Annotated in this window: 85 protein-coding genes, 1 tRNA gene and 1 pseudogene (1 of these 87 cut by a window edge); 61 read left to right on the forward strand and 26 right to left on the reverse strand. The window is 67.6% G+C overall.

Annotated elements, in window-relative coordinates:
- On the forward strand, positions 1 to 131 hold the 3' portion of the coding sequence (locus XM50_RS10285; protein ID WP_046409327.1) for a Smr/MutS family protein. 367 nt of this gene lie to the left of the window's left edge; the window shows 131 of its 498 coding nt (coding positions 368-498); its start codon lies beyond the left edge, outside the window; the stop codon is at positions 129 to 131.
- A 6-nt stretch (positions 132 to 137) separates the two neighbouring features.
- Here XM50_RS10285 and XM50_RS10290 read toward each other — a convergent pair whose 3' ends face one another.
- The gene (locus tag XM50_RS10290) at positions 138 to 2,306 is read right to left on the reverse strand and encodes a primosomal protein N' (protein WP_046409238.1); all 2,169 of its coding nucleotides are present in this window, start codon (positions 2,304 to 2,306) and stop codon (positions 138 to 140) included.
- Between the two features lie 58 nt (positions 2,307 to 2,364).
- Between XM50_RS10290 and XM50_RS10295 the strand changes: the two genes are divergently transcribed.
- The 4 genes from XM50_RS10295 to XM50_RS10310 all read left to right on the forward strand — a co-directional run bounded on the left by XM50_RS10295 (position 2,365) and on the right by XM50_RS10310 (position 7,920).
- Complete coding sequence (locus tag XM50_RS10295) at positions 2,365 to 3,249, forward strand: tyrosine-type recombinase/integrase (RefSeq protein WP_046409239.1); 885 nt, start codon at positions 2,365 to 2,367, stop codon at positions 3,247 to 3,249.
- A gap of 508 nt (positions 3,250 to 3,757) precedes the next feature.
- On the forward strand, positions 3,758 to 5,077 hold the full coding sequence (locus tag XM50_RS10300; RefSeq protein ID WP_082102968.1) for an EAL domain-containing protein: 1,320 nt from the start codon (positions 3,758 to 3,760) through the stop codon (positions 5,075 to 5,077).
- On the forward strand, positions 5,077 to 7,479 hold the full coding sequence (locus tag XM50_RS10305) for an ATP-binding response regulator (protein WP_046409329.1): 2,403 nt from the start codon (positions 5,077 to 5,079) through the stop codon (positions 7,477 to 7,479). Before XM50_RS10300 ends, XM50_RS10305 begins: the two co-directional genes overlap by 1 nt.
- 54 nt (positions 7,480 to 7,533) lie before the next feature.
- Positions 7,534 to 7,920 (forward strand): response regulator, encoded by a 387-nt coding sequence (locus tag XM50_RS10310; protein WP_046409240.1) that lies wholly within the window; start codon positions 7,534 to 7,536, stop codon positions 7,918 to 7,920.
- 20 nt (positions 7,921 to 7,940) lie between these two features.
- Here the strand turns inward: XM50_RS10310 and XM50_RS10315 are convergent, their stop codons facing one another.
- Positions 7,941 to 8,879: a D-2-hydroxyacid dehydrogenase gene (locus XM50_RS10315; RefSeq protein ID WP_046409241.1), complete on the reverse strand. Its 939-nt coding sequence runs from the start codon at positions 8,877 to 8,879 to the stop codon at positions 7,941 to 7,943.
- Positions 8,880 to 8,926: 47 nt separating this feature from the next.
- Here XM50_RS10315 and XM50_RS10320 point away from each other — a divergent pair, with 47 nt between their 5' ends.
- Positions 8,927 to 9,889 (forward strand): M48 family metallopeptidase, encoded by a 963-nt coding sequence (locus XM50_RS10320; protein WP_231621932.1) that lies wholly within the window; start codon positions 8,927 to 8,929, stop codon positions 9,887 to 9,889.
- 12 nt (positions 9,890 to 9,901) lie between these two features.
- Here XM50_RS10320 and cysS read toward each other — a convergent pair whose 3' ends face one another.
- Positions 9,902 to 11,332, reverse strand: a complete 1,431-nt coding sequence (cysS, locus tag XM50_RS10325) for a cysteine--tRNA ligase (protein ID WP_046409242.1) — start codon at positions 11,330 to 11,332, stop codon at positions 9,902 to 9,904.
- 197 nt (positions 11,333 to 11,529) lie between these two features.
- Here cysS and rpsU point away from each other — a divergent pair, with 197 nt between their 5' ends.
- Positions 11,530 to 11,736 (forward strand): 30S ribosomal protein S21, encoded by a 207-nt coding sequence (gene rpsU, locus XM50_RS10330; RefSeq protein ID WP_007404630.1) that lies wholly within the window; start codon positions 11,530 to 11,532, stop codon positions 11,734 to 11,736.
- Positions 11,737 to 11,850: 114 nt separating this feature from the next.
- Positions 11,851 to 12,423, forward strand: a complete 573-nt coding sequence (locus XM50_RS10335) for an FKBP-type peptidyl-prolyl cis-trans isomerase (RefSeq protein ID WP_046409243.1) — start codon at positions 11,851 to 11,853, stop codon at positions 12,421 to 12,423.
- Between the two features lie 280 nt (positions 12,424 to 12,703).
- On the opposite strand, the gene XM50_RS10340 is transcribed toward XM50_RS10335, so the two are convergent.
- Together XM50_RS10340 and XM50_RS10345 are read right to left on the reverse strand one after the other, a co-directional pair.
- Positions 12,704 to 13,000, reverse strand: a complete 297-nt coding sequence (locus XM50_RS10340) for an EthD family reductase (RefSeq protein ID WP_046409244.1) — start codon at positions 12,998 to 13,000, stop codon at positions 12,704 to 12,706.
- 61 nt (positions 13,001 to 13,061) lie between these two features.
- Positions 13,062 to 14,492, reverse strand: a complete 1,431-nt coding sequence (locus tag XM50_RS10345; protein ID WP_046409245.1) for an aldehyde dehydrogenase family protein — start codon at positions 14,490 to 14,492, stop codon at positions 13,062 to 13,064.
- Positions 14,493 to 14,704: 212 nt separating this feature from the next.
- Between XM50_RS10345 and XM50_RS10350 the strand changes: the two genes are divergently transcribed.
- Entirely contained in the window at positions 14,705 to 15,640 is a 936-nt protein-coding gene (locus tag XM50_RS10350) for a right-handed parallel beta-helix repeat-containing protein (RefSeq protein ID WP_046409246.1), read from the forward strand.
- A gap of 52 nt (positions 15,641 to 15,692) precedes the next feature.
- Here XM50_RS10350 and XM50_RS10355 read toward each other — a convergent pair whose 3' ends face one another.
- The gene (locus XM50_RS10355) at positions 15,693 to 17,345 is read right to left on the reverse strand and encodes an alkaline phosphatase family protein (RefSeq protein ID WP_082102983.1); all 1,653 of its coding nucleotides are present in this window, start codon (positions 17,343 to 17,345) and stop codon (positions 15,693 to 15,695) included.
- 89 nt (positions 17,346 to 17,434) lie between these two features.
- On the opposite strand from XM50_RS10355, the gene XM50_RS10360 reads away from it, so the two are divergent.
- The 5 genes from XM50_RS10360 (at position 17,435) to XM50_RS10380 (ending at position 23,397) form a co-directional block, all read left to right on the forward strand.
- Positions 17,435 to 19,420 (forward strand): protein-disulfide reductase DsbD family protein, encoded by a 1,986-nt coding sequence (locus XM50_RS10360; protein ID WP_443024655.1) that lies wholly within the window; start codon positions 17,435 to 17,437, stop codon positions 19,418 to 19,420.
- A gap of 11 nt (positions 19,421 to 19,431) precedes the next feature.
- Complete coding sequence (locus tag XM50_RS10365) at positions 19,432 to 20,031, forward strand: redoxin domain-containing protein (protein ID WP_231621933.1); 600 nt, start codon at positions 19,432 to 19,434, stop codon at positions 20,029 to 20,031.
- A gap of 120 nt (positions 20,032 to 20,151) precedes the next feature.
- Entirely contained in the window at positions 20,152 to 21,627 is a 1,476-nt protein-coding gene (locus XM50_RS10370; RefSeq protein WP_046409250.1) for a circularly permuted type 2 ATP-grasp protein, read from the forward strand.
- 37 nt (positions 21,628 to 21,664) lie between these two features.
- A complete protein-coding gene (locus XM50_RS10375; RefSeq protein WP_046409251.1) occupies positions 21,665 to 22,600 on the forward strand; it encodes an alpha-E domain-containing protein in 936 nt (311 codons plus the stop codon).
- On the forward strand, positions 22,600 to 23,397 hold the full coding sequence (locus tag XM50_RS10380; protein ID WP_046409252.1) for a transglutaminase family protein: 798 nt from the start codon (positions 22,600 to 22,602) through the stop codon (positions 23,395 to 23,397). Before XM50_RS10375 ends, XM50_RS10380 begins: the two co-directional genes overlap by 1 nt.
- 13 nt (positions 23,398 to 23,410) lie before the next feature.
- Here XM50_RS10380 and XM50_RS10385 read toward each other — a convergent pair whose 3' ends face one another.
- Positions 23,411 to 24,178: an arginyltransferase gene (locus XM50_RS10385; protein WP_046409253.1), complete on the reverse strand. Its 768-nt coding sequence runs from the start codon at positions 24,176 to 24,178 to the stop codon at positions 23,411 to 23,413.
- A gap of 181 nt (positions 24,179 to 24,359) precedes the next feature.
- Positions 24,360 to 25,604: a threonine ammonia-lyase gene (locus XM50_RS10390; RefSeq protein ID WP_046409254.1), complete on the reverse strand. Its 1,245-nt coding sequence runs from the start codon at positions 25,602 to 25,604 to the stop codon at positions 24,360 to 24,362.
- A 177-nt stretch (positions 25,605 to 25,781) separates the two neighbouring features.
- Here XM50_RS10390 and XM50_RS10395 point away from each other — a divergent pair, with 177 nt between their 5' ends.
- Together XM50_RS10395 and XM50_RS10400 are read left to right on the forward strand one after the other, a co-directional pair.
- Entirely contained in the window at positions 25,782 to 26,621 is an 840-nt protein-coding gene (locus tag XM50_RS10395; RefSeq protein ID WP_046409255.1) for an NAD(P)-dependent oxidoreductase, read from the forward strand.
- Positions 26,618 to 28,324 carry an amidohydrolase gene (locus XM50_RS10400; RefSeq protein ID WP_046409256.1) on the forward strand — a complete coding sequence of 569 codons (1,707 nt, stop codon included), beginning with the start codon at positions 26,618 to 26,620 and terminating at the stop codon, positions 28,322 to 28,324. Before XM50_RS10395 ends, XM50_RS10400 begins: the two co-directional genes overlap by 4 nt.
- Positions 28,325 to 28,385: 61 nt before the next feature.
- On the opposite strand, the gene XM50_RS10405 is transcribed toward XM50_RS10400, so the two are convergent.
- Positions 28,386 to 28,724, reverse strand: a complete 339-nt coding sequence (locus XM50_RS10405) for a hypothetical protein (RefSeq protein ID WP_052742537.1) — start codon at positions 28,722 to 28,724, stop codon at positions 28,386 to 28,388.
- A gap of 126 nt (positions 28,725 to 28,850) precedes the next feature.
- Between XM50_RS10405 and uvrC the strand changes: the two genes are divergently transcribed.
- Complete coding sequence (gene uvrC / locus XM50_RS10410; RefSeq protein WP_046409257.1) at positions 28,851 to 30,770, forward strand: excinuclease ABC subunit UvrC; 1,920 nt, start codon at positions 28,851 to 28,853, stop codon at positions 30,768 to 30,770.
- A gap of 54 nt (positions 30,771 to 30,824) precedes the next feature.
- Positions 30,825 to 31,016, forward strand: a complete 192-nt coding sequence (locus tag XM50_RS10415) for a hypothetical protein (protein ID WP_046409258.1) — start codon at positions 30,825 to 30,827, stop codon at positions 31,014 to 31,016.
- A 19-nt stretch (positions 31,017 to 31,035) separates the two neighbouring features.
- Here the strand turns inward: XM50_RS10415 and radC are convergent, their stop codons facing one another.
- Positions 31,036 to 31,728 carry a RadC family protein gene (gene radC / locus XM50_RS10420; RefSeq protein WP_046409259.1) on the reverse strand — a complete coding sequence of 231 codons (693 nt, stop codon included), beginning with the start codon at positions 31,726 to 31,728 and terminating at the stop codon, positions 31,036 to 31,038.
- Positions 31,729 to 31,926: 198 nt separating this feature from the next.
- On the opposite strand from radC, the gene XM50_RS10425 reads away from it, so the two are divergent.
- From XM50_RS10425 to XM50_RS10460, 8 genes are all read left to right on the forward strand, one after another.
- Positions 31,927 to 35,046, forward strand: a complete 3,120-nt coding sequence (locus XM50_RS10425; protein WP_082102970.1) for an intermembrane phospholipid transport protein YdbH family protein — start codon at positions 31,927 to 31,929, stop codon at positions 35,044 to 35,046.
- On the forward strand, positions 35,043 to 35,264 hold the full coding sequence (locus tag XM50_RS10430; protein ID WP_046409260.1) for a YnbE family lipoprotein: 222 nt from the start codon (positions 35,043 to 35,045) through the stop codon (positions 35,262 to 35,264). Before XM50_RS10425 ends, XM50_RS10430 begins: the two co-directional genes overlap by 4 nt.
- 1 nt (position 35,265) lies before the next feature.
- Positions 35,266 to 35,646: a YdbL family protein gene (locus tag XM50_RS10435; RefSeq protein ID WP_046409261.1), complete on the forward strand. Its 381-nt coding sequence runs from the start codon at positions 35,266 to 35,268 to the stop codon at positions 35,644 to 35,646.
- Between the two features lie 168 nt (positions 35,647 to 35,814).
- Positions 35,815 to 36,132, forward strand: coding sequence for an AtpZ/AtpI family protein (locus XM50_RS10440; protein WP_046409262.1), 318 nt, complete (start codon positions 35,815 to 35,817; stop codon positions 36,130 to 36,132).
- Positions 36,133 to 36,164: 32 nt separating this feature from the next.
- On the forward strand, positions 36,165 to 36,953 hold the full coding sequence (locus XM50_RS10445) for a F0F1 ATP synthase subunit A (protein ID WP_046409263.1): 789 nt from the start codon (positions 36,165 to 36,167) through the stop codon (positions 36,951 to 36,953).
- Between the two features lie 51 nt (positions 36,954 to 37,004).
- Positions 37,005 to 37,232 (forward strand): F0F1 ATP synthase subunit C, encoded by a 228-nt coding sequence (locus XM50_RS10450; protein ID WP_046409264.1) that lies wholly within the window; start codon positions 37,005 to 37,007, stop codon positions 37,230 to 37,232.
- Between the two features lie 56 nt (positions 37,233 to 37,288).
- Positions 37,289 to 37,783 (forward strand): F0F1 ATP synthase subunit B family protein, encoded by a 495-nt coding sequence (locus tag XM50_RS10455; RefSeq protein WP_046409265.1) that lies wholly within the window; start codon positions 37,289 to 37,291, stop codon positions 37,781 to 37,783.
- A complete protein-coding gene (locus XM50_RS10460; protein WP_046409266.1) occupies positions 37,776 to 38,426 on the forward strand; it encodes a F0F1 ATP synthase subunit B family protein in 651 nt (216 codons plus the stop codon). The genes XM50_RS10455 and XM50_RS10460 overlap by 8 nt, the downstream gene beginning before the upstream one ends.
- Before the next feature lie 68 nt (positions 38,427 to 38,494).
- Here the strand turns inward: XM50_RS10460 and XM50_RS10465 are convergent, their stop codons facing one another.
- Complete coding sequence (locus tag XM50_RS10465) at positions 38,495 to 39,544, reverse strand: AI-2E family transporter (protein ID WP_046409267.1); 1,050 nt, start codon at positions 39,542 to 39,544, stop codon at positions 38,495 to 38,497.
- Between the two features lie 164 nt (positions 39,545 to 39,708).
- Here XM50_RS10465 and XM50_RS10470 point away from each other — a divergent pair, with 164 nt between their 5' ends.
- Together XM50_RS10470 and XM50_RS10475 are read left to right on the forward strand one after the other, a co-directional pair.
- Positions 39,709 to 40,368, forward strand: coding sequence for a TIGR02117 family protein (locus XM50_RS10470; RefSeq protein ID WP_046409333.1), 660 nt, complete (start codon positions 39,709 to 39,711; stop codon positions 40,366 to 40,368).
- Between the two features lie 68 nt (positions 40,369 to 40,436).
- Positions 40,437 to 41,741 carry a sugar MFS transporter gene (locus XM50_RS10475; RefSeq protein WP_046409268.1) on the forward strand — a complete coding sequence of 435 codons (1,305 nt, stop codon included), beginning with the start codon at positions 40,437 to 40,439 and terminating at the stop codon, positions 41,739 to 41,741.
- A gap of 139 nt (positions 41,742 to 41,880) precedes the next feature.
- Here XM50_RS10475 and XM50_RS10480 read toward each other — a convergent pair whose 3' ends face one another.
- The 4 genes from XM50_RS10480 to yajC all read right to left on the reverse strand — a co-directional run bounded on the left by XM50_RS10480 (position 41,881) and on the right by yajC (position 45,333).
- Complete coding sequence (locus tag XM50_RS10480; protein ID WP_231621934.1) at positions 41,881 to 42,267, reverse strand: Mth938-like domain-containing protein; 387 nt, start codon at positions 42,265 to 42,267, stop codon at positions 41,881 to 41,883.
- Positions 42,268 to 42,274: 7 nt separating this feature from the next.
- Complete coding sequence (gene secF / locus XM50_RS10485) at positions 42,275 to 43,258, reverse strand: protein translocase subunit SecF (protein ID WP_046409270.1); 984 nt, start codon at positions 43,256 to 43,258, stop codon at positions 42,275 to 42,277.
- A 117-nt stretch (positions 43,259 to 43,375) separates the two neighbouring features.
- Positions 43,376 to 44,980 carry a protein translocase subunit SecD gene (gene secD / locus XM50_RS10490; protein WP_046409271.1) on the reverse strand — a complete coding sequence of 535 codons (1,605 nt, stop codon included), beginning with the start codon at positions 44,978 to 44,980 and terminating at the stop codon, positions 43,376 to 43,378.
- A 14-nt stretch (positions 44,981 to 44,994) separates the two neighbouring features.
- Positions 44,995 to 45,333, reverse strand: coding sequence for a preprotein translocase subunit YajC (gene yajC, locus XM50_RS10495; RefSeq protein WP_046409272.1), 339 nt, complete (start codon positions 45,331 to 45,333; stop codon positions 44,995 to 44,997).
- Between the two features lie 139 nt (positions 45,334 to 45,472).
- Here yajC and XM50_RS10500 point away from each other — a divergent pair, with 139 nt between their 5' ends.
- The 3 genes from XM50_RS10500 (at position 45,473) to XM50_RS10510 (ending at position 48,138) form a co-directional block, all read left to right on the forward strand.
- Positions 45,473 to 45,778, forward strand: a complete 306-nt coding sequence (locus tag XM50_RS10500; RefSeq protein ID WP_046409273.1) for a putative quinol monooxygenase — start codon at positions 45,473 to 45,475, stop codon at positions 45,776 to 45,778.
- Between the two features lie 49 nt (positions 45,779 to 45,827).
- Positions 45,828 to 45,904, forward strand: a tRNA-Pro gene (locus XM50_RS10505).
- Positions 45,905 to 46,215: 311 nt separating this feature from the next.
- Positions 46,216 to 48,138: a DUF3857 domain-containing protein gene (locus tag XM50_RS10510; protein WP_231621935.1), complete on the forward strand. Its 1,923-nt coding sequence runs from the start codon at positions 46,216 to 46,218 to the stop codon at positions 48,136 to 48,138.
- A 138-nt stretch (positions 48,139 to 48,276) separates the two neighbouring features.
- On the opposite strand, the gene XM50_RS10515 is transcribed toward XM50_RS10510, so the two are convergent.
- The 6 genes from XM50_RS10515 to XM50_RS10540 form a co-directional block, all read right to left on the reverse strand.
- Positions 48,277 to 48,522, reverse strand: coding sequence for a DUF6894 family protein (locus XM50_RS10515; protein ID WP_443024654.1), 246 nt, complete (start codon positions 48,520 to 48,522; stop codon positions 48,277 to 48,279).
- 149 nt (positions 48,523 to 48,671) lie between these two features.
- The gene (gene moaB, locus XM50_RS10520) at positions 48,672 to 49,199 is read right to left on the reverse strand and encodes a molybdenum cofactor biosynthesis protein B (protein ID WP_046409336.1); all 528 of its coding nucleotides are present in this window, start codon (positions 49,197 to 49,199) and stop codon (positions 48,672 to 48,674) included.
- Between the two features lie 44 nt (positions 49,200 to 49,243).
- Entirely contained in the window at positions 49,244 to 49,942 is a 699-nt protein-coding gene (locus tag XM50_RS10525; protein ID WP_046409274.1) for an enoyl-CoA hydratase/isomerase family protein, read from the reverse strand.
- Positions 49,939 to 50,808, reverse strand: a complete 870-nt coding sequence (locus tag XM50_RS10530) for a 4-(cytidine 5'-diphospho)-2-C-methyl-D-erythritol kinase (RefSeq protein WP_197075503.1) — start codon at positions 50,806 to 50,808, stop codon at positions 49,939 to 49,941. Before XM50_RS10530 ends, XM50_RS10525 begins: the two co-directional genes overlap by 4 nt.
- On the reverse strand, positions 50,805 to 52,406 hold the full coding sequence (locus XM50_RS10535; RefSeq protein WP_231621936.1) for a tetratricopeptide repeat protein: 1,602 nt from the start codon (positions 52,404 to 52,406) through the stop codon (positions 50,805 to 50,807). Before XM50_RS10535 ends, XM50_RS10530 begins: the two co-directional genes overlap by 4 nt.
- A complete protein-coding gene (locus tag XM50_RS10540; RefSeq protein ID WP_046409339.1) occupies positions 52,381 to 54,039 on the reverse strand; it encodes an electron transfer flavoprotein-ubiquinone oxidoreductase in 1,659 nt (552 codons plus the stop codon). Before XM50_RS10540 ends, XM50_RS10535 begins: the two co-directional genes overlap by 26 nt.
- Before the next feature lie 124 nt (positions 54,040 to 54,163).
- Here XM50_RS10540 and XM50_RS10545 point away from each other — a divergent pair, with 124 nt between their 5' ends.
- The 6 genes from XM50_RS10545 (at position 54,164) to XM50_RS10570 (ending at position 60,279) form a co-directional block, all read left to right on the forward strand.
- Complete coding sequence (locus XM50_RS10545) at positions 54,164 to 54,904, forward strand: uracil-DNA glycosylase (protein ID WP_046409275.1); 741 nt, start codon at positions 54,164 to 54,166, stop codon at positions 54,902 to 54,904.
- On the forward strand, positions 54,904 to 56,700 hold the full coding sequence (locus XM50_RS10550; RefSeq protein ID WP_046409276.1) for a lytic transglycosylase domain-containing protein: 1,797 nt from the start codon (positions 54,904 to 54,906) through the stop codon (positions 56,698 to 56,700). Before XM50_RS10545 ends, XM50_RS10550 begins: the two co-directional genes overlap by 1 nt.
- A gap of 152 nt (positions 56,701 to 56,852) precedes the next feature.
- Positions 56,853 to 57,926 (forward strand): recombinase RecA, encoded by a 1,074-nt coding sequence (gene recA, locus XM50_RS10555; RefSeq protein ID WP_046409277.1) that lies wholly within the window; start codon positions 56,853 to 56,855, stop codon positions 57,924 to 57,926.
- A 194-nt stretch (positions 57,927 to 58,120) separates the two neighbouring features.
- Positions 58,121 to 58,969, forward strand: coding sequence for a class I SAM-dependent methyltransferase (locus XM50_RS10560; protein ID WP_046409278.1), 849 nt, complete (start codon positions 58,121 to 58,123; stop codon positions 58,967 to 58,969).
- Positions 58,966 to 59,598, forward strand: a complete 633-nt coding sequence (locus tag XM50_RS10565; RefSeq protein WP_046409279.1) for a glutathione S-transferase family protein — start codon at positions 58,966 to 58,968, stop codon at positions 59,596 to 59,598. Before XM50_RS10560 ends, XM50_RS10565 begins: the two co-directional genes overlap by 4 nt.
- A 6-nt stretch (positions 59,599 to 59,604) precedes the next feature.
- Complete coding sequence (locus XM50_RS10570; RefSeq protein ID WP_052742539.1) at positions 59,605 to 60,279, forward strand: hypothetical protein; 675 nt, start codon at positions 59,605 to 59,607, stop codon at positions 60,277 to 60,279.
- Positions 60,280 to 60,346: 67 nt separating this feature from the next.
- Here XM50_RS10570 and XM50_RS10575 read toward each other — a convergent pair whose 3' ends face one another.
- Positions 60,347 to 61,696 (reverse strand): dicarboxylate/amino acid:cation symporter, encoded by a 1,350-nt coding sequence (locus XM50_RS10575; protein ID WP_046409280.1) that lies wholly within the window; start codon positions 61,694 to 61,696, stop codon positions 60,347 to 60,349.
- 213 nt (positions 61,697 to 61,909) lie between these two features.
- On the reverse strand, positions 61,910 to 62,233 hold the full coding sequence (locus XM50_RS10580) for a YnfA family protein (RefSeq protein WP_046409281.1): 324 nt from the start codon (positions 62,231 to 62,233) through the stop codon (positions 61,910 to 61,912).
- A 105-nt stretch (positions 62,234 to 62,338) separates the two neighbouring features.
- On the opposite strand from XM50_RS10580, the gene alaS reads away from it, so the two are divergent.
- Positions 62,339 to 65,002, forward strand: coding sequence for an alanine--tRNA ligase (gene alaS / locus XM50_RS10585; protein WP_046409282.1), 2,664 nt, complete (start codon positions 62,339 to 62,341; stop codon positions 65,000 to 65,002).
- Between the two features lie 100 nt (positions 65,003 to 65,102).
- On the opposite strand, the gene XM50_RS20100 is transcribed toward alaS, so the two are convergent.
- Positions 65,103 to 65,651, reverse strand: coding sequence for a hypothetical protein (locus XM50_RS20100; protein ID WP_052742540.1), 549 nt, complete (start codon positions 65,649 to 65,651; stop codon positions 65,103 to 65,105).
- A 161-nt stretch (positions 65,652 to 65,812) separates the two neighbouring features.
- Between XM50_RS20100 and XM50_RS10595 the strand changes: the two are divergent.
- A pseudogene (locus XM50_RS10595) lies at positions 65,813 to 66,523 on the forward strand (glutathione S-transferase N-terminal domain-containing protein).
- Here the strand turns inward: XM50_RS10595 and XM50_RS10600 are convergent.
- Positions 66,520 to 67,047 carry a DNA-deoxyinosine glycosylase gene (locus XM50_RS10600; protein ID WP_046409283.1) on the reverse strand — a complete coding sequence of 176 codons (528 nt, stop codon included), beginning with the start codon at positions 67,045 to 67,047 and terminating at the stop codon, positions 66,520 to 66,522. The pseudogene XM50_RS10595 and the gene XM50_RS10600 overlap by 4 nt on opposite strands.
- Positions 67,048 to 67,149: 102 nt before the next feature.
- Between XM50_RS10600 and XM50_RS10605 the strand changes: the two genes are divergently transcribed.
- The 21 genes from XM50_RS10605 to XM50_RS10700 all read left to right on the forward strand — a co-directional run bounded on the left by XM50_RS10605 (position 67,150) and on the right by XM50_RS10700 (position 90,948).
- Positions 67,150 to 68,130: a cysteine synthase A gene (locus XM50_RS10605; protein ID WP_046409284.1), complete on the forward strand. Its 981-nt coding sequence runs from the start codon at positions 67,150 to 67,152 to the stop codon at positions 68,128 to 68,130.
- A 50-nt stretch (positions 68,131 to 68,180) separates the two neighbouring features.
- Positions 68,181 to 68,471: a hypothetical protein gene (locus XM50_RS10610; protein ID WP_046409285.1), complete on the forward strand. Its 291-nt coding sequence runs from the start codon at positions 68,181 to 68,183 to the stop codon at positions 68,469 to 68,471.
- A gap of 309 nt (positions 68,472 to 68,780) precedes the next feature.
- A complete protein-coding gene (locus XM50_RS10615) occupies positions 68,781 to 69,284 on the forward strand; it encodes a division/cell wall cluster transcriptional repressor MraZ (protein WP_046409342.1) in 504 nt (167 codons plus the stop codon).
- Positions 69,281 to 70,273, forward strand: a complete 993-nt coding sequence (gene rsmH, locus XM50_RS10620) for a 16S rRNA (cytosine(1402)-N(4))-methyltransferase RsmH (RefSeq protein WP_082102974.1) — start codon at positions 69,281 to 69,283, stop codon at positions 70,271 to 70,273. The genes XM50_RS10615 and rsmH overlap by 4 nt, the downstream gene beginning before the upstream one ends.
- Positions 70,270 to 70,950, forward strand: a complete 681-nt coding sequence (locus tag XM50_RS10625) for a hypothetical protein (protein ID WP_046409286.1) — start codon at positions 70,270 to 70,272, stop codon at positions 70,948 to 70,950. The genes rsmH and XM50_RS10625 overlap by 4 nt, the downstream gene beginning before the upstream one ends.
- The gene (locus XM50_RS10630; RefSeq protein WP_417158929.1) at positions 70,947 to 72,671 is read left to right on the forward strand and encodes a peptidoglycan D,D-transpeptidase FtsI family protein; all 1,725 of its coding nucleotides are present in this window, start codon (positions 70,947 to 70,949) and stop codon (positions 72,669 to 72,671) included. Before XM50_RS10625 ends, XM50_RS10630 begins: the two co-directional genes overlap by 4 nt.
- A complete protein-coding gene (locus XM50_RS10635) occupies positions 72,668 to 74,089 on the forward strand; it encodes a UDP-N-acetylmuramoyl-L-alanyl-D-glutamate--2,6-diaminopimelate ligase (protein ID WP_046409287.1) in 1,422 nt (473 codons plus the stop codon). Before XM50_RS10630 ends, XM50_RS10635 begins: the two co-directional genes overlap by 4 nt.
- Complete coding sequence (locus XM50_RS20990; protein WP_269430567.1) at positions 74,079 to 74,207, forward strand: hypothetical protein; 129 nt, start codon at positions 74,079 to 74,081, stop codon at positions 74,205 to 74,207. Before XM50_RS10635 ends, XM50_RS20990 begins: the two co-directional genes overlap by 11 nt.
- 77 nt (positions 74,208 to 74,284) lie before the next feature.
- On the forward strand, positions 74,285 to 75,658 hold the full coding sequence (locus XM50_RS10640) for a UDP-N-acetylmuramoyl-tripeptide--D-alanyl-D-alanine ligase (protein WP_046409288.1): 1,374 nt from the start codon (positions 74,285 to 74,287) through the stop codon (positions 75,656 to 75,658).
- On the forward strand, positions 75,658 to 76,728 hold the full coding sequence (mraY, locus tag XM50_RS10645; protein ID WP_046409289.1) for a phospho-N-acetylmuramoyl-pentapeptide-transferase: 1,071 nt from the start codon (positions 75,658 to 75,660) through the stop codon (positions 76,726 to 76,728). The genes XM50_RS10640 and mraY overlap by 1 nt, the downstream gene beginning before the upstream one ends.
- Positions 76,725 to 78,029 carry a UDP-N-acetylmuramoyl-L-alanine--D-glutamate ligase gene (gene murD, locus XM50_RS10650; protein WP_046409290.1) on the forward strand — a complete coding sequence of 435 codons (1,305 nt, stop codon included), beginning with the start codon at positions 76,725 to 76,727 and terminating at the stop codon, positions 78,027 to 78,029. The genes mraY and murD overlap by 4 nt, the downstream gene beginning before the upstream one ends.
- Positions 78,026 to 79,252 (forward strand): peptidoglycan glycosyltransferase FtsW, encoded by a 1,227-nt coding sequence (locus XM50_RS10655; protein ID WP_046409291.1) that lies wholly within the window; start codon positions 78,026 to 78,028, stop codon positions 79,250 to 79,252. The genes murD and XM50_RS10655 overlap by 4 nt, the downstream gene beginning before the upstream one ends.
- On the forward strand, positions 79,249 to 80,394 hold the full coding sequence (gene murG / locus XM50_RS10660) for an undecaprenyldiphospho-muramoylpentapeptide beta-N-acetylglucosaminyltransferase (protein WP_046409292.1): 1,146 nt from the start codon (positions 79,249 to 79,251) through the stop codon (positions 80,392 to 80,394). Before XM50_RS10655 ends, murG begins: the two co-directional genes overlap by 4 nt.
- The gene (gene murC, locus XM50_RS10665) at positions 80,391 to 81,809 is read left to right on the forward strand and encodes a UDP-N-acetylmuramate--L-alanine ligase (RefSeq protein WP_046409293.1); all 1,419 of its coding nucleotides are present in this window, start codon (positions 80,391 to 80,393) and stop codon (positions 81,807 to 81,809) included. The genes murG and murC overlap by 4 nt, the downstream gene beginning before the upstream one ends.
- A 5-nt stretch (positions 81,810 to 81,814) precedes the next feature.
- Positions 81,815 to 82,744 carry a UDP-N-acetylmuramate dehydrogenase gene (murB, locus tag XM50_RS10670; RefSeq protein ID WP_046409345.1) on the forward strand — a complete coding sequence of 310 codons (930 nt, stop codon included), beginning with the start codon at positions 81,815 to 81,817 and terminating at the stop codon, positions 82,742 to 82,744.
- Positions 82,711 to 83,706, forward strand: a complete 996-nt coding sequence (locus XM50_RS10675) for a D-alanine--D-alanine ligase (RefSeq protein ID WP_197075507.1) — start codon at positions 82,711 to 82,713, stop codon at positions 83,704 to 83,706. The genes murB and XM50_RS10675 overlap by 34 nt, the downstream gene beginning before the upstream one ends.
- Entirely contained in the window at positions 83,703 to 84,632 is a 930-nt protein-coding gene (locus XM50_RS10680; RefSeq protein ID WP_046409294.1) for a cell division protein FtsQ/DivIB, read from the forward strand. Before XM50_RS10675 ends, XM50_RS10680 begins: the two co-directional genes overlap by 4 nt.
- A gap of 51 nt (positions 84,633 to 84,683) precedes the next feature.
- The gene (ftsA, locus tag XM50_RS10685; RefSeq protein ID WP_046409295.1) at positions 84,684 to 85,943 is read left to right on the forward strand and encodes a cell division protein FtsA; all 1,260 of its coding nucleotides are present in this window, start codon (positions 84,684 to 84,686) and stop codon (positions 85,941 to 85,943) included.
- A gap of 108 nt (positions 85,944 to 86,051) precedes the next feature.
- The gene (gene ftsZ, locus XM50_RS10690) at positions 86,052 to 87,578 is read left to right on the forward strand and encodes a cell division protein FtsZ (protein WP_046409296.1); all 1,527 of its coding nucleotides are present in this window, start codon (positions 86,052 to 86,054) and stop codon (positions 87,576 to 87,578) included.
- Between the two features lie 113 nt (positions 87,579 to 87,691).
- Positions 87,692 to 89,773, forward strand: coding sequence for a tetratricopeptide repeat protein (locus tag XM50_RS10695; RefSeq protein WP_046409297.1), 2,082 nt, complete (start codon positions 87,692 to 87,694; stop codon positions 89,771 to 89,773).
- A complete protein-coding gene (locus XM50_RS10700) occupies positions 89,770 to 90,948 on the forward strand; it encodes a deoxyguanosinetriphosphate triphosphohydrolase (protein WP_046409298.1) in 1,179 nt (392 codons plus the stop codon). The genes XM50_RS10695 and XM50_RS10700 overlap by 4 nt, the downstream gene beginning before the upstream one ends.
- 7 nt (positions 90,949 to 90,955) lie before the next feature.
- Here XM50_RS10700 and XM50_RS10705 read toward each other — a convergent pair whose 3' ends face one another.
- Positions 90,956 to 91,822, reverse strand: coding sequence for an ABC transporter permease (locus XM50_RS10705; protein ID WP_046409299.1), 867 nt, complete (start codon positions 91,820 to 91,822; stop codon positions 90,956 to 90,958).
- Between the two features lie 69 nt (positions 91,823 to 91,891).
- Here XM50_RS10705 and XM50_RS10710 point away from each other — a divergent pair.
- Positions 91,892 to 92,146: GcrA family cell cycle regulator (locus tag XM50_RS10710; protein ID WP_046409300.1), on the forward strand; the 255-nt coding region annotated here is incomplete at its 3' end.

Below are 92,146 nucleotides of genomic sequence, written 5' to 3' on the forward strand. Positions count from 1 at the left end.
TTCGCGCTGCGATCGGCGACTGGCTGGCCGGCTCCCGCCACGCCTCCGCCATCGCCGCGGTTCGCAACGCGCACCCTCGTCATGGCGGGCAGGGCGCGCTCTACATCGTCCTACGCCGCCCTCGCACCTGACGGCGGCTAGAGGAAACTGTACGGGTCGACGTCCACTGCCACCCGCACCTTGATGGGCCAGTCGAGTGCCCCCAGCCAGTCGCGAATCACGTCCTGCACGTCCAGCGTGCGCTTGGCATGCACCAGCAGCCGGAACCGATGCCGCCCGCGCAGCATCGCAAGCGGGGCGGGGGCTGGGCCATAGACATGCATCCCCTCCACCTTCGGCGCGCTCCGCCCGATCAGCCGGGCCGTTTCCTGCGCCGCGGCGCTATCCTCGCTCGACACGATGATCGCCGCATAGCGCCCGAACGGCGGCGCCCCGGCATCCTGCCGCGCCTCCACCTCCGCGGCGTAAAAGGCATCCGCATCCCCGGTGATCAGCGCCTGCATCACCTGCGCCCCAGGCGAATGAGTCTGGATAAACACGCGGCCCGGCTTCTCGCCACGCCCGGCCCGGCCCGACACCTGCCGGATCTGCTGAAATGTCCGCTCCGCCGCGCGCAGATCGCCGCCCTCCAGCCCCAGATCCGCGTCGATCACGCCGACCAGCGTCAGGTTGGGGAAGTGATAGCCCTTGGTCACCAATTGCGTGCCGACCACGATGTCGATCGCGCCCGCCTCCATCCGCGCGACGAACTCGGCGGCCTTAGCCGGTGACCAGATCGTGTCGGACGTGACGATCGCCACTCGTGCGTCCGGAAACAGCGCCGTCGCCTCATCAGCGATCCGTTCCACCCCGGGCCCACACGCAACCAGGCTGTCCTCTTCCCCACATTCCGGGCAGGCGCGCGGGATCGGTTCGACATGGCCGCAATGGTGGCACGCGAGCCGCCGCGTCAGGCGATGCTCCACCATCCAGGCGGTGCAGTTCGGGCATTGGAAGCGATGCCCGCAATGCCGGCAGAGCGTCAGCGGCGCATAGCCGCGGCGATTGAGGAACAGCAGTGACTGCTCGCCCCGCTCCAACGTTTCCTCGATCGCCTTTACCAGGGGCGGCGCGATCCAGCGGCCACGATCCGGCTTGTGCTCCAGCAGGTCGATCGCCTCGATCGCCGGCATGGTCGCCGCACCAAACCGTCCCGGCAACTTCACCTCGGCATAATTGCCTAGCGTCACTTGCTGCCGCGTCTCGATCGCCGGTGTGGCGGAGGCGAGGATCACCGGGCATTGCTCGAACTTGCCGCGCATCACCGCCACATCGCGCGCGTGATAATGAACGCCATCTTCCTGTTTGAAGCTCGTCTCATGAGCTTCGTCGACGACGATCAGCCCCAGATCGGCATAGGGCAGGAACAAGGCCGATCGCGCGCCCACGGTAACCCGGGCTTCGCCGCTGGCGATGGCGCGCCACGCGCGCCGCCGCTGCGTCGATCGCAAGCCGGAGTGCCAGGGGACTGGCTCGCAGCCGAAGCGGTCGTGGAACCGCCGAAGGAACGGCTCGGTCAGCGCAATCTCGGGCAACAGCACCAGCACCTGACGCCCCCGGCGCAGCGCCTCGGCGACCGCCTCGAAATAAACCTCCGTCTTGCCCGATCCGGTTACACCATCGAGCAATGTGGGACGAAACGTTCCGGCCGCCACATCGCCGACGAGCGAATCAGCGGCCGCACGCTGGTTCTCGGACAGGACGGGGGCAGCAAAATCGGGGGCCGGCACCGGAAAGGGGCTGTCGATATCAACCTCGACACTCTCGATCGCCCCCAGCTTCACCAGCCCGCGAATCACCCCGTCCGATACATCGGCTATGGTCGCGAGTTCGCGGATCAGGCCCTGACGATCCCCGATCCGCTCCAGCGCCTGCTCGCGCTGCGGGGTCATCCGCTCTGGCCGGTGTCCTGTCGCGCGATATTCCGTCGCCAGCCGCGATCCCTCCAGCGCGGACGTTGAGGAAAGCGCCATGCGCAGCACAGACGCTGGCGGCGCGAGATAATAATCCGCCGTCCATTCGATCAGCCGGCGGAGCGCCGGGCGTAGTGGTGGCGCGTCGGCAACGGCCAGCAGGTTGCGCAGGCGATTGTCGCCCACCTCCGCATCGGACGGCATCCGCTCCGGCTCCCACACCACCCCGACCAGCTGCCGGGGCCCGAGCGGCGCGACGACAATCGACCCTGGCTCGACCGACATGCCATGCGGCACTCGGTAATCCAGCGGGCCAAGGGCAGCATTGAGGAGGAGGACGCGGGCACGGGACATCGGCCTGCGCATATGGGGCGCAGGCGACTCGGAGGAAAGCAGGTGATACGGTTTTGCGGTGGAAGACCTGCCCGCCAGCTTCGCCGAGCATCTGATTCGGGACAGACGCCGTTCGATCCACACGGTCCGGGCGTATCGCGCCACGGCACAGCGCCTGGTGGACTTCCTGCAGGATCATCTCGGCATGCCGGTCGGTCGCGCGGAACTCGCCGGCCTGACGCCCGCGGACCTTCGCGCTTTCCTCGCGCGGCGCCGGGGCGAGGGGCTTTCCAACGCCTCGGCGGCGCGCGAATTGTCGGCGGCGCGGGCTTTCCTGGAATGGGGCAGCGGCGCCAGCGGCGTCCCGATGCTCAGGGGCCCTGGAGTACGCAAGGGCGTGCCGCGCGCCGTCGCGCCGCACGAGGCAGTCGCGCTTGCGGAAGAAGTGGCGGAGGCCGCGGCAGAGCCATGGATCGGCCAGCGCGACTGGGCTTTGCTGCTCCTGCTCTACGGTGCGGGGCTGCGAATCGGGGAGGCGCTGGGGCTCACGGGCGCCGTCCTGCCGCTGGGAGAGACGATCCGCGTCACCGGGAAACGCGACAGGCAACGCATCGTGCCGTTGATTCCTCCGGTCCGCAGCGCGCTCGATGCCTATCTGGCCGCCGTCCCTTGGCCAATCGACCGTGAATCGCCCCTGTTCCGCGGGCAACGGGGCGGGCCGCTGTCGGCAGGCGTAGTCCGTGCAAAGGTTAGGGCTGCGCGTGGCGCCCTGGGCTTGCCACACCGAACGACGCCGCACGCGCTGCGGCATTCCTTCGCGACTCACTTGCTCGGCCGGGGTGCGGATCTGCGCGCGCTCCAGGAATTGCTTGGTCACGCCAGCCTGAGTTCGACTCAGATCTATACCGCGGTCGATGCGGCGCACCTTCTCGACGTCTACCGACACGCTCATCCGCGCGGCTGAGGCACGCCCGAGAGCGATCCCTGCGGCGTTGCCTGGCGCGTCTTCTTTTCATGTCGTCTGGCGGTGCGCCGTTCTTCTGCCCGAGGGCGACTGACGCACCGGCCGAACCAGGCCGGTCACCTGCACAAGACAGGAAAAAGCCCCCATCGCTGACGATGAGGGCTCCCTGTTCCATTAGCGCAAGACGCTAATCTTAACATGTGTTGGTCCGCAAATGCGAACCAGTCCGGCTGTTGATCGGAAAAATACTGCCTAGCCGCAGTTCTGCCGATCAACCTGACCGAACGAAACCCTTACCAGGGCTTGATTTCGGTGCCGTAGATCAGCGCGATGATGAAAGCGAGCATGTTGAACTCCCTAGTTTTTTAGCACCTTTGACGGTGCATGCTGTGATTTAACGATTTGTTTACCATATCACAAGCGCATTCATTCGGCCCATCTTGATCGTCCCGACTTTGGACGGTTATTAAAGGTATGTTTAGGCATGGTGCGCTAGCTGCGGCACGGTATGGCTGGCCCCGGCTCACAACCCGAAGTCCCCGCGTCGCGAGAGCAGGCGCTGGCAACGCTTTCCGCTTTGGCGGCGCAACGTCCCGCCTGGCGGTTTCTGGTCCTCGCGGAGATTGCCAATTTCGCGCGTGTCAGACGGCATCTTGGCTGCGCGCGCGCCGATCTCCTGATCACCGATGTCCAATCCCGCATTGAGGCTGCGCTGCCTGATCTGCGCCTCCTCGTGACCGGCAGAACCAGCATCGAGATTGCGTTCGAGGGTGGTCGAGCGGCGGATCTAGATGAGACGTTGGATCGCCTGCGCGATCTGTGTGAGCCGATGTTCGATCTGGACGGCGAAATGTATCAGGTCGATGTCGTGTTCGGCGCAGCGGCTGGCCGCGTGCCGCAAACCGATGAACTCAGGCTGGTCGAGGAGGCAGAGGCGGCGCTGGTCGAGGCCCGGTCGGCACACTCGCCGGTGCGGCATGATCTGGTGGGCCCGGAAGCGCGTGACATTCGCCGCGTGGCGGATGAACTGCGCACGGCAATTGCCGAGGATCAGCTGCTGCTCGCCTATCAGCCGAAGATCCACGTTCGGCGGCAGGAGATCAGTAGCGCCGAAGCACTTGTACGCTGGCACCATCCCGAGCGCGGCCTCGTGCTGCCGGGCGACTTCATCGGCGCGGCAGAGGACGGCGAGGTCATCGACCTACTGACGCTGTGGACCATTCGCCGCGCGATCGACGATCAGCGCACGCTGCTCGCTGCCGGGCATGACCTGCGCATCTTCATCAATATCTCGGGTCAGCTGCTTGCCGATCAGGCCTTCGTCGATGCCACCTGCCGGCTCGTTGCCGAGGCGGACGCCAAGCTCGGGTTCGAGGTGACGGAAACCTCTGTCATCCGCGATCCCGAATCGGCGATCGCCAACCTGCAACGCTTCGCCGACATTGGCATCATCGTCGCAATCGACGATTACGGCGCCGGCCTGTCGAGCTTGGCGTATCTGAAGCAGCTGCCGGCTCGGGAGCTGAAGATCGACAAGCTCTTCGTCACGCAGCTGACCAGCTCGAACCGCGATCCCCTCATCGTGCGCTCGACGATCGACCTGGCGCATGCCCTGGAGATGGAGGTCGTCGCCGAAGGCGTGGAAACGCATGCGGCTCTCGCCTTACTGACCGTCATGGGGTGTGACATGGTGCAGGGATTCCTCATCAGTCGCCCGGTCGCGCTGCCGGCGCTGATGGCCTTCCTTGAGGAGGACCAGCACCATCATGTCTCGCGAGATAGCCGCGCTTCATTCAACGGGTTGGCGACGGCGTGGAAGCGCGGGTGATGACGCGGGGCTTCCTGGCCCGCATTGTCGCAAGCATCCTCCCGCTGCTTCTCGCGGGAACTGCGCTTGCAGCGTCGACGCGCGACGCGCGATTTGACGTCATGATCGCGGGGATCAAGGCGGAGATACTGACGGATCCCGCGAGTGCCGTCGATCAAGCGTCTGCCGCATTGGATTACGCCCGGCGGGCCAAGTCGCCGCACATGGAGGCGACTACGCGATGGCTGCGCGGGGAGGCGAGGAGCCGTATCGTCCAACACCAGGCTGCGGAGCAGGACCTTGCAGCCGCCCGCGTCCTCGTTGAGCGCACTGCGCCGAGATCACAGTTGAATGCCGACATTCTCCTCTCAGAGGGCGGTGTTCTGTATGCGACGGGCAAATTGGCTCGTGCGCTCGACGATCTGCGCCGAGCGCACGACATGTTCCGCGAATTGGGCGACACGCGCGGGCGCGCAAAAGCGCTGATCATGCTCGCCGTCGTTCACTCGATTGGCAAAGACCATGCGACGGCGTTGCGCTATTTCGATCAAGCGTTGGAGGTTTACCGCGGCGACCCAGGCTTGTTGGTGTCGATCCATAATGGTCGCGGCCTTGCTCTCAAGGATCTCGGCCGGTTGGCCCAGGCCGAGGCGGAATTCGGAAAAGCTCTGCACTACGCAGCGCAGATGAAGAGCAAGCTGGTATATGCTCAAGCCCTGACAAATATTGCTGATGTCCGGCTTGATCGTGGCAAGACCGTGAGCGCGGATGACGCCATCGATGAAGGTCTGGCCTTAACGCGCCAACCTGGAGCATCCTCCTATCATCCCAGCTTTGTCGTTCTTGCGGCAGATGCGGCAATACGGCGTGGTGCGGTCGGTACCGCCGAGCGGCTGATCTCGCAGCGCTTCGCCGGGACGGATCTCACCGCCACGCTGTCTCCTGACCGTCAGGCACATGATGTTGCGTACAAAATCTACTCAAAGGCGGGCCGCAGCGATCTCGCCCTCCAGCATCTGGCCGCGCTGAAGCGGCTCGATGATCTCGCAACCGAGACCGCGCGCTCCAACAGTGCCGCAATCGCCGCGGCGCGGTTCGACTTCGCCAATCAGGAACTGCGCATCGCCCAGTTGAAAGCGGCCGATCTCCAGAAGACCGTCGCGTTCGAACGCGCACGCACGCAGACGCAACAATGGATCACGCTTGGGGTGGGCGCAACGACGCTCCTGATCATCGGCCTGCTGGCATTCGGCCTGATCACCATCCGGCGCAGCCGTAACGCGCTCGCGCGAACCAATATCGCGCTCGGCAAGGCACTCACGGCGAAGACCGAGTTCCTCGCGACCACCAGCCACGAGATCCGTACCCCGCTCAACGGCATCCTCGGCATGACGCAGGTGATGCTCGCCGACGAGCGGCTGGATGCGCCAACGCGCGATCGGCTGTCGGTCGTTCAGGGCGCCGGCATCACGATGCGGGCGTTGGTCGACGACATCCTCGACGTCGCCAAGATCGAAACCGGCAAGATGACGCTGGAGGAAGCGCCGACCGACATCCGGCGCGTGCTGGAGGAGGCGGGCCAATTGTGGGTCGGCCCCGCGCGCGACAAGAAGCTGACGTTTGACCTCGCCATTGCCGATGCGCCGCAATGGGCGCTGGTCGACGGCATGCGCTTGCGCCAGATCATCTTCAACCTGCTTTCCAATGCGGTGAAGTTCACGCCCGCCGGCTCGGTGCGGGTCGAGGCCGCGGTGCACGGCGATCGGTGGCGGCTGACCGTGGCCGATACCGGCATTGGTATCGCCCCTGACAAGCACGAGATCATCTTCGAACCGTTTCGACAGGCCGATACGGGCACGACGCGCCAGTTCGGCGGCACGGGGCTGGGCCTGTCGATCTGCCGCAACCTGTCGCGCGCGATGGGGGGCGACGTCACCGTCTCGAGCGAAGAGGGCAAGGGAGCGACCTTCACGCTCGAGTTGCCGTATCAACCCGCGGCGCCCGCGGAGGAGGCTTCACCGCAGCCGGCAGGCGAGGGTGTGCTGGTGATCGACCGCAATCCCATCACGCGCGCGATGTTCAAGGCGCTGCTCGAGCCGCGCGGCGGCGCCGTCGCCTTTGCAGCCAGTGCCAGCGAAGCAATCGAAATACTGTGCGACCGCCAGCCCGCCGTCGTGCTGATCGATCACGCAACGCTTCAAGCTGTGGAGAATGCAGCGGCTGCGGTGGAGGAGATCGCAGCAGCCGCCCCGCACGCCAGGATCTCGTTGCTCGGCCCAGCGATGGCCGAGGAAGAGCAGTCCGCACTTGCCGAATCAGGCGTGTCGCAGTTCATCGTAAAGCCCATCGCCAAGGATAACTTGGTTAACGCCCTTTTCGGAGCCGAACAGAACGCAACTGGACTTGTCTCCGAGGCGGCTTGAGACGATAATAGTATCGGCAATGGAACAATCAGACTGCCTCCTCGGCAAACGCCCATGAACGTCCTTTTCATCGAGGACGACAGGATGAATCGTCGGGTCGTCCGCGACATGCTTCACGTGGCGGGTGCCGACATGATCGAGGCGGAAAGCGCAGAAGAGGGGCTCCGGCTGCTCGATGGGCAGGATTTCGACATGCTCCTCGTCGATCTGCGCATGCCAGGCATGGATGGTATCACCGCAATTCGTCACATTCGCGCGCGCCCGGATCAGAAGGGCCGGGTGCCGATCATCGTGGTGACGGCCGATACCGCGGTCGACCTGCGCGAACGCTGTCTCGCGGCGGGCGCTGATGATGTGATCTTCAAGCCCGTCGCGATGGACAATTTGTTCGATGCCATGGGTCGGGTGCTGGCCGCCGACGAGGGCGGCCTGATCGGCTGATCGCGGACCTTCGCCGCGGCTCAATAGCCGCGGTCGAGATCGGCGACATTCTCCATCGGCTGTCCCGCACGGAAAGCGGCCAGGTTGCGCAGGAACAAAGAGGCTGCGCGCTGGAACATCTTGGTCTGGCTGCGGCCCGACAGATGCATCGAGATCATGCAATTGGGCGCGGTCCACAGCGGATGATCCGCGGGCAGTGGCTCCGGGTTTGTCGGGTCGAGGAAGGCGCCGCCGATCGACCCGCTCGACAATGCTGACAGCAGCGCGTCGTCATCGATCATGTCGCCGCGAGCGATGTTGATCAGCCATGCACCGCGCTTCATCGACGCGAGCTCCGCCGCCCCGATCATCGCCTTCGTCTCACTGGTCGACGGCGCGGCCAGGATCACCCAGTCGTAATCGCCCAGCTGCGCGCGCCATGCGTCCGGGGTCAGCGTCCCGTCGCTGCCGGACCGGGTGACACCCGTCACCTCAACGCCGAACGCCGCCAGCCGCTCGCCGATCAAGCGGCCAATCGCGCCATAGCCGATGATGATCGCCTTGGTGTCGGCAAGCTCGATCTTGCCCGGCGAGTCGCGCAGCCACTCGGCGCGATCCTGGGCGCGCACCACTTCGTCGAAGCGCTTGGCCGCGGCCAACACGCCCAACACGGCATATTCCGCCACCGCAATGGCATTGATCCCGACGCCATTGGTCAACGTCGCCTCGCGTTCGCGCAGCGTGTCGAGCGGAAAGGCATCCAGTCCGGCATAGATCGTCGTCACCCAGCGCAGCGCCGGCCCCGCGGCGCGCAGCGTTTCCTCGGTCAGCCGCGTCGGCTGCATGTCCACCCAGGCAATCTCCGCGTCGCCGATCATCTCCTTGGCGTCGGCGGGGCTGGACCACCATGCCACCTCCAGATCGTGCGGGAGCTGCGATTCCAGCAGCGGACGGGCGAGCGCGGGGAGAACAGCCTTCATGGACAAGGGTGATAGCGCGTGATCCAGGGGTCGCCTATCATCAACGCGTGATTGCCTTACTCATCGCCACCGCCGCCCCGATGCCCGCTCCGGCCGCGGGGCTCGACGCCGCCAGCCTTCAAGCACTGCGCGCGATCGATCTTCGCCTCGCCACCATCGCGCACCGCCTGGTCACTGCCAACGCGCCCTTGTGCCAGGATCAGGCGCCGGCGACCGGCATGGTGGTTCATGCGATCAACCAATATGATCGCGATACCCAGCCTGCCGCACGGCAGGTGTTCGGCTTCTCCGCCCCGATCGCCGTAGAGGGCGTGGTGCCTGGCTCGGCCGCGGCGGCGGCGGGCGTCTCCGCTGATGATGGCCTGCTGTCGATCGGCCCGCGCGCGCTGACCGCGTCCACTGCGCCGCCCTCCAGCGTTGATCGCGATTTGGCGCTCTCGCTTCTGGAAGGGGCCGCGTCGCCTGTTCGCGTTACGGTAACGCGCGGCGGCGGCGAGGCACGGGACATCGCGATCAACGCGCCCGCCGGCTGTCGCAGCCGGTTCGAGGTTCTGCTCGGCCCCGCGATGACGGCGCAGGCGGATGGCAAGGTCGTGCAGATCGGCGTCCGCTTCTTTGAGCGCTATCGCGATGACGAGGTCGCCGTGATCGTCGCGCATGAACTGGCTCACAACATCCTGCGCCACCGCGTCCGGCTGGAGGCGGCGGGCGTAAAGGGCGGCCTGCTAGGCGAGATCGGCCGCAACGCCAGCCTCGGGCAGGCGGCGGAGCTTGAGGCCGATCAACTGGGCGTCGTCCTGCTCTACAATGCCGGCTATGATTCGGCGTCCGCCGCGCGCTTCTGGCAGCAGCGCGGTGGCGACATCGATGGTGGGCTGTTCCGCAGCCGCACCCATCCGGCAACGAAGCGGCGCGTCGCCGCGATCGACACCGCGGCCGCGTCACTCACAGAGCAACAGCGCCCCGTCATCCCGCCGATCCTCGCACGGCGTGACCAGCCGATGAAGTAATGGGCCGGCCGCTCAGGCGGCCGGCACGCGCCAGTCCCAGCCCAGCAGGTCGCCGTCCATCACCTCGACGCCGGCGGCCGCAAGCTCGTCGCGGATCGCGTCGGACGCGGCAAAGTCCTTCGCGGCCCGCGCTGCCTTGCGCTCCTCAAGCCGTGCCTCGATCACCTCCGCCGAGATCGTCGCCGTGGACGGTCGGACGCGAAGGTCCTCGCGCCGCAGCGTATCGAGCGGCAGGCCCAGCACATTGACAAAGTCACCCATCGCGGCCAGCCGGTCGCCGGCCGACACCTTCTTGTCTCCCAGCAACGCGTCGAGCACGGGCAGCACGCGCGGCGTCGCCAGATCGTCGGAGATCGCGGCGTCAAGCTGCGAGCGATACTCGGCAGCAGAGCCCTTGGACGGGCCGTCCGCGCGCGACCGCAAACCTTCGATCGCCTGCACCATCCGCTTCAATCGCACCTGTGCCGCGGCCAGATTCTCCCACGAGAACTCCAGCTCGCTGCGATAATGCGCCTGCAGGCACAGCATCCGGTACGACAGCGGATGGTAGCCACGGTCCACGAGCGCTTGCAGCGTCAGGAACTCTCCCGACGACTTGCTCATCTTGCCCGCGCGCTCGACCAGGAAGTTGTTGTGCATCCAGAAGGCGGCGCCCGTGTCGGCGCAGTCGCAATGCGCCTGGTTCTGCGCGATCTCGTTGGGATGGTGGATCTCGCGATGGTCGATCCCGCCGGTATGGATGTCGAACGATTCGCCAAGATACTTCTGGCTCATCACCGAACATTCCAGATGCCAGCCCGGCGCGCCGCGACCCCACGGCGAATCCCATTCCATCTGGCGGTTCTCGCCCGGCGCGGAGGTGCGCCAGATCGCGAAATCCTGCGCATGGCGCTTGCCGTCGACCGGATCGATCCGGCTTTCTCCCGCATCGTCCTTCAATCGCGCAAGACGGCCATAATCCGGCACCGTCGTCACATCGAAGTACAGCCCGCTTTCCAGACGGTAGCAATGCTTCGGCTCGATCGCGGCGGCGAAATCGATCATCTCCGCGATGTGATCGGTCGCCAGCGGCAGGTGAGTCGGGCTGCGGATGTTGAGATCCGCCAGGTTGCGCTTGAACGCGTCGGTATAATGGCGCGCGATGGCCCAGATGTCCTGACCCGCCCGTCGGGCGGCCGCTTCCATCTTGTCGTCACCGGCATCGGCATCCGACGTCAGATGGCCGACATCGGTGATGTTGATGACATGGGTCAGGTCGTAACCCTTCCACGTCAGCGTTCGCGACAGCGTGTCGGTGAACACATAGGCGCGCAGATTGCCGATATGCGCGTAATTGTAGACGGTCGGGCCGCAGGAATAGACTCGCACCCCGCGCTGCGGATCAAGCGGTTCGAAAATGCGCAGGGAGCGCGACAGGCTGTCGTACAGCGATAACGGCGTCATGCCCGCGCTCTACCCGCGTGATCGGCGGCCGAAAAGGGCGGGTCTGGCGCTGTGATGTAATCGCCACAGACCAGCGGGTTGCACGGGTGGCGGGCTGGTGGTAGACGCAGCGGGTTCACGGCGCAGGCGATGCTTGGTGCCGCCGTTTCCGTTTGACGGAATCGGGCTGTTTCAGATCTCGGAGAAGTGTCGGTTTTATGCAGATCATCGTTCGCGACAACAACGTCGACCAGGCCCTGCGTGCGCTCAAGAAGAAGCTGCAGCGTGAAGGCGTGTACCGCGAGATGAAGTTGCGCCGCCACTATGAGAAGCCGTCGGAAAAGCGCGCTCGCGAGCGTGCCGCTGCGGTCCGTCGTGCGCGCAAGCTGGAGCGCAAGCGCGCCGAGCGTGACGGCGCCCGGTAAGAACCGGCTTTCTCGAGTCGGCTCGCCGCCAACAGTGCTGGCCGACTCGATCAAACATATCTGATGTTGCCACCCGGGGGCGGTACACCGCGTCCGGCCTTTACGGGGATCGCCATGTCGACCGTTACCGCTGTTCCGATCGCTCCGGTGAAGCGCAGCTATGTCGTCTGGTTGATCGTGGGCATCATCGCCGCGGTCATGGCCGCGGCCGCGCTGGCGGTGCAGGGGGATGATTTCCTTACCCGCAACGCCCGTGCCAAGGGCGTTGTGACGACGCCGTCCGGCCTTCAGTATCAGGTGATCGAGCCGGGTTCGGGGGCGAAGCCGACCGACACCGACGTTGCGCTGGTGATGTATGAGGGGAAGCTCCTCGACGGCACCACTTTCGACAAGTCGCAGCAGCCGACTCCCTTTCCCGTCACCGGCGTCGTTCCGGGGTTTTCCGAAGGCCTGAAGCTGATGCCGAAGGGGGCGAAGTACCGCTTCTGGATCAAGCCTGAGCTTGGCTATGGCGCTGAGACCAAGGGGCCGATCCCGGGCAATTCCACGCTCGTGTTCGATGTCGAGCTGCTCGATTTCCTGCCTGAGGCGGTGATCCGCCAGCTTCAGCAGCAGCAGATGGGCGGCGCGGCCGGCATGCCGGGTGCTGCGATGCCGGGTGCCGAGGCTCCGCCCCAGGGTCGCTGATCCTCGCACGAACCTGAATGATTTCGCACCGTCGTCGCTCCTAGCGGCGGCGGTGTTTTCTTATGTGCCACACGGCCTTGGACGCGAACGGGCTCTTGACCGAGACAGCCGTGGTCGCGGCCGATCAGTCGCGCGGCGTTGCGCCTATGCGGAGGGAGTGGCCCGGCTCACAGGTCTAAGGGGCACTGCAGTGGCAGCGATCGTCGCGCCCGCATTCGCAGATAATCAGCATCGACTGGACGCCCCCAGCCGGCGCCTTGCCGACCGGGGGCTCCGGCGCTCAGAGCGCCCGGCCAACCATGATGGTGGGCGTGATGTCGGTGAAGTTGGGCACGTCGGCCTGAAGCTCGCCGATGCGCGGATTGGCCATCGCCTGGCCCATGCTTTCGGGCGAGGCGAAATGGAAATGCGCGATCAGCGCAAAGGGCGCAGCCCCGCCGCCCGGCGCCTGGCCTTCGATCAGCTCGACGCGCTCGGGCTGCCAGATCTCCTTGGCGAGCTCGGCGTGCTTGGCCTTGTAATAGCTCGCGTCAAACTTCGCCCCGTCGTGATTCGGGTACAGAACACTGACGATCATTTTCCTCTCCCCTCAAGAAAACGGGCGCCCCCTTGTTGGGGACGCCCGCGATTGTTTTTGATCAGGCGGCGTTTTCGCCGATGATGGTCTTCACTTCCATGAAGTCTGTCAGGCCCCATTTGCCGCCCTCGCGGCCGTTGCCCGAGGATTTGTAGCCGCCAAAGGGCGTCGCGCCGTTCGGTCCCCAGGCGTTGATGGTGACAAGGCCCGCGCGCAGCTTGCCGGCGATCTTGGACGCCTCGGCGGGATCGCCGGAGATGGTCGCCGACAGGCCGTAATCGGTGTCGTTGGCCATCTCGACCGCCTGCTCGCTGTCCTCATAGGTGGTGATCGTCGCGACCGGGCCGAACGTTTCCTCGCGATAGATGCGCATGTCGGGGGTCACATCGGCGAGGACGGTCGGCTTCACATAATAGCCGGCGTTGCGGCCATCGGGACGACCCACGCCGCCGGTGACGAGACGTGCGCCTTCGTCGAGCGCCGACTGGATCAGGTCCTGGATCTTCTCGAACTGGGCCTTGTTGACGACCGGACCGATGTGCGCGCCCTGCTTGTCGGGGCTGTCGACCTGGGTCGCCTCCATGATCGCCTTCACGACTTCTTCGGCCTCGTTCACCTGGCTCTTGTGGACCAGGAGGCGGGTGGGGGCGATGCAGCTCTGGCCGGTGTTGGCGATGACGCCCGCGAGCGTCGGCGGCAGGACTTCGCCCAGCTTCGCGCCTTCCAGCACCACGTTCGGTGCCTTGCCGCCCAGTTCCTGGTGGACGCGCTTGACCGTCGCGGCGGCCGCGGTCGCGACGGCAACGCCGGCGCGGGTCGAGCCGGTGAAGCTCACCATGTCGACGTCCTTGTGCGCCGAAAGCGCCGCGCCGACCGTCGGGCCGTCACCATTGACCAGGTTGAACACGCCCGCCGGCACGCCAGCCTCTTCCAGAATCTCGGCCAAGATCATGGCGTTGGTAGGGGCTTCTTCCGACGGCTTCAGAACCATCGTGTTGCCCGCTGCCAGCGCCGGGGCGACCTTGGCGCAGATCTGGTTCAGCGGCCAGTTCCACGGCGTGATCATCGCCACGACGCCGATCGGCTCATGGACGACGCGCGCGCCCTTGGCGGCCTGTTCGGAGAAGCTGAATTCCTTCAGCGCGGCGAGCGTGCCCATGAAATGGCCAAGGCCAGCGGGTGCCTGTGCCATGTTGGCGAAGGAGATCGGCGCACCCATTTCGCGGCTCGTCGCAGCGGCCAGGTCGGGGATGCGTGCCTTGTAGCCGGCGATGATCCGCTCGAGCAGCGCGATGCGGTCCTCGACCGTCGACTGCGACCAGGTCTTGAACGCCTTCTTCGCGGCGGCCACTGCCTTGTTGACGTCCGCCTCGCTGCCCAGCGTGATTTCGGTGGTGGGCTGCTCGGTCGCGGGATCGATCACTTCGTGGCGCTTGCCGCCTTCGCTGTCGACCCAGGCGCCGTCGATATAATGTTTCAGATAGCTCTGCATGATGCCTCTCCGTCTCTTGAAATCGGCGTTTCCCTTCATGTGTGGGGCGCGATTAAGTCAGTTGCAACAGGAAACGCGACACGTTGCGGCCGTGCCGCGACGGGACAAGGGGGGTGGCCGTCATGGGCTGCGCCGCCCGCCCCGCGCCACTATCGCACCGGGAGCCTGCCCGCCGCGCAGCCCGACGCGGTGACCGACAAAGGGACCCGACCATGCGCACCGCTTCCGCCCTCCTTGCGCTTCTCCTCGCGGCCCCGGTGGCCAGCCAGCAGCGCGCGGCGCCGTTCACGGTGGCGGACACGGGGGAGGGCTATGACACGTTGGACGATGCGCTTCAGGCCAATCGCGGGCGCCACTTCACCGTCCTGATCGCCCCCGGCACCTACCGCGAATGTGCGATCCAGCAGGCCGGACGCGTCACGTTCAAGGCGGTGCAGCCCGGCACCGCGATCTTCGAGGGCGCGTGTGAGGGGAAAGCGGCGCTGGTGCTGCGCGGCAACGGATCGACCGTCGACGGCCTCGTCTTCCGCGGCATCCGCGTGCCGGACGGCAATGGCGCGGGCATTCGCATCGAGATTGGCGACCTGGTGGTGCGCAACTCGATGTTCCTCGACAGCCAGGAGGGCATTCTCGGTGCGACCGACGATCCGGCGAGCGTCACGATCGACCGCTCGACCTTCTCGGGCCTTGGTCAATGCCATGAGACGGAGGATTGCGCCCATTCGATCTATCTCGCCAACCGCGGCAGCGTGACGATCACCAATTCGCGGTTCGAGCGGGGGGAGGGCGGCCATTATGTGAAGCTGCGCGCCCCGCGTGTGCGCATCGTGGACAACAGCTTCGACGACAGCGCCGGCAACCGCACCAATTACATGATCGATCTGCCGGAGGGCGGCACCGGGGAGATCGCGCGCAACACCTTCGTGCAGGGACCACGTAAGGAAAACTGGGGCGGCATGATCGTGGTTTCGGCCGAACAGCGCAAATACAGCGCGGCCGGCCTTTCGATCCACGACAATGTCGCCAGCCTCGCGCCCGGGCAGCAGAAAAGCCCCGCCTTTGTCGCCAATGTCAGCGGTGACCGGCTGGCGATCGGCACCAATCAGCTGGGTGCCGGCGTGCGCGCCTATGAGGTGCGCCAGCCCTGATCGGGGCGAAGAACGCCGGCTGCCACCCTGACAGCCGGCGCTCCGCCGTCGATTAGCGGCAGGTGTCGCCCGCCCCGCTGTCCAGATCGAGGCAGCGGCCATCCAGTCCCTTCACCGGCAGGTTGATCGTCGCGGCCAGCGTCGGGACGATGTCCACCGTTTCGATCGACTGCGGCTGTTCAAAGCCGGCCATCCCCTTGCGCCAGAACAGGATCGGCACGCGGCGGTCGTAATCCCACGGGCTGCCATGCGTGGCGACATAGCCCGGACCCGGCTTCGCAATTCCGCTGACGCGGGGCTTCAGCATGATCAGCAGGTCGCCCGAGCGTTCGGGATCGTAGGAGGCGTGCGCGCGCTGCTCCAGCGTCCAGGCTTCGGGCGGCAGGTCCGGGATCGTCGCCGCGGCAATCTGCTCGCGGGTCAGAACGGTGGCGACCTGCGGGAAGGCGCTGATCCGCTTCACCGCCTCGGCGAGCACCGCCTTGCGGCGGTTCGCCGGTACCGTGTTGGAGACATAGACGTCACCTTCCGAACCCAGCAGAACCGGTCCGGCGATACGCAGCTGCTTGCCGATTTCGGCGCCGATGTCGCGCACCGACAGTGCGGGGGTGACTCGCGTCTCACCCGGCATGCCGCGCTGCTGCTGCCGCTCGGTCGCGTCATGGCCGCCATGGTCGGCGGTCAGCACCACCTGATAGTCGATCCCCCAGGAATCGAGCGCGGCGAAGAAGCCGCCCAGCGTCTTGTCGAGCTCCGCCATCTGCAGGCACATCTCGCCGCCGCCCGGGCCATAGCCGTGGCCGACATAATCGGTCGCCGACGCGCCGATCGAGATGATGTCAGGCGCGTCGCCCTGGCCCAGCTTCATGTCCTGGATCAGCCCGGCGGCGATCGCGAACACCGCCCCGTCAAGCGCGGGGGAGCCGCGGAACGCGCGCAAGTCCCCGGCCGCGCGGGCAAAGCGCCCGTCGCCGATCGTCTGGCCGCCAACCGTGATCGGGTGCATCAGCGGCCGGCAGAAGGCGGGAACGGGAAGCGGCTCCTGCGGCTGCGCGATCAGACGGGCGACTGCCTCGCGCCCGCGCTGCACCGCTGGCGGGACGGGACGCTGGTCATAGGAAACGAAATCCTTGCCGTCCCAAAACCATAGTTCGTCCACCTTGTGGCCGCCCATCATGATCGCGGCGCGATCCTTGCCCGCGACCGAGACGACACGGCTCGCGGGGTTCGCCGCCTTCATCATCTCGCCCAGCGTCGGCACCTTCAGGTGAAGATCCGCGACCTTGTAGTTGCGGTGGTCGGTCCCTGGGATCCGCTCATCCTCGGAGCAATAGACTTCCTTGTCCTCGCGCGGCGCGTCCTGGTTGATCCAGTTGTTGGCGATGATGCCGGTGCGGCCCGGCCGCATCCCGGTCAGGATCGTCGAATGGCCGGGGCACGTCTCCGTCGCGGCGTGGCTCTGATAACCCGCGGGGAACACCGCGCCCTGCAACAGCCGCGCAAAGCCGTCGGTGAAGCGGTTGCGATATTGCGCGAACAGATTGGCGGAGAACTGGTCCACCGAAATCGCGACGATCAGCTTGGGCGGGGTACGCGGGGTAACCGCATTGGCGGGCGCGGGCGGCTGGGCGGATTCGAGAACCGCCTCCTGCGCGGCAGCCGGAAGCGCGATGGAGGCAAGAAGCGCGGCGAGAAGAGCTTTCATCATGAACCTTGGTGCTTGGCGACGAGGCGGGGTATGTGCCGGGCATGACGGCGAGGCAAGCTTGGGTAGCGACCCTGTTTTTCATGGTCATGACGGTGCTGGCGACTGTCGCGCCGGCGCAGACCCGTCATGTGGCGATCACCCTGGTGCCCGAGACGGCGCGCCCGGCCGCAGGCAACACCGTGACGCTCGCGTTCGATTCGCGGCCCGAGCCGGAATGGCACGGCTATTGGCGCAATCCGGGCGACGCCGGGATCGAGACTCAGCTCGACTGGAAACTGCCCGACGGCGTGAGCGCGGGCGAGCTGCGCTATCCGGTACCCGAGCGGCTGATCGTCGGCGGGCTGATGAACTATGTCTATGAGGCGCCCTTTGCCCAGCTGGTCGACCTGAAGATCCCCACCGGCCTGCCCGCCGGCACCCGCCTGCCAGTGTCGGTGAAGGCGGACTATCTGGTCTGCACCAAGGAGATCTGCGTTCCGGAAAGCCAGACGCTGTCGACCGAACTCGTCGTCGGCGACGGCGCGGTTGATCCCGCAACCCGCGCGCGCTTCGACCAATGGCGGCAGAAGCTGCCCCGGTCCCTGGGCTCGACCGCGACATGGCAGGCAGCCGATGGCCAGTTCCGCCTCGCCGTGCCGTTCCCGGCCGATGCGTCCATTCGCGACGCCTATTTCTACCCGCTCGCCGGTGGCGCGATCGATTACGCCGCGCCGCAGAGCGTGACGCGCGATGGCGACCAGCTCGTCGTCGCGACAAAGGCCGCATCGACCCCTGCGACTGGCGCGATCGAGGGCGTGCTGGCGACCGGCGACGGGCAGGGTTTTGCGATCAGCGCCAACCCCGGCACCGTCGCTGCGCCGGCGCCCGTGGCAGCGACCGGCGCGCTGATGCCGGCGCTGCTCGCCTTTGCCGGCGCATTGCTCGGCGGCCTGCTGCTCAACATCATGCCCTGCGTCTTCCCGATCCTCAGCCTGAAGGCGCTGGGGCTCGCGCGTTCGGGTGAGACGGAGAGCGCGGCGCGGCGTGAGGCGCTGGCCTATACCGCCGGTGTCGTGCTGGTCTGCCTAGCGCTGGGCGGCGTGCTGCTCGCCTTGCGCGCTGGCGGCGCCAGTGTCGGCTGGGCGTTCCAGTTGCAGGATCCGCGGGTCATCGGCGTGCTCTTGCTGCTGGTGATGGGGATCGCGCTCAACCTGGCGGGGCTGTTCGAGCTGCCGACGCCGCGCTTCGCCAGCCGGTCGGGCACCGGCGGCGCCTTTGCCACCGGCGCGCTCGCGGCGTTCGTGGCGACCCCGTGCACCGGGCCGTTCATGGGCGCGGCGCTGGGGGCTGCGCTGGTCCTCCCGCCGCTTGCCGCCATGTTGGTGTTCGCCGGGCTGGGGCTCGGCATCGCGCTGCCGTTCCTCGCGATCGGGTTCGTGCCGGCGCTGCGCCGCCGCTTGCCGAAGCCCGGTCCGTGGATGGCGCGGCTGCGGCGCATCCTGTCGGTGCCGATGTTCCTCACCGCGCTGGCGCTCGCCTGGGTGCTCGGGCGTCAGGCGGGCGTCGACGGGATGACGATCGGGCTCGGCGCCACCTTGCTCGCCGCCTTCGGCCTGTGGTGGTCCGGCCGCCGCCAGGCCGCGGGCCGCGAGCGTGTGTGGTGGCCGGCAGTGCCGGCGCTTGCGCTGGCGATGGCCGGCGTGCTGCTGGTCCGTGCAGCGCCGCCCGCTGCCGCGGTCGCCTCTGCCACCGATGAGCCCTTCACCGAGGAGCGACTCGCCGCGTTGCGTGCCGAGGGGCGGCCAGTGTTCGCCTATTTCACCGCTGACTGGTGCGTGACGTGCAAGGTGAATGAGAAAACCGCGATCGAGACCGACGCCGCGCGCCAGGCCTTTGCCGATGGCAATGTCGCGGTGCTGGTGGGCGACTGGACCGACGGCGATCCCGCGCTCGGCCGCTTCATCGAGGCGCACAACCGCGCCGGCGTGCCGCTCTATCTCTGGTATCCGAAGGGCGCCGATCGTCCGCAGGTCTTGCCGCAATTGCTGACCAGCGGCATGCTGGCGGCATTGCCGGGGGGCACGAAGAGTTGAGGAGAGCGATGATGCGCCTGCTTCCTTTTGCGATCGTGGCCCTGGCCGCGATGCCCGCTGCCGCCGAACAGACGACCGGCCAGCCCGCCGGCAACTTCCGCCTCATGGACGCCGATGGAAAGGCTGTGACGCTGTCGCAGTTCAAGGGGCGGCCCGTGGTGCTCGAATGGAACAACCCCGGCTGCCCGTTCGTGCAGAAACATTATGACAGCGGCAACATGCAGGCCGCGCAGGCAAAGGCGAAGGCGATGGGCGCCGCATGGCTCACCATCAATTCCGGCGCGCCCGGCAAGCAGGGCCATATGAACGGTCAGCAGGCGAAGGCGTTCCTCGCCGCGCAAAAGGCGCAGCCGACTGCCTATCTGCTCGATCCGCAGGGCCGCGTCGGCAAGGGTTATGGCGCCAAGACCACCCCGCACATGTATCTGATCGATGCCTTCGGGAAGCTCGTCTACCAGGGCGGGATCGACGACAAGCCGACGGCGGACAAGGCCGACATCCCCGGCGCCCGCAACCACCTGCTCGCCGCGCTGGGCGAGGTGAAGGCCGGCAAGGCGGTGTCCGTGCCCGAGGCGCGCCCCTATGGCTGTTCGGTGAAATACGCCGACTGAGCACGACGGAACGCCGCCACAATGGCGGCGTTTTCGTATGCGGCTGTCGCCGCGCTCTTGTGCGGCGCAACATTATAGCACAGCATGCACCCGAAACGATCCTGGAGCGTTATCGGTCGAATGGGGACTCGGGCATTCGACGAAATCATGGGGCTGGGTGCGCAAACGCGCCCGGAAATGGACAATCTCGTCCGGTGGCTGGACGAAACGCCGTCCGACGAATTGCGCCGGCGGCAGGAGGCGGCCGAAACCACGTTTCGCCAGCTCGGCATCACCTTTGCGGTCTATGGCGATAGCGACGCGAGCGAGCGGATCATCCCGTTCGACATCGTGCCGCGCGTCTTTCTTGCGGACGAATGGGCGCGCCTGTCGCAGGGGCTGGTCCAGCGGGTGGAGGCGATCAACGCCTTCCTCGACGATATCTATGGCGCGCAGGAGATATTGAAGGCCGGCGTGCTGCCGGAGGAACTGATCTTCCTCAACCCGCAGTTCCGCCCCGAGATCTTCGGCATCCGCCCGCCGCACGGGATCTGGGCGCATATCTGCGGGATCGACCTGGTGCGTACCGGCGCCGACGAATTCTACGTGCTGGAGGACAATGCCCGCACGCCATCGGGCGTCAGCTACATGCTGGAAAATCGCGAGGCGATGGTCCGGCTCTGCCCCGAACTGTTCGAGCAGTTCCGCGTCGCCGCGGTCGACAGCTACCCCGATCGCCTGCTGGAAACGATGCGCTCGGTCGCGCCGCGCGGCTGCGCGCAGAACCCGACCTGCGTCGTGCTGACGCCCGGCCACTTCAACTCCGCTTATTACGAACACAGCTTCCTCGCCGATTCGATGGGGATCGAGCTGGTCGAGGCGGCGGACCTCGTGGTCGATGACGACATGGTCTACATGCGGACCATCGCTGGCCGCGTGAAGGTGGACGTGATCTACCGCCGCGTCGACGACGACTTCCTCGATCCTTTGGTATTCCGTCCCGATTCGCTGCTCGGCGTCCCCGGCCTCATCGCCGCTTATGCCGCCGGCAACGTCGCGATCATCAACGCGCCGGGCAACGGCATCGCCGACGACAAGGCGATCTACAGCTACATGCCCGAAATCGTCCGCTTCTATTCGGGCGCCGAGGCGAAGCTGCCCAATGTCGAAACCTGGCGCTGCCGCGAACCGGAGGCGCTTCGCTACACGCTCGACCACCTCGACGAACTGGTGGTGAAGCTGGTCGATGGCTCGGGCGGCTACGGCATGCTCGTCGGTCCGACGGCCAGCAAGGAGGAGATCGCCACCTTCCGCGCCGTGCTGGAAAAGGAGCCGCACCGTTACATCGCGCAGCCGACGCTCGCGCTTTCGACAGTGCCCACGTTGGTCGATCAGGGCGTCGCACCGCGCCACGTCGATTTCCGCCCCTTCGTGCTGACCGGCTCGAAGGGCGTTCAGGTGGTCCCCGGCGGCCTCACCCGCGTCGCGCTTCGCGAAGGATCGCTGGTCGTCAATTCGTCGCAGGGCGGCGGCACCAAGGATTCGTTCGTGCTGCTCGACGATCAGTGGCGCCAGTCGCAGACGATGGGCACGATGACGCAGGAGCAGAGCCTGTGAGCCCCGCGATGCGCCGCTCCGTTTGGGGGGATGCGCGATGCTGAGCCGTACCGCCAGCTCGCTCTACTGGCTGGGCCGCTACATCGAACGTGCGGATTTCATCGCCCGGCTGGTCGAAGCGACGATCCGCCTCGATGTCCTGTCCGCGCGCCCGGCGGGGGAGGCGGCGTGGCTCTCCGCGCTGACCGTCACTGATACGGAGGCTGCGTTCAAGGCGACCGGCGCCAGCCTGACGCGCGAGGCCGTCTCGCGCTTCCTCACCAGCGATACGTCGCACCCCGGCTCGCTCGTGCGCAGCCTCGACATGGCGCGGATGAATGCCCGCGCGGTGCGCACCGCGCTGACGCGAGAGGCCTGGTCCGCGATCAACGGCGCCTGGCTGGTGTTCGACAAGCGCGTCAGCCGGCTCGATCCCGATCGTGCGCTGGCGCTGGTCGATGCGGTGAAGGCGGAGACTCGCGGGTTCGAGGGCGCGCTGCACCGCATGCTGCGCAACCAGACGACGTTGTTCATCCGGCTGGGCCAGGCGACGGAGCGGGTGGACAACACCGCGCGCCTGCTGGACGTCAAATACCATATCCTCCTTCCCGAAGGGCAGGAGGTCGGCGGCGCGGTCGATCGCGATCAATGGACCACCATCCTGCAGACGGTGTCGGCCGTCACCGCCTTCCGCTGGCTCTACAATGACGGGCTGCAGCCAGCGAACGTGATCGACCTGCTGCTCTCGCGCGTTGAACTGCCGCGCAGCATTGCCGGCGCGATCGAGGAGGTGACCGACGTGCTGACTCAGCTTGCCAAGCGCACCGGCACCAATGGCGAGGCCGATCGCATGGCCCGCACCCGCCATGCGCGGGTCAGCAAGACGCGCACCAGCGACGTCATCGTGTCCGGCCTGCACCAGCATCTCGAGGCGCTGATCGCCGAGAATGATCAACTTCACGCGGCGATCGGCCGCCAGTTCAAGTTCGCCTGATGCGCCTGTCGATCGATCACCGCACCTTTTACGCCTTCACCGCGCCGCAGGGCCGTATCGTGCAATTGCTGCGGCTCACCCCCTCCGACCTGCACGACCAGACGGTCGCCTCCTGGCATATCGCGGTCGATTGCGATGCCCGCATGACGCACCATCGCGACGGCTTCGGCAATGCCACCACCATGCTCTATTGCGAAGGGCCGCTCGACCAACTCGAACTGACCGTCACGGGGGAGGTGGTGACCAGCCCGTCGGCCGGCGTATTGCATGGAGCGCATGAGCTGCTGCCACCGCGCTTCTTCCTGCGCACGACGCCGACCACCGCGGCCGACGCGGAGATTGCCGATTTCGCCACGCGTGCTGCCGACGGAACCGACATTCCCGCGCTGCACCGGCTGAACCATGCGGTGCGTGATCGCTTCGCCGACGATTGCGGCCGGCCGGAGGCTGGCCTTGCCGTCACCGACGCATTCGCGCGCGACGCGCTGACCGCGCGCGACATGGCGCAGGTGTTCATCGCCGCGGCTCGCGCGATCGGCGTGCCCGCACGCTACGTCTCGGGGTATTGTGATCTTGCCGGCGATCACCGCCCCACGCCGCATGGCTGGGCGGAGGCATGGCAGGACGGCTTGGGCTGGGTCGGCTTCGATCCCTGGCTCGGCCAGTCGCCGGAGGAGCATCACGTCCGCGTCGCCGTCGCGCTTGATGCGGCGCAGGCGGCACCGGTGGCGGGATCACGCCTCGGCGATGGGCGCGAGGCGCTGGAGGTCGACGTGACGGTGCAGGGCGCGGACTAAGCGCCCGAAAACGTCAGGCGATCTGCTCGGCCGACGCTGCTTCACCTTCATCCTCCATCAGCGCCCAGCCGCGCGGGCCCAGCGCCTCGAGCGGCTGGTAGCGCGTCTTGTACGCCATCCGCTCCGCGCCCTTCACCCAATAGCCAAGATACACATAGGGCAGCCCCGCACGCGCCGCGCGCAGGATGTGGTCGAGGATGATGAGATTGCCGAGCCCCGGACGTGTCGGCAGGTCGGGGTCGAAGAAGCTGTAGATCATCGACAGCCCATCGGCCTGCTGGTCGGTCAGGCACGCGCCGATCAGCCGCCCCGGCCGCCCGTCGCGCGCCGGCTCGCGATATTCGACGATGACGGTGTTGACCGGCGAATGCTCGACCATGTCGGCATAATCCTGCTCGTCCATCCCGGCCATGCCGCCCGTCGGATGGCGATGCGTCAGGTAGCGCGACAGCAACTGGAACTGCTCGTCCGTCGCCCATGGCTTGCACGCCGCCACGTCAAGGTCGGCGCTGCGGCGGATCAGCTTGCGCTGGCTGGCATTGGCGACGAACTCGGTCGTGCGCACCCGTACCGACACGCAGGCGCTGCACCCGGCGCAGGAGGGGCGATAGGCGACCGACTGACTGCGACGAAACCCGATCCGCCCCAGCGCATCGTTCAGCTCCGCCGCGTTCGGCCCCGACAATTCGGTGAACACCTTCCGCTCCTCGCGCCCGGGCAGATACGGGCACGGCGCAGGGCTGGTGACGAAGAAACGCGGAAAACGGAAAGAGGCGGTCACCGCTGACGGAACTCCAGTCGAACGCGGCCCTCGCGCGCGTGCCGTGATCGATATGAAGAGACGCCGCCCCCGTGAGAAGCCGGCGCGCCGCCGTTTTGCCGCGGATGGGTGAAGCAATTGCTACCGGCGCGGCGAAATGCCCCAATGTGGGGCAGAATATCGCGCGCCGTCGGTGGTTTGCTCAGGCAAGCTCGATCAGGCTGACCTGATATTTCGCCACGTCCAGCGCGGCGAGCAGCCGGTCGAGATGCGCGCGGTCGCGCGTCTCGCATTCCACGTCGAGGCTCAGGCCCTTCGCCGGCAGGTTGGTGAAGATGCGCTGGTGCGACAGCTCCAGGATGTTGACCCGCTCCTGGTCGAAGATGCGGGCGACATTGTAGAGCGCGCCCGGCTGGTCCTGCAGCCGGATGCGCAGCCGCGCCAGCCGGCCGGAGCGGGCGAGGTCGCGCAGCAGGACGTTGGCCAGCAGCCGGGTGTCGATATTGCCGCCGCACAGCACGATGCCGACCGACTTGCCGGCAAAGCGATCCTTGTTCGCCAGCACCGCGGCTAGGCCCGCCGCCCCGGCGCCCTCGACCACCGTCTTTTCGATCTGCAGCAGCAGGCTGACCGATTCCTCCAGGCTGCGTTCGGACACCAGCAGGATGTCGTCGACCAGCGCCTCGACCATCTTCGCCGTGACGCCGCCAGGCTGCTTCACCGCAATGCCCTCGGCCAGCGTGTCGCCGGCGCAGGGCAGGTCGGTGTGGCGCAGCTTGTTGTACATCGACGGGAACAGCTCGGCCTGCACGCCGATCACCTCGATCGGATGGTCAGCCGCGCGCGCCACCGTTGCCATGCCGGAAATCAGCCCGCCGCCGCCGATCGGCACTACCAAAGTGTCGAGCGTCGGGATCTCCTCCAGCATCTCGATCGCCACCGTGCCCTGGCCGGCGATGACTCGCGCATCGTCGAACGGATGGACGAAAGTATAGCCGCGCTCCGCCTCCAGCACGCGGGCATGGGCATAGGCCTCGTCAAAGGTCACGCCGTGCAGCACCACCGTCGCGCCATGACCTTCGGTCTGGACGATCTTCACGATCGGCGTGGTCGTCGGCATGACGATCGTCGCGGGCACGCCCAGCCGGTTGGCGTGATAGGCCAGCCCCTGCGCATGGTTGCCGGCCGATGCGGCGATGACGCCGCGCGCCTTGGCATCGTCGTCCAGCAGCAGCAGCGTGTTTAGCGCGCCGCGCTCCTTGTACGCCGCGGTGAACTGCAAATTCTCGAACTTCAAGTAGATCGTCGCGCCGGCCAGCGCCGACAGCGTCTTGCTGATCAGCGTCGGCGTTCGAACGATGGAATCGCGAATTCGGCTATGGGCGGCGCGCACGTCCGCCATGCTGACGGGAAGGGTTTCGGTCGTCGGGTGCACCGCAGTCGCCATACGCATAGGTCCTACCAGCCGTTCGCCCCGGCATGTCGAAAAAGCTGTCGTTTCTTCGGAGAAGAAGGGCAGGGGCTTCGACATGCTCGGCCCGAACGGGATCATCGATCCTGGTTCGCAAAGGTCGCCAGTAGGAGCATCTGGCGCGCGGTGCAAACAGGCCCTATCCCGCCGGGCATGAGGATCGCTTTCATCGGCACCGGCGTCATGGGTGCACCCATGGCCGGGCATCTGGCGCGCGCCGGCCATCAGGTCACCGTCTATAACAGGACACGGGCAAAGGCGGAGGCGACCGGACTTACCGTCGCCGATACGCCCGCGGCTGCGGCGGCAGGCGCCGAGGCGGTGATCACCTGCGTCGGCAACGACGATGATCTCGCCGCCGTCACTTTGGGCACCGATGGCGCGTTCGGTGCGATGGCCGACGATGCGCTGTTCATCGACCATACCACCGTCTCGGCGGACATCGCGCGGCGGCTCGCAGCGGCGCGGCCGCTTAGCGTCGATGCGCCGGTATCGGGCGGCCAGGCAGGCGCAGAAAAGGGCCAATTGTCGATCATGTGCGGCGCCAGCGAGGCCGCCTTTCTCCGCGCCCGCCCCGTGATGGAGGCCTATGCGGCCCGGATCGTCCATGTCGGCGCGCCGGGTGCCGGCCAGCAGACGAAGATGGTCAACCAGATCTGCATCGCCGGCGTCGTTCAGGGCCTGTCTGAGGCGCTTCGCTTCGCTCAGGCCAGCGACCTCGATCTAGACAAGGTGTTCGAGGCGATCTCCGGCGGCGCGGCGCAAAGCTGGCAGATGGTGAACCGCTGGCCGACCATGGCTCGCGACGAATTCGACTTTGGTTTCGCGGTCGACTGGATGCGCAAGGATCTTGGCCTTGCGCTGGATGAGGCGAAGCGGAACGGGGCGGTGCTGCCGGTGGCGGCGCTCGTGGATCAATTCTACGCCGAGGTACAGAAAATGGGTGGTGGCAGGCAGGATACGAGTGCGCTGGTGCGGAGGTTGCCGCGATGAAGCGCGCTCTTCTCCTGCTCGCAACGGCCGTGATGGCGGTCCCGGCGAGCGCCGATGGCATCGTCGACAACGTCAACGGAATCGCGCCCACCGCCGACGGCAAGGTCGTCCGCTTCAAGGCGCTGCTGATCGACCAGCAGGGCCGTGTCACCCGCTTGGTCCCGCCGGGCGAGCAGCCGCCCAAGCTCAGCCGTCGCGAGCTGAAGAAGAACGCCGGCAAGCCGCTCTACGACTGGCGCATCGACATGGGCGGCAAGACGGTGCTGCCCGGCTTCATCGACGCGCACGGCCACGTCATGGGGCTCGGCTTCGGCGCGCTCTCGCTCGACCTGTCGGGCGCGCGTTCGCTGGATGAGGCGAAGGCGATGGTCGCCGCTTATGCGCGCGCCAACCCCAATCGCAAGTGGATCACCGGTCGCGGCTGGAACCAGGAAGCATGGGGCCTCGGCCGCTTCCCGACCGCCGCTGATCTCGATTCGGTGGTCGGCGACCGCGCCGTCTGGCTGGAGCGCGCCGACGGCCACGCCGGCTGGGCCAACACTGCGGCGATGCGGGAGGCAAATGTCACCGCGGCGACGGCGTCTCCTGCCGGCGGCCGCATCGAGAAGAGCGGCAATGCGCCGTCCGGCGTCTTCGTCGACGCGGCGATGCAGCTGATCGAGCGCGCGGTGCCCAAGCCTCTGCCCAAGGAGCGCGACGCCGCCTTCCTCGAGGCGCAGCAGGCGCTTCTCGCCAATGGCATCACCGCCGTCGCCGACATGGGCACAACGGTCGATGACTGGCTCAGCTATCGCCGCATGGCTGATATCGGCGCGATGCGCGTGCGCGTCATGAGCTATGCCGCCGGTGTCGATACCGCGAGCCAGATTGGCGGCAAGGGGCCGACGCCGTGGCTGTACGACGATCGCCTGCGCCTTGGCGGGGTGAAGATCTACCTCGACGGCGCGCTCGGGTCGCGCGGCGCGGCGCTGAAGGCGCCTTATGCCGATGCGGCGGGAGAGAAGGGGCTGAGCTTCCTGTCCGACACGCAGCTGCAGAACCAGATGAGCCGCGCCGCGATGGATAATTTCCAGCTCGCGGTGCACGCGATCGGCGACAAGGCCAATTCGCAGGTGCTCGACGCCATCCAGGTGCTGAACGCCACCTATGGCGGCGATCGTCGCTGGCGGATCGAACATGCCCAGATCGTCGATCCCAACGATCTCAAGAGCTTTGGCAAATATGGCACGATCGCCTCGATGCAGCCGACTCACCAGACCGGCGACCGCACCATGGCGGAGGCGCGGCTCGGCCCCAACCGGCTGAACGGCGCCTATGCCTGGAAATCGGTGCTCGACAATGGCGGCAAGCTGGCGTTCGGCTCCGACTTCCCGGTCGAGAAGCCCGATCCCTGGGCCGGCTGGGCCGCCGCCTTCACGCGGCAGGACGCCAATGGCCAGCCGCCCGGCGGCTGGCACCCGGAGGAAGCGGTCACGCGCGAACAGGCGTGGTGGGCGTTCACCGGCGGCGCGGCCTATGCCGGCTTCGCGGAAAAGAACTTCGGCAACCTCGCCCCCGGCCAGAAGGCCGACTTCATCGTCGTGGACCGCGATCCGCTGTCGGTCGACGCCATGGGCCTGCGCAACATCAAGGTCGAACAGACCTGGGTCGGCGGGGAGAAGGTGTTTGATCGCGCCAAGGGCGTGAAGGCACCTGCCCAGTAAGGGCCTGCTGAAACCGGGCCGATGACGCTGCCGGCAGCGTCATCGGCCTGTTCGGCCAGCGTTACGATTCGCTGCGCACGTCGCCGCGATTGGCGGCAAAGCCGGGCGCGGGGCCGGTAGCCGGGCGCAGCGCTTCACGCTCCGATGCCGGCACCGGCGCCGTCGGGTCAGGGCGGAAATGGTCCGGCGCGCGCTCGTTCGGGCCCGGATGATGGTCCCCCTCCAGGTCCGGCGCACGATGTCCGTCCTTTGGCGCGAAGAAGCGGTCGAACAGGCCGAAATGGATCGCGCTGGCGAGCCCCGTGGCGATCGCGCCGATCGCGGTGGCGGCGCCGATCGCGACGTTGCGCTGATGATGATCGGCCTTGAAGCGGCCGTTGCTCTCGCGTTTCTGGGTCATGCGCGCTCAACACCTGTGCCAAGCCGCGCGTTCCCCGCCTCGCGGCGCACCCAGCCGCTTCGCACCCAGCCGCTTCGTCGCTTCATGGTTCAAAAACCGGCCGCTCGGCCCTAGATCGCGAGAACGATGCAAGGTTCCTACGGCCCGCCTGACCGGTTCAACGAAGAGAAAGCGACATTCGCGATCCGCGGCAGCGACCAGCCCGATCTGGAGGCTGGCGTGGCGGCGATCCGCAATGTCGTTCAGACGCTGCCGTTGCGGCCCGGTGTGTACCGGATGCAGGATGCGCGCGGCGACGTGCTGTACGTCGGCAAGGCGCGCGCGCTGAAGAACCGCGTCAGCAACTATACGCAGATCAACAACCTGTCGAAGCGGCTCCAGCGAATGGTGTCGCAGACCCGGTCGATGACGATCGTCACGACCAACAACGAGGCAGAGGCGCTGCTGCTCGAGGCGCAGCTGATCAAGCGGTATCGCCCGCCGTACAACGTGCTGCTGCGCGACGATAAGAGCTTTCCGTTCATCCTGCTGCGCGCCGATCATGAATTTCCGCGCATTCAGAAACATCGTGGCGCCCGCCGCGCGAAGGGCGATTATTACGGTCCTTTCGCCAGCGCCGGCAGCGTCAACAACACGCTGAACGCGTTGCAGAAACTGTTCCTGCTCAGAAGCTGCACCGACGGCTTCTTCAAGACGCGCGACCGGCCCTGCCTGCTGTACCAGATCAAGCGCTGCTCGGCGCCGTGCGTCGGCCGGATCGACAAGGCCGGCTATGACGAGCTGGTCGCCGATTCGAAGAAATTCCTCGCCGGCAAGACCACCGACGTCCAGGCGAAGCTTGGCGCGCAGATGGAAGCCGCCGCCGCGGCGATGGATTTCGAGCTCGCCGCAGTGCTCCGCGACCGGCTGCGCGCACTGACCTTCATCCAGGGCTCGCAATTCATCAACGCCGAAGGGGTGGGCGACGCGGACATCTTCGCGCTCGCCAGCCATGAAGGCGTGATCGGCATCCAGGCCTTCTTCATCCGCGGCGGCCAGAATTGGGGCCACCGCAGCTTCTTCCCCGCGCACACCGCGGATGTGACCGAGGAAGAGGTGATGACCCTGTTCCTCATGCAATTTTATGAGGAGGTGCCGCCGGCAAAGGCAGTGCTGGTCGATCGCGCGTTGCCGGAGGCGGAATTGCTGGCCGAGGCGCTGACGACGCAGGCCGGGCGCAAGGTGTCGATCGAGGTGCCGCAGCGGGGCACGCGCAAGCGGCTGATGGAACAGGCCTGCCGCAACGCCAAGGAAGCGCTGGAGCGCCGGCTGGCCGAAAGCACGACGCAGGCGAAGCTCAACCGTGAGGTCGCGGACCTGTTCGGCCTCGCCGAGCCGCCGCAGCGGATCGAGGTGTATGACAACAGCCACATTCAGGGCACCAATGCCGTCGGCGCGATGGTCGTCGCGGGGCCGGAGGGCTTCCGCAAGGGCCAGTATCGCAAGTTCAACATCAAGCAGGCGGCGACCGACGACGATTTCGCGATGATGCGCGAAGTGCTGACCCGCCGCTTCGCCCGCGCGATCGAGGAGGATCCCGATCGGGACGGGGACAATTGGCCCGATCTGGTGCTGCTCGACGGCGGCCGGGGACAGCTGAACGCGGCCAAGGCGGTGCTGGAGGATCTCGGCATCGAGGACGTGTGTCTCGTCGGCGTCGCCAAGGGCCCGCACCACGGCCGCGAGGGGCGCGAGGTGTTCCATCTGATGGACGGGCGCGAACTGACGCTGCCGGTCAATTCGCCGGTGCTGTTCTACCTTCAGCGGCTACGCGACGAGGTGCACCGCTTCGTCATCGGCGCGCATCGCGACAAACGCGCCAAGGCGATGGGGGCGAGCCCGCTGGACGAAGTCCCCGGCATCGGCCCGGCGCGCAAGAAGGCGCTGCTGATGCACTTCGGCACCGCGCGCGCGGTGCGCAATGCCAGCCTCGCCGATCTGCAGAAGGCGCCCGGTGTCAGCGCCGGCGTCGCGCAGCAGGTGTACGACTTCTACCACGCGAAGTGAGCAAAGCGGAACGGCCACGCCTTCTTCGCCGTTGATGCGGCGAAGGAGACCCTCATGTCCAATCCCCCGCTCAATCCCGCGCAGACCGATCCGCTGGCGCAAACCGACGCCGACGGCAATCCGCTCGACGAAGATGCGAAGCTCGACATTGCGCTGGAAGGGTCGATGATCACCTCGGAGCCGCCGCAAATGTCCGAGCCGAAGACCGCGGCGGAGGAAAAGGCCGAAAAGAACGCCGGCCACTGATTGCCGTCTGCGCCGCCGGTTACATCAGTCCCTTGGCACGCAGGCTCACATGGCCGCTGGTGCCGATGATCAGGTGATCGTGAACCGCAATGCCCAGGCCCTTGCCGGCATCGATGATCGCGCGCGTGATCTCGATGTCGGCGCGGCTGGGGGAGGGGTCGCCCGACGGGTGGTTGTGCACCAGGATGATCGCCGCGGAGCCCAGGTCGATCGCACGGCGGATCACTTCGCGGACATGGACCTGTGCCTGATCGATCGATCCCTCGTTCATCACCTCGTCGCGGATCAGCATGTTGCGGCTGTTGAGATGAAGCACGCGCACCCGCTCGATCACGTGATGCGCCATGTCGGCGTGGAGATAGTCGAGAAGCGCCTGCCAATTGCCCAGGATCGGCCGCGCCGCCGCGTCGGATTGAAGCAGGCGGATCGCCGCGGCCTGGGCGATCTTGATCGCCGCGACGCTGGTCTCGCCCATTCCCTGCACACGCCGCAGCGCCTCGGCATCCGCCGTCAGCAGCCCGCCGATCCCGCCGAATTCGCGCAGCAATGCCTTGGCGAGCGGCTTGGTGTCGCGGCGCGGGATCGCCAGCGCCAGGAGATATTCGATCAGCTCATGGTCCAGCAGCGCGTCGCCGCCGCCCGCCAGCAACCGCCCGCGCAAGCGCGCGCGATGGCCGTGATTGTCTGATGCGGCAGGTTCGTCGTCGGCCATTGCGGGTGAGGCTAGGGCGCGCGACCCCCGCGCGCAATCGCGCGGCGGCGCGGCTGATCCCGATGGTGGACGGCACTGCCGCATGTCCGCCACCGTGCTTCTTCCAAGTGCCATGATCACCCCCTAGAGGTGCGCTTTGTTCTGGGATCGAGAAGGGGCATTGTGACAGCGGGAGAGGTCGCACAGCAACGCCGCCGCATGTCCCGGCGGTGGCTGCTTGTCCTCTTGCTGGTCGTGCTGCTGGGCGTTGCCGCCTTGTGGCTGTCGCGCGTGCCGATCGCCTCGGGCGTCATCGACCGCACGTTCGCCGCAAGCGATGTTCCCGCGAGCTACCGCATCGACAACCTCGGCGTCCGGCGGCAGCGGCTGACCAATGTCGTGATCGGTGATCCGGCCAATCCCGATTTGGTGGCGGACTGGATCGAGACGCGGATTGCGCTGCGCGGCGGTGTTCCCACCCTCGATGCGGTGCGCGCCGGCCATGTCCGGCTGCGCGGGCGGCTCGTCGACGGGCGGCTGTCCCTCGGCGCGATCGATCGCCTCCTGCCGGCGCCGTCCGGCCAGCCCTTCGCGCTGCCGGCGCTCGGTGTTGACGTGGCGGACGCGCGGATGCGGCTGGAAACGCCGCTCGGCGTCGTCGGCCTTCGCCTGTCGGGGCGCGGCCGGCTCGATCAGGACTTCCGCGGTACACTCGCCGCGGTCGCGCCCGGCGTCACCGTCGGCGATTGCGCGATCCAGCGACCGACCGCGTTTCTCGACGTCCGCGTGCGAGAGGCCGCGCCGCACGTCGCCGGCCCGCTTCGCGCCAGGGCCTTGTCATGCGCCGGCATCCGCGCCGAGCAGCCGGCAGTGCGGCTGGACGCCAGCCTCAACGCCGCGCTGACTCAGTGGAGCGGCAGTGCCGCGCTCCGCAGCGGCGCGATCGCCGGCAGCGGCGCGCGCGCCGCATCACTGACCGGACAGGTCGATTTCACCGGCGACAAGACCCGGACCGAGGGGCGCGCGCAGCTGCGCGGCGAGCAGGTGAGCGTCGCCGGCGCCAGCAGCCGCCAGGCCGGGTTCGCCGGCACGTGGCGGCTCGCGAACGGTCGCGCCATCGTGGCCGGCCGTTTCGATGGCCAGAACGTCGCGCTTCCCTCGGCGATGCAGCGCCAGCTCGCCGCCGCCGGCGATAGCGCCGCCGGTACCCCGCTCGCGCCGCTCGCGACGGCGGCTGGCATTGCTCTGGCGCGCGCCGGTGGGGACTTCACCATCACCGGCGAGGCGGCGTTGGGCACCGCCACGAACCGCCCGCTCGCGACGCTGCGCGAGCTCACCGTTCGTTCGGCTAGCGGCGCGACCCTGCAGTTCGGCGAGGGCGGGGAAGTGATCCTCGGCCACCGCGCCGGCATCCGCGCCAACGGCACGCTTCGCCTCGGCGGCGGCGGCTTGCCCGGGGCGACCATCCGCATCGCGCAGCAGCGTCCCGGCGGGCCGATCTCCGGCGGCGCGCGGGTCGCGCCCTATGCGGCCGGCGGCGCGCGGCTTGCACTCACCCCGGCGCGCTTCACCGCGGCACCCGATGGGCGCACCTCGCTCCAGGCGATCGCCACGCTCACCGGCCCGCTCAGCGGCGGCGCGGTGGAGGAATTGCGCGTGCCGCTGGCGGCGCAGCTCGACGAGCATGGCGCGCTGACCCTCAACCGCGCCTGCGCCGACGCCTCCTTCACCCGCCTCGCCCTGTCGGGGCTCGCATTGCGCAACATCCGCCTCGCGCTGTGCCCGGTGGACGGCGCGATGTTCCGCCTCGGCCGGGGCGGCGTCGGCGGGGGCATCGCCATCGCCAGCCCGCAACTCACCGGCACGCTGGGCGGAACGCCACTGCAGCTCCGCGCCGCGCGTGCCGAATGGCGTCACGCCGGCGCATCCTTCGCGCTCGACGACGTCGCCGCCCGGATCGGCCGCGCCGGCAGCGTGACACAGCTCGATTTCGCCCGGCTGATGGGCCGCGTCGCCTCGGGCAATATCCTCGGCACCTTCGCTGGCGGCTCGGGACGGATCGGCGCGGTCCCGCTCCAGCTGGCCGAAGCAGCGGGAGACTGGCGCTTCGCTGCGTCAGTTCTGTCGCTGGATGGCGCCTTGTCGGTCAGCGACACGGCGGACAGCGCCCGCTTCCGCCCGCTCGCCGCGCGCACCGTGACGCTGCGCCTCGCCGACAACGTCATCACCGCCGATGGCGCGCTGTTCGAACCGGCGAAGAACGTGAAGGTCGCCAACGTCGCCATCCGGCATCAGCTGTCGAGCGGGGCCGGCAACGCACGGCTCGATGTTCCCGGCATCACCTTTGGCGACGGCTTCCAGCCGGAGGAGCTTACTCCGCTGACCTTTGGCGTCATCGCCGATGTGCGCGGCAGCGTGCGCGGCGTGGGGAACATCGACTGGTCCCCCGATGGCGTGACCTCGACCGGTACCTTCGCCACCGACCAGCTTGATCTCGCCGCGGCATTCGGCCCGGTTGCCGGGATCAAGGGCCAGCTTCGCTTCACCGATCTGCTCGCGCTCGAATCGGCGCCGAATCAGACGGTCACCGTCGCGGAGATCAACCCCGGCGTCGCGGTGACCGACGGCGTGATCGACTATCAACTGCTGCGCGACTTGCGGGTGAAGGTGAATGGCGGCGTCTGGCCCTTCGCTTCCGGCACGCTCACGCTGCGCCCGACGCTGCTCGATTTTTCCTCCCCGCAGGAACGCCACATGACCTTCCTGATCGAGGGGATGGAGGCGCGCCACTTTCTGCAGAAGTTCGATTTCAAGAATCTCGACGCGACCGGCGTGGCTGATGGCGTCCTGCCGATGATCTTCGACCAGAGCGGCGGGCGAATCGAAGACGGCCGGCTGGTGATGCGCGAGGGCGGCGGCAGCATCGCCTATCTCGGCGAACTGACCGAGGAGGATCTGGGCACCTGGGGCAATATCGCGTTCCAGGCGCTTCGCTCGCTTCGCTACCGCAATCTGGAGCTGGTGATGAACGGCCCACTCGCCGGCGAAATGGTGACCGAGGTCAAGTTCGCCGGGATCAGCCAGGGGGAGGGGGCGAAGTCGAACTTCCTCGTCCGCCGCCTGCAGAAACTGCCCTTCGTGTTCAACATCCGCATCACCGCGCCCTTCCGCGGCTTGATCGATTCGGTTGCCAGCTTCTACGATCCCAAGCGGCTGATCGACCGCAACCTGCCCGCCCTCATCGAAGAACAGAACCGGCGTGCCCAACCGCTCCCGAACCAGCCGCCCGCCCGCCAGCCACCCGCCATTCAGCCCTCCGCAAGCGAGATGATGCCATGAACGAAACGTTGAACATTGATGGAGGGCGCACGATCTCTGCAATGCTGAAGGGGAAGGTCCTGGCGGCAATGGTGCTGGCCACGGGGGCGTGCGTGAACGTCTCCGCGCCGGACAAGCCGATCGTGATCAACCTCAATATCAGCGTCACGCAGGAGGTGGTGTATCGCCTCGACAGCGAGGCCAAATCGCTGATCAAGCAGAATCCGGGGATCTTTTGACATGACGAAGAAGGTGATGTGGATGGTTGCGGGGGCGCTGGCGCTCAGCGGCGTGTCGAGCGTTGCCTTGGCGCAGCGTGATCCGGCCTATGCGGCGGCGCGTGCGGCGGGTCAGGTCGGGGAACAGCCGGACGGCTATCTCGGCGTGGTCGGCGCCGGCAATGCGGAGCTGCGCGCGCTGGTCAACGCGATCAATATCCAGCGCAAGGCCGCCTATACGCAAAAGGCGCAGGCATCGGGCGCGACCGTGGAGCAGCTCGCCTTCACCAGCGGCTGCAACCTCATCCAGCAGACTCAGGCAGGTGAGAAGTACCGTACGCCGGATGGCGTGTGGCAGACTCGCGGGGCCGGTGCGCCGACCCGCGATCCGCGCTGCATCTGAGTCGGCCCCAAATGCGCCCGCTAACGGGCTGATAAGGTGCCGGCGAAGGGGGGCAGGGGGTGGCCAAGTGTTGACACCCCCGGACCCCCCGGCTAACCGGACGGCGCCTTGGCGGGCTCGCCACTTGGCTTCTTCGCGCCTGCCCAACGAATATTGGGGAGTGCGCGAATGGTCGAGAAAGAGCCCGGACCAGACTCCCTCGGCAACGATGCACGCCTCACCTCGCTCGATGAGCGGTTGAAGGCGGCGCAGGCGGACGAGGCGAGCCGGACAAAGGCGAGCGCGGTGGAATCCGACGGCGGTTATCGCCTCGGAAACCGTGTGCTCGCCGAATTGACCGGGGGAATGGTCGGCGGCGCGCTGATCGGTTGGGTGATCGACCGATTTGCGGGCACGCAGCCCTGGGGTCTGCTCGTGATGCTCGCCCTCGGGACGATCGCCGCGTTCAGAAACATCATTCGGATTTCGACCAAGCGCCCGAAGTGACAATCGGGCGCTTTCGTTAGGGAAATACAGGCGTGGCGGAAGGCGGCGGCAAGATCGATCCGATGCACCAGTTTCTGGTGGAGCCGTTGTTCGGCACCCAGGACTGGCAGATTGCCGGATACAATATTGCCTTTACGAACTCGGCCATGTGGATGGCCGTGGCCACGATCGTGCTGATCGGCTTCATGTCGCTCGGCACGAAGGGCAAGGTTGTGCCGACGCGCGGCCAGATGATGGTGGAGGGCTTCGTGCGCTTCATCGACAACATGCTGGCGCAGAACATCGGACCGGAAGGGAAGCGCTATGTTCCCTACGTTTTCTCGCTGTTCATGTTCATCCTGTTCGCCAACGTGCTCGGCCTGCTGCCGCTCGGCGTGATCGGCGTCCATCCCTTCACCTTCACCAGCCACTTCACCATCACCGGGATCCTCGCGATCCTGTCGTTCGCGATCGTGCTGGTGGTCGGCTTCTATCGCCACGGCCTTCACTTCTTCAGTCTGTTCGTGCCGCACGGCACGCCCTGGTGGCTGCTGCCGGTCATCCCGCTGATCGAGTTCGTCTCGTTCATGGTGCGCCCGTTCAGCCTTGGCCTGCGACTGTTCGTCGCGATGACCGCCGGGCACATCCTGCTGAAGGTGCTGGCCGGGTTCGTCGTCAACGCCGGCAACGCTGGCCTGGGCGTCGGCCTTCTGGTGGGCATCCCCAGCTTCGGCCTGATGGTCGGCATCTCGGCGCTCGAACTGCTCGTCGCCGGCATCCAGGCCTATGTCTTTGCGCTGTTGACCTCGCTGTATCTCAACGATGCGGTCAACCTGCACTGAGTTTTCACCTGTTTTTTCCAACCATCTGATTTTTGATAGGGAGTTACTGAAATGGACGCAGAAGCCGCAAAGCTGCTCGGCGCCGGTCTCGCGGCCGTTGGTGCTGGCCTCGCCTCGCTCGGCGTGGGCAACGTGTTCGGCAAGTTCCTCGAAGGCGCGCTGCGCAATCCGGGTGCGGCAGACGCGCAGCAGGGCCGTCTGTTCATCGGCTTCGCCGGTGCGGAACTTCTCGGTCTGCTGTCGTTCGTCGTGGCGATGATCCTGGTGTTCGTCGCCTAACATGATCCTTGACGGGGCCGGCGCGTGACGCTGGCCCTGTTCAGGCAGGATTTTCGATGCCTCAGATTTCCCAACTTGCCGCGACATGGGCGTCCCAGCTCTTCTGGCTGGTGATCACCTTTGGCATCGTCTTCTTCGTCGTGGGCCGCGGCATGCTGCCCAAGGTGCAGAAGACGATCGATTCGCGCGATCGCTCGATCGCGGCTGATCTCGCCGCCGCCTCGGCTGCGCGTGACGCTGCCGACAAGGTGGAAGCCGACTGGCGCGTGCGCGACCAGGCCAACCGTGAAAAGGCGCAGGCGCTCGTCGCTGAGGCGCGTCAGCGGGCGGCCAAGGCTACCGAGAAACGGCTGTCGCTGGCTGCCGCCGATCAGGCGCAGCAGATCGCGGCCGCTGAGGCGGATATCAAGGCGGCCACGGAACGTGCGCTGGGCGAGATCGAGACGATCGCCGCCGAAGCGGCGCAGGAGATCGTGGCCCGCGTGTCCGGCATCCAGGTGTCGACCGACGAAGCGAGGGGCGCCGTGAAGGCGTCGATGGCGAATGGCTGAGTTCATCATCCTCTCCGCCGCGACCGGCGGTTCCGCCCAGGTCGCCGAAAACCTCGCCCATGCGGCCGAGGCAGAGGGCATGACCGCCGAGGGGACCGAGGCGCTCAGCACCTCGATCGCCGAGGGCGGCCCGGATCACCACGTTGATCCGTCGCTGTTCGGCTTTGCCAATGGCACGGTGATCGTGTCGCTGGCGATGCTGGTGCTCATCATCATTCTTCTGGCGAAGAAGGTACCGGCCATGCTGGTCGGCGGCCTCGATCGCCAGATCGCCGGCATCCGCCAGCAGCTTGACGAGGCAAAGGCGCTTCGTGCCGAGGCTGAGGCGCTGCGCGACGAATATGCCCGCAAGATCGCCGACGCGGAAAAGACCGCGGCCGAGATGGCGGAGCAGGCCAATCACGAGGCGGAAGTCATCGTGGCCCAGGCTCGGGTCGATGCCGACGAACTCGTGAACCGCCGCGCAAAGATGGCTCAGGACAAGATCGCAGCGGCTGAACGCGCCGCGGTGAACGAGGTTCGTGCCCGCGCCGCCGTCGCGGCAGCGGACGCCGCGTCGACGCTGATCGCCGACCGTCTCGGCCCTGATGCCGACCGCGCGCTGGTCAACCGCACGATTGCCGGGATCGGTCGCCTGAACTGATCGCCTGAACAGGCAGCGGATCAGGACTGACCGCCAAGCGGCCGCATCTCTCAGATGCGGCCGTTTTGCTATGTGGCGCCATCCGCCGCCGGTTCCGAAGCCTTCGCCTTTCGACCACCGCTCAGGTCATCGTTCAACCACAACACCCGCACCATCACGAACGCCGCGACGGTGAGCGGCCCGCCCAGGAGGATGCCGAGTGGCCCGAACAAGGCGCCGAACAGGAAGATGGCAAAAAGCGTGATAGCCGGCGGGATCGACACCGACTTGCGCATCACCAGCGGCTCCAGGATGTTCCCCTCCGACTGCTGCACGACGAGGTAGAAGCCCGCGGTCAGCGCAGCGGTCTCAATCCCCATCGTCAGCGCAATCAGCACCCCGGGGATGGCGGCGGCAATCGGCCCGATCAGCGGCACGAACTCCAGCAGCCCGGCGATCAGTCCCAGTGCGAAGGCCGATGGCACGCCGATCACCGACAGGCCGACGCCCGTCACGACCCCGACCAGCAGCATCAGCAGGATCTGTCCGATCAGCCACGCGCGCAGCGAATCGCCTGTCTGATCGATCGCCCGGGTTGCGCGCCGCTGCGCGCTCGCCGGCAGCAGCCGCAGCGCGCCGCGGCGATAGGTATCGGGCGACAGCGCGAGATAGATCCCGCCCAGCACCGCCAGCGCGAGGCCCGAAGCGGCGCTGACCACCACGCTGATGACCGACTGTGCGATCGAGGCGATCGTCGCCCCCTCCGGCATGAAGCGATCGACCAGCTGGTCGAGCCGCTCGGCGCCCACCGTATCGACCAGCGTATCCCACGCCCCGGGCAGCATGTTCGCCAATGCGCTGATCTGGGTCGACACTTCCTGCCCGAACAGCCCGACCGCGCCTATCACCACCACGGCGATGATCACGGTGGCGAGCGACAATGCGATGCCATCGCCCATCGGCACGACCCGTTGCAGCGCGCGGGCAAAGGCCCGGAGGATCACCGCAGTGATGACCGCCGCGAACACCAGCAACACCGCATCCCGCAGCTTCCAGACAAGCAGGGCGAGGCTGACGAGGCCGATCGCGACGATGGTCTTCAGGGCGAAGTCGGCAATGGCCTCCCGGTCGATCTGCATCCTGTTCCTTGTTTTCGGGTCATTCGACCGACCCTGCGGTGTCGGTCGCCCTGGTAAGCGCTTTCCGGATCGACCAACGCCCGTCGCCGCGCGGTGTTGCAGCGATGGGAAACAGCGGCCGGCCCGGGGTGTGCTGCGCCGCGCCGGCTGGTACGGTCCCCGCGATGCGCCGTCGCCCGCTCCTCATCCTGGTTACCGTGGTGCTGGCGCTGGTCGCCTATCCGCTCGCCGGGCTGGTCGGGGGCGCGCTTCCCGCCAACCGCGACTGGGTGGCGCCCCCGCAGGGCATCACCCTCTATGTCGAATCCAACGGCATCCACACCGGCATCATCATGCCCAAGGTCGCCGCTGGCGTGGACTGGCGCCCGTATTTTCCCGCCCGCGACCTGCGCGATCCGCGCTTCGCCGCTTACGATCACGTATTGGTCGGCTGGGGGGAGCATGACTTCTACCTTGAGACGCCGACCTGGGCCGATCTGCGGCCCGGCGTCGTCGTGGCCGCGGCGATCGGCAGCAATCGCACCCTGGTCCATGTCGATCACCTGCCGGCCCCGTCGCCGACGGGGGAGGCCCGCCGGCTGGTCGTGACGCCCGCGCAATATCGCCGGCTCGCCGCCTTCATCCAGGCGTCGCTGGTGCCGGGCGGGGCGCATTATCCCGGCTATTTCGGCAATGACGCCTTCTATGAGGCGCGCGGCCGCTACGACGCCATCCACACCTGCAACGCCTGGGTGGGGGAGGCGCTTCGCTTCGCCGGCGTCAGGGTCGGGCGCTGGACGCCATTCCCCGCCACCGTGATGTGGTGGTTCCCTCGACACGACTAAGGCAAGGCCCGGATTGTCCTCGCCGTTTTTCGCGGTAAACGGTTACATGTTCTCGGAGGGGATTTTTCATGGCTTTCGCTCACGGCGCGACGACCAGCAACAGCGCTGATCCGTCGCCCGATACGGGGGACGGCGCGCACGTCGATGCGCCGGACCTGCGCTGGTTCGTCTTTGCGCTGTTTTTCATCTTTGGCGGCATCACCAGCCTCAATGACATCATCATGCCCAAGCTGCAGGAGCTGTTCACGCTCAGCCATGCGCAGGCAAATCTGGTAAACTCGGCGTTCTTCCTCGCCTATCTGCTGTTCTCGCTGCCCGCCGCGGCGATCGTTCGTCGTGCTGGCTACATGCGCACTGCCTCGATCGGCCTCGTCACGATGACGGTGGGCTGCCTGTTGTTCATCCCGGCGTCCAGCTCGGCGACGTTCGGCATGTTCCTGCTCGCGCTCTTCGTGCTCGGCGCCGGCATCACGGTGGTGCAGGTCGTCGCGAACCCGCTCATCTCGCTGCTCGGCCCGGCGCGCACCGCGCATAGCCGCCTGACGTTTGCGCAGGCGTTCAACTCGCTCGGCACGACCATCTTCCCGCGCGTCGGCTCGACGCTGATCCTGGGCGGTCTCGCCGGCGTCAGCGCCGCAACGTTGAGCGGCCCCGCCCTCGACGCCTACCGCATCGAGGCGTCGCGGACGATCGTCCACACCTATATCGGCCTCGCCGTCGCGCTGCTGGTCATTGCTGCCGTCGTGTGGACGCGCCGCAACCGGCTGCAGGAGGAGCAGGAGCAGACCGGCTCGATCTTCCACGCGCTGACGCTCCTGTCTCGCCCGCGCTTCGCGTTCGGCGTGCTGTGCATCTTCCTCTACGTCGGTGCGGAGGTCGCGATCGGGTCGAACCTCGTCGTCTATCTGGCGCAGCCGGACGTGTGGAACGTGCCGCTCAACATCGCCGGCAATTACGTGCCCTTCTACTGGGGTGGCGCGCTGCTCGGCCGCTTCATCGGCTCGGCCGTGCTGCGGCTTGTCTCGCCGGGCAAGGTGCTCGCATTCGCCGGCACCGGCGCGATCGCGCTGCTCGCTTTCTCCGCCAACACCACCGGCACTGCCGCTGGCTGGGCGCTGATCGCGGTTGGCCTGACCAATTCGATCATGTTCCCCACGATCTTCAGCCTCGCCTCCGAAGGCCTCGGGCGGCGCGCGGCAGAGGGGTCGGGCGTCATCGCCACCGCGATCGTCGGCGGTGCGGTCATCCCGCCGCTCTACGGCACCGTGGCGGATATGACGGGCAGCCTCGCCTTCGCGCTCATCCTGCCGGTCGCCTGCTATGCGGTGATCCTGAGCTTCGGCGTCTTCGCCCGCCGCCCCGCCGCGGCCTGACCGTACGGGGAAGGGGGGCGCCGCGGCGCCCCCGCGGATGGCAGCGCACGCTGCCGCCACGACAAAAGAAAAGGCGCCGGGCAGATTGCCGGGCGCCTTTTTGTTGTGCGGTGCTGTTTGTTGAGCGGGGCCGGTGAGCTCAGCGCTGGGGATCACCACCCAGCGGGTAGAGCGCAGCGCCGATCTGCCGCCCCTCGCTGCGCAGCACGCCCCACGCCTTTGCCGCGGCGCGGCTGTCCATCGCCTCTACCCCGATCCCCCGCGCGTCCAGCGCGTCGACCAGTGCACGCGGCGGACGCGCCAGCGTATCGCCGGTGCCGATCAGGATGAACTCGGGCGCCGGCTCCAGGATCGGCGCCAGCGCTTCCTCGGTCAATTCCGCGAGCGGCGGGGGAGTCCAGGCCTCGGCGTCAGAGACCGTCAGCAACGCGGCGCTGAGGACGGTCGTCTCGTCGAGCCGGAATCCCGCCGCCGACAGGCCACGCACGATCGGCCCGCCCGCGTCACGCTCCCGGCTCATCTTCATGCGCTGGTCACTCGGCGCGCGGCTCGCGCGGGGCGATCCGCTCGGCATTGTCGATCCCGCCGCCGCGCGGCGCGCGCTCGATGCTGGGGTCGGAGCGCAGGCCCAGCGTGATCAGCAGCGACGACGACACGTAGATCGACGAATAGGTGCCGACCACGATGCCCAGGATCATCGCCGCGGTGAAGCCGCGCAGCACATGGCCGCCCAGGAACAGCAGCGCGCCCAGCGCCAGCAGGATGGTGACCGACGTCATCACGGTACGCGGCAGCGTCTCGTTGACCGACAGGTTCACGATCTCGCGCATGTCCATCTTGCGATACCGGCGCATGTTCTCGCGGATACGGTCGTCGATGACGATCTTGTCGTTGATCGAATAGCCGACGATGGTCAGCACGGCGGCGACGATGTTGAGGTCGAACTCAAACTGCGTCAGCGCAAAGAAGCCAAGCGTCATCAACAGATCGTGGATGATCGCCGCGATCGTCGACACGCCGAACTGCCACTCGAATCGAACGATTGCGAACAGGCCGATGCCCAGGATCGACAGCACGACCGCAAGGATGCCGTTGCGGATCAGCTCGCCCGAAACCTTGCCGGAAATGGTCGAATAGCGGCTGAACGTCGCGCCGGGGAATGCCTCGGCAATCGCGACTTCCACCTTCTTCACCGCGGCGTTGGTCGCGCCTTCGTCGGCGCCCTCCTGCACGGGCAGTCGGATGGTCAGCGTGCGCGGATCGCCGAACTGCTGCAGCGATGCCTCGCCCAGCCCCTGCGCGTCCACCACGGAGCGCAGCTTGTCGAGATCGGGCGGAGACGCGAACCGCTCCTCGATCATCAGGCCGCCTTCGAAATCGACGCCGAAGTTCAGGCCTTTGGCGAAGGTCACGCCGATCGCCAGCACCGACAGGATCAGCGTCAGGCCGAATGCCCAGCTACGCAGGCGGACAAAGTCGAAATTGGTATCGTCGGGGACGAGTTTCAGCAGTTTCATAGTTTCAACCCGCCACCCCGGCCGCAGCCGGGGTTTCCTTGTTGCTGGTACGTGCCGCTGCGGCACGAGACCCCGGCATGTTCCCGGGGCGACGGTCGCTCATCGATCGGCCCCAGGTCATATGTTGATCGTCTTCGGCTTGGCGCGACGCAGCCACTGCGCCGTCAGCATGCGGGTGAAGAGGACGGCGGTGAACACGCTGGTGGCGATGCCGATCAGCAGCACGACCGCGAAGCCCTTCACCGGGCCGGAGCCCAGCAGGAACATGATGATGCCGGAAATGGCGTGGGTCATGTTCGCCTCGAAGATCGTGCGGCTGGCTTCCTTGTAGCCCAGTTCCACCGACTGGACCACCGATCGCCCGCGCCGCCGCTCTTCGCGGATACGCTCGTTGATCAGCACGTTGGCGTCGACCGCGGTACCGATCGTCAGCACGAAGCCAGCGATTCCGGGCAGCGTCAGCGTACCGCCGATCAGCGCCAGCACGCCGACGATGACGAACACGTTGATGACGACGGCGAGGTTCGCATAGACGCCGAACCGGCCATAGGTGACCAGCATGAAGGCGACGACCAGCGCCACCGCCACGGCGGACGCGAGGATGCCGGCGCGGATCGATTCGGCGCCAAGGTCCGGTCCCACCGTCGATTCCTCGACCACCTTCAGCGTCACCGGCAGCTTGCCCGAACGCAGCGCGATGGCCAGCGCATTGGCGCTTTCCGTCGTGAAGCTGCCCGAGATCTGCGCGCGACCGCCCAGGATCGGCTCGTTGATGTTGGGGGCCGAGATCACCTGGTTGTCGAGGATGATCGCGAACGGCTTGTTCACGTTCTCGCGCGTCACCTGGGCGAACTTGCGGCCGCCCTGGCTGTCAAAGGTGATGGCGACCTGCGGCTCGTTGGTCTGCTGGCTGAATTCCTGCCGCGCATCGGTCAGCTGGTCGCCGGTCAGGATCGCCGACCGCTTTACCGCGATGACCGGCAGGCCGGCGGGATTGTTGGGATAGGGAAGGATCTGGCTGCCCGCCGGTGCCTGGCCGCTGGCCAGCTGCTGCGGCGTCGCGGTCTCGTCGACCAGCTTGAACTCGAGCTTCGCGGTCTTGCCCAGAAGGTCCTTCAGCGCCTGCGGGTTCTGCAGGCCCGGCACCTGCACGACGATACGGTTCGATCCCTGGCGGATGATCGTCGGCTCGCGCGTGCCAAGCTCGTCGATACGGCGGCGGACCACTTCGGTCGCGTCGCCCATCGCGGTGTCGATCGCCTGCGTCAGCCCGGCTTGCGTCGGGGTGAGGACGATACGGCTCGAATCGACGACCTGGATGTCCCATTCGCGCTGGCCGGTCAGGCCGACGCCGCCGCCGGTGATCTGGGTCAGCCGCTCGCGCGCCGCGTCCACCTGGCTCGGATCGCGCAGCAGGAACGACAGGCGCCCGCCGCGGACGGAAATGTCGCCGATCTCGATGCGGGGCCGCTGGCGCCGCATCTCGGTCTGCACCTGCTCGCGCATCGCCTCGAGCCGGCCGGACGCGATGTCGTTCACATCGGCTTCGAGCAGCAGGTAGCTGCCCCCCGCGAGGTCAAGGCCCAGGTTGATCCGCGGGTGCGGGAAGGCACCCCACGAATCGGTGATGCGCTGCGGCAACAGACTGGGGATCGCCAGCGCGACAAGCGCGATGATCGTTGCCCAGATCGAGATGACCTTCCACCGCGGGAAATCGAGCATTAGAGCGGATCGCCTCAGTCGTTCGCGGGCTTGGCGCCGAGCGCCGTCACCTCGGCGAGGGTCGCCTTGACGACCTTCACGCGGGTGTTGGGGGCGATCTCGACCTCGACGAACTGGTCCTCGACCTTGGTCACCTTGCCGACGAGGCCGCCGGCGGTAACGACCGTGTCACCCTTCTTCACCGCCGCGATCGCATTTTGCAGCGTCTTCATGCGGCGCTGCTGCGGTCGGATCATGAGGAAGTAGAAGACGACGAAGACCAGGATGAGCGGCGCCAGGCTGAGAAAGCCTGCCATGCCGCCCTGCGAGGAAGCGCCCGTGGCCGTCTGGGCATAAGCTGGAGAGATGAACATGCCGTCCTTGCGTGCACATGGGTCATGAGGCCCGCAGAACGGACCTCAAGGGAAGCGTGCGCCGCTATCACTGCCACGGCCTTGGCGCAACTCACGCGCGTGGTAAGGAAGCGCGGATAACGAGCGAGAAGGAGAGGTAATGACGATCCTGGTAATGGGTACGATCAAGCTTGGCGCCGGAGAGGGCGCAAAGGCCGCGTCGCTGTTCGCCGATCATGCCGCGGTGGTGAAAACCGAAGAGGGGTGCGAGGAATATAGCTTCGCGTTCGACGCGGCCGATCCCGATCTGGTCCGCGTCGCCGAACGCTGGGCGACTCCGGAGGCGCTGGCCGCGCACGGCCAGGCCGATCATCAAAAGGCATTCGGCCGCGCGCTGCGCGCCCATTCGCCGTCCGCCATGTCGATCGACGCCTGGGACGGGCAGCATTGGCGCAAGCTGATCTGATCACGACTTGCATATCCCGCGCGGCCCGCGTAGGGCCGCGCGTCTCGGTCGGGGCGTAGCGCAGCCTGGTAGCGCATCACACTGGGGGTGTGGGGGTCGCAGGTTCGAATCCTGTCGCCCCGACCAGAGACTTCAAGAAAAATTGCCGCCATCCCCGCGCACTGCGCGGGCGGTGGCCGCGCGCCGGCGCATCGTGCGCGGCCGGCCACGTCGAAAGCCGCGGGCGTGTGCGGCCCGTTATCGTGCACCAACATCTTGCAAGTGACCTGCTTCTGCCACAGGTGCAGCCTGAGAGGTTGGGGGCAATATCGATGAATGTTCGTGCTGGGCTGCTCCTTGCGGCGTCAATGCTTGTTGCCGGGCCTGCTTATGCACAATCCGACAAGGTCTCTCGTGGTCCCACTCCCGCCTGGGTGAGCCCATCCGAGTTGTTGCCGATGCCGGCTACCGTCACCAGTCCGTTGCTATTCCTGCGTCAGGATGTGCTGGTCCACTTGAGTGACAAGGGCCAGGCGCAATATTTCGGCTACCGCGTGAAGATCCTGGATTCCAGCGCGCTGCAGGTCGGCAATATTGCCATTGCCTGGAACCCGGCCGCCGGAGCCCCGATCGTGCATGGCATCAGCGTGTTGCGCGACGGACAGCTCGTCGACGTTCTGAAGAGCGCCTCTTTCGAAATCCTGCGGCGAGAGGATCAACTCGAAGCGGCAATGCTCGACGGGATGCTGACGGCGGTGCTTCGCGTCCCTGATCTGCGCGTCGGCGACGAACTGGACGTGCAGTTTACCAGCTTCTCCCGCGATCCGGGGCTCGGGCCGTATGATTCGGGCATGCTGTTGCTGGGGCAGGCCCCGGCTCCCGGCCGCTATCGGCTACGGTTGAGCTGGGACGTCGGGCACGAGCCGCGGCTCAGGATTGCTCCGGACATGACGTCGGCAATGGTGAAGCAGGAGCGGGCGCTCGAATTCCGCTTCGACAATCCCGCGCTGCTATCGCCGCCGCGCGATGCGCCGCCACGCTATCTCTGGCAGCGCGCCGTGGAATACAGCGACTTTGCCGACTGGGCTTCACTGTCGCGTCACTTCGCGCCCCTCTATGCGAAGGCCGCTACCCTCGCCGCCGACTCTCCAATCAGGCGCGAAGCAGCCCGCATTGCCGCGGCTCACACGCGGCCGGTCGATCGCGCTGCCGCGGCGCTGAAGCTTGTGCAGCAGGATGTGCGCTACATCTACGTCGGCCTGAATGGCGGTAACGTGATCCCGGCGTCGGCGGACGAAACCTGGAAGCGCCGCTACGGCGACTGCAAGGGCAAGACCGCGCTGCTTCTCGCGCTGCTGGCGGAGCTTGGGATTGAGGCAGAGGCGGTCCTCATCAATGCCGATGGCAACGACGACGGGCTCGATCAACGACTCGCGTTGCCGCAGGTGTTTGATCATGTGCTTGTCCGCGCCCGCATCGACGGCCAGCGCTACTGGCTGGACGGCACCTTGCCCGCGGTTGCCACCCCAAGCGCCCAGCCCGTATTCCCGGTGGGCTGGGTCCTGCCACTCACCCCGGCCGGCAGCGCACTCGAGCAGCTGCCCTGGCGGCCGGCAACAGTGCCCGACACGATCAATCTGTTCGAGATTGACGCACGAGCCGGCTTCGACACGCCGCCCCGCGTTGTCACGACCGAGATTATCCGCGGCGTAAAGGGACTGCAGAACCAGCTGCAATTCGCCGCGATCAGCGCCCCGCAGCTGCTCGACGGCTTTCGCCAGAATGCGATCGGCGAGTTCTGGCAGACGATCGACGACGTCCAGTGGCGCTATGATCAGAAGGCGGGTGCCAGCGTCCTCACCATTTCCGGCACCGCCAGGATGACCTGGGATGAGGGCGACGGCGGTGGGAAGTCGCTGGCGTTGCCCGGTGGTGGCTTCAGCCCACCCGATCGCCGCGCTCGTTCGCCGGGGCCAAACCAGAACGCACCCTATTACAGCAAGCCTGAGTATATCTGCCACGTCACCACGGTGCGCTTGCCGACATCCACGAAGCCTGAACAATGGTCATCGAAGCCCAGCTACGACAATCGCCTGTTCGGCCGGCATTATCACCGTGCCTGGGAGATGCGCGACGGCGCGATACGGATGATCCGCGGATCGCGCGTGGAGCGGCCGGAGACCGATGCCGCGTCGGCCGAGCGCGACAATGCGCGGATCGCCAAGTTCGACAACAGCATGGGTTGGATCTTCTACGACCCCGCGGGTCGCAAGGCCGCGGTGGGGAAGGGCGAGACCGTGCCCGCGACCTATGATCTCGACTGGACGGCCGACAATGTGCCGTGCGTGTCGCCGGAAAGGCCGCAAACGGGAACGCCGTAGCCGCTCTGCCTGCCCTGGTTTCGGCCCGCCGGTCGCGTTCTGCGCCGCGCCACCCCAGGCACGGGTGCGCCCCGGCGGCATCGGCCACCGGCGCGCGCATCCTCTCCGCGAATGGCCCCTTTCCAGGAGCTCTGGTGATCAGGAAATCTGGTGCGCGACTTCGGCCAGCGTCAGGCGGGCAAGCGGCTGATTCAGCTCGTTTTCGATGTCCAGGCTGCCCTTCATCGTAGTGATCCCGCGGCGTGCCGGCGTGCGCACCAGCGATCGCGCGGACCGCTGCGCCTGGATCAGCGCGGCATTGAGATCGGGCAGTTCGAAGCTTTCCGCGCGGCGGGTCATCTGGTCTGGTGTACGGACACGGAAAAAGAAAGTGGGCATGCACATCGAAATGTTCGGCAACGCCGTTGGTTGCTATGTTCAACCCACGTCATCATCATTTTGACAAATCATGTGAAAATGGACGCGCACGGGCCGCGATCCGTGTCCGATTATGGCGGCCGGATGTGCGCCGCGTTGCGCAATATTGCCGGCGCTCAGCGTTCCAGCAGGCGCGGCATCAGCTCGACGAAATTGCAGGGCCGATGGCGGCTGTCGAGCTGGTCCTTGAGGATGCCGTCCCACCCGTCCTTCACCGCGCCGGTCGATCCGGGCAGCGCAAAGATATAGGTGCCGCGCGCCACGCAGGCGCAGGCGCGTGACTGGACGGTGGAGGTGCCGATCGTCTGGTAGGACAGCCACCGGAACAGCTCGCCAAAGCCGGGGATCATCTTGTCGGCGACCCGCTCCACCGCCTCGGGCGTCACGTCGCGCCCGGTCACCCCGGTGCCCCCGGTGGTGATGATGCAATCGATCGCCTCGTCCTCGATCCAGGCGTGAAGCTGCGCCACGATCGCATCGGCATCGTCGCGCAGGATTTGGCGCTGCGCCAGCACATGCCCCGCCTCCAGCAGCCGCGCGACGAGCGTATCGCCGGAGCGATCGTCGGCCAGGCCGCGCGTGTCGGACACGGTCAGCACGGCGATGTTGACGGGCAGGAACGGGCGGTTCGTGTCGATCGGCATGGCGAGGGTATCGCCTGCCAGCGCGACGCGATCAACGCCCCCGATCAACGATACCGTTGGGCCGCCGCGCGAAAGCGGGGGTTGGCGAAACTGTCCTCGAAGGCGGCGGCATGGTCGGGCGCGGCCGGATCACGCAACATCGCCTTCAGCATGACCAGCGCACCCGCATCGTTGGCGGCGATCTGCGCCGCGATTGCCGCCCCATCGCCGATCACGTCGACCAGCCCGATGCGCAGCGCCTCGTGCGCGTCGATCGTCGCGGCGGTGAACAGCAGGCGCGCCGCCTGCCCCGGGCCGACCACCGCCAGCAGCCGCGCCAGATCCTCCGCCGGATAGCCGATGCCCAGCCGCGCCGGCGGGATCGCGAAGCTGGCGTCGCTGCTCGCTACCCGCACGTCCGCGGCCAGCATCAGCGCGACGGCCGCGCCATGGCAGCCGCCGTCGATCGCGGCGACCAGCGGCATGGGAAGCGCCGCCAGCGATTCCACCGCCGCGCGGATCGCGAGGCGAAAGGGCGCGCGCAGCTCGGGCGCGTCGGCAAGCCGCGCGGCTTCGCTGAGGTCGGCGCCGGCGGAAAAGATCCCCGGCACGCCCGATTGCAGCAGAACGACCGCCGCCTCGCGCGGGACCGCCGCGGCAATGTCGGCCAGCTCGTGGAAATGCGCCGCGCCCATCGCATTGCGCCGGCCATCGCGAGCGAGGGTGATTCGCGCGATCGCCCCGTCCATCTCGAACCCGATCATGCCAGCCGGCTCGCCATCTGCCACCAGCCGGGCTCGGCGGCGGCAACCGCGGCAGCGGCGCGGTCGCGCTGCGCAACCGTCTCGAACAGCGCGAGGCACGTCGCGCCCGATCCGGACATACGCGCCAGCGTTACGCCGGGCTGCGCGGCAAGCACCGCAATCACCCGGTCGATCTCCGGCGCCAGGCTGCGCGCCGCCGGCTCCAGGTCGTTGCGCCCGCCGATCGGGTCTGCCGGGTCCAGCGGCCCGCGGTCGATCCCGTCCCAGGCGGCAAAGACCGCCGCGGTCGACACCGCCACGCCCGGATTGACCAGCAGCACCGGCGCACCGGCCCAGCCATCCAGCGGCGCCAGCGCATCGCCCTTGCCGGTGCCGAAGGCGGTCCGCCCGGCCAGACAGGCGGGAACGTCGGCGCCCAGTCGGGCAGCGATGGCGATCAGCCGCGGATCATCGGCCGAAACGCCATGCCGCCGCGCCAGTGCGCGCAGCGTCGCCGCCGCATCGGCCGAACCCCCGCCGATCCCGGACGCGACGGGCAGGTTCTTTTCCAGGATGATCGCATGGCGCTGCGCGACGTCAAAGGTATCGCGAAAGCCGTCGGCGGCACGCGTCACCAGATTGTCTGCCCAGCCAGCACGATCCGCCGGCACCACGTCGGTCACCGCCGCCGCCAGCGCGCTCGCGAACGGCCCGGTGATGGTAAAGCTGTCGTCCTGCGCGTCGGCAATCGTCACCACGTCGCCGTCGCGGCAGAACACGAACAGCGTTTCCAGATCGTGATAGCCGTCGGCCCGCCGCGCGCGGACGTGAAGCGCAAGGTTCAGCTTCGCCGGCGCCGGCTCCACGATCACATCGCTGGAAATCATTGGTGGGTCGTCGGTCCGTTGGCGATCTTCGCCGCGAGCCGCGCGGACGTTTCGGGTTCCGCGACGACCTGCGCCGCGCGCCATGCGTATCGCGCGTCGACGCGCCTGCCCAGCGTCCAGTAAATGTCACCGAGATGCTCGTTGACCTCGACATCGGCGGGGGAGGCGGCCGCCGCGCGCTCGATCAGCGGCAGCGCGCGCTTGCTGTCGCCCGCCAGATGATATGCCCAGCCCAGCGAATCGGTGATCGCGGCATCATTGGGCCTCAGCGCGCTCGCCTTTTCCAGCAGCGCCTGCGCCGGGGCGACCGGCTCGCCATGCACGATCTGCGCATAGCCGAGATAGTTCAGCGCCAGCGGCTCCTCGGGCGCGAGCCGCACCGCTTCCTGCAAGGCGCGGTGCGCGCCGGGCCAGTCACCCGCCTCGTCCAGCGCAGCGCCATATTGCAGCCACGTCGACCAGTCCGCCTCACCCTTGTCGATCAGCCGGCGATAGACGGGCACCGCCTCCGCCGGCCGGTCGGCGGTCATCAAGAGGTCGCCATAGCGTTGCAGCGACGCGGGGGTGTTGTCGCGCGCCTCGGCCTCGGCCGCGGCGATCGCCTCGTCGATACGGTCGGCGTTGGCCAGGATCTGGACGCGGCCGGCCCGCGCTGCGTCGCGATAGGGGCTGGTCGGCGGAATGGCCTTCAGTGTCGCGATCGCCCGCGCGGGTTCACCGGCGCGCGACAGCGTATGCGCCAGCAGCAGGCGGGCGCGATCATTGCCGGCATCCGCCATCACCGCCGCCTGCGCCAGCGCGAGCGGCAGCGGGCTGTCGGGCCCGAGGATCAGGTCGCTGGCGATACGCGTGAACAGCGCCGACGCGCCGAATGCCAGCGATGGCTGCGCGCCCGGACCCGGCTGGTCGCGCAGCGCCGCGATCGGTGCCGCGTCCCCGGCCAGCAGCCCGCGTGCCTCCGCCGCCCGCCCGGTACCGATCAGCAGCCGCGCGGCGATGATGCGCAGGTCTTCGCTCGCCTGGCCGGTGCCCAGCATCGCGCTCAGCGTGGTCAGCCCCTCGCGGGTATTGCCTTGCGCGATCAGGATCAGCGCGCGCGTTTCGCCGGCAAAGCGCCGCGCCACGCTGTCGCTGCGGCCGACCGCCAGCAGGGGCAGGGGGTCCTTGCCGCGCGCGAACGCGGCCCAGGCGGCGAGCGGCGGCGCCATCACCGCGAACTGGCCCTTGCCGATCCGCGCGATCGCGGCGTCGGCGGTGTCGAGGTCCGCATGCGCCGCGGCACTGCCGAGGATCAGCAGGTCGGCGTCGGCGGGGGCGGCGCTGCCCAGCGCGACCGCGGCGTCCAGCGCCAGCTTCAGGTTCCCCGCCTTGATCGCCTCGCGATAGGCGTAGGCGGCGACGCCCTTGTCGCCCGGCGTCGCGGCCAGCGCATCGGCGTAGCGCTGCGCCGCCGCCTCGGCCGCGCCCTCGCCATCGGCGGCGCGCGCCTGCAGATAGGCGAGCAGGTCGGGCACGGCGGCATGCGCCGGCGCTGCGGCGACGATCGCCGCAAGCGCCGCCGCTGCCAGCAGCTTACATGTTGGGATAGTTCGGCCCACCGCCGCCCTCGGGCACCACCCAGTTGATGTTCTGCGTCGGGTCCTTGATGTCGCACGTCTTGCAGTGGACGCAATTCTGCGCGTTGATCACGAACTTCGGATCGCCCGTTTCCTCGCCGACGATCTCGTACACGCCCGCCGGGCAGTAACGCTGCGCCGGCTCGTCATACAGCGGCAGGTCGTATTCGACCGGGATGTTCGGGTCCTTCAGCGTCAGGTGGATCGGCTGATCCTCCTCGTGATTGGTGTTCGACAGGAACACCGAGGAGAGGCGATCGAACGTCAGCACGCCGTCCGGCTTGGGATAGTCGATCTTCTTGGCCATGTCCTTGCGCCACAAGGTCTCATGGTCGGCATGCTGCTTCATGGTCAGCGGCCACTTCAGGCCGAAGTTCTCCATCCACATCGCAATGCCGGCGATGCCCGAACCCATGAAATCGCCGAACTTCTTCACCAGCGGCGCGACGTTGCGGACGATCGACAGCTCCTTCTTCACCCACGACGCCTCGAACGCCTCGGGGTAAGCGGTCAGCTCGTCGCCCTGGCGCTGCGACAGGATCGCGTCGACCGCGGCCTCGGCGGCCATCATGCCGCTCTTCATCGAGGTATGCGTGCCCTTGATCCGCGGCACGTTGAGGAAACCGGCGCTGTCGCCGATCAGCGCGCCGCCCGGGAAGACGAGCTTCGGGATCGACTGTAGCCCGCCGTCGCTGATCGCGCGCGCGCCATAGCTCACCCGCTTGCCGCCCTTCAGCAGCTTCGCAATCTCGGGATGCGTCTTCCAGCGCTGCATTTCCGCGAACGGGAAGACATAGGGGTTGGAATAGTTCAGCCACGTGACGAGGCCGATCGAAACCTGCCCGTTCGCCTGGTGATAGATCCAGCCACCGCCGTTGGTGTCGCTTTCGCTGAGCGGCCAGCCCTGCGTGTGGATCACCTTGCCCGGCTCGTGCATCGCGGGATCGATGTCCCACAATTCCTTGATGCCGAGGCCATAGGATTGCGGATCGCAGTTAGCGCGCAGGTCGAAAATGCGCATCAGCTCCTTCGACAGATGCCCACGGCACCCCTCGGAGAAGAAGGTGTATTTCGCGTGCAGCTCCAGCCCCGGCTGGTAATCGGGCTTGCGGGTGCCGTCGCGCGCCACGCCCATGTCGCCAGTCGCGACGCCCTTCACGCTGCCGTCCTCGTTGAACAGGATCTCGGCCGCGGCGAAGCCCGGGAAGATCTCGACCCCCAGTTCCTCGGCCTTGCCCGCCAGCCAGCGGCACAGATTGCCCAGGCTCCCGGTATAGGTGCCCTTGTTGTGCATGAACGGCGGGGTCATCAGGTGCGGCAGGTTGAACTTGCCCTGCTTGCTCAGCACCCAGTGGATGTTCTGCGTCACCGGCACCTCGGCCAGCGGGCACCCGTCCTCGCGCCAGTTGGGCAGCAGCTCGTCCAGGCTGCGGGGATCGATCACCGCGCCCGACAGGATATGCGCGCCCACTTCGCTGCCCTTTTCGAGCACGCAGACGGACAGGTCGGCTTCCTTCTCGGCGGCGAGCTGTTTCAGGCGGATCGCCGCGCTGAGGCCGGCCGGCCCCGCACCCACGATCACCACATCATAAGGCATCGACTCGCGTTCGCTCATCATTCTCTCCATTGGCCGGCCCCGATCGTAAGCGAGCGATCGGGCGCGCGCCGGCAACGTCTTGTCCCCATCGGCTGTCGAGCGAATTGACCGCTACGTCAACCGTAACGCTATGAAGCGGCTTATGGGGGCAGATCAGAACACGAATTGGCGGTTGGCCGCGGCAAGCGTCCTCGAATGGTGGCAGGACGCGGGCGTCGACATGCTCGTCGGCGACGATCCGTTCGACTGGCTGGGCGGCGAAGAGCCGGTTGCCCTAGCGTCATCGCTACCGGCACAGCCACACGCCGCGCCGCTCGATCCCCCCGTCACGGCGACGCTGCCGGCGACGCTGGAGGAACTGCTCGCCTGGCGCATCGGCACCGCCGCGCCGGAGGCGGGATGGGGCGTGCCGCTGGTCACCGCCAGCGGCCCGACAACCGCAGACCTCATGATCCTGATCGACTGTCCGGAGCGGGACTCGACCGATTCGCTGCTTGGCGGCATGGCCGGGCGGCTGTTCGACCGGATGCTCGCCGCGATCGGCCGCTCGCGCGACGATGTGCACCTCGCCAGCGTCTGCGCCGCCCGTCCGGCGGCGGGACGTATGCCGCGCGATCTTGAACAGCGGCTGGGCGAAATCGCCCGCCATCACGTCGCGCTGGCCGCCCCGAAGCGGCTTCTGGTGATGGGCGATGCGGCGAGCCGTGCCATCCTGGCGGCGAACGTCATGGAAGCCCGTGGGCGTTTACATGCACTTAACCATAGAGTCTCACAAACGACGGAGGTCGTCGCGAGCTTCCATCCGCGCATGCTGTTGGAGCGGCCCGCGCTCAAGGCCGACGCGTGGAGGGATCTGCAATTGCTGAAAAGGGGACTTGAGTGATGCGGATGCTGCTTGCGGCCGTCTCGGCCGTGGCGCTTGCGCCAACGATGGTCGCGGCTGAACCGGCGCGTCAGGAGGCGCCCGGCAAACCCGCCATTCCGCCGCAGCTGTCGGCGGAACAGCGCAGCCAGTATCGCGGGGTGTTCGCCGCCATTCGCGAAAGCCGCTGGCAGGATGCGCAGCTTGCGCTCGACGGCATGGCCCCCGGTCCGCTGCACAGCTACGCCCGCGCCGAACTTTACACCGCCAAGGGCTCGCCCCGCGTGGAGCTTGAGCCGCTGGTCCGCCTGCTGACCGAGGCGCCCGAACTGCCCCAGGCCGAATCGCTCGCCCGCCTCGCCCGTGCGCGCGGCGCGGCGGACCTGCCCCCGCTTCCGGTAGCGCAGCGGCTCATCTGGCAGGACGGCGCGCCCACCCGCGTGCGCGCCCGTGCCACGCGCAGCGATGCGATCGCCGCCGATCTGGCCAACAAGATGCAGCCTTATGTGAAGGCGGACATGGGCCGCGCGGCGGAATCGCTGCTCGATTCGACCAGTGGCCTGACGCCGGAGGCGCAGACCGAATGGCAGTCGCGAGTCGCCTGGATCTATTTCCTCCAGGGGCTCGACGGCGACGCCCGCCGCCTCGGCGAAAAGGCTGCGCGCGGGCAGGGCGACTGGGCCACCCATGCGCGCTGGACGTCGGCGCTCGCCGCCTGGCGCCAGAATGATTGCGCCGCTGCCGGTGAAGGGTTCGAGGCGGTTTCCGCCCGCGCCGGTGACACCGACATGCGCGCCGCCGGCCTCTATTGGGCCAGCCGCGCCGACATGATGTGCGGCCGCCCTGACCGGATCGAGGCACGGCTGAAGAACGCCGCCCAATATGGCGAAACCTTCTACGGCCAGATCGCGCGGCAGTCGCTCGGCATGCAGACCGCGGCCTTCAAGCCGCAGAAGGTGACGAGCGACTGGGCCAATCTGGAACGCCGCCCCAACATCCGCGTCGCCGCCGCGCTGATCGAGATTGGCGAGGACAGCGCCGCCGACCAGGTGATCCGCCAGCAGGCGAAGATCGGCCCCAAGGCGGAATTCGCCAGCCTGGTCCGCGTGACCGAGCAGATGAACCTTCCCGCCAGCGTCGTGTGGCTCGCACACAATTGCCCGGAAGGCTTCGTCGCCACCGCCGAGACGCGCTATCCGACGCCGAACTGGACGCCCGACACCGGCTGGCGCGTCGACAAGGCGCTGGTCTATGCCCACACGCTCCAGGAATCGGGTTTCCGCAACAAGGTCGTGTCGCCCGCCGGCGCTTATGGCCTGATGCAGATCATGCCCGCGGCGGCGACCGATTACATGCGCGAACGCGGAGTTCAGGTGGACAAGGCCGCGCTGACCCGCCCCTCGACCAACATCGACATCGGCCAGCGCCATCTGGAGCGGCTGCGCGACATGGGGCTGACGCAGGGCCTGCTGCCCAAGGTGATCGCCGCCTATAACGCCGGCCCGCGCCCGGTCGGCGAATGGAACTCGCTGGTGCGCGATAACGGCGATCCGCTGCTCTACATCGAAAGCATCCCTTATTGGGAAACGCGCGGCTATGTCGTCACCGTGCTGCGCAACTACTGGATGTATGAGGGGCAGACCGGCCGTGACAAATCGGTCAGCCGCGCCGCGCTCGCACAGGGCATGTGGCCGCGCTTCCCCGGCATGAAGGGTGAGCCTGCGGTGCGGATCGCGGCCAGGCCGTCGACCAATACCGTCGCGGTCAATGCCGCAGTCGCGCCGGCGCCGGGCAGCGCCGGCACCAGCCTGCAATAAGCGTTCGCCATGCTGCCGGCGCCCCGTTCGGGGTGTCGGCGGCGGCGTGTTGGAAATCTCGCGTTCCACTATTGTTCTTTTGGAACAAAGTCGATACGACTGCGATCGTGCGTTGAACGGTTCGCGCGCTTGATCTAGCGAGAGACCTCCTCATGGCCGCCAATCTCAAGGTGATCCCAAACAACATGGCTAGCGCGAACTCGGATCGTCAGAAGGCGCTCGACGCCGCCCTTGCGCAGATTGACCGCGCCTTCGGGAAGGGCTCGGCGATGAAGCTGGGCCAGAAGGAGGCGATGAAGGTCGAAACGGTGTCGACCGGCAGCCTGGGCCTCGACATCGCGCTCGGCGTCGGTGGCTTGCCCAAGGGCCGCATCGTCGAGATCTTCGGCCCGGAATCCTCGGGCAAGACGACGCTCGCGCTCCACGCCATCGCTGAAACGCAAAAGGCGGGCGGCATGGCAGCCTTCGTCGACGCGGAGCACGCGCTCGATCCGGCCTACGCCAAGAAGCTCGGCGTCAACATCGACGAACTGATCGTCTCGCAGCCCGACACGGGGGAGCAGGCGCTTGAGATCGTCGATACGCTCGTCCGCTCGAACGCGATCGACGTGCTGGTGGTCGACTCGGTCGCCGCACTGGTGCCGCGCGCCGAGATCGAGGGCGAGATGGGCGACAGCCACGTCGGCCTCCAGGCCCGCCTGATGAGCCAGGCGCTGCGCAAGCTGACCGGCACGATCAACCGCTCCAATTGCCTCGTCATCTTCATCAACCAGATCCGAATGAAGATCGGCGTGATGTACGGCTCGCCGGAAACGACGACCGGCGGCAATGCGCTGAAGTTCTACGCCTCGGTGCGCCTCGACGTGCGCCGCATCGGCTCGGTCAAGGATCGCGACGAGGCGACCGGCAACCAGACCCGCGTGAAGGTGGTGAAGAACAAGGTCGCGCCGCCGTTCAAGCAGGTCGAGTTCGACATCATGTTCGGTGAGGGCATCTCGAAGCTGGGCGAGATCATCGACCTCGGCGTGAAGGCCGGCCTCGTAGAAAAGTCGGGTTCCTGGTTCAGCTACGATTCGATCCGGATCGGTCAGGGTCGCGAGAACTCCAAGGGGTATCTGCGCGACAATCCCGAAGTGGCCGAGCGTCTCGAACGCCAGATCCGCGCCCGCCAGGATGGTCTGGGCGAGGAGCTGATGGCCGGTCCGTCGGAGGAAGACGACGCCTGAGGCGCCGTTCGCTCCATCCTGCTCTTCTGAAAAGGGGCCGGCCGCCGAAAGGTGCCGGCCGCCGAAAGGTGCCGGCCCTTTTTCGTTGCCGCCGCCCTCCAGATGCCCCCGACTGGCCGGGGCGGCGGCGGGCCCCTCTATCCGGGACCCGGCGCGACGGGCATGCAGGGCCTCCACGGTAAAAGGATGCTGCGATGACCACCGCCCCGCTCTGGCAAACCCGCGTCGGCGACGTCTGGGCTGCGGAATGGCAGCGCACCGACCGCAGCTTCGCCGATCTGGCGCGCGCGCTCGACGCGGCGATCCTCGCGCTCGCGCCTGAACAGGGGAAGGCGGCCGATCTCGGCTGCGGCGCCGGCGCCACCAGCCTCGCGCTCGCCGCCGCCCGCCCGTCGCTCTCGATCCTCGGCGTCGACCTGTCCGCGCCGCTCGTCGCTGTCGCGCAGGATCGCGCCGCCGGCGCCGCCGCTGCCAACACCCGCTTCGTCTGCGGCGCCGTCCCCGATGCGCTGGCCGGGGAGGGGCCATTCGACCTCGCTGTCTCGCGCCATGGCGTCATGTTCTTCGATGATCCCGCCGTCGCCTTCCGCGGCATCGCCGCCGCGCTGCGCCCCGGCGCGCCCTTGGTCTTCTCCTGCTTCCGCGCTGCCGCCGAAAACCCCTGGGCCAGCGAGACGATCGCCCAGATGGGCGGCCACCTCGACCCGCCCGGCGCCTATGCCCCCGGTCCCTTCGCCTTCGCCGATCCCGCGCGAGTCACCGCGCTGCTCGACGGCGCCGGCTTCGTCGATGTCGCGCTCCAGCCGGTCGACTATCGCTACCACGCCGGGGCAGGGGACGACCCCGCCAGTGACGCCGCCGACTTCTTCACCCGCATCGGTCCCGTAGCCCGCGTGATCGCCGAGTCGGCGGAGACGGATCGACCCGCGCTCCTCGCACGTTTGCGGTCGATCCTGGCCACGCGGGTCACCGGCACCACGCTGGATTTCCCCGCCGCCGCCTGGATCGTGACCGCGCGCGCTCAGGGGAAGACCGCTTCATGATCATCGTCCACCACCTCGAAAACTCCCGCTCGCAGCGCGTGCTGTGGATGCTCGAGGAACTCGGCCTGCCCTATGAGATCCAGCGCTATGAGCGCGATCGCAAGACGATGCTCGCCCCACCTGAGCTCAAGCGGGTCCACCCGCTCGGCAAGTCGCCGGTGATCGTCGATACCCGCGACGATCATCGCGTGATCGCGGAAACGGGCGCGATCGTCGAATATCTCGTCGACAAGGCCGATGGCCGCCTCGGCGCGCCCGCCACCCGCGGCGGCGCGCTCGATTACCGCTTCTGGCTCCATTATGCCGAAGGCTCGCTGATGCCGCCGCTGCTGGTGAAGCTGGTGCTGACGCGCGTGCCCCTGTTCGGCAAGGTGGCGCAGAAGCGGACCCAGCCGATGATCGACACCCATCTCGATCATGTCGAGGCGCACCTCGCCAGCCGGCCGTGGTTCGCCGGCGACACGATGACCGCCGCCGACATCATGATGAGCTTCCCGCTGGAGGCGGCGCGCAGCCGCGGCGGCCTCGACCAGAGCCGTCCGGCGACGATCGCCTGGCTCGACAAGGTCCACGCCCGCCCCGCCTACCAGACCGCGCTCGCCAAGGGCGGCCCCTATGCCTACGCCTGACCGCGCGTGATCGGGCGCTTTCCCGCCGCGCTGCTGCTCGCCGCCTCCGCGCCGGTCGCCGCGCCCGCGGGGCAGGCGATGCCAACGTCCGCGGCCGCTCGCGCCGCCGCGCTCGCCGGTGACTATACCGCCGCGCAGATGGAGCTGGTCGCCGCGCTCCGCCTCAGCCCCGACGGCACCTTCCGCTACGCGCTGACCGTCGGCGCGCTCGATGAGACCGCGCAGGGCAAATGGCGCCTCGCCGGCGACGTGATCGAACTGACCAGTGATCCGCGCCCGCGCCCGCCGGCGATCGAGCCGGCGCCGCCGCAATCCACCCCCGGCGCCCCCTTCGGCCTGCGCGTCCTTGCCCCCAATGGCGCCGACGTGCCCGCGGTGGACTTCGTGATCGAATTCGACTCCGGCCCGCCGCTCACTGCCTATACGCCGGGTGACCGCTGGATCCTGCCCGCGACGGAGCGTCGCACGCCTCGCTTCGTCACTTTCTCCGCGCCACGGTACCGCCTGCCATCGACGCGCCTGCCGCTCGACCCGCAGGCCGGCCGCACCGCGATCTTCCAGCTGGTGCCCAATGATGTCGGCGTCGCCGACCTCACTGGCGCGCATCTCACCGTCGAGGGCGACACGCTGACGCTCCACCGCGAAGACGGCACGCTCCGGTTCCAGCGAGCCAGCCGCTAGGCGCCCCACAAAAAAAAAAAGGGCGCCGCACCCGCGACGCCCTTCCCATATTTCCCGGCTTTCCCGCTCAGCCGCGCTTGTCGCTGTCCAGCTTCGGTGTCTCGGCAAAGCTCTGCGTCGGATAGGCCGGCCCGCCCCCGGCCGGCGCGTGCGGATCGGGGATCACGTCCGGCTCCAGCGGGTCGAGCTCGCCCTCCCACTTGGCGATGACCGTGGCCGCCACCGCGTTGCCGACGACGTTGGTGGCGCTTCGGCCCATGTCGAGGAAATGGTCGATGCCGATGATCAGCAGCAGGCCCGCTTCGGGAATGTCGAAGAACCCCAGCGTCGCCGCGATCACCACCAGGCTCGCGCGCGGCACGCCGGCGATCCCCTTGCTGGTGATCATCAGCACCAGCAGCATGGTGATTTCCTGCCACAGCGTCAGGTCGATGCCATAGGCCTGCGCGATGAAGATCGTCGCGAAGGTCATGTAGATCATCGAGCCGTCGAGGTTGAAGCTATACCCCAGCGGCAGGACGAAGCTGGCGATGCGCGGCGGCACGCCGAACTTGTCGAGCGCCTCCAGCGTGCGGGGGTAGGCGGCCTCCGACGATGCGGTGGAGAAGGCGAGCAGCAACGGCTCGCGGATATAACGCACCAGCAACGTCGTGCGGCGTCCGACGATGGCGTAGCAGACGCCGATCAGCAGCAGCCACAGCACGATGATGCCGAGGTAGAAGGTGCCCATGAAATAGGCGAGGTTGCCGATGATCGACGGCCCCCGCTCGGCCAGCGTCCCGGTCACCGCGGCGAACACCGCGAGCGGCGCGAAACGCATGACGTAATTGGTGACGGTCAGCATCACCTGCACCAGCGCCTCGATCCCGCGGACCAGCGGCGCGGCCTTCTCGCCGACCGCAGTGATCGCGACGCCGATGAAGATCGAGAAGACGACGATCTGCAGGATCTCGTTCTTCGCCATCGCCTCGATGCCGGAGGCGGGGAAGATGTGGGTGAAGAAATTGGTGAGGTTGAACGCGGCCTGTTCGACGCCGCTCGATTCGTTCGTCGCCGGCAACGGGAAATTCAGCCCCACGCCCGGCTGGAACAGGTTCACCAGGATCAGGCCCAGCGTCAGGCTGACGAGGCTGGCGACGATGAACCACGCCACCGCGCGGCCGCCGATCCGGCCCAGCGCGGCGGTATCGCCCATGTGCGCGATGCCCGCGACCAGCGTGGCGAAGACCAGCGGCGCGATGATCATCTTGATCAACCGCAGGAAGATGGTCGTGACGATGGAGAAATAGCCGGCAATTTCCGACAATTTGGCCGCCGAAGCTGGCGTGCCGTCGTCGAAATACGCGTTGAGCGACAGGCCCAGCACGATACCGGCCGCCAGGCCGATCATGATATATAACGTCAGGCGCTTGGCCATGGATGCTCCCGGAATGTGCCTCCGCCATCCGGTTCAAGCGCAGAGCGAACGGAGGAAAATGTCGATCCGGCGTGATGAAGGGGATTGCCGTCGCAACGTCAAGCCTCTGTGCGGGTGCGAACAAGGCAGTTTCCTGCAGCAGTGATGCACAAATGCTATGGCTGGCGCTTCATCTGTTTATGCGGCGGGACGCGGAAACGATCGCTTGCGCCGTCACCCGCCCCGCGGCCCCCACAGGATGATCGCCGCGCCGATCAGGCAGACGGCAGCGCCCGTCAGGTCCCAGCGGTCGGGCCGCACGCCCTCCATCGCCCACAGCCACAGCAGCGCGGCGGCAATGTATACCCCGCCATAAGCGGCATAGGCGCGCCCCGCCTGGTCGCTGTCGACCAGCGTCAGCAGATAGGCGAACAGGCACAGCGAACCGATCCCGGGCGCCAGCCACCAGGCCGATCGGTCCAGCCGCAGCCAGGCCCAGAAGGCAAAGCAGCCGGCGATTTCGGCCAGCGCCGCGGCCAGATAGACGATCCCGCTCACCCGGCCCCTCTCGCATGAAGCGGGCGCGTCCCGCCAGCCCGCCTGCTGAGACTTGTGGAATAGAGATACTGGTCAGCGCGCCCGCCGCCGATTAAGTCGCACGCCATGACCTCGACGAACGACATCCGCCGCAGCTTCCTCGATTACTTCGGCTCGGCCGGGCACAGCATCGTGCCCTCGGCGCCTTTGGTGCCGCAGAACGATCCGACGCTGATGTTCGTCAATGCGGGGATGGTGCCGTTCAAGAACGTGTTCACCGGGCTGGAGACTCGGCCCTATTCCACCGCGGTCAGCGCGCAGAAGTGCGTTCGCGCCGGCGGCAAGCACAATGATCTCGACAATGTCGGCTATACCGCCCGGCACCATACCTTCTTCGAGATGCTCGGCAATTTCTCGTTCGGCGATTATTTCAAGGAACAGGCGATCACCCACGCCTGGGCCTTGCTGACCAAGGAATGGGGCCTCTCGCCCGACAAGCTGACCGCGACCGTCTATCACACCGACGATCAGGCGTTCGATCTGTGGAAGAAGATCGCCGGCCTGCCCGATCACCGCATCATCCGCATCCCGACCAAGGACAATTTCTGGGCGATGGGCTCGGATGGTCCGTGTGGGCCGTGCAGCGAGATCTTCTACGATCATGGCGATCATATCCCCGGTGGCCCTCCCGGCTCACCGGACGAGGATGGCGACCGCTTTGTCGAGGTGTGGAACCTCGTCTTCATGCAGTTCCTGCAGGAAGCGGACACGATCATCGGCGATCTGCCGCGACCGTCGATCGACACCGGCATGGGGCTGGAACGGATCGCGGCCGTCATGCAGGGCGTGCACGACAATTATGATACCGACACGTTCAAGGCGCTGATCGCCGCCTCGGGTGCGCTGACCCACACCGCGACGACCGGCGCCAATCAGGCCAGCCACCGCGTCATCGCCGATCACCTGCGCTGCGCCGGCTTCCTCGTCGCCGACGGCGTGCTGCCGGCCAACGAAGGCCGCGGCTATGTCCTTCGCCGCATCATGCGCCGCGCCATGCGCCATGCGCACCTGCTCGGCGCGAAGGAGCCGTTGATGCACCGACTGGTGCCGGCGCTGGTCGCCGAAATGGGCGCGGCTTACCCCGAACTCGTCCGCGCGCAGCCGCTGATCGAGGCGACGCTCTCGCAGGAGGAAACCCGTTTCCGCCAGACGCTCGACAAGGGGCTGAAGCTGCTCGACGAGGCGACGGCGGGGATGAAGCCGGGCGACGTGCTGCCGGGCGAAACCGCGTTCAAGCTCTACGACACGTTCGGCTTCCCCTACGATCTGACCGAGGACGCGCTGCGCGCCCAGTCGTTCGGGGTCGACCGCGCCGGCTTCGACGCCGCGATGGCCGAGCAGAAGCGTGCGGCGCGCGCCGCTTGGAGGGGCTCTGGCGCCAAGGCATCGGACGAATTGTGGTTCGACCTCGCCGAGGAAGTCGGCGCGACCGAATTCACCGGCTATTCCAGCGATGTCGGCGAGGGCGTCGTGCTCGCGCTGGTCAAGGATGGCGCGCGGGTCGAGAAGGCCGCAGCCGGCGACCAGGTCGATGTGATCGTCAACCAGACGCCTTTCTATGCCGAGAGCGGCGGTCAGGTCGGCGATGCCGGCACGATCAGCAGCGAAGCCGGCCTTGCTGCCGAGGTGACCGATACCTCGAAGCAGCTCGGGAAATTGTGGGTCCATCACGCGACGCTCAGCGCGGGCGAGATCAAGGTCGGCGACACGGTGAAGCTCGCGATCGACGTCGCGCGCCGCGCCGCGATCCGCGCCAACCACTCCGCCACGCACTTGCTGCACGAGGCGCTGCGCCAGCGGCTCGGCACGCACGTCGCGCAGAAGGGGTCGCTCGTCGCACCCGATCGCCTGCGCTTCGACGTCAGCCATTCCAGCGCGATGAGCGCGGAGGAACTGGCCGATGCGGAGGCAGCGGTGAACGCCAAGATCCGCCAGAACACCCCCGTCACCACCCGGCTGATGACGCCCGACGATGCGATCGCGATGGGCGCGATGGCGCTGTTCGGCGAAAAGTACGGCGACGAGGTCCGCGTCGTCTCGATGGGCAGCGATGACGGCGGCAAGACCTATTCGGTCGAGCTGTGCGGCGGCACCCATGTCAGCGCGCTGGGCGACATCGGCCTGTTCAAGGTGATCGGCGAGGGCGCCGTCTCCTCGGGCGTCCGCCGCGTCGAGGCACTGACCGGCGAAGCCGCGCGCGCTTACCTCTCCTCGCGCGACGAGAAGCTGCGCGAGGCAGCCTCCGCGCTGCGCACCACGCCAGACGAAGTCCCCGGCCGCGTCGCCTCGCTGCTCGAGGAAAAGCGCCGGCTGGAGCGTGAACTGGCCGAGGCGAAGAAGGCGCTGGCGATGGGCGGCGGCAGCGGCGCTGCGCCGGCCGGTCCCGAAACCGTCGGCGGCGTCGCCTTCGTCGGTCAGGTGCTGAACGGCTTCGAGGCCAAGGGCCTGCGCGGCGCGGTGGACGATGCCAAGAAGCGCATCGAGTCGGGCGTCGCCGCATTGGTCGCGGTCAACGACGGCCGCGCCACGGTCGCGGTCGGCGTCACCGACGATCTCGTCGCGACGTACAATGCGGTCGATCTGGTGAAGCGCGCGGTCGCCGCGGTGGGCGGGCAGGGCGGCGGTGGCCGGCCCGACATGGCGCAGGGCGGCGGGCCAGACGGCGACAAGGCCGATGAGGCGCTCGCCGCGGTGCGCAATGCGCTGGAAGAGGCAAAAGCGGCTGCCTGAATCGGTGCTGGCCGCGCTGCGGCCGAATGCGGCCGATCTTCTCCGGCAACAGGCCGGATAACATGACCGCGGGGCCGAAACGACCCCGCGGTCAGGCCGCTTACTTGCCGGCCATCGCAGCGTCGAGCTGCGCGGCGGTCATGCCGATGGTCACGCCCTGCGGACCCGGGCCGAACGACCCCTTGGGCAGGCGCGCATCGCCCTTCGGCGTGGTCAGCGTCACGAACTCGCCCTCGACAGCCTTGATCGTCCCGACCGAGGTGCCACCAGCACCATAGACGGTCGCGCCGGTGGTCAGCTGCGACTGGAACTGCGCGGCAGCCTGCGCTGCGCCCTGGCCCGCGGCCGCCTCAAGCTCCGCCTTGGTCATGGCCAGCGTCGGGCCCTTGGGGCCGGTGCCGAACGACGACAGTGGAACGGCAGCCTTCACGGTGCCGGTGTCGACCACGGCATTGGTGCCATCGGTCGATGCAATGGTGCCGACAGTGTTGCCCTGCGTGTCGACCACGGTGGCGCCGACCGTCGGCGCGGCGGCCGTCGCGGCGCCGGCTGCGGGGGCGGCAGCGCCCGCCTGCGGAGCCGGGGCAGTCTGCGCATTGGCGGCCAGCGGCGTTGCGGCTGCGAGCAGCAGGAATGCGGTACGGTACATGGTCCCTCCTTGTGAATGGATCGGTGATGCAACGACGTCGCACCGGGCAGGTTCCGTGCAAGCACCTGTCGGCAGGCTGATCGATGAAGGGGATGAACGGAGCCCTTGGCGTTGATCCTGGGCCCACTTACCTGCGTTGATCACGCGCAGGAGCAATGCCGATGACTGATCTGTCCGCCTTCCCGATCACACGGCGCTGGCCGGCATCTCACCCCGATCGGCTGCAATATTATGGCCTGCCGACGCCCAATGGCGTGAAGGTGTCGATCATGCTCGAGGAAACCGGGCTACCTTATGAGGCGCACCTCGTCGACTTCGCCCGGAATGATCAGAAGACGCCTGAATTCCTGTCGCTGAACCCCAATGGGAAGATCCCTGCGATCCTCGATCCCACTGGCCCCGCCGGCACACCGCTGGCGCTGTTCGAAAGCGGCGCGATCCTTCTCTATCTCGCGGAAAAGAATGGAAAGTTCCTGCCTGCCGATCCGGCGGGCCGCTGGCATGCGGTGTAATGGCTGATGTTCCAGATGGGCGGCGTCGGGCCGATGTTCGGGCAATTGGGCTTCTTCAAGAAATTCGCCGGCAAGGACTGGGAGGACAAGCGCCCGCTCCAGCGCTACGTCGACGAGACGCGGCGGCTGCTCGGCGTGATGGATGCCGCGCTGGACGGCCGGCAATGGTTCCTTGGCGATGACTATAGTGTCGCCGACATCGCCATGATCGGCTGGGTCCGCGCACTCGTGACCTTCTACGACGCGCAGGAAATCACCGGCTTCGACAGCTTCCGCAACGTGTTCGGCTGGCTGGAACGAGCGCTGGCACGTCCGGCTGTGCAGCGTGGCCTCACGATCCCGGCGACCCCCTCGACTTAGTCGAGATACGCCGCTAGCCCCGACCAGGCGGGCTGCTTTGCCGCCAGCCCTATGGTGTGCAGCGGGCTGGAGGAGGGTAGCGCCACGATGGCGACCTCGTGCGCTGCCAGCAACGGTCGGCCCAGCTTCAGCGCGGTACCACCGTTGAAGCCCACGGCACGCAGGTCGGGAAGCCGGGACACCAGCGCCGACAGGTCGTTCGCCGCTGCGTCGCGGATCGCGGCGTCGGTACTGCCCGGCCGCCGTGCACTCGCCACCACGTCCCACAACGCAACCCGCGCCGCGCGCAGCGCCGCCAGCCGCGCCTCGTAGGGCAGCGCGGCGAGATCCCGGCCGATCACCGGGCTCATCAGCCGCCAGAACTGATTCTGCGGATGGGCATAATAACGCTGCTCGGCAAGGCTGCGCTCCCCCGGCAAGCTGCCCAGGATCAGCAGCCGTGCATCTGGCCGCACCACCGCGGGAAAGGACGCCTTGCGCGCGGCGATCATGGCCTGTTCGGGGGAGGACGGGGCGTTGCTCATCACTGCCTCATGGTGGTGCGGTGCGCGTCAGTAGTAGCGCTTCGCCGTGACAAAGCACGACCAGCGGTTGCCGCTGCTGCGGCGTCGCGCCATCTAGGTGCCATGCAAACCGCTTCGGACACGCTTTCACTCATCGGCCATACGCCTCTCGTTCGCCTCAAGGGCCCCAGCGAGGCAACCGGCTGCGACATCTTCGGCAAATGCGAATTCGCCAACCCCGGCGCCAGCGTGAAGGATCGCGCGGCGCTGTTCATCGTCGAGGATGCGGAGGCGCGCGGCGCGCTGAAGCCCGGCGGGACGATTGTCGAGGGGACGGCGGGGAACACCGGCATCGGCCTCGCGCTGGTCGCCAACGCCAAGGGCTATCGCACCATCATCGTCATGCCGGATACCCAGTCCAAGGAGAAAATGGACACGCTGCGGGCGCTGGGGGCGGAGCTGGTGACGGTCCCGGCCGCACCTTATTCCAACCCCTGCCACTTCGTGCACACCTCGCGGCGCATCGCGGAGGAAACGCCCGGCGCGATCTGGGCCAATCAGTTCGACAATATCGCCAATCGTCGCGCGCATATCGTTGGCACCGCCGAAGAAATCTGGGCGCAGATGGATGGCAACATCCAGGGCTTCACCTGCGCCGCGGGGACTGGCGGCACGATCGCTGGCGTTGGCCTTGGCCTCAAGGAAAAGGATGAGCGCATCACCATCGCGCTCAGCGATCCGCACGGCGCGGCGCTCTACGAATATTATGCCCATGGCGAGCTGAAGAGCGAGGGTTCTTCGGTTGCCGAGGGTATCGGGCAGGGGCGCATCACCGGCAATCTCGAAGGCGCGCCGATCGACACGCAATTCCGCATCTCGGACGCCGAGGGGCTCGAGTGGGTCGATCGTCTGCTGAAGGAGGAGGGCCTGTGTCTTGGCCTGTCGTCGGGCATCAACGTCGCCGGCGCGGTGCGCCTCGCGCGGGAGCTTGGGCCCGGCAATCGCGTGGCGACGATCCTGTGCGATACCGGCTTCCGCTACCTCTCGACGCTCTACGATCCGGCCTGGCGTGAGGCCAAGGGACTGGCGGTGTCGCGCTCTTGACGTCCCCAATTCGACAAGCGCGCGACACGTCGTTAGAGTCGCGCGGTGAAATGAAGCGCGCTGTTCCCCCCAGCCAGGCGATGCAACGTGTCCGTGTCGGCATGGTTGGCCTCGCCGCCGTGGTCCTGTTGATCGGGCTGGCGAGTGCGCTCTTCAATGCTGCCTCGCGCGAACAACCGGTGGTCGCCCCGCCCCGCGTGGAGGAAGTCGCCAACGTCGCCGATCCCTCCAATGCCGCGGCTGCGACGCCGGCGGCCGAGGACAATGAGCCCCTCGCGCAGCTCGGCGTTGCACCGAGCGCGACCGAAACCAGCCGAGTCCCGGCGGAACAGCCCCAGTGATCCCGTCCTTTCCCGGGAAATCCGGGGAAACCCTCTTCGATCGTGCCGATTCTGGTCGGCTGCGCATGGTCGCGCCCGGAACGGGTCGGGAACATGCGAGCCGTTTGGCCTACCGGAGCCTCGTCTCCCCGCCAGAATAGGTTCTTTCCCCAATCTTCCCCGATTTTCCCTTCCCATCCCCAACGGTCGCTGGTACTTCATAAGCGACAGAGGGGCAGGACCGCTGTTGCTTGATTGAAAAGTAACAACCGATGACGGCTGGGCCGTTTTTCGGGGCGAGAACTCCTGCGCGCCTTGTGCGAGGTGGGCGTGTCGGAACGGGTGGATTATCTTGGGAAGGGGGTCGGTCTTGTCGATGACAAGGGCCGGGTCGCGATTCCCAACACCCTGCGCGCCGCTCTGGCCCAGAACGCGCCGCGTCCCGACGGCAAGGATGGTGGCACCGTCCTGGTCGGTGTGCACCCGGACTTCCCGTGCCTGATCGCGCATGACCGCGGCTATGTCGAACATGCCAAGAATCAGCTGATCCAGCGTCAGGCCGAATCCGGCATCCGCACGGGCTCGAAGGAATTCTACGCGCCGCGCATGCGGGGCGCCTCGGTCGAGCCGGTGCCCTTCGACGGCAGCGGCCGCTTCATCCTCCCGGCGGTCGAGCGGGAACTGGCCAACATCACCGACATCGCCTTTTTCCTGGGCGATTACGAAAGCTTCATGATCTGGGATCCGCGCACGCTCATCGCCCATGACGGCGTCGACGAGATGGCCAAGCGCCATGCGACGATCCTGTGCCGCGACAAGGGGATCACGCTGTGAGTTCCCGCCCCGACGCCGATGCACCGCATATCCCGGTGCTGCTCGACGAAGTTCTCGCCGCGCTTGCCCCCGAGCGCGGCGAGACCATGGTCGACGCCACCTTCGGTGCTGGTGGATACACCCGCGCGCTGCTTGGCGCTGGCGTGAAGGTCTATGCCTTTGATCGCGATCCTGACGCGATCACCGCCGGCCGCGCGCTGGAGGCGGCGGAGCCTGGCCTGACGCTGGTGCCGGCGGAATTCTCCCGCCTCGATCGTGAGCTCGCGGCGCTCGGCGCGGTGCCGGTCGATGGCGTGACGATGGATATCGGCGTTTCCTCCATGCACCTCGATCAGGCGGAGCGTGGCTTTTCGTTCCAGCAGGACGGCCCGCTCGACATGCGCATGAGCCAGGAGGGCGAAAGCGCGGCCGATTTCCTGAACACGGCCGACGAGGAGGATATCGCCAACGTCCTGTGGCGCTATGGCGAGGAGCCGAAGTCCCGCCGCGTCGCGCGCGCCATCGTGGCGGCACGCCCGCTCGCGACCACCGGCGATCTCGCCCGCGTGGTGCGCAAGGCGCTCGGCCATCGCCCGCATGACAAAAAGGATCCCGCCACGCGCGCCTTCCAGGCGGTGCGGATCCACATCAATCGCGAGCTGGATGAGCTGGCGGCCGGGCTGGAAGCTGCCGAACGGGTGCTCGCACCGGGCGGGCGGCTCGCCGTGGTCAGCTTTCATTCGCTCGAGGATCGGATGATCAAGCGGTTCCTGCGTGAACGCAGCGGCGCGACGCCGGCGGGATCGCGCCATCGGCCTGCCGTCGCTGACGCGCGGGCACCGACTTTCGAGATCGTGGGGCGTGCGGTGCGCGCCAGTGCGGCGGAGGTGGCGCGCAATCCGCGCGCGCGCTCCGCGACATTGCGGACGGCGCGGCGGACAGCTGCGCCGGTGTGGGGTGACCAGGGGCAGAATGCGGCGGGCGGGCTGCGCGTGGAGGAAAGTGAATGACGGCGTCCTATCGATTGAAGGGACTGGGGTGGTTCAGCGGCGTGGTGATCGTCTCGCTGAGCTTCTACCTGGTGAGCCTGCAGGTCGCGGCCGAGCGGAAACGCCTGGCGCAGATCGACGCCAAGATCAGCGCGGCGGAGCGGGAGATCCGCTCGCTGGAGACGGAGTTCGACGTTCGCGCGAACCTCGCCCAACTTGAGCGGTGGAACGGCAACACGCTCGCGCTCGTCGCGCCTACCGCTGGCCAGTTCGTGAAGGACGAGGCGCAGCTCGCCGCGATCAGCTTCCGTCCCGGTGCCACCATGCCGGGAGACAGCTCGGGCGCGATCCAGACTGCGCAGCTGATCGTCCCGGCTGGCGCCGCCGAATTCGTCCCCGTCACCGCGCCGGCAGCGCCCGTCGCCGTTCCCCCGGCGGCGACCAAGGCCGTCAGCGTTCAGGTCGCGGCCAACACCGCCGCCCCCCGTCCGCTCGCAACCAAGGCGGCGCCGCCCGTGACGGAGCCGGTCAACGAACCGCGCCTCACCAAGGCCGCTGTCGTGCGGACGGCGGATGCGTCTGCAGGGTCGCTGCGCAAGGCGCATGCCGTCGCGATGCTCGACCGGTCGCTGCTCAGCGACGCAACCTTGGGTGACCTGATGAGCGGCGCGCGCTCGGAGCGGGGTCGCCTGCGTTGAACACCATGGTCGCCCGCACGACGCGCCCCACGCGCGTCAGCGACCAGCGGCAGGCCCTGCTGGCTACGCAGCACATGCGCCTGATGGTGCTGTTGCTCCTGTTTGCGGCTGGCATCCTGCTCGTGATCGGGCGACTGGCGATGCTCGCCTTTGATGGCGGGCCGCGCCGTACCGCCGCGATCAGCACCACGCCGCGCGGCGACATCGTCGATCGCAACGGCCAGCAGCTCGCGCGCACCATCGACGCCTGGACGATCGGCGTCCATCCGCGCCGCCTGCTCGGCGACCGTAGCGAGATTGCGAAGCGGCTGGCGGATCTGATGCCCGACGTCGGCGACCAGCACCATTTCTACCGGCTGATCACGCGCGATGTGAACTTCACCTACCTCAACCGCCGCGCCTCGCCCGCGCTGGTGCAGGCGGTGAACGCGATCGGTGAGCCCGGAATCGTGTTCGATCGCGAGACGCAGCGTTTGTACCCGCAATCGACGATGGCCGCGCACGTGCTTGGCTATATCGGCACCACGAAGAACGATCCGACGGTCCACGGCCGCCTCGGCATGGAACGCGCGCTGGACGAGCGGCTGCTCAACCCGGCGCTCTCCGGCACGCCGGTCGCGCTCTCGATCGACAGCCGCGTCCAGGCCGCGATGGAAAGCGAGCTTGGTCAGTCGATGGCGAGCATGCAAGCGCGCGCCGCAGCCGGCGTCGTGCTCGATATTGATACCGGTGAAGTCATTGCCATGGTGTCGCTGCCGCTATTCAACCCCAATCGCGTCGGCATGGCCGGGATCGAGCAGCTGCGGAACACCGTGACGCAGAGCGTCTATGAGCTCGGCTCCGCCTTCAAGCCGATCGCCATGGCAACCGCGATCGACACCGGCGTCGTCACCGACATCTCGCGCCGCTTCGATGCGACTGCGCCGCTTCAGGTCGGCCGTTTCCGCATCAAGGACGATCACGCGCAGAACCGCTGGCTCAACATCCCTGAGACGCTGATTCACTCGTCCAACATCGCCACCGCGCGCATCGCCGACGAAATCGGTGCCGAGCGGATGCAGACGATGTTCCGCAAGCTCGGCTTCGATACCAAGCCCGATATCGAACTGATCGAAAAGGGCCGCCCGCTGTGGCCGCATTACTGGGCGCGCACGACGGTGATGACGACCGCCTATGGCCACGGCATCGCCGTCACCCCGCTCCATCTGGCGAATGCTTATGCGACCCTGGTCAACGGCGGCGTCTGGCGCCCGACGACCTTGCTGAAGGTGGAGCCGGGCAAGGCACCCAAGGGGCGGCGCGTGATCAGCGAGACGACCAGCGCGCGGATGCGCCAGCTGCTGCGCCTCATCGTCACTCACGGAACCGGCCGCAAGGCGGAGGCGCCGGGCTACCGCGTCGGCGGCAAGACCGGCACCGCTGAGGCGGCGGAAGGCGGCAGCTACGCCCGCAACCGCAACGTCTCCACCTTCGCCGCGGCTTTCCCGATGGATGCGCCGCGCTATGTCGTGCTGACCATGATGGACAGTCCGAAGCGCGTGGAGGCCAATCTGTTCCAGACCACCGCCGCCTATACCGCGGCACCGGTCGTCAGCCGCGTGATCAGCCGCACCGGCGCGATGCTGGGTGTCATCCCGGACGCGCAGCGCGACATCGACACGCGGGAGCTGCAGGCGATCCTCTGGCACGCCCCGGGTGACAAGAAGGCGCAGGCGGAATGAGGCTGGGCGAACTCACCGGCGGCACCGAGACTGCGATCGTCACCGGCTTCGCGATCGATCACCGAAAGGTCGCGCCGGGCACGATCTTCGGTGCGTTCCAGGGCGCGCGGGTGAATGGCGAGGATTTCATCCCCGCCGCGATTACCTCCGGCGCGATTGCGGTCGTCGCCCGGCACGAGGCGGTGGTGGAGGGGGCGGTTCATATCGCCGACGACAATCCCCGCGCCCGCTTCGCCGCCTTGGCGGCGCGCTTCTTCGCGCCCTTTCCCGAGATCAACGTCGCCGTCACCGGCACCAACGGCAAGACCTCGACGGTCGAACTGACGCGGCAGCTGTGGCGCATGGCCGGACATCATGCCGCCTCGATCGGCACGCTCGGCGTGACCACCGCCGGCGATCAGGTGTCGACCGGCCTGACCACGCCTGACGTCGTCACCTTCCTCTCCAACGTCGCCGGCCTGGCGCGCGAGGGGGTAACGCATCTCGCCTTTGAGGCGTCGAGCCACGGTCTGGAGCAATATCGCACGGAGGGGCTGCGCGTTTCCGCCGCCGCCTTCACCAACCTGTCGCGCGACCATCTCGACTATCACGGCGACATGGCGGCCTATTTCACCGCCAAGCTGCGCCTGTTCTCCGAGGTGCTGGCGCCTGACGGCACCGCCGTCGTCTGGGTCGATGATCCCCATGCCGAGCGTGTCGTCGACCTCGCACGCCAGCGCCGCAATCGTCTCATCACCGTGGGCGAGCATGGCGACGACCTGCGCCTCGTCAGCCGCGATCCGACCTTGCTGGGGCAGGGGCTGGTCATCGCCGCAGGCGGGCAGGAACACCGCGTCACGCTGCCGCTGATCGGTGCGTACCAGGCCGCCAACGCCCTTGTTGCCGCGGGCCTGGTGATTGCCACCGGCGGCGACACCGCTGCCACCATTGCCGGCCTCGGCCGGTTGCAGCCGGTGCGCGGGCGGTTGGAGCGCGCGGTGATCTCGCCCGCCGGCGCGCCGGTCTATGTCGATTACGCCCATACGCCCGACGCGCTGGAGGCTGCCATCGCCGCGCTGCGCCCGCATGTCACCGGGCGTCTGATCCTCGTGTTCGGCGCCGGCGGCGATCGTGACCAGGGCAAGCGTGAGCCGATGGGCGAAATCGCCGCCGCACACGCCGACGTGGTGATCGTGACCGACGACAATCCACGCAGTGAGGATCCAGCGGTGATCCGCGCCGATGTTCTGAAGGGCGCGCCAGGCGCCACCGAACAGGGCGATCGCCGCAGCGCCATTCGCCAGGCGATCGCCATGGCGACGGCGGAGGACATCGTCCTCATCGCCGGCAAGGGACATGAGCAGGGGCAGATCGTCGGTGATCTCGTCCTGCCGTTCGACGACGTGACTGTAGCCAGGGAGGTAGCCGGTGAAGCGTAAGTTCGTGGTTCCGTCCAAGCCTGTTGTTGCCGAGGGTGCACAGCCGCCGCGGGAACGACGAAAGCTCGGGGTCCGCTACGAACTCGTCACCGGCGACACCGTCAGCGGGCTGCGTTGACGCGCGCTTTTCCCCGTCAGGCACGCGGCCCGCGCGATCTCCGCGCGACCGGCGCAATCCCGGTGGTATAGGGCCGCATGGACTCTCTTTGGACCTCTGAAGAAATCGCCGCTGCGACCGGCGGCGTCGCTGGGACAGGCTTCGTCGCAGGCGGCATCGCGTTTGATTCGCGCGAAGTCGGCCCCGGCGATCTCTTCGTCGCGCTTGCCGGCGAGGCGACCGACGGGCATCGCTTTCTCGATCAGGCGTTCGCGCAAGGCGCCGCCGGCGCGATCGTCTCCGCCGACACCGATCATCCGCATGTCCGCGTCCCCGACACCTTCGCCGCGCTGGAGGATCTGGCGCGCGCCGCCCGTGCCCGCACCGCGGCGCGGGTGATCGGCGTCACTGGCTCGGTGGGCAAGACCTCGACGAAGGAGGCGCTGTTCGCGGCGCTCGACCGCGGCGATCCGGGTGAGGCGCATCGCTCGGTCAAAAGCTACAACAACCATACCGGCGTGCCGCTCAGCCTTGCTCGGATGCCGGCCGCCAGCCGCTTCGCCGTGCTCGAAATGGGGATGAACCATCCCGGTGAGCTGGCGCATCTCACCACCCTGGTCCGCCCGCATGTCGCGCTGGTGACCACCATTGCCCCCGCCCATACCGAATTCTTCCCCGACGAAAGCGCCATCGCCGACGCCAAGGGGGAGATTTTCCAGGGGCTGGAGCCCGGCGGTGTCGCGATCGTGCCCTATGACAGCCCGCACCGCGAGCGGCTGATCGCCGCCGCGCGGCCCTATGCCGGCCGGATCGTCACCTTCGGCACCGATCGGCAGGCCGATGTGCACCCGATCGAGACGATGACGCTACGCACCGGCGGCACCTTCGTCACCGCAAAGGTCGGCGATCGCGAACTCAGCTTCACCATCGGCCAGCCCGGCGCGCATTGGGTGTCCAACGCGCTGGCCGTGCTCGCCGCGGTCGATGCGGCGGGCGGGGATCTCGGGCTCGCCGGACTTGCGCTCGCCGAACTCGGCGGCTTGCCGGGGCGGGGCGCGCGGCTGCTCGCGCCGGTTGACGGGGGTGAGGCGATCGTGATCGACGAAAGCTACAACGCCAATCCCGCCTCCATGGCCGCGACACTGTCGGTGCTCGCCGGTGAGGCCGGGCGCCACGTCGCAATATTGGGCGAAATGCGCGAACTCGGCGCCGGCTCACCGGGGTACCATCAGGCGCTCGCGGACCCGATCGAGGCGGCGCGCGTCGAAATGGCGCTGCTGGTCGGCGAAGCGATGGCGCCGCTCGCACAAGCGCTTGAGGGCCGGGTAAAATTCGTCCATGTGCCCACCGCCGCGGCGGCGCTGGAGGTTCTTCCCGGAATGCTCGCGCCGGGCGACGCGGTACTCGTCAAGGGATCGAACGGAGTCGGGCTGTCGCGGGTTGTCGCGGCACTCGCCGGGGGCATGGCATAGTGTTGTACTGGATCGCCGAGCAGCTCGGATTCCCGGGTGTTCTCAACCTCATCCGCTATCTGTCGTTCCGCACCGGCGGCGCGATTGCGACGGCGCTGTTCATCGGCCTGATCATCGGCCCGCGCTTCATCGGCTGGCTCCGCGTCCGCCAGGGCAAGGGGCAGCCGATCCGTGCCGACGGCCCGCAGACTCACCTGGCAAAGCGCGGCACGCCCACCATGGGCGGGCTGATGATCCTCACCAGTCTTGCGCTGTCGATTCTGATCTGGATGGACCTGCGCAACCCCTTCGTCTGGGCCTGCCTGTTCGTGACGCTGGGCTTCGGTGCGATCGGCTTCCTCGATGATTACGACAAGGTGCGAAAGGCGAGCACCGCGGGCGTCCCCGGGCGCGTCCGCCTGCTGCTCGAATTCGCCATCGCCGGCGCCGCCGCATGGATCATCAGCTACGAAAACGGGACCCAGCTGTTCCTGCCGTTCACCAACGGGCTTTATCTGGACCTGGGCTGGTTCTTCCCGGTCTTCGCCGCGTTCACCATCGTCGCCTTCGGCAATGCGGTGAACCTGACCGACGGGCTCGACGGGCTGGCCACCATGCCGGTGATCATCGCCTCGGTCGCCTTCATGCTGATCGTCTACCTCGTCGGCAACGTGAAGTTCGCCGACTATCTCGGCATCCCGCATGTCGCGCGCGCCGGCGATCTGGCGATCTTCTGCGGCGCGATGATCGGCGCCGGCCTCGCCTTCCTCTGGTATAACGCGCCCCCGGCAGCGGTCTTCATGGGCGACACCGGCAGCCTCGCGCTGGGCGGCGCGCTCGGCACCATCGCGGTGGTCGCGCATCACGAGATCGTGCTCGGCATCATCGGCGGCCTCTTCGTGGTTGAGGCGATGAGCGTCATCATCCAGGTGTTCTGGTACAAGCGGACCGGCAAGCGCGTGTTCCGCATGGCGCCGATCCACCACCATTTCGAACAGCTCGGCTGGAGCGAGCCGACCGTCGTGATCCGCTTCTGGATCATCAGCCTCGTGCTGGCGCTCGCCGGCCTGTCGACGTTGAAGCTGCGGTGATCGTCTCCACCGCCTGGGCTGGCAAACGCTACGCCGTGCTGGGGCTCGCCCGCTCCGGCCTCGCCACCGTGCGCGCCCTCGCTGCGGCGGGGGCCTTTGTCGTTGCGTGGGACCAGGACGCGGCTGCGCGCGCGAAGGCAGAGGAGATCGACGGCGTCATCGTCCACGACATCGCCGCGCTCGACCTCACCGGTGCCGCGGGCCTCGTCGTCTCCCCCGGCGTCCCGCTCAACACGCATCCGATTGCCGCACAGGCGCGCGCGGCCGGAGTCCCGATCATCGGCGACATCGAACTGTTCGCCGAGGCGCGCGCCGAATTGCCCGCGCACAAGGTCGTCGGCATCACCGGCACCAACGGCAAATCGACCACGACGGCGCTGGTCGCGCACATCCTCGATGTCGCTAACCTGCCGGTGACGATGGGCGGCAACATCGGCCTCCCGATCCTTGGTCAGACCCCGCTCGCGCCGAACGATCGCGGCGCCGGCGTCTATGTGCTCGAACTATCAAGCTACCAGATCGATCTGACGACCAGCCTCGACTGCGACGTCGCGGTGCTGCTCAACATCACCCCCGACCACCTCGACCGCTACGCCGATTTCGACGGCTATGCCGCGTCGAAGGCACGGCTTTTCGCGATGCAGTCGCCGGATCATGAGGCAGTCATCGGCATCGGCGACACGCCCTCGGCGCAGATCGCCCGTTCGCTCTCGGCCCGCGGTGAGCATCTGACCAAGATTGCGCCCGGCGTGTGCATGGATCGGTCCCGCTGGCCTTCGCTTCAGGGCCCGCACAACGCCCAGAACGCGCTCGCGGCCATCGCCGTCGCACAGGCGCTCGGCGTGGACGGGGCGACGATCGACCGCGCCTTGGAAAGCTTCCGCGGCTTGCCCCACCGGATGGAGCGGCTTGGCGAGGTAAACGGCGTCTCCTTCGTCAACGACAGCAAGGCGACCAACCCCGAAAGCGCCGCGCCCGCGCTGGCTGCGTTCAACCGCGTCCACTGGATCGTCGGCGGCAAGGGCAAGGGCGATGATCTCGACGCCTGCCTGCCGCACCTCGGCCATGTCGTGCGCGCCTACACGATCGGCGCGTCCGGCCCGGTCTTCGCCCGCGCGCTCGATGGCAAGGTGGAGGTCGAGCAGGCCGAAACGCTGGAACAGGCGGTCGCCAGCGCCGCACGGCAGGCGCAGCCCGGCGACACCGTGCTGCTGTCGCCGGCCGCTGCTTCCTTTGACCAGTTCCGCGATTACGAACATCGCGGCCAGGCATTTCGCGAAGCGGTGGAGGGGCTGTCTTGACCGATCTGGCGACCAAGCAGGGGCTACGCGGCCGCTTGAAGGAGCGCGGTGGACGCGGCGATCGCTCGCCGCTCGGCACGTGGTTCTGGGATACCGACCGGGTGCTTCTGCTGCTCACCTTTGCGTTGATCGCGGTCGGCCTGCTGTCGGTCGCCGCCGCCTCGCCTGCCACGGCGATGCGCTATTCTGGTGAAGCGCTGAAGATCCCGCCGCTTTATTATTTCTGGCGTCAGGTCATGTGGGTGCTGGTTTCGCTGCCGGTCCTGATCGGCATCTCGATGCTGCCGGTCCATGTCGCGCGGCGCGGCGCGGTCCTGGGCGCAGCGGCGTTCGGCGTCATGCTGCTGCTGGTGCTCATCCCCGGCGTCGGCGTCGAGGTGAACGGGGCCAAGCGCTGGCTCGGCGTCGGTTTCTCCCAGTTTCAGCCGTCCGAATTCCTGAAGCCCTGCTTCATCGTCACGATCGCTTGGCTCCTGTCGCTGCGCACCAAGGAGGAGGGGCTGCCGCTCACCGCGATCACCTTCGGCATGACCGCGCTGGTCGGTGCGCTGCTCATGCTTCAGCCCGATTTCGGCCAGACGATGGTGTTCGGCCTCGTCTGGATGACGCTGCTGATCATCGCCGGCACCCCGACGAAGACGCTCGCCGCCTTCATCGCCATGGCGCCGCTCGGCGTTGGCGCAGCGTACATGTTCTACGGCACGGCGCGTACCCGGATCGACAGCTTCCTGTTCCGCGATCCCAATGAGGCGGAGGGCGCGCACTTCCAGACCGACGCCGCGCACCGCACGCTCACCTCGGGCGGCTGGACCGGCACCGGGCCGGGCGCCGGCACGTCGAAGTTCGGCCTGCCGGAAGCGCACACCGACTATATCTTCTCGGTCATCGGGGAGGAATTCGGCCTCATCGCCTGCATGGTGATCGCTATCCTGTTCCTCGCCATCGTCGCGCGCGTCTTCGTCAAGATGCTGGACGAACAGGACAGTTTCAAACTGCTCGCCGCGTCCGGCCTCGCCACGCAATTCGGCCTTCAGGCCTTGATCTCGATGGCGGTGAATACCGGCCTTGCGCCGTCCAAGGGGATGACCTTGCCCTTTATCAGTTATGGTGGTTCGTCGATGATCGCGCTGTCGATCGGCATGGGATTGCTGCTCACCTTCACCCGTCGCAACCCGTTCCTGCTGCGCAGTCCCTATGTGGCGCGCTGGGGGAGTGCGGCATGACCCGGCCCAAGCAGTTCGTTCTCGCCGCCGGCGGCACCGGCGGCCACATGGTCCCCGCCGCCGCGCTGGCAGAGGAGCTGATGCGCCGCGGCCACCGTGTCGCGCTGGTCAGCGACGATCGCGGCGTTCGCTTTCCCGGCCTGTTCGAGGATGTGCAGACGCATGTCCTTCCCGCAGGCCGCATCGCCGGCGGCCCGCTCGGCTGGGCGAAGGCCGCGCGCCAGATGTGGCGCGGCCGCGCGATGGCACGCCAGCTCTATCGCACCTTCAAGCCGGCAGCGGTGATCGGCTTCGGCGGCTATCCCGCCTTCCCGGCGCTGGCCGCCGCCTTTGCGGAGAAGATCCCGACCGCGGTGCATGAGCAGAATGCAGTGCTCGGCCGCGTCAATCGTCTCGTCGCCCCCCGCGTCGACGCCATTGCGACGTCCTATGCCCAGACCGAACGCCTGAAGCCGAAGTTCGAGGCCAAGGCGCACCATATCGGCAATCCGGTGCGCGACAGCGTGCTGGCGCTGCGTACGCAGCCCTATCCGCTGCTCGAGGAGGACGGGATCTTCCGCCTGCTTGTGACCGGCGGCTCACAGGGCGCCAGCGTCTTGTCGAAGGTGGTGCCCGAGGGGCTCGCCATGCTCCCGCTCGCCTTTCGCCGCCGGCTTCAGGTGACGCATCAGGCGCGCATCGAGGATATCGACGCCGCCCGCGCCAAATATGCCGAGCTGGAGATTGCCGCCGATCTCGCGACCTATCTGCCCGACCTGCCCGAACAGCTCGGCTGGGCGCATCTGGTGATCGCGCGCGCCGGCGCCTCGACCATCTCGGAACTGACAGCGGCGGGCCGCCCCGCGATCCTGGTGCCGCTGCCCGGCGCGACCGACGATCACCAGACGGCGAACGCGCGCGAGATCACCGCTGCCGGCGGCGCCCGCACCATCCCGCAGAGCGCCTTCACCCCGGCCGAGCTCGCCAAGCAGATGCAGAAGCTGGGGCTCGATCCGACCGCGCTCGAAAATGCCGCCGCGCGCGCCAAGGCTTGCGGAAAGCCGCACGCCGCGCGCGATCTGGCGGATCTGGTGGAAAGTCTGGACGCACCCCGTGCACCGGTGCCGGTGGGTGTGGCTCAGCCGAAGGAGGCATTTGCGTGAAGGGCGTCGCTACGGACATCGGAACGATCCATTTCGTCGGTGTCGGCGGGATCGGCATGTCCGGCATCGCGGAGGTGATGCACAACCTGGGCTATACCGTGCAGGGTTCGGACGTGGCCGAGGGCTATGTGATCGAGGGGCTGCGGGAACGCGGCATCAAGGTCACGATCGGCCATGATGCGGCCAATGTCGATGGCGTCGCCGTCGTGGTCACCTCGACCGCGGTGAAGCGCGGCAACCCGGAGGTGGAGGCTGCACTCAGCCAGCGTATCCCGGTGGTTCGCCGCGCGGAAATGCTCGCCGAACTGATGCGGCTCAAGTCGACCGTCGCGGTCGCCGGCACGCATGGCAAGACGACGACCACCTCGATGGTCGCCGCGCTGCTCGACGCGGGCGGGGTCGACCCCACCGTCATCAACGGCGGGATCATCAACAGCTACGGCTCGAACGCGCGCCTCGGCGACAGCGACTGGATGGTGGTCGAGGCTGATGAGAGCGACGGCAGCTTCCTGCGGCTCGACGGCACGATCGCGGTGGTGACCAACATCGATCCCGAGCATCTCGACCATTATGGCAGCTTCGACCGGGCGAAGGACGCCTATGTCGAGTTCATCGAGAACGTGCCCTTCTACGGCGCGGCCTTGCTGTGCCTCGATCACCCTGAGGTGCAGGCGCTGATCCCGCGCGTGCGCGATCGCCGCATCGTGACCTACGGTTTCGCCGCCAGCGCCGACGTGCGCGGCGTCAACGTCGCGCCCTATCCCGGTGGTAACCGGTTCGAGGCGATCATCCGCCATCGTGACGGCACGACCCGCTCGATCGAGGGCATCGACTTACCCATGCCCGGCCGCCACAACGTCCAGAACGCGCTCGCCGCGATCGGCGTCGCGCTGGAACTCGGCATCGACGATGCGACGATCCAGAAGGGGTTCGAGAAGTTCAACGGTGTGAAGCGCCGCTTCACCAAGGTCGGCGAGGTCTCGTTCGCGGACGGCGGCACCGCTGCGGTGATCGACGATTACGGCCACCACCCGGTGGAAATTCGCGCCGTCCTCGCCGCCGCGCGTGAATCCGCGCAAGGCCGCGTCATCGCCGTCGTGCAGCCGCACCGCTATTCGCGCCTCGGCAATCTGATGGATGAGTTCCAGGGCGCGTTCAACGATGCCGACGCCGTCTATGTGACCCCGGTCTATGCCGCGGGGGAGGCGCCGGTGCCGGGCGTCGATGCCGAGGCGCTGGTCAGCGGGCTGCGCCATCGCGGCCACCGGGCCGCGGCCATGGTGGCGGATGCCGATGCACTCGCCACCGCGCTCTCCGAGGAGGTGCGCCCTGGTGACCAGATCGTCTGCCTCGGCGCTGGCGACATCACCAAATGGGCTGCCGGCCTCGCGCCTGCGATCGAGGCACGGCGGTGAGCACGATGGACGAAACAACGCCCGCAGCCGGCACCGAAGACACCGCGACCGCCCGCGCGCCGGTGCAGAGCCGCCTGACGCAGAACGCGCCGCTCGCCCCGCTCGTCTGGTTCAAGTCGGGCGGCCCGGCCGAATGGCTGCTCGAACCGGCGACCGTCGATGATCTGGCGAAGTTCCTCGCCAACCTCGACCCCGCCGTGCCGGTGATGCCGCTCGGCCTCGGCTCGAACCTGATCGTTCGCGACGGCGGCGTGCCCGGCGTGGTCGTCCGCCTCGGCAAGCCCCTTGCAAAGGTCGAGGTGATCGACACGACGACGCTGCGCTGCGGCGGCGGCGCCAGCGGCATCCTGGTCTCCTCCACCGCGCGCGACGCCGGGATCGCGGGCGTCGAGTTCCTCCGATCGATCCCCGGCACCGTCGGCGGCTTCGTGCGCATGAACGGCGGCGCTTATGGCCGCGAGACCGCCGACATCCTGGTCGAATGCGACGTCGTGCTGCGATCGGGAGAGGTGGTGACGCTGCCTGCCGCCGACCTCCACTACAGCTATCGCCATTCGGAACTGCCCGACGGCGCGATCGTGGTCAGCGCCACCTTCCGTGGCCAGCCGGGCGATCCCGCCGCGATCCAGGAGGAAATGGACCGTATCGCTGCCAGCCGCGAGGCCTCGCAGCCGCTGCGTTCCAAGACCGGCGGCTCGACCTTCAAGAACCCGCCGGGTCACAAAGCCTGGGCGCTGGTCGACGAGGCCGGCTGTCGTGGCCTTCGCCGCGGCGACGCGCAGGTCAGCGAGAAGCACACCAACTTCCTGCTCAACCTTGGGCAGGCAACCAGCGCCGATATCGAGGCGCTGGGCGAAGACGTGCGGCGGCGGGTGAAGGAGAAGAGCGGCGTGACCCTCGAATGGGAAATCCAGCGCGTGGGGGTGGCATCGTGAGCCAACTGCATATCGCCGTGCTGATGGGCGGCTGGTCCGCCGAGCGTGAGGTATCGCTGATGTCGGGCAACGGCATCGCCGACGCGCTTGAATTGCTCGGCCACCGCGTCACCCGCATCGACATGGACCGCAACGTCGCCGCGCGACTGGCGGAGGCGGCGCCCGACCTTGTCTTCAACGCGCTCCACGGCTCACCGGGCGAGGACGGCTCGATCCAGGGCCTGATGGACATCATGGGGCTGCGCTACACCCACAGCGGGCTCGCCACCTCCGTCATCGCGATCGACAAGGTGCTGACCAAGCAGGCGCTGGTGCCGCAGGGCGTGCCCATGCCCGGCGGCCGTATCGTCGCCAGCGAGGATCTCTACATCGCCGATCCGCTGCCGCGCCCCTATGTGCTGAAGCCGGTCAACGAAGGCTCCTCGGTCGGCGTCGCGATCGTCACTGATGGCGGCAATTACGGTCACCCGATCAGCCGTGAGGCGATGGGCCCGTGGCAGGAGTTCGACCAGCTTCTTGCCGAACCCTATGTCCGCGGCCGCGAGCTCACCACCGCCGTGCTCGGCGACAAGGCGCTCGGCGTGACCGAGCTTCGCCCGAAGTCCGGCTGGTACGATTACGACGCCAAATATACCGAGGGGATGACCGAGCACATCTTCCCCGCGCCGGTGCCTGACGAGATCACCGAGGCGTGCAAGGCGCTCGCCCTTCGCGCGCACGAGCTGCTGGGCTGCAAGGGCTGCAGCCGCGCCGATTTCCGCTGGGATGACGAGCGCGGCGTCGAGGGGCTGTTTCTGTTGGAGGTGAACACCCAGCCGGGCATGACCCCGCTCAGCCTGGTGCCCGAACAGGCGCGCCATCTCGGCATCAGCTACCCCGAACTCGTCCAGGCGATCGTCGACGAGGCGATGAAGGATGGCGCGATGAAGGATGGCGCGACGACGGAAGAGGGGACGCCATGAGCCGCTCGATCACCCGCGGCGCGCCGCAGCGTCGGCCGACCGTCCGTCGCGGTCCCCCGAAGAAGTCGCTCGGCGACCGGCTGATCGCTGCCCTGCCGCTGAGCGAGGCGGCGCTTCGCCGCGCGGTGACGTGGTCGATCCTCGGTCTTGGGGGCGCCGCCGCGCTCGCCACCGCGTCATGGTTCGGCGTGCCGGCCGCGATCGGCACCGCGGTCGCCGACAGCACCGGGCGCCTTGGCCTCAACGTCGAGGGTGTCGACATCACCGGCATCAAGCGGATGAACCGCGAAACGGTCTACGCCGTCGCGCTTGAGGATCAGCCCAAGGCGATGCTGCGCGTCGACCTGAACCTGATCCGTGAGCGGCTGCTCGCCTATGGCTGGATCGCCGACGCTTATGTCGCGCGCCGGCTGCCCGATCGCCTGCTGATCCATATCGTCGAGCGGGAGCCTGCGGCGATCTGGCAGAATGGCGGCCAGCTGACGCTGATCGATGCGAAGGGCGTCCCGCTGGAGCCGGTCGATCGCAACCGGATGCCCGATCTGCCGCTGGTGATCGGCCCGGGCGCCGATCGGCAGGAGGCGAATTATCAGCGCCTGCTCGCGGCTGCCCCGGCGCTCAAGCCGCGGATCAAGGCGGCAAGCTGGGTCGGCAATCGCCGCTGGGATTTGACCTTCGATACCGGCGAGACGCTGGCGCTGCCGCAGGAGGGCGCCGCCGCCGCACTGGTCAAGTTCGCGGAGCTGGACGGCGCGCGGTCGCTGCTGGGCAAGGGCTGGCTGCGCTTCGACATGCGCGACCCGGCGAAGCTGGTGGCGCGAAAGCCGGGAACCGACATGGAGCAGGCGGTGCCGGAATCAGGCACCGGCGCTGCCGCCGGACCCGCCATCCAGAGCGCGCGACTGGAACGCATCGACGAAGTCTAAGACACGGGTAATAGGGCCACATTCTCGGGGCAGGGAACAGGGGTACAGGGCATGGCGAAAGCGGCACCGGAAGGCATCATCACCGCGCTCGATATCGGCACGTCAAAGGTGTCCGCGATGATCGCCCAGCGCGGCGACGGCGGCGAACTGGTCGTGCTGGGCACTGGCCAGCGCGAATCAAAGGGCGTGAAGCGCGGCTATATCGCCGACATGGCGCTGACCGAGGTTGCCGTGCGCGAGGCGGTGGCGCAGGCGGAGCGGATCGCCGGCTTCAACATCGAGAATGTCTGGGCGGGTTTCTCCGCCGGCGGGCTCGTCAGCGACGAGGCGTTCATCGAGGTCGAGCTGAACGGCCACCGCATCGAGCAGCAGGATATCGACGCGCTTTTGCAGGAAGGTCGCTCGGCGATCGACCCGCAGGGCCGCATGGTGCTCCACGCGCAGCCGGCGCTCTACACGCTCGATGGCCTGACCGGCGTGAAGAAGCCGCTTGGCCTCCATGCCGATCGGCTCGGCGTCCACATCCACGTCATCGCGGCGGATGGCTCGCCGGTGCGCAATCTCGATCTCACCGTCCGCTCGGCGCATCTCGAGGTGAAGTCGATCATCGCCTCGCCGGTCGCGACCGGGCTCGCCTGCCTCAGCGAGGAGGAGCGCGATCTTGGCGTCGCGCTGGTGGAAATCGGCGCGGGCATGACCAACGTGTCGCTGTTCGCGGGCGGGATGCTGGTCGGCCTGAAGTCGATTCCGGTCGGCGCGTGCGACATCACCGACGATATCGCCTCTGCCTTTGGCACGTCGCGCAGCCAGGCGGAGCGGATGAAATGCTTCCATGGTTCGGCCAACGCATCGCCGCGCGACAATCACGAGATGATCGCGATTCGGCCCGGCCGTGCCGATGACGATACCGATCCGCTGCAGATCACGAAGGCGGCGCTGATCTCGGTCATCCGCACCCGGCTCGAACATCTCATCAACGAGGTGCAGGCCGCGCTGAAGGAACTGAAGTTCGAAGGTCCCGTCGGTCGTCAGGTGGTGCTGACGGGTGGCGGCGCCGAGCTGAAGGGCATTGCCGATTACGCGCAGCAGGTGCTCGGGCGCACGGTGCGCGTCGGCCGGCCGCGCGGGCTGGTCGGCCTGCCCGATGCGCATGGTGGACCGGGTTTCGCGACGCTCGCCGGACTGGCATTCTTTGCCGCATCCGATCCTGTCGACCTGCGTGGCCTCGTGCCGCAACAGCAGATGGTCGTGCGGCAAAAGGGGCTCGGCGCGCTGAAGCGTTTGTTCCAGGCGGCGAAGGCGAATTATTGATCGCCCCGCGCCGCTTTTCGGCTGGCACGCGGCGACGTTGTGTTGCACTAAGATTAATGGCGATGACGGGCCAGTGTTTGGTGCCCGAACTGACGGAGTAAATTGGCGATGGGCATCGAATTCATTGCACCCGACGTGGACGAGCTCACCCCGAAGATCGCCGTGATCGGCGTCGGCGGTGCTGGTGGCAACGCGATTGCCAACATGATGCGGGCGGACGTGCAGGGCGTCGAGTTTCTCGTCGCGAACACCGACGCGCAGGCGCTGAAGCAGTCGATCGCACCGCAAAAGATCCAGCTGGGTGCCAAGATCACCCAGGGTCTTGGCGCGGGCAGCCGGCCGGAGATCGGCCGTGCCGCGGCCGAGGAAACGATCGAGCAGGTCGCCAAGCTGCTCGAGGGCGCACACATGTGCTTCATCGCTGCCGGCATGGGCGGCGGCACGGGCACTGGCGCCGCACCGGTCATCGCCAAGGCTGCGCGCGACATGGGCATCCTGACCGTGGGTGTCGTGACCAAGCCGTTCGCCTTTGAAGGCAAGCGTCGCGGCAAGTCGGCCGACCAGGGCATCGAGGAACTGCAGAAGTTCGTCGACACGCTGATCGTCATCCCGAACCAGAATCTGTTCCTGATTGCCAACGCCAACACCACCTTCAAGCAGGCGTTCGAGCTTGCCGACGAGGTGCTCCAGCAGGGCGTTCGCGGCATCACCGACCTCATGGTCATGCCGGGTCTCATCAACCTCGATTTCGCCGACGTCCGCTCGGTGATGCAGGAGATGGGCAAGGCGATGATGGGTACGGGCGAGGCGGAAGGCGACGACCGCGCGCTGGTCGCCGCGCAGAAGGCGATTGCCAACCCGCTGCTCGACGGCGTGTCGATGCAGGGCGCGAAGGGCGTCATCATCTCGATCACCGGCGGCGAGGACATGCGCCTGCTCGAGGTGGACGAGGCGGCGAACCACATCCGCGAACTGGTCGATCCCGAAGCCAACATCATCTGGGGTTCGGCGTTCAATCCGGAGCTCGAAGGCCGCATCCGCGTGTCGGTCGTCGCTACCGGGATCGAGGCTGTGCAGCAGGCCGAAACGCCGGAGGCGGAGCCCGCTCGCGCGTTCAGCTTCTCCGCGCCGCGTCGGATCGAAACGCCCGCGCCGACGGCAACCGCTGCGCCTGCCGCGCCTGCGCCCGCCGCCCCGGCCGCTGCTCCTGTCCAGTCGCCGGCGCCGCAGCCCACCGGTGCTGCTGCCGGTGCGATGTCGGGCGGCGTGCCCACGCCGGGCGCAACGCCGGCGGTCGAGCCGTCCCCGGCTGCTCGCGCCGTCGAGCAGGAGGCGTCGGACGAACTGCTGCTCGGCAGTGACACCGTCGTGCCGGCTCCGGCCGCTCCGACGGCGGCGCCTGCGCAGCCGCGCGTGTTCGGCGATGACGAGCCGGCCGCTGCGCCGCGCCGTCGCTGGCTCTCCGGCGGCAACGAAGCCGCTGACGAGGTTCCGCCCCAGCCGCGCGTGAAGCTTGGCGGCACCTTGTTCGAGCGGATGCAGAACGCCTCGCGTGGCACGCCGCGCGCGGAGGATGCGGAATCGAAGAATCAGGTCGACATCCCGCGCTTCCTGCACCGCCAGAACAACCAGTAACGAACCAAAGCTCCGGGCGGCCGGCATTCGTCGGCCGCCCCATGCGTCCTGGCGCGGCAGGTAAGGGGACTCATTGCCCGTTCATCCCGCTTCGTCTCTAACGCAATCAGCTCATGTCTTTTTCTCGCCCCCTGATTCTTGCCGCGGCCCTCGCTGGCTCGCCTCAGGCGCTCGCCCAGGCCGCGCCGGGGCAGATGGTGCAAAGCCTCCCCGGTCAGATGGCCCCGCGGCCGACGCCGGACGCTGATGCGCTTGCTGATGCGATGCGCCGCCTCGGTGCCAATCCGCGCGATCTCAGCTCGCTGATCACCGCCGGGGAGCTTTCGCTGAAGCTCGGCGACGTCAACGCCGCCGCCTCGCTGTTCAAGCGCGCAGAGAACGTCGATCCGATGAACGGCCGCGTGAAGGCCGGCATGGCGCGGATCCTGGTGACCCAGCAGCGTCCCGGCGAGGCGCTGCGCTATTTCGACCAGGCGGTCGGCTATGGCCTCAGCCCGGCGACCTTCGCCGGCGACCGCGGCCTTGCCTATGATCTGATCGGCGAGCAGGAACGCGCCCAGCGCGACTATCGCGTCGCACTGAAGGCATCGCCGGACGAGGAGGTGCAGCGCCGCTACGCGCTCTCGCTCGGCATCAGCGGCCGCCGCAAGGAGGCACTCGACGCCATCGACGCACAGCTGCGCCACAACGATCGCAGTGCTTGGCGGGTGCGCGCCTTCATCCTCGCCATGACTGGCGACGTGCTGGGTGCGCAGAAGATCGCCAGCACCATGATGCCGCGCGGCATGGGCGCCGCGCTGTCGCCATTCTTCTCGCGGCTTGAGGCTTTGTCGCCGGTCGATCGCGCCTTTGCGGTCCATTTCGGCGAATTGCGCGCGACGCCCCAGCGGCTGGCTGACGCGCGTATGGCCCCCGCGCTCCCGCCGCTGGCACCCGAAGCGCGCCCGCCGGTCCAGGTCGCCGCCGCGACTCCCGCGCCGGCTACCACTGCGCCGGTAGACGCCCGCACCAAGCGCCGCCTCGCGCGCGAAGAGGCGAAGCGCGCGCGCGAACTCGCCCTGGCGCAGCAGCGTCAGCGTGCCGCAGACGCGCGCGCCGCCCGTTCACGGCCCCGCCAAACCCCGGCGCCGGCCGTGGCCATTGCGAGCCGCCAGCAGGCCAACCCCGCCCGGGGAACGGCCGATACGCTCCAGCCGCCCCGCTACGCCGGCGTAGAATTCGCCGCGCCCAAGCCGGTGGTTCAGGACCTCGGCCGCGCCGCGACCACCGCTCCCGCCATCAGCCAGCCGGCTCCGGCGCCAACCACCTTGGCAACGCCAACGCCGGTACCAACGCCGGCACCCACCGCGGTCGCGAGCGCCACCCCGGCATATACCCCCGCGCCAGCGCGCCCCGCCTATGTGCCGCCCCGCGCTCAGGTCCCGACCACCCTGCCAGCAACGACGCCGCCGCCATCGCTGCCGCGCACTCCTGCACCCACCTCCGTGGCGACGACGGCCGCGACCCCGCTGCCGCGCAGCGTCGACACGGCCGACGCCGCGCCGATCCCGGCACGTCCCGCGGTCAGCGAGGATACGATCCTCGCCCGGATCATGGCCGGCATCACCATTCCCGGCGCGGAGCTCGGCGTCGCCCCGGTGCGTCCGCCCGAGCCGCCGCGGCCCGCCCCCGCGCCCGTGAGCGAAGCCGCCACACCGCCGCAGGCCCCAGCGCCGACCACCACGACGCCTGCGCCGTCGCCCAGGCCAGCGGCAACGCCGAAGCCTGAGGCCAAGCCGACCCCCGCGGCGAAGGAACCGCCCGCGCCCGATCCGAAGAAGCTCGCGGCAGAGCGCAAGGCCGCCGCCGCGAAGAAGCTGGCCGACGCAAAGAAGGCGGAAGAGGCCAAGAAGGCAGCCGAGGAAGCAAAGGCCGCCAAGGCAGAACCGTCGCGCATCTGGGTTCAGGTCGCTGGCGGCGCCAACAAGGATGACCTGCCCAAGGCATGGGCCGCGGCGCAGAAGAAGGCCGACGCGCTGAAGGGCAAGACCGCCTATACCACGCCGCTGCGCTTCACCAATCGCGTGGTGACCGGTCCGTTCAAGACCGATGCGGAGGCGCGCGAGTTCATCAATACGCTCGCCAAGCAGGGGGTGTCCGCCTTCGCCTTCACCAGCGAGAAGGGCCAGAAGATGACGAGGCTTCCAGCGAAGTGACAATGCTTGCGCCATGGGCATCGCACCCGGCGCACAGCAGAGGCCGCCTTCACAAAGAACAAAGCAAGTCCGGAGCGGCCGGCGAGCGCGGCCCGCGGGATGACTACCAGCGTGACCGCGACCGCATCGTCCACTCGATCGCCTTCCGCCGCCTGCGCCACAAGACCCAGGTGTTCCTCGCCCCGGATGGCGACCATTTCCGTGTCCGCCTGACCCACAGCCTGGAGGTGGCGCAGATCGGACGCACCATCGCCCGCGCGCTGGGCCTGAACGAGGATCTGACCGAGGCGCTGTGCCTCGCGCATGACATCGGTCATCCGCCCTTCGGCCACGCCGGCGAGGATGCGCTGAAGACGGCAATGGCGGACGCCGGCGGCTTCGATCACAACGGCCATACGTTGCGCACGCTGATGCGGATCGAGCGTGCCTATCCGCGCTTCGATGGCCTCAACCTCACCTGGGACACGCTGGAGGGGCTGGCCAAGCACAATGGCCCGGCGCGGCATCCCGGCTGGGCCTTGCGCGAGGCCGATGAAGAGGCCGGGCTGGCGCTCCATAGCTATGCCAGCCTGGAGGCACAGGTCGCCGCGCTGGCCGATGATATCGCCTACGACAATCACGACATCGACGATGGCCTGCGCGCCGGGCTGCTGTGCGTCGACCAGCTGCTCGCCGTGCCGCTGGTCGCGTCCGGCTGGGATCGCGTCCGCTCGCTCTTCCCCGACGTCAGTGAGCGGCGGCAGGCGCGCGAGCTCGTCCGCAGTCAGATCGGCGTGATGGTCAATGATCTCATCGCCGAGACAAAGGCGCGCATCGCGTCGTCCGGTGTCGAAATCGTCGATGATGTCCGGGCCGCGGGGAGGGCGCTGGTCGCCTTCTCCGATCAGATGCGCATTGCGGAACGCGACCTGAAGCGGTTCATGTACGCCAACCTCTATCATCATCCGCGACAACTGGAGGCGGCCGACGCCGCGCACCGGATCGTGGCCGGGCTGTTTGCCGCGTTCCGCGCCGATCCCGCGCTGTTGCCGGACGAGTGGCGCAGCACGCTGCCCGCCGACGAACCCGGCCTCAGCCGCCACATTGCCGATTACATCGCCGGGATGACCGATCGCTATGCGGTGCGCGAATATACCCGCGTGATCGGCCCGATCGACATACCCGAGGGCTTCTGACCGGCGCCTAGTTCTTCAGCCGCCACCCACGCCGCAGCAGGGTGTAGCAGATGAGGCCAAGCACGATGTCGAGCGCCAGAATCACCGCGCTGCCCAGCGCGACGGGGGAGTCGGCGATCCCCAGGAACCCGTAGCGGAAGCCCGAGATGATGTAGAAGAACGGATTGGCGTGGCTGATCGCCTGGAACACCGGCGACAGGCGATCGACCGAATAGAAGGTGCCCGACAGCAGCGTCAGCGGCGCGACCACGAAGTTGGTCACCGCCGCGGCATGATCGAACTTCTCCGCCCAGATCGACGTCAGCACGCCGATCAGCGCGAGGAACACCGATCCCAGCAGCCCGAACCACAGCACCGCCAGCGGATGCGCCGGCATGACATGGACGCCGGGCCACAGCGACATCGCCAGCCAGACGGTCAGGCCGACGAGGAAGGCGCGCGTCACCGCGCCCCCGGTCAGCGCGGTCAGCAGCTCGGCGGTCGACAGCGGCGGCATCAGGTAATCGACGATCGTGCCCTGGATCTTGCCCACGAGCAGCGAGAAGCTGGCGTTGGCGAAGGCGTTGTTGAGCATCCCCATCACGATCAGCCCGGGCGCGACGAAATCGGCGAAGGCGACGGTCGAGCCGCCGACGTGCACTTCGCTCCGCCCGCCCAGCGCCACGGTGAAAATGACCAGATACAGAAGCGTGGTGATCGCCGGCGCCCACACCGTTTGCAGCTGGACCTTGAAGAACCGCCGCACCTCCTTCACATATAAGGTCTTCAGGCCACCCCAGTTCACGTTGCGGATTGACGGAACACCGGGTGCGCTCCTGATCAAGGAACGGTGATGGTCGGCGGACGTCCGGCCAAGTGGGGGGTGGCTGCTCATCGCGTGTTCGCGTAGTCGCTGCCGCCGCCCGCTGCAACCGGCGCAAGAAGTGAAGGAACGACAAGACCGATGTCCTGGACCGAGGAACGGATCGATACGCTGCGCAAGATGTGGGAAGGCGGCCAGACAGCCAGCCAGATCGCAGAGGCGCTGGGCGGGGTCAGCCGCAATGCCGTGATCGGCAAGGCGCACCGTCTGGGCTTGCAATCCCGTCCGTCGCCGGTCGTATCGAAGGACGCGGAGGCGAAGGCTGCCGCTGCTGCCGCCGCCGCGAAGCCGGCGCCCGCGCCCGAGCCGGTGGTCGCTGCGCCGCCGCCACCTCCC

This window comes from Sphingomonas sp. Ag1 (assembly GCF_000980895.1).
Taxonomy (GTDB): domain Bacteria; phylum Pseudomonadota; class Alphaproteobacteria; order Sphingomonadales; family Sphingomonadaceae; genus Sphingomonas; species Sphingomonas panaciterrae.

What these genes read in the sequence shown, in the direction of transcription:
- XM50_RS10340 (WP_046409244.1), bottom strand. Translation starts at nt 13,000, where the DNA reads ATGATCGTCAGTGTTCTGTACCCGAATCACGACGGGGCGAAGTTTGAC.
- XM50_RS10440 (WP_046409262.1), top strand. Translation starts at nt 35,815, where the DNA reads ATGGTCGAGAAAGAGCCCGGACCAGACTCCCTCGGCAACGATGCACGC.
- XM50_RS10370 (WP_046409250.1), top strand. Translation starts at nt 20,152, where the DNA reads ATGGGGACTCGGGCATTCGACGAAATCATGGGGCTGGGTGCGCAAACG.
- XM50_RS10600 (WP_046409283.1), bottom strand. Translation starts at nt 67,047, where the DNA reads ATGAGCAACGCCCCGTCCTCCCCCGAACAGGCCATGATCGCCGCGCGC.
- rpsU (WP_007404630.1), top strand. Translation starts at nt 11,530, where the DNA reads ATGCAGATCATCGTTCGCGACAACAACGTCGACCAGGCCCTGCGTGCG.
- XM50_RS10365 (WP_231621933.1), top strand. Translation starts at nt 19,432, where the DNA reads ATGCGCCTGCTTCCTTTTGCGATCGTGGCCCTGGCCGCGATGCCCGCT.
- XM50_RS10310 (WP_046409240.1), top strand. Translation starts at nt 7,534, where the DNA reads ATGAACGTCCTTTTCATCGAGGACGACAGGATGAATCGTCGGGTCGTC.
- XM50_RS10625 (WP_046409286.1), top strand. Translation starts at nt 70,270, where the DNA reads ATGACGGCGTCCTATCGATTGAAGGGACTGGGGTGGTTCAGCGGCGTG.
- yajC (WP_046409272.1), bottom strand. Translation starts at nt 45,333, where the DNA reads ATGTTCATCTCTCCAGCTTATGCCCAGACGGCCACGGGCGCTTCCTCG.
- XM50_RS10305 (WP_046409329.1), top strand. Translation starts at nt 5,077, where the DNA reads ATGACGCGGGGCTTCCTGGCCCGCATTGTCGCAAGCATCCTCCCGCTG.
- XM50_RS10515 (WP_443024654.1), bottom strand. Translation starts at nt 48,522, where the DNA reads ATGTGCATGCCCACTTTCTTTTTCCGTGTCCGTACACCAGACCAGATG.
- XM50_RS10345 (WP_046409245.1), bottom strand. Translation starts at nt 14,492, where the DNA reads ATGCAGAGCTATCTGAAACATTATATCGACGGCGCCTGGGTCGACAGC.
- XM50_RS10540 (WP_046409339.1), bottom strand. Translation starts at nt 54,039, where the DNA reads ATGAGCGAACGCGAGTCGATGCCTTATGATGTGGTGATCGTGGGTGCG.
- XM50_RS10605 (WP_046409284.1), top strand. Translation starts at nt 67,150, where the DNA reads ATGCAAACCGCTTCGGACACGCTTTCACTCATCGGCCATACGCCTCTC.
- XM50_RS10705 (WP_046409299.1), bottom strand. Translation starts at nt 91,822, where the DNA reads ATGAGCAGCCACCCCCCACTTGGCCGGACGTCCGCCGACCATCACCGT.
- XM50_RS10315 (WP_046409241.1), bottom strand. Translation starts at nt 8,879, where the DNA reads ATGAAGGCTGTTCTCCCCGCGCTCGCCCGTCCGCTGCTGGAATCGCAG.
- secD (WP_046409271.1), bottom strand. Translation starts at nt 44,980, where the DNA reads ATGCTCGATTTCCCGCGGTGGAAGGTCATCTCGATCTGGGCAACGATC.
- XM50_RS10415 (WP_046409258.1), top strand. Translation starts at nt 30,825, where the DNA reads ATGTCCAATCCCCCGCTCAATCCCGCGCAGACCGATCCGCTGGCGCAA.
- XM50_RS10360 (WP_443024655.1), top strand. Translation starts at nt 17,435, where the DNA reads ATGACGGTGCTGGCGACTGTCGCGCCGGCGCAGACCCGTCATGTGGCG.
- XM50_RS10390 (WP_046409254.1), bottom strand. Translation starts at nt 25,604, where the DNA reads ATGGCGACTGCGGTGCACCCGACGACCGAAACCCTTCCCGTCAGCATG.
- XM50_RS10425 (WP_082102970.1), top strand. Translation starts at nt 31,927, where the DNA reads ATGTCCCGGCGGTGGCTGCTTGTCCTCTTGCTGGTCGTGCTGCTGGGC.
- XM50_RS10465 (WP_046409267.1), bottom strand. Translation starts at nt 39,544, where the DNA reads ATGCAGATCGACCGGGAGGCCATTGCCGACTTCGCCCTGAAGACCATC.
- XM50_RS10550 (WP_046409276.1), top strand. Translation starts at nt 54,904, where the DNA reads ATGCGGATGCTGCTTGCGGCCGTCTCGGCCGTGGCGCTTGCGCCAACG.
- XM50_RS10300 (WP_082102968.1), top strand. Translation starts at nt 3,758, where the DNA reads ATGGCTGGCCCCGGCTCACAACCCGAAGTCCCCGCGTCGCGAGAGCAG.
- cysS (WP_046409242.1), bottom strand. Translation starts at nt 11,332, where the DNA reads ATGACGCCGTTATCGCTGTACGACAGCCTGTCGCGCTCCCTGCGCATT.
- XM50_RS10480 (WP_231621934.1), bottom strand. Translation starts at nt 42,267, where the DNA reads ATGAAGATGAGCCGGGAGCGTGACGCGGGCGGGCCGATCGTGCGTGGC.
- alaS (WP_046409282.1), top strand. Translation starts at nt 62,339, where the DNA reads ATGACCTCGACGAACGACATCCGCCGCAGCTTCCTCGATTACTTCGGC.
- XM50_RS10565 (WP_046409279.1), top strand. Translation starts at nt 58,966, where the DNA reads ATGATCATCGTCCACCACCTCGAAAACTCCCGCTCGCAGCGCGTGCTG.
- uvrC (WP_046409257.1), top strand. Translation starts at nt 28,851, where the DNA reads ATGCAAGGTTCCTACGGCCCGCCTGACCGGTTCAACGAAGAGAAAGCG.
- XM50_RS10510 (WP_231621935.1), top strand. Translation starts at nt 46,216, where the DNA reads ATGCCGGCTACCGTCACCAGTCCGTTGCTATTCCTGCGTCAGGATGTG.
- XM50_RS10545 (WP_046409275.1), top strand. Translation starts at nt 54,164, where the DNA reads ATGGGGGCAGATCAGAACACGAATTGGCGGTTGGCCGCGGCAAGCGTC.
- XM50_RS10430 (WP_046409260.1), top strand. Translation starts at nt 35,043, where the DNA reads ATGAACGAAACGTTGAACATTGATGGAGGGCGCACGATCTCTGCAATG.
- XM50_RS10400 (WP_046409256.1), top strand. Translation starts at nt 26,618, where the DNA reads ATGAAGCGCGCTCTTCTCCTGCTCGCAACGGCCGTGATGGCGGTCCCG.
- XM50_RS10380 (WP_046409252.1), top strand. Translation starts at nt 22,600, where the DNA reads ATGCGCCTGTCGATCGATCACCGCACCTTTTACGCCTTCACCGCGCCG.
- XM50_RS10435 (WP_046409261.1), top strand. Translation starts at nt 35,266, where the DNA reads ATGACGAAGAAGGTGATGTGGATGGTTGCGGGGGCGCTGGCGCTCAGC.
- murG (WP_046409292.1), top strand. Translation starts at nt 79,249, where the DNA reads ATGACCCGGCCCAAGCAGTTCGTTCTCGCCGCCGGCGGCACCGGCGGC.
- XM50_RS10635 (WP_046409287.1), top strand. Translation starts at nt 72,668, where the DNA reads ATGAGGCTGGGCGAACTCACCGGCGGCACCGAGACTGCGATCGTCACC.
- XM50_RS10355 (WP_082102983.1), bottom strand. Translation starts at nt 17,345, where the DNA reads ATGAAAGCTCTTCTCGCCGCGCTTCTTGCCTCCATCGCGCTTCCGGCT.
- XM50_RS10640 (WP_046409288.1), top strand. Translation starts at nt 74,285, where the DNA reads ATGGACTCTCTTTGGACCTCTGAAGAAATCGCCGCTGCGACCGGCGGC.
- ftsZ (WP_046409296.1), top strand. Translation starts at nt 86,052, where the DNA reads ATGGGCATCGAATTCATTGCACCCGACGTGGACGAGCTCACCCCGAAG.
- XM50_RS10610 (WP_046409285.1), top strand. Translation starts at nt 68,181, where the DNA reads ATGAAGCGCGCTGTTCCCCCCAGCCAGGCGATGCAACGTGTCCGTGTC.
- recA (WP_046409277.1), top strand. Translation starts at nt 56,853, where the DNA reads ATGGCCGCCAATCTCAAGGTGATCCCAAACAACATGGCTAGCGCGAAC.
- XM50_RS10575 (WP_046409280.1), bottom strand. Translation starts at nt 61,696, where the DNA reads ATGGCCAAGCGCCTGACGTTATATATCATGATCGGCCTGGCGGCCGGT.
- XM50_RS10405 (WP_052742537.1), bottom strand. Translation starts at nt 28,724, where the DNA reads ATGACCCAGAAACGCGAGAGCAACGGCCGCTTCAAGGCCGATCATCAT.
- XM50_RS10675 (WP_197075507.1), top strand. Translation starts at nt 82,711, where the DNA reads ATGGGAAATCCAGCGCGTGGGGGTGGCATCGTGAGCCAACTGCATATC.
- secF (WP_046409270.1), bottom strand. Translation starts at nt 43,258, where the DNA reads ATGAAACTGCTGAAACTCGTCCCCGACGATACCAATTTCGACTTTGTC.
- XM50_RS10450 (WP_046409264.1), top strand. Translation starts at nt 37,005, where the DNA reads ATGGACGCAGAAGCCGCAAAGCTGCTCGGCGCCGGTCTCGCGGCCGTT.
- radC (WP_046409259.1), bottom strand. Translation starts at nt 31,728, where the DNA reads ATGGCCGACGACGAACCTGCCGCATCAGACAATCACGGCCATCGCGCG.
- XM50_RS10455 (WP_046409265.1), top strand. Translation starts at nt 37,289, where the DNA reads ATGCCTCAGATTTCCCAACTTGCCGCGACATGGGCGTCCCAGCTCTTC.
- XM50_RS20100 (WP_052742540.1), bottom strand. Translation starts at nt 65,651, where the DNA reads ATGTACCGTACCGCATTCCTGCTGCTCGCAGCCGCAACGCCGCTGGCC.
- XM50_RS10695 (WP_046409297.1), top strand. Translation starts at nt 87,692, where the DNA reads ATGTCTTTTTCTCGCCCCCTGATTCTTGCCGCGGCCCTCGCTGGCTCG.
- XM50_RS10470 (WP_046409333.1), top strand. Translation starts at nt 39,709, where the DNA reads ATGCGCCGTCGCCCGCTCCTCATCCTGGTTACCGTGGTGCTGGCGCTG.
- XM50_RS10395 (WP_046409255.1), top strand. Translation starts at nt 25,782, where the DNA reads ATGAGGATCGCTTTCATCGGCACCGGCGTCATGGGTGCACCCATGGCC.
- XM50_RS10525 (WP_046409274.1), bottom strand. Translation starts at nt 49,942, where the DNA reads ATGATCGGGTTCGAGATGGACGGGGCGATCGCGCGAATCACCCTCGCT.
- XM50_RS10500 (WP_046409273.1), top strand. Translation starts at nt 45,473, where the DNA reads ATGACGATCCTGGTAATGGGTACGATCAAGCTTGGCGCCGGAGAGGGC.
- XM50_RS10335 (WP_046409243.1), top strand. Translation starts at nt 11,851, where the DNA reads ATGTCGACCGTTACCGCTGTTCCGATCGCTCCGGTGAAGCGCAGCTAT.
- XM50_RS10530 (WP_197075503.1), bottom strand. Translation starts at nt 50,808, where the DNA reads ATGATTTCCAGCGATGTGATCGTGGAGCCGGCGCCGGCGAAGCTGAAC.
- XM50_RS10475 (WP_046409268.1), top strand. Translation starts at nt 40,437, where the DNA reads ATGGCTTTCGCTCACGGCGCGACGACCAGCAACAGCGCTGATCCGTCG.
- ftsA (WP_046409295.1), top strand. Translation starts at nt 84,684, where the DNA reads ATGGCGAAAGCGGCACCGGAAGGCATCATCACCGCGCTCGATATCGGC.
- XM50_RS10350 (WP_046409246.1), top strand. Translation starts at nt 14,705, where the DNA reads ATGCGCACCGCTTCCGCCCTCCTTGCGCTTCTCCTCGCGGCCCCGGTG.
- XM50_RS10460 (WP_046409266.1), top strand. Translation starts at nt 37,776, where the DNA reads ATGGCTGAGTTCATCATCCTCTCCGCCGCGACCGGCGGTTCCGCCCAG.
- XM50_RS10290 (WP_046409238.1), bottom strand. Translation starts at nt 2,306, where the DNA reads ATGTCCCGTGCCCGCGTCCTCCTCCTCAATGCTGCCCTTGGCCCGCTG.
- moaB (WP_046409336.1), bottom strand. Translation starts at nt 49,199, where the DNA reads ATGCCGATCGACACGAACCGCCCGTTCCTGCCCGTCAACATCGCCGTG.
- XM50_RS10560 (WP_046409278.1), top strand. Translation starts at nt 58,121, where the DNA reads ATGACCACCGCCCCGCTCTGGCAAACCCGCGTCGGCGACGTCTGGGCT.
- murB (WP_046409345.1), top strand. Translation starts at nt 81,815, where the DNA reads ATGGACGAAACAACGCCCGCAGCCGGCACCGAAGACACCGCGACCGCC.
- XM50_RS10680 (WP_046409294.1), top strand. Translation starts at nt 83,703, where the DNA reads ATGAGCCGCTCGATCACCCGCGGCGCGCCGCAGCGTCGGCCGACCGTC.
- XM50_RS10375 (WP_046409251.1), top strand. Translation starts at nt 21,665, where the DNA reads ATGCTGAGCCGTACCGCCAGCTCGCTCTACTGGCTGGGCCGCTACATC.